Source organism: Mesorhizobium sp. M0195 (assembly GCF_040322115.1).
Lineage (GTDB): Bacteria > Pseudomonadota > Alphaproteobacteria > Rhizobiales > Rhizobiaceae > Mesorhizobium.
The window spans coordinates 108,728-202,891 of record NZ_JAMYSV010000009.1; the positions used below are offsets into that span (position 1 = coordinate 108,728).

A 94,164-nucleotide genomic window follows, 5' to 3' on the forward strand; every position below is an offset into this window, starting at 1 on the left:
CACTGTCGAAGTCGGGCTTGGCGAGCGTGCCTACGATATCTTGATCGGCCCCGGCCTGCTGTCACGCGCCGGCGCCGAGATCTCGCGCCGTCTGCCGGGGACGCGGGCGGCGGTCGTCACCGACGAAAACGTCGCTAGGGCGCATCTCGCAGCGCTTGCGGCCGGCCTGGCAAGCGGTGGCATCCAACATGCCGTCATCACGCTGCCGCCAGGCGAAAAGACCAAGAGCTTTGCGCATCTCGAAGAGGTGGTCGACGGCGTGCTGGCCGCCAAGCTGGAGCGCGGCGATGTCGTCATCGCGCTCGGCGGCGGCGTCATCGGCGACCTGGCCGGCTTCGCCGCCGGCATCGCGCGGCGCGGCATGAACTTTGTGCAGGTTCCGACCTCGCTGCTGGCGCAGGTCGATTCCTCCGTCGGCGGCAAGACCGGCATCAACAGCAAGCGCGGCAAGAACCTGGTCGGGGTGTTCCACCAGCCGAAGCTGGTGCTGGCCGACACCGAAGTGCTCGACACGCTGCCGATCCGCGAGTTTCGCGCCGGCTATGCCGAACTGGCCAAATATGGGCTGATCGACCGGCCCGAGTTTTTCGCCTGGCTGGAAGAAAACTGGCGTCAAGTGTTTGCCGGCGGGCCGGAGCGGGCTGCGGCCATCGCCGAGGCCTGTCGTGCCAAGGCCGACGTCGTTGCCCGCGACGAGTTCGAGACCGGCGACCGCGCGTTGCTCAATCTCGGCCACACCTTCGGTCATGCGCTGGAGGCGGCAACCGGCTATGACGGCGCAAGGCTCGTGCATGGCGAGGGCGTCGCCATCGGCATGGCGCTGGCGCACCGCTTTTCGTCAAGGCTCAATTTGGCGAGCCCCGACGACGCTGCGCGTGTCGAGGCGCATCTTCGCGCCGCCGGTCTGCCCTGGCGAATGGCCGACATTCCAGGCGAACTGCCCGACGCCGAGACGCTGTTCTCCTTCATCACCCAGGACAAGAAGGTGTCGCGCGGCGCGCTGACCTTCATCCTGACGCGCGGCGTCGGCCATGCCTTCATCGCCAGAGATGTGCCGGCCTCGGAAGTGCTGGCGTTCCTCCGGGAGAACCATCCGGGTCGGCAGGAAAGCCGGCCGGGATGAGCCAGGCTGGCTGGATCGCGGCTGCCGTGCTCGCCGGCCTCGGCGTGCTGGGCTTCGTCTTGCGCCGGCGCCTGCTTGCCGCCTTCGGCTACGAGCTGCAACGCATGGAGCCGCAGCGCTCTGCGCGCGAGGAACTGCGCGGCGCCGTCGACGATTTCCGCCGCGACGGCCAGGTGGTGCGCGAGGACCGCGCCCGCATCGGCGGCCTGTTCGACCTCGAGGAGCTCGAAGTGTCGGACGTCATGGTCCACCGCACCAATATGCGCTCCGTCAACGCCGACGACCCGCCCGAAGCGGTGGTGCGCGAGATCCTGCAGAGCCCGCACACCCGCATGCCGTTGTGGAAGGGTTCGCTCGACAACATTGTCGGCGTGCTGCACGCGAAGGATCTGCTGCGCGCGCTGAACGAGGTCGGCAACGATTTTTCCAGGATCGACGTGATGAAGATCGCGTCGAAACCGTGGTTCGTGCCCGACACCACGACGCTTCAGGAGCAGCTCAATGCCTTCCTGCGCCGCAAGGCGCATTTCGCCATCGTCGTCGACGAATATGGCGAGGTCGAAGGGCTGGTGACGCTGGAGGACATCATCGAGGAGATCGTCGGCGAGATCGCCGACGAGCACGACATCGACATCCAGGGCGTCAAGCAGGAGGCCGACGGCTCCGTCGTCGTCGACGGCACGGTGCCGATCCGCGACCTGAACCGGGCGCTCGACTGGCACCTGCCGGACGAGGAAGCCACCACCATTGCCGGCCTCGTTATCCACGAGGCGCAGTCGATCCCGGACGAAAAGCAGGCCTTTACGTTTCACGGCAAGCGCTTCGTCGTCATGAAGCGCGACAAGAACCGAATCGCGCGGCTGAGGATCAAGCCGGTAATGCTTGGCGAATGACAGCGCGCATCTTGCGGCACCTGTGGGCGGTCAGGAGTCTATGACAATCGATCGGCGAAGCCTGCTTCTGGTGTCGATGGCGGCGCTGTTGCCGGGGCAGGCGGCGGCATTGCGGCTGCGTTCGCCGTCGCCCGAAACCTTCGACTATGGGCCGGCCAAGCTCGACATCTATTCCCGCGACGGCGCAAGCGGCCTGCCGGTCGTCTTCTTCGTCCATGGCGGCGCCTGGCGGGTCGGCAGTCGCGGCAACGTCAATGCCAAGCCGCAATTCCTGCTCGACAATGGCTTCTGCTTCGTCTCGATCGACTACCGGATGCTGCCCGAGGCCGACGTCGCCACCCAGGCGGCGGATGTCGAACTGGCCTATCGCTACGTCCGCGCCAACATCGCCAGGCATGGCGGCGATCCGGACCGGATCGTCGCGATGGGCCATTCGGCCGGCTGCCATCTCGTCGCATTGACCGGCCTGCGCGGCGGCCTGCCCGGGGTCGCGGCGCTGGTCCTCGACGACACCAGGGCTTACGACCTGGAGGCATTGGCCAGGAGCGGCGGCATGGCAGGGGTCTATGCCCGCGCCTTTCCCGATCCGGCGCAGTGGCGCGCGCTGTCGCCTGTCACCTATGTGGAAGGCCGCAAGCACCCGCCGACCTTCATCGCCCATTCACGGGCGAAAGCCCGCGCGGCGGACGCGGAGGCCTTCGCCGGGCGTCTGCGCGCCACCGGAACCAGGGTCACGCTGTTCGACGGCAGCGCCTATTCGCACATGTCGATCAATCGCGACTTCGGCACCGAAGGCGATGCATTGACCACAGCGGTGATGGCCTTCTTGAGGTCGAGCGTCGGCTGATCTACCAGCGGGTCTTTTCGCCGGGCGCCGCCGGCTCGATCGCCAGGGCATGCACGCCGGACTTCAACTCCTCGGCCAGCAGATCGTTGACGGCGCGGTGACGCTCGACGCGGCTCATGCCGGCAAAGGCTGGCGCGACGATGCGGATGCGGAAATGCGTCTCGCCGGCGCCGTCGAAGGCAGCGTGATGGCCGGAATCCGCGTGATGATGACCGGCATGGAGATGGCTTTCGTTGATGACGTCCAGCCGTTCCGGCGAAAACGCCTTTTTCAGCTTATCTTCCATCGTTGCCTGTATGGACATCGTCGCTTCCCTTCACCACATCTATGTCATCGCACAAAATTCGCCATTCGCCGGTTTTATGCCGCGATTCAGCGGTTAGGGCGATCATCGCGAAAATGTCAATTCTTGTTTCGCATCCGCGAACGGCCCATAAATGGGTGAGATGAAGCCGTACCCAAAATATTTCGAGAAGATTCGCATCCGCCCGGAGAAGGACGCGGAGCTGAAGTCGCGTTCGCCGATCTGCCAATGGGATGGCTGCAAGGAGGCCGGTACCCACCGCGCGCCGGTCGGGCGGATGAAGGAAGGCGAGTATTTCCAGTTCTGCTTCGACCATGTGCGCGAGTACAACAAGGGCTTCAATTATTTCTCGGGCGTTCCGGATACCGAGATCGCGCGCTTCCAGAAGGAAGCCATGACCGGCCACCGGCCGACCTGGAAAATGGGCGTCAACGGCGCCTCGACACGCTCCTCGCCCGACTTCGCCCAGGCGCGTTCCGGCCGTGCCGGCTACTACAATCGCATGCGCGATCCCTTCGACCTGTTCAAAGGCCCGAAGGACCCGCGCGAAGCACGCGAGCGCAAGGCCAAGCCGCTTGAGGCCAAGGCACTGGAAACGCTTGGCCTTGATACAAAGGCAAGTGGCAAGGATATCAAGGCGCGCTATAAGGAACTTGTGAAACGCCACCATCCGGATGCGAATGGCGGCGACAGAGGTTCGGAAGACCGGTTCCGCGATGTGCTCCAGGCGTATCGCGTGCTCAAGCAGGCAGGTTTGTGCTGAGCGACCTTACGGTTCGTGTCGCTTTCCAACTTTCATAGGGTTGGAAAAGGCTCTAAGACCGCCCCCGAACAAAATCGATTGCCAGCGAAACGCGGCGTTTCGCTTGTGGAGACGTGATAGAGATGAACAAGGTCGATCGCGACATCGCCAACCTGCCCGACACCACGGTGTCGGTGAAGGAGACATTCGGCTTCGACTCCAAGATGGTGGTGCCGGCCTATTCGGTGACGAGCGAGCATGTGCCCGACATCGATCCGGACTACCTGTTCGACAAGAACACGACGATGGCGATCCTCGCCGGCTTTGCCTATAACCGCCGCGTCATGGTGTCGGGCTATCACGGCACCGGCAAGTCGACGCATATCGAGCAGGTCGCCGCCCGCCTCAACTGGCCTTGCGTGCGTGTCAACCTCGACAGCCATGTCAGCCGTATCGATCTCGTCGGCAAGGATGCCATCGTCGTCAAGGAAGGGCTGCAGATCACCGAATTCCGCGACGGCATCCTGCCCTGGGCCTATCAGCACAATGTCGCGCTGTGCTTCGACGAGTACGATGCCGGCCGCCCGGACGTGATGTTCGTCATCCAGCGCGTGCTGGAATCGTCGGGCCGGCTGACGCTGCTCGACCAGAGCCGGGTTATCCGCCCGCATCCGGCCTTCCGGCTGTTTTCGACCGCGAATACGGTCGGGCTCGGCGACACCACAGGCCTCTACCACGGCACCCAGCAGATCAACCAGGCGCAGATGGACCGCTGGTCGATCGTCACTACGCTGAACTATTTGCCGCACGACAATGAAGTGAACATCGTGCTGGCCAAGGCCAAGCATTATCGCGACGGCAAGGGCAAGGAGATCGTCAACAAGATGGTTCGTGTCGCCGACATGACGCGCTCGGCCTTCATCAACGGCGATTTGTCGACGGTTATGAGCCCGCGCACGGTTATCACCTGGGCCGAGAATGCCGAAATCTTCGGCAATATCGGCATGGCGTTCCGGCTGACCTTCCTCAATAAATGCGACGAGCTGGAACGCTCGCTGGTCGCCGAGTTCTACCAGCGCGCCTTCGGCGAAGATTTGCCGGAATCGGCGGCGAATGTGGTGCTGGGCTAAGCAGAGTCTCGATGGCGGGTCCGGGCGACAACACACGAAACAAATCCAAGACCGGCGCTGAGGCCGACAGCTTCAAGCGCGCGGTTACCGTCTGCATGCGCGCCATCGCCGGCGACAAGGATCTCGAGGTCGGTTTCGCCAAGGACCGGCCGGCGCTGGCCGGCAGTCGCGCCCGGCTGCCCGAACTGCCGAAGAAGGCATCGAAGGCGGATATCGCCATTACCCGCGGGCTCGGCGATTCCATGGCGCTGAAGCGCGCCTGCCATGATACGCGCATCCACACCAGGCTGGCGCCGGAAGGCAAACAGGCCCGCGCCATCTACGACGCGGTCGAGCAGGCCCGGGTCGAGGCGATCGGCAGCCGCGCCATGCAGGGCGTTGCCGACAATATCGGCTCGATGCTCGAGGACAAATACGCCAGGGCCAACCTCGCCGACGTCAAGGACAAGGCCGACGCGCCGATCGAGGAGGCGCTGGCGCTGATGGTGCGCGAAAAGCTGACCGGCCGCACTGTGCCGAAGAGCGGCGAACGGCTGGTCGATCTCTGGCGCCCCTGGGTCGAGGAAAAAGCCAGTGCCGATCTGGACGGGCTGTCGGCAAAGCTCGACGACCAGCAGGCGTTCGCCCGCGTCGTGCGCGAGATGCTCGCCTCCATGGAAATGGCGGAGGAGCTCGGCGACGACCAGGAGACGGAAGACTCCGAGGACAACGACGAAAACCAGCCGCAAGGCGAGGAGCAGAGCGAGGAGGGCGGCGAAGACGATTCGGGCTCCGAGCAGTCGCAGTCCGAGGATACCGAGGCATCGTCGGACGACGAGCAATCGGCCGAGACGGAAGCCTCCGACGCCACCGCCGAGGATCTCTCCGACGATGACGACGCCGATGCGGAGACGCCCGGCGAGGCGCGCCGCAACGACAATCCCTTCACCAATCTGCCGAAAGAGATCGACTACAAGGTCTTCACCACGGCCTTCGACGAGACCGTTGGTGCGGAGGAACTGTGCGAGGAGGAGGAGCTCGACCGACTGCGCGCCTTCCTCGACAAGCAGCTCGCCAACCTTTCCGGCGTCGTCGGGCGGCTGGCCAACCGGCTGCAGCGCCGCCTGATGGCGCAGCAGAACCGCTCCTGGGATTTCGACCTCGAAGAAGGCTATCTCGATCCGGCACGGCTGGTGCGCGTCGTCATCGACCCGATGCAGCCTCTGTCCTTCAAGCAGGAGCGCGATACCAAATTCCGCGACACGGTGGTGTCGCTGGTGCTCGACAATTCGGGTTCGATGCGCGGCCGGCCGATCACGGTCGCCGCGACCTGCGCCGACATCCTGGCGCGCACGCTGGAACGCTGCGGCGTCTCGGTCGAAATCCTCGGCTTCACCACCCGCGCCTGGAAGGGCGGGCAGGCGCGCGAGAAATGGCTGAAGGAAGGCAAACCGCCGAACCCCGGCCGGCTCAACGATCTGCGCCACATCATCTACAAATCCGCCGACCACCCGTGGCGGCGGGCGCGCCGCAATCTCGGGCTGATGATGCGCGAGGGCCTGCTCAAGGAAAACATCGACGGCGAGGCGCTGCTGTGGGCGCACAACCGGCTGATCGCGCGGCCGGAGCAGCGCAAGATCCTGATGATGATCTCGGACGGGGCGCCGGTCGACGATTCGACGCTGTCGGTCAATCCGGGCAATTATCTCGAGCGGCATCTGCGCGCCATCATCGAGCTCATCGAGACGCGCTCGCCTGTCGAGCTTTTGGCCATCGGCATCGGCCACGACGTCACCCGCTACTATCGCCGCGCCGTCACCATCGTCGATGCCGAAGAACTGGCCGGCGCCATGACCGAGCAGCTGGCCTCGCTGTTCGCCGAGGAAACCGTGCGGGACACGCGGCGCGGCGGCATGCGGCGCGCCGGATGATTTTTTCCCGCGGCGGCTTTTGGCAGAAGCTTTTGGCCGCCAGTGCGTTGTTAGGCATCAGTTTGGCGCCGGCTATCGCTGCCGGCCTGGCCTCGGTCGAGCCGGCCGAAATCTCGGCACGGCCGATCAGCGAATTCCATATCGGCCGGCCGGACAAACAGTTCGGGCCGCTCGAATTCGTCGGCGGGCTCGAAATGACCTCGTCGACGCGCGATTTCGGCGCGCTCTCGGCGCTTCGGTTCCTCAAGCCCGGCAGCGATTTCATCGGCGTTGCCGACACCGGCTTCTGGTTCTTCGGCACCCTCGTCCACGATGCCGAGAAGCGGCCTTCCGGCATCCAGAATTTTCGCATGCAGCAGATGGTCGATGCGGCCGGCCAGTCGATCGACGAGAAATGGGCGGTCGATGCCGAAGGCCTCGCGGTCAAGGACGGTATTGCCACGGTCGGTTTCGAGGGCGATCACCGTATCGCAGAGTTCAAGATCGATCCGGACGGCATGAAGGTGCCGTTCAGGCAATTGGACTTCCTGATCCCAGCCTGGGAACTTCGCCGCAATCGCGGCTTTGAGACCGTCACCCGCGCCAGTCCCAACGGGCAGCACGCGGGCGGACTGGTCGTGGTGTCGGAAAAGAGCCTCGACAAGGCCGGCAACATCTTTGCCGCGATCATCGAAGGGCCGCACAAGGGCGTCTTCACCGTCAAGCGCAATGGCGATTTCGACATCACCGACGGCGCCTTCCTGCCGGACGGCGACCTGTTGCTTCTGGAGCGCAGTTTTTCGATGGCCGGCGGCGTCAAGATGCGGCTGCGGCGCATCTATGGCGAAGGCGTCGAGAAGGGCGCCGTCGCCGACGGGCCGGTGCTGCTCGAAGCCGACATGGGCTACCAGATCGACAACATGGAAGCGCTCGACGTCTGGACCCGCGACGATGGCGCGCTGATCGTGTCGCTGATGTCCGATGACAACCACTCGATCCTGCAGCGCAATCTTTACCTGGAATTTGTGCTGCACGAGGATTGACGCGCGACCGGCCTGCTGGCTGACAGCATCGCTGGCGTTTCCGCGCCGTTTTGCAGCGCAGGCAATTTCCCTTGCAATTTCCCCTGGCGATTTTCTCTGGCAATGACCCGCGTCGCGGGTTTTCCAGCCGGCTCTCACCATTTGCAAAAATACTTTAGTCGTGACTTGACAGTTGGTGTCATCGGCGAAATACTCAAGTCCATGCTTAAGTATTCCGAGATCGACAGCATCCTGCGGGCTCTTGCCGAGCCGACGCGCCGGGCAATCCTGGAAAGGCTGAGCCGCGGGCCGGCCACCGTCAGCCAGTTGGCGGAGCCGTTCGGCATGACCTTCGCCGCCGTGCTCCAGCACCTCCAGGCGCTGGAAGCGTGCGGGCTGATCCGCAGCGAGAAGGTCGGACGCGTGCGCACCTGCCGGATCGAGCCCGGCGGGCTAGCCCCGCTCGCCGACTGGATCGCCGCGCGCCGTACGCCCGCCGAACGCCAGCTCGACCGTCTCGGCCAGATCCTGGCGGAGACTGACCAACCGAAAGCAACACTCCACGAGCAGGAAAAGGACGACAAGAAATGAACCAGATTGCCCCGGTTAACGACGAGCACTCCGTCATCCATTCGACCTTCACGATCGAGCGGACCTATCCGCAATCGCCCGAGAGCGTCTTCTTCGCCTTTGCCGACAAGGCGACGGTGCGGCGCTGGCGCGTCGAAGGCGACGGGTTCACCATCGCCGAATTCACCTTCGATTTCCGTGTCGGCGGTGGCGAGGTTTCGCGGTTCAGCTACCAGGGCGGCCCGGAGATCAGGCTCGATGCGCAGTTCCAGGACATCGTCCCTGACCGGCGCATCGTATTTTCATACCGGATGGCGGTCGGGGCGCAGCCGCTGTCGGCGTCGCTCACCACGGTCGAGCTTGCACCTTCCGGCGAGGGCACCCGCCTGACCTATACCGAACAGGGTGCGTTCTTCGATGGCGTCGATTCAGCGCAAGGGCGCGAGGAGGGCACACGCGGGCTGCTGCAGGCGCTCGCCGCCGAGCTTCAGAAGGCGAAGTAGAGGTTCGTCGGCGTGGCGGGCGGTGACCACAAGGCCCGCCCGGATTGCGAGGTGGCCTATTGCCCCTTGGTCGCGAGCCAGACGATGTGCCGGGCGCCGCGCTTGCCGTGAGCCCGCACCTTGACCTCCTCGACCGTGAAGCCGCCCTGCTTGAGCCTTCGGGTGAAACCTGCGTCAGGGCCCTGCGACCAGACCGCCAGCACACCGCCGGGCTTGAGAGCTGCTCTCGCGCTGATCAGGCCGGCTGCGCTGTAGAGCGCATCGTTGGCCTTGTAGACGATGCCCTCGGGGCCATTGTCGACATCGAGCAGGATCGCGTCCCAGGTCGATGCTTCCGAACGGATGAGCTGACCGACATCGGCCTCGCGAATGCTGACGCGCCGGTCATCAAGGCAGCCGTCGAAAACCTCGGCCATCGGGCCGCGCGCCCAAATCACGACTGCCGGCACCAGTTCGGCAACGGCGACCTGCGCACCGTCGCCGAGCTCGGCCAGCGCCGCGCGCAAGGTAAAGCCCATGCCGAGGCCGCCGATCAGGATGTTTGGGGTCCGGCGGCCGGCAATCCTTTGGCAGGACAGTTTCGCAAGCGCCTCTTCGGAACCGCTGAGCCGGCTGTTCATCAGCTCGTTCGGGCCAAGCATGATCGAGAATTCGCCGCCGCGCCGCTTCAGGCGGAGTTCCTGTCCGCCGTCAGGCGTTTTTGCCGAGTCCAGTTGAAGCCAGGGGATCATGCTCGATAGTCTTTGAGCATGATCTTGTCCGAAAACCGGTTCCCACTTTTCGGGATCATGCTGCCAGTGCCGGCTGGCTCCAGCGGGCGGCAAGCAGCCGGTAGGGGATCAGCGCCACCACCGCTATGACCAGCTTGACGCTGAGATCGCCGAGCGCCCAGGATACCCAGCGCATCGTCTCGACCGGCAACACACCCATCAGCGGCGCGGTTTCCAACGCAAAGCCGTCGTTCGGTCCGGCGAAGGCGAAAGCCGCCGCAAAGGCGACGGTGAAAAACACCACCGTGTCGAAGACAGAGCCGACCAGCGTGCCGACAATCGGCGCGCGCCACCAACTCTGCCGGCGCAACCGGTTGAACACGGTGACGTCGAGCAACTGCGCGGTGAGGAAGGCGGCGCCCGAGGCCGCGGCAATGCGCACCAGCCGGTCGGCGGCGGTCTCGAATTCGATCAGGCCGTGGCGAAACAGCAGCGGCGGGATGACGATCGAGCAGATCACCGCTGTCATGAAGCCGATAAAGACGATCCTGCGCGCCACCGCCGGCCCATAACGGCGATTGGCGAGATCGGTGACCAGGAATGAGAACGGATAGGTGAAGGCGCCCCAGGTCAGGATGTCGGCCAACGACAATCCGCCGATAGCACCCTGCATCGGGAACTGCACGAGGATGTTCGAGGCCACGACGACGAGCGCCATGGCCGCCACGAAGGGCAGGTACCGCGAGAGGAAGATCATTTTTTTATCCTGGGTAATGGAACCAGCGGAACGCGATCCGGAACCCGGGTCACGCCCTGGAAGGCGGCTGCCGCCGAAAAACTCAGGCGGCCGGCTGTTCGGCGAGCTTCTTGGCGATCTGCTTCTTCAACAGGCGGGCGCGCTGCGACAATTCCTTGGCATCGGCCTTGGCCAGGAAGGCATCGAGACCGCCGCGATGCTCGACCGAACGCAGCGCGTTGGCCGAAATGCGCAGGCGCACATTCTGGTTCAGCGCTTCCGAGATCAGCGTCACATTGACGAGATTGGGCAGGAAGCGACGCTTGGTCTTGTTGTTGGCGTGGCTCACATTGTTGCCGGACATGACTGCCTTGGCAGTGAGTTCGCAAGTGCGGGACATGATACTAACCTTCGGTTCTCGGTCCTGGCCAAACATTCGACCCGCGCCGGGTGGCGCGCGGTTTCGGTCAGGCGGCCTCATGGAAAAAGTTGGCGTTCCATAGTTGCATTTCGCCGAGGCGTCAAGCTTGGGGGTTGCTTCGGGGATGGGGAATCGCACTTTCGGAGTAGGTGTCGTCAGTGAAGCTGCTGATCGCCCTCTTCTGGAGGAGATATTGCTGTCCCGCAGTTCTCTCAAGACCTGGGTTCCTCGCCCACCGCATGATGGTTGCGCTCTCCCCACTTTCGTGGGGCGAGGAGCCCAAGCCGGAGTGAAGCCGCAACCCTTTCCCTCATCCGGGCCGAGGCAGATCCGCAAATTCGTCGATGGCCGCATTTTGTTCTTGCTTTGTGCCGGCAGCTATGCTACTAATTTAGGTATGGTGCTGATTCGCACCGACGACCCGCCCGCCGAGGCGGGTTTTTTTCTGGCCCTGGACCCTCCCCAGCGTTCCCTGCCGACGCCGCCTTTCACATTAAGGCCGGAATTCAGCCTATAAGCGGTCGCACAGGGACATGCCAGACCGGAGCCGCCCGTCCGGTCGACAACCAAGGACCCGCCATGCCTCGTTCTTTCCTCCATGCCCTGGTCGTGCTGATGGCCGTCGCGCTGTCGACGACGGTTTCGGCCGCTGAGCCGCAATCCTTCACGGGCGAGTATTCGGTATCGTTCCTCGGCCTTTCCGTGGCCAAAGCGAAATTCTCCAGCCATTACGAGGGCGACACCTATTCGATCGAGGGCAGCGTCTCCGCTGCCGGCCTCGCCACTTTGTTCGACGATACGCGAGGTACGATCTCGTCGAAGGGCAAGATTTCGGGCAAGCGGTTGCAGCCGCAAGCGTTCCACGCCGACTACACCTCCGGCAAGAAGGCATCGATGATCGACATCCGGTTTGCCAACGGCGTCGTCACCTCGACCAAGGTCGTGCCTGAGCCGAAGAAGCGCAATCCCAACAACTGGATACCGCTGGCCGGCAGCGATCTCGTATCGGTCCTCGACCCCATGGCCGCGACCGTCATCCATGCCGACAGCCTCGACCAGGTCTGCGGGCGCACGGTGAAGCTCTATGACGGCGAAATGCGGGCCGATCTCAAATTGACCTACGAGTCCAAAGGGTCGATTTCGGTGGCCGGCTACAAGGGCGATACGGTCACTTGCAGGCTGGGCTTCGAGCCGGTGGCCGGTTACCGCAAGAACCGCAAAGCGCTGAACTACCTGAAGAAACGCAGCCGCATCATGGTGACGTTTGCACCAGTCGGCCAAAGCGGCGTATATGCGCCGATCCGCGCCACGGTCAGCACGCAAATCGGTCCGTTGACGATCAGCGCGGAGCGGTTCGAAGCAAACGAATAGGCGTGATGGTGCGCCGCCAACGGGGCACGGGGCGACGGGTATGGCGCGCGCAACACTGATCGGCTTCTCCGCGGTCGCCATGTGGGCGCTGCTGGCGCTGCTTACGGATGCTTCGGGCGCCGTGCCGCCGTTCCTGCTTTCGGCAATCACCTTTACGATCGGCACTTGCGTCGGGCTGTTTGCCCGGCTGTTCATGCCGGCAGCCGACGGGGCCGCGAAGATACCGCGCCAGGTCGAAATACCACGCAAAGTCTGGGTGATCGGCATTGCCGGCCTGTTCGGCTACCACTTCTTCTACTTCACCGCGCTGCGCAATGCGCCGGCCGTCGAGGCCAGCCTGATCGCCTATCTGTGGCCGCTGCTGATCGTGCTGGGGTCGGCGCTGATGCCGGGCGAGCGGCTGGCCTGGAATCACGTCGCCGGCGCGCTGCTCGGCCTTGCCGGCACGGTCCTGATCGTCACCAAAGGTGGCGGGCTTGCCTTCGACGCGCGTTATGCCTTCGGCTACGCCATGGCCGGCGTCTGTGCGGTGCTGTGGTCGTCCTATTCGCTGTTGTCGCGGCGCTTCCCGTCGGTGCCGACCAGCATCGTTACCTGGTTCTGCGCCGCCACCGCGGTCCTTTCGCTGGTCTGCCACCTATTGCTTGAACAGACGGTGCTGCCCGCCGGCGCCGGCCAGTGGCTGGCCGTGCTCGGCCTCGGTCTGATGCCGGTGGGGGCGGCGTTCTATGCCTGGGACATCGGCGTCAAGCGCGGCAACATCCAGGTGCTGGGGGCGGCGAGCTATGCCGCGCCGCTGCTGTCCACCCTGGTGCTGATCGCCGCCGGCTTCGCCCAGCCGTCATGGCGCATCCTCGCCGCCTGCGTGCTGATCACCGGCGGCGCGGCACTCGCGGCGAAATCGCTGTTCCTGCGCAAGAGGGCTACGAGCGAGGCAAACGCTTGATGCCGTTTCCCGGCGGCATCGATGCCAATGCCAATGCGACGCTGGTGTTTTCGCTGGCGGCGGCGGTGATTTACGCGTTCAGCCTCGGCATGCCGCCGCGCCTTTCGCGGTCGGCGGCAAGGACGTTGGCGGTGGCGATGCTTGCGGTGCTGGTCGTGCAGCAGGGCGGTCCATGGCTGCTCGTCGCCGCACTCGGCGTCAGCGCCGTCGGCGACGCCCTCCTGTCGCGCGACGGCGAGAAGGCATTTCTTGGCGGCGCAACCAGTTTTCTTGCCGCGCACGTGCTTTACGTCGTGCTGTTCCTGCGTGCCGGCGGCGGCCTCGGGCTGCTTTTGGCCGAGCCGTGGCGAGCAGCGATCGTGCTGGCGATGGCCGTGTTGGTGTTGGCGATGGTTTTCGCGCTCCGGCGCCGCGTCGGCCCCGCCTTGCGTTTGCCGATTGGCGTGCATGCCGCGGCACTGCTTGCCATGGGCATTGCGGCGCTCACCCTGAACAGCGTCGGGGTCGTTGGCGGCATCGTCCTGCTCATCCTGTCCGACGGGCTGCATGCCGCGGAAAAGTTCCTGCTGCCCGCCATCTCGCCGCACCGCATTTGGGTGCGCCATGCGGCATGGGCGCTGTATTACGTCGGCCAGCTGGCGATCACGCTGGGTTTCCTGCTGGGCTAGGTGCCTATGGGGTTCCCGGCAGCCAGCCTGGTTCGGCGAGTTCGAAGGCGGAGAAATCGAAACCCGGCGCCACGGTGCAGCCGACCAGGGTCCATTCGCCGAGGCTGCGCGCCGACTGCCACCAGCCTGCCGGCACGACGATCTGCGGCCGCTCGCCCGCGGCAAGCGCCGTACCGAGGATCTCCTCGATGACGGGACCGCCTTCTCGGTGTATCGATAGCGCCAGCGGCGCGCCGTCATAGAAGTGCCAGACCTCCGCCGCGTCCCTGACCCGGTGCCAGGCCGACAATTGGTCCTTGTCGAGGAGGAAATAGATCGCCGTCGAATGGCCGCGCGTGCCTGCCGCGCCGTCGCGAAAGGTCTCGGCATACCAGCCGCCTTCCGGATGCGGCTTCAGGCCGAGCAGGGCGATGATTTCGGCGGAACTGGTCATGACCCTAGCTCCTGGCGCCGCTCAGAAATTGTCCTTGCGCTTGCGGATCTCGGCGAACACTTCGGCGTCGGAGGCCTTCTCCAGGCCGAGATGCCTGCGGATCGCCGGATCGTGCCAGCGCAGGAACGGATTGGTCGACAGTTCCTCGCCGATCGTCGTCGGCAGCGTCGGTTTGCCGTCGGCACGCAGCGCCTCGACCTTGGCGGCACGCTCTTTCAGCGCCGAATTGGTCGGGTCGACGGTGAGTGCGAAACGGGCATTGGCCAGCGTATACTCATGGCCGCAATAGACGACCGTCTCGGCCGGCAGCGCCGCGAGCTTCTTCAGGGATTCGTACATCACCGGCGGCTTGCATTCGAGCAGCCGCCCACAGCCGAGCGCAAACAGCGTGTCGGCGGCGAATGCCACTTTCGACGCCGGCAGATGATAGGTGACATGGCCGGCGGTATGGCCGGGCGTGGCGATGACCTCGATCCGCTCGTCGCCGAGATGGACGACCGAGCCTTGCTCGACAGTTTCGTCGATGCCGGGAATCTTCGCCTTTTCGGCTTCCGGCCCGACAATGCGCAGCTTGAAACGCTCCTTCAGCGCCAGATTGGCCTCGACATGGTCGAGATGGTGGTGAGTGGTCAGGATCATCGTCGGGGTCCAGCCGGTGCGCTTGATCGCCGCCAGGATGGGCGCCTCCTCGGGCGCATCGATGAGCGCCGTCTGGCCGCTTTTCGGGTCGTGCACCAGCACGCCGAAATTGTCGCTGCGGCACATGAATTGTTCGATCTCGACCGGCATCGCATCTCTCCCATTATTGCCGCAGACATAGGGCGCCTGCCAGCCGATGTCATCTGCCTTTGTTGAACTTGGACTGCTTCGAAGCTACCGTTCCGCGCATGCATTCAGACATTGTCGATCTCCGTTCGTTTTATTCGACCACGCTCGGCCGCCTGACCGAACGCTCGATCACTATGGCGCTGTCCTCGATATGGGCCGTCGTGCCCAACGAGCGGCTGGTCGGCCTCGGCTACACCTTGCCGTGGCTGGAGCGCTTCGGCAGCGATGCCGAGCGCGTCTTTGCCTTCATGCCGGCAACCCAGGGCGCGGTGGTCTGGCCGGCGACCGGGCCGACGGCGACCGCCCTGGTCTTCGACGAGGAACTGCCGCTGGTTGATTCCTGCATCGACCGCATGCTGCTCGTCCATTCGCTCGAACATGTCGAGAACCCACGCGAGACGCTGAACGAGATCTGGCGGGTGCTGTCGCCGGCCGGCCGTGTCGTCATCGTCGTGCCCAACCGGCGCGGTGTCTGGGCACGCTTCGAGCATACACCTTTCGGCAATGGCCGGCCGTTCTCGCGCGGCCAGCTGACCGAATTGCTGCGCGAAGCGAATTTCACGCCGGCGGCGTGGTCCGATGCGCTGTTCTTCCCGCCGTCGCCGCGACGTTTCATGATGCAGTTCCATAATGTGCTGGAACGCGCCGGCCGGCGCTTCTGGCCGATCTTTTCGGGCGTTATTGTCGTCGAGGCGCAGAAGCGGCTCTATCAAGGCGTGCCGGTTGCCCAGCGCGCGTCCCGCCGCGTCTTCGTGCCGGTTCTCTCGCCGCATGGCGCGCCGACGCTTGGCCGGCTGTCGCGGGCCGAACACCCGGCACCGCCAGGATGACGCGTTCGTGATCCGAGACGTGCTTGTTCACGCCTATCTGACGATATCAGGTTTGCTGTCCGATTGAAGGCCGTGCGGCCGATCCCTATGACCGGTTTGGCATTGCTCCGAATGCAAGGATTTAACCGATGGATGATCGTCCGGATGTCGAGGCCAGCGCCCAGAAGCTTGCCACGTCGATCGAAGCCAGCAGCCTGCGTGAGCAGCTGGCAACAATCAAATTGGCACTGACCAGCTCGCCAGTGCGAAAACAATTGCTTTGGGCAGCGATCGGCATCGTCGCCGTCATCGTGGCGAGCTCGATCGGGCAGGTTCTGCTCAATCGCTGGAACCAGCCTTTCTACGACGCGCTTGCGCGGCGCGACATGCCGGCTTTCCTGCATCAGCTTCTGGTCTTTGCCGGCATCGCCGGCGGGCTGCTTCTGTTTAACGTGGGCCAGACCTGGCTCGACCAGATGATCCGCCTGAAGCTGCGCGAGGCGCTGACGCTCGATCTGATCGGCGAGTGGATGCGGCCGGCGCGCGCCTTCCGGCTGGCCCATGCCGGCGCCATCGGCGTCAATCCCGACCAGCGCCTGCAGCAGGATGTCGCGCATCTCTCGGATCTTTCCACCGGCCTCGGCATCGGCCTGCTGCAGTCCTGCATCCTGCTTGCCTCATTCGTCGGCGTCTTGTGGTCGCTGTCTTCCGGCTTCGTCTTCCACATAGGCAGCCATTCGCTGGCCATACCCGGTTACATGGTCTGGGCGGCGATCCTTTATGCCGGCACCGCCTCCTGGTTGAGCTGGTTGGTCGGGCGGCCGCTGATCCGCTTCAACAACGATCGCTATACGCGTGAAGCGGAGCTGCGCTCCTCGGTGGTTCGCGTCAACGAGAATGTCGATGCCATCGCGCTGGCGCATGGCGAGGCCGATGCCAGACGCCGGCTCGAATTCGATCTCGGCATGGTGCTGGGCGCCATGCGGCGCATCTACAGCGCCCAGATCAATCTTTCCTGGGTTACCGACACCTACGGCTGGATCACAGTCGTTGCGCCGATCCTGGTCGCCTCACCGGTCTATTTCGCCGGCGATATCAGCTTTGGCGGCTTGATGATGGCAGTCGGCGCTTTCAACCAGGTTCATTCCTCGCTGCGCTGGTTCATCAACAATATCGGCGGCATCGCCGATTGGCGCGCCACGCTGATGCGGGTCGCCGACTTCCGCATCGCGCTTGGCGACACCGACGCGCTGCACCATACGGAAAGGCGCATTTCGTTCGGCGAAAACCCGGACGGCAGCCTGACCTTCGAGAAACTCGAGGTCGCCTCGCCGGAGGGATGCACCAAGCTTGCCGAGCCGCATGTCGAAATCCGCGCCGGCGACCGGGTCATGATCACCGGAGATCCGGGCGCCGGCAAGACGCTGTTCTTCCGGGCCATTGCCGGTCTGTGGCCATGGGGCAGCGGACGGATCGGCATGCCGGCCGGAGAAGCGCCGATCTTTGTTCCGCGTACCCCCTATTTCCCGCTCGGCAAGCTGCGCGAGGTGCTCAACCATTCAGACGGCGCGGCGGAGGCGAGCGATGCCGAGATCTCGGAGGTGCTGGCCGATGTCGGGCTGCAACGCCTGTCGTCCTCGCTCGATCGGTCGGCGCGCTGGGAGCGTGAGCTCAGCGACGACGAGCAGCGTCTGCTGGCCTTTGCCAGGCTCGCCTTGCGACGGCCGAAATGGGTGATTATCGACGAGGCGCTGGACGCGTTCGACGGCCCGACGCTGAGGCAAGTGCTGTCGATGCTGGAGAAGCGCATTCCCGACGCCGCGATCCTCAATATCGGCCGCGGCCAGCACAATGGCCGCTTCTTCCGGCGGGCGTTGACCATCGTCAAGGATGCCGGCCAACCGGCCCTCAAGCCGGCCCGTATCAGGGCAGGGGCCATCGAACCGCCCCCGGCCATCGCCTCGGCTGGCCGAAAGAAATAGAAACCAAGCTTTATTTCGCCGCGATCGCGGCGAAAAACTGTCGCGATCGTTTCAGATGGGAACGTTCCGATCGGCCATGCTTGACGCTTTCGCCCTGCTCGCCTGCCTTGCCTGCGCCCCGGCGGCACCCGTGGCCGCGCCGGCCAATGCACTTGCCGTCGATGTCGAGCTGGTGCTGGCCGTCGACATCTCGCAGTCGATGGATGAAAGGGAGTTTGCCCTGCAGCGCGCCGGCTATGTCGCGGCGCTGCGCCATCCCGACTTCATCAACGCCGTGCGTGCCGGCACCTCCGGCCGCATCGCCATCGCCTATTTCGAATGGGCCGGCACCATCCGCGACGATGCGGTCATTGCCTGGCAGGTCGTCGACAGCAAGGAGAGCGCCAACGCTTTCGCCGACAAGATCGCGGCCCGCCCGTTCAGAAGCTTTCGCGGCACCTCGATTTCCGGCGCAGTGGCTTTCGGCGTCGAGCTTTTCAACGGCACGGCCTTCACCGGCAAACGTCGCGTCATCGACGTCTCGGGCGACGGCCCAAACAACACCGGCTTGCCGGTCACGACGGCACGCGATGCGGCGCTGGCGAAGGGCATCGTCATCAACGGGCTGCCGATCCTGATCAGCCCGTCACCCACCTTCAGCCATCTCGACCGGTATTATGCCGAATGCGTCACCGGCGGGCCTGGCTCGTTCGTGCTACCGATCTATGCTGCTTCCGAATTCGCCACCGCCACTCGCCGCAAACTGATCCTCGAGGTCAGCGGCATCGAGTATCCCAAGGTGGATCCGAGGACGATCCGCATCGACACACCGATCGACTGCCTGCAAGGCGAGCGCGACCGGCGGTTTTTCTCGGACCCATATTTCCCGGAACTCGACCGATAAGGCTAGCCCAGGGGCAGGTTAGGCTGGTGGCAGGCCGAAGGCCGGGAACAGAGATGGCCCGAGCGGTCCTATGAAGATCGTCAAGGAAGCGATCCCGCCCTCGGCTGCGTCGAACACGTGCAGGGAATGGGCCCGCCATTCAGGGCCATCGTGGCTGCGGGAATAAACCCCGACCGCCGGCTGGGCATTGGCCCGGGTGGCCAGCGTGCGGAAGCCGCCAAACCTCGGCCAGACGGTCTCGAAGAAACCGCGGATCGCTTCGCGGCCTTGATACCATTCGCGCCAAGGCGGCATTGTATAGATGGCGTCCTCACGCAGCAGCTCGATCAAGCTGTCGAGATTGGCGGCCTGCCAGGCCTGCATGTAGCGTTCGAGCAGCAGGCCTTCTTCGGGGCTGGGTCGTGATCGGCTGGCCGGCCGTCCCTGAGGATAGCGCGCCGCCAGCGTTGCACGGGCCCGCTGCAACGCACTGTTGATCGAAGCCGTCGATCCACCCAGCAAACGCGCCGTCTCAACAGCCGACCATCCCAGGACGTCGGCAAGCAGCAGCGCGGCGCGCTGCCTGGGCGGCAGATCCTGGATCGCGGCGACGAAGGCGAGCTGGACGGCCTCGCGGCTCTCGTAACGGGCTTCCGGACCTGGCTCGCTGCCGGCAATGTCTGGAAGCTCGGCGTCGGGGTAGGGCTCCAGCCAGGCGATGTCGGCTACGGGCCCGCCTACGGCCGCCCCGTGCGAGGGCGGCCGTCCGAGTTCCCGGAGAATGCGACGCGCCCTCGACCTCGCATTGATGGCGTTGAGGCAAGCGTTGGTCGCGATCATGTAGAGCCAACCGCGAACCGAACCCCGCCCGTCGAACTCCGACCTGGCGCGCCAGGCGCGAAGCAACGTGTCCTGGACGAGGTCGTCGGCCTCGTGCAGCGAACCCATCATGCGATAGCAATGCAGCTTGAGCTCGCGGCGATGGACGGCCGTGACCTTCTCGAAGGCCAGCCGATCGAGGATCGGCTGGCCTGCTGGTTCCAGAGGTGGTTGAGCGTCTGTCATGCGGGCTGTGCGGTTACGAGTGAGCGTTGCATTACGCGCGCCTCAAGCGGCCGGTGCAAGCCCGCTCCCGCTCACCATGAAGGAACTGCCTTGCGGCTGGCCGGTGGCGAGCGCGACCACCGCCCGTCCGACGTCGGCCGGGGTTTGCATGTCGGTCATGGCGGCGATGAAGTCCGCCGGCTGGATGCCCATATAGGCAGCGACGCTGTCGACGCCGGCCTTGCCCACGCCGGTTTCCGGCATGATTCGCATCGGCGCGAGCGCCATGAAGCGAAGGCCGAGGCCGAGCCGGTCGGCTTCCTTCTGGCTATGACCGGCCAGGAACATCTGCATGCGTTTTGCGCCGGCATAGCCGCCGGTATTGGGTGGCCCGCCGGTCAAGGCCGCGCCACTGGAGATCAGAACGATACGGGTTCCCGGCTTGAGCGGACGCCGCAGAGCGGCCCGGCAAAACAGGAACGATGCCTTGACGTCCGTGTCCCAATTTGCGGAGAACGCCTTCCAGTTCTGTTCGTGCAGCGGCGCGGAAGGGGCCAGCGCGCCTGCGCAGATTACCAGCACGTCCGGTTCCAGCGCGGCGAAGACCTTATCGGGGGCGGAGTCCACCGTCGCATCGACCACGAGCGTCTTCACGCCCGAGACCTCCCAGGCAAATTGCGCCAGGGCCTGTTTTCCGCGGGCCACGGCCAGCACCGTCGCTCTCTCCTTGAGGGCGGCCTCCGCGATGGAGCGGCCGACCCCGCGGCTGCCTCCGACGACTACAACATTCTGACCTTGCAACGATCCCATGGATCACCTCTCTGCTCCCGGCCGCCGGACCATCCAGGCGCGCTCATCGATAAGGACAGCGCAGGTGGGTGGAAATCATCGGTGCCAGGCGGAAATATTTTTCAGGTGACAGCAGGGCTCGCGCACGGCCCTGTTCGGAGCAGCAACGGCAGAGGCGCGTCGGTTTTGTATTCAGTTTCATTACCTCGGGGGTAATCGACCAGCGTGCAAGGTCTCGGCAAACTGCTCCCATCAAGCCGGTTGTCCGGCTTCGACCACCAGGGAGACAGCCATGACCGCCTGCGCCGTCGCGCATATGCACCAGGTCACGCCAGGGCCGCAGATCGTCGAGTACCTGCACAAGATCGATGCCACGCTGGAGCCGTTTGGCGGGCGCTTCATCGTGCATGGCAGCGAGGTGGAAGTCGTTGAAAACACCTGGCCGGGCCACCTCGTCATGATCGAATTTCCAGACATGCAGCAGGCGCGCGCATGGTACCGCTCGCCCGCCTATCAGGAGATCTTGCCGCTGCGCACCGAGAATTCTCAGTCCGACGTGGTCCTGGTCGATGGCGTCCAGCACCCGCATAAGGCCACCGACGTTCTCGAATAAGGGGACGATCTGGGACGATTGGCTCTTATCGTTTCAGCAGAAACACCGCCTGCTGGCCGAAAAAATTCCAGAACCACCACGGCATCGAGAAGCCGATCCGCTGGCCATTGGCGTCGAGCGCGGTCGCCTTTTCCACCGTCGCGCCAAGCTCGTCGCACAGATTGACGAAATCGCGAATGGTGCAGAAATGGATGTTGGGGGTGTCATACCAGGAATAGGGCAGGTCCTTGGTCACCGGCATGCGGCCGTTGAACAGTAGCGAAAAGCGCACCCGCCAGTGGCCGAAATTCGGGAATGAGACGATGGCGCGGTTGCCGATCCTGAGCAGTTCGTCGAGCACTAATTTCGGATTGCGGGTCGCCTGCAAGGTCTGCGACAAAACGACGAAGTCGAAGCCCTTATCGGGATAGAATTGGAGATCCTTGTCGGCATCGCCCTGGATGACCGACAGGCCGCGCGCCACGCATTCGTTGACGCCGCGCTGCGACAGTTCCAGCCCGCGACCGTCGACCTTCTTGGTCGCCTGCAGCAATTCGAGCAGCAGGCCGTCGCCGGAACCGACGTCCAGCACCCGCGACTGCGGCGGGATGAGATCGGCGACGACCTCGAGGTCGACGCGCTGGGCGCGGTTGACGCTCATGGGCTCGCCTTCTGCCTGGCGCATGATCCTGATCCGAAAAGTCTGCAACTTTTCGGAGTCATGCGCCGATGCCTGGCGCATGATCCTGATCCGAACAGCCTGCAGCTTTTCGGGGTCATGCGCCGAGCCCTCTGGCCCGCGCCGCCGAGGCGATGAAGCCTTTGATGGCGGCGAACAGTTCCGGCTCGTCGAGCAGGAAGGCGTCGTGGCCACGGTCGGTTTCGATCTCGACGAACGATACCGAGGCGCCGGCCGCGTTCAGCGCGTGCACGACCGAGCGGCTCTCCTCGGTTGGGAACAGCCAGTCGCTGGTGAACGAAACCAGGCAGAAGCGCGTCTTGGTGCCGGCGAACGCATCGGCCAGCCGGCCGCCATGGTCGGCGGCGAGATCGAAATAGTCCATCGCCCGCGTCATGTAGAGATAGGAGTTGGCATCGAAGCGATCGACGAAGGTCATGCCCTGATGGCGCAGATAGCTCTCGATCTGGAAGTCGGCATCGAAGCCGAAGGTCAGCGCTTCGCGGTCCTGCAGGTTGCGGCCGAACTTGCGGTGCAGCGCTGCTTCCGACAGATAGGTGATGTGAGCGGCCATGCGCGCCACCGCCAGCCCCTTTTCCGGCCGCTTGCCGTGCTCGAAATATTTGCCGCCATGCCAGTCCGGGTCGGCCATCACTGCCTGCCTGCCGACCTCGTGGAAAGCGATGTTCTGCGAAGAATGGCGGGCGCCGGTGGCGATCGGCAGCGCCGAGAAGACGCGCTCGGGATAGCTCGAGGCCCATTGCAGCACCTGCATGCCGCCCATCGAGCCGCCCAGCACGCTGAACAGCTGTTCGATGCCGAAATGCTCGACCAGCATCAGCTGCGCGCGCACCATGTCGCGGATGGTGATGATCGGCAGGTCGAGCCCGTAGGGCTTGGCGGTGGCGGGATTGGTCGAGGCGGGGCCGGTGGAGCCGAGACAGCCGCCGATGACGTTGGACGAGATGACGAAGAAACGATCGGTGTCGATGATCTTGCCGGGGCCGATCAGCACTTCCCACCAGCCCGGCTTGCCGGTCACCGGATTGGTGTTGGCGACATGCTGGTCGCCGGTCAGCGCATGGCAGACGAGGATCGCGTTGGAGCGCTCGTCGTTGAGCGTGCCATAGGTCTGGTAGGCGATCTGGAACGGCGACAGCAGCGTGCCGGCGTCGAGCTTGAGCGGCTTGTCGGCGCCGAAACGCAACACCGGGCTCGACGGCTGGTCGGCCTCGTTGTTGGTTTTTCGCGCGCGCAAAGCGACCATCACATCTCCTTGCCCGGCCTTCAGTTGTCCACCGCCGGTCTGGGCAACAACCAGCCAGGGCAACAAAAAACCGGCCATGCCTTCGCAAAGCCGGTTACAAGATGCAAGCGGCCCTTTAGCAAGTTGTTTAACGTGGCTGCAAGCCGACCGGCCAAATCACCACGGAACTTTCGCTGCTCTTCTAGGACCGACGCATGGCTTCGTCAACGGCAAGTTCTTGATCCCGATTTACCGCCCCTCGACATTCCGGGCCACGGCTTGTATTTCCGCTGCGGCCTCCGGATGGAGGCACTCTCGACGGATTTCATGGAATGAGCCAGATACCGGATCAGACACGTCCAAGGCCCCGCGCCGGCATCATGGATATCGAAGCCTATGTGCCCGGCAAGAGCACGGCGCCTGAAGGTGTCGCCAAGGTCCATAAATTGTCGTCAAATGAGAACCCGCTCGGCCCTTCGCCAAAGGCGATAGAGGCCGCGCGCGCGGTCGCCGACAAGCTCGCGGTCTATCCCGACGGCAGCGCCAGGCGCCTGAGGGAAGCGATCGCCGAGGTGCACGGGCTCAACCCGGCGAACATCGTCTGTTCCAATGGCTCCGACGAGATTCTGGGCCTGCTGGCGCAGACCTACCTCGCACCCGGCGACGAAGCGATCATCACCGAACACGGCTTCATGGTCTACAAGATCTACATACAATCGGCCGGTGCCGTCCCGGTGACGGTCAAGGAGACCGATGAACGCGCCGATGTCGATGCAATCCTTGCCGCGGTGACGCCGCGTACCAGGATCATCTTCCTTGCCAATCCCAACAATCCAACCGGCACCTACGTGCCGTTCCAGGAGGTGCGCCGCCTGCATGCCGGCCTGCCGCGAAACGTGCTTCTGGTGCTGGATGCCGCTTACGCCGAATATGTCCGGCGCAACGACTATGAAGCCGGCGTCGAGTTGGTGGGCAGCGCGGAAAACGTGGTCATGACCCGCACTTTCTCTAAATTGGGCCTGGGCGGGGCGCGGATCGGCTGGATGTATGCGCCAACGCATATCATCGACGCGATCAACCGCGTGCGCGGGCCTTTCAACGTCAATGCGACTGCTATCGAGGCCGGTATCGCGGCGATCCGCGACCGTGCCCACATCGAACGCAGCGTCGCGCACAACGAGACCTGGCTGGCCTGGCTGAGCGAGCAATTAAGCGGGCTCGGGCTGCGGGTGACGCCGAGCGTCGGCAATTTCATCCTCATCCACTTTCCCGAGGACAAAAAGCATTCGGCAGCGGCCGCCGACGACTACCTCAGTGCGCGCGGCTACATATTGCGGCGCGTTTCCGGCTACGGCTTTCCGAACGCGCTGCGCATGAGCATCGGCACCGAAGAGGCCAACCGCGGCGTTGTCGCCGCACTCGCGACATTCCTGAAAAGCTAGAACACCATGACCTCACCGATGTTCGAAAAGATCGCGCTGGTCGGCATCGGCCTGATCGGCTCGTCGCTGGCCCGCGTCATCCGCCGTGAGGGCCTCGCCGGCCAAGTCGCGATTTCGACGCGCAGCGAAGCGACGCTGGCGCGGGCGAGCCTACTCGCCCTCGGCGACACCTACACGACGGATGCGAAAGAGGCGGTTCGCGATGCCGATCTGGTCGTCGTTTCGGTGCCGGTCGGCTCTTCGGGTACCGTCGCCGCAGAGATCGCACCGGCGTTGAAAAAAGGCGCCATCCTCACCGATGTCGGCTCGACCAAAGCATCGGTGATCGCGCAGATGCAGCCGCATGTGCCTGATGGCGTGCACTTCATTCCCGGCCATCCTTTGGCCGGCACCGAAAAGTCGGGACCGGATGCCGGTTTTGCCGAACTGTTCGAGAACCGCTGGTGCATCTTCACGCCGCTGCCCGGCACCGATCCCGCGGCACTGGAAAGGCTCTCGGAATTCTGGCGCCGCTGCGGCTCCAACATCGACACGATGGACCCGCAGCATCACGACATGACGCTGGCCATCGTTTCGCATCTGCCGCACATCATCGCCTATAACATCGTCGGTACCGCCGACGATCTGGAGTCGGTGACCAAGTCCGAGGTCATCAAATACTCGGCTTCCGGCTTTCGCGACTTCACTCGTCTCGCGGCGTCCGACCCGACCATGTGGCGTGACGTCTGCCTGCACAACAAGGATGCCATCCTCGAAATGCTGGCGCGATTCTCGGAAGATCTGTCTTCGCTGCAGCGGGCGATCCGCTGGGGCGACGGCGAAAAGCTGTTCGACCTGTTCACCCGCACCCGCGCCGTCCGCCGCTCGATCATCGAGGCCGGCCAGGACATCGACGTACCGGATTTCGGTCGCCAGGCAGTCGAACACCCGCCGAAGGGATAAGCCGCGGCAGGCCGATCGCAGGCCAGACAGGCTTGGAGCGGTTTATCGTTTCACGGAAACGCCGAACCGCTCTGTCTCTTTTTTTTTGCGCAATTCCGGACGGAAGACCGTTCACACTTTTCCTGGAATTACTCTAGTCGAGCGGCTTGATCTTGCCGAGCGGGATGAAGCCGAGCGAGGCCTTGCCCTTGACGATCTTCAGCGGCATCGACGGCTGGTTGCCGAGCAGCGCCAGTCCGGCAAAGCCGGTTTGGATCTCTTTCTTCTGCTCGGGGATGGCGGTGGCAAGGATCGCCGCCACGGCCTTTGGATCATTGAGCTTGATCGTCAGATCGGCATTTATGAGACCGTCGTCATCGACCGACAGCGGTCCGGAAACGGTGATGCGCGCAGTTCCGGACGACAGATCGAGCTCGTGGATTTCGGCCGCGAGGCCGCGCAGGCTCTTCGGGTTTGCCATGATCAGCATCACGCCGTTCTTCAGCGTCACATCGCCGCTGCCATCGAGCGGCGGCAAGACGCGCCCGTCGATGGCCGCCGCGTCGATTTCGAGATCGGTGAAATTGCCGGCATAGTCGATGTCCGGGCCGTTTGGGCGCAATTGCCCGCTGGCAGTTCCGGCGCTGAACAGCGAGACGGGATCGGCATCGTCTGCCGGATCGGTCTGGCCGGACAGGCCTTCTGCCTGCAGCGAGAGGCGTCTCGGCAGCGGCCAGGACAGCTTCATGTCGGCCCGCAGATCATCCCAGTCGATCCAGAGCGGGGTCATGCCGGGAACGGAGGTCCTGAGTGGCCCCCTGAACTCGGCGGCAGGCGACAGAAGCCGCGTGATCTGGGTGGCAGCGTTGATCTTGCCTGTCGATGCCGCGACGTTGCGGCTGTCGTCCTCGTAAGCCAGACTGTCGCAGGAAAGGGTGAAGCTGAAGGGGTAGCCGCTGACCGCGAGATTGGCACAGTCGGCCTTGATGCCCTTGTCATCGAGATCGGCGACCGCCTTATCGGTGGCGCTCTCGACCAGATCCGCCAGGTAGAACCAGCCCGCGCTGTAGATGCCGAACAGCACGAGAATGAAAGCGGCAAGCCACAACAGGCGGCGACGCTGGCTGGGCGGCGGGCGCTCGTCACTTGACGTCATGCTGCGGCTTTCGTTAACGCGGGTGGCACGGGCGGGCTGTCGCTTGCGGCAACAACAGGTAGACGGACTGAAACACCACCGGTGGAGTGGCTCGTCACAATCAGGCTTGGCGATATGGGCGATTTTTGGGTTTTTGGCTACGGCTCACTGATCTGGCGGCCTGGATTCGCGCATGTCGAGACGCGGCGTGCCCACCTGCATGGCTACCGCCGTTCGCTCTGTGTCTATTCTTTCGTGCATCGCGGCACGCGCGAACGGCCGGGCCTGGTGCTCGGACTCGACCGCGGCGGCTCCTGCATCGGGCTGGCGTTCCGGGTCCCAGGCGAGCTGCGCAACGAGGCCATCACCTATCTGCGCGAACGCGAGCTGGTCACCAACGTCTATCTCGAACGTGTGCTCAGCGTTCGCCTCGACAAGAGTGAAACGGATGGGAGCGGGACGGTCGAAGCCATCGCCTATGTCGTGGACCGCAGCCATGAGCAATATGCCGGTGCGCTCGACCCGGCCGAGGCGGCGGCCGTCGTTCGCGGCGCCGTCGGCCAGTCGGGGAGGAATGAGGATTACGTGCTCAGCACGCTGGAGCACCTCGAAGCACTGGGTATAAGCGATCATTGGCTGGAAGACGTGACGAGACGGATCACGACATAGCGCCTTTTATCGCGTTACCATGATGTTTTCGGTGTCGTGACGCGGGCTACATCCTGAAAATCTGTTTACCAAGATCGGCGCGATCCAGGCTGTTTGCCACCGCAAGCTTGAACTCGGTCAGCGCGTGGAGACCGCCGACAGGAACGTGGAAGCCCGGCTGGCCAAAGATGTCGATGATCTCGCGTAGGACAGGCCGGTCGGCTTCGGCAGGCGGCGAAAAGAAGTAGCGATAGATATTTGCCCTGATTTCGACGCCGCTCAGCAGCACATCGAAATTGTGCAGTTCGAAGCGCTCAGCACTCATTCCGCCATTGATCACCATCTGCCCGCCGAGCGCCAGGGTGCGGATCAATTCGCCGCTGACAGGTCCGCCGACATTGTCGACAATCCCGTTCAATCCGGCGCCGCCGGTGATATCCATCACCGCTTCCCGGAGACTTGCCTTCAAGTCCGAAAGGTCAAGAATGGCAGAGGCGCCAAGCGTCTTCAGGTCGAAGCTTTGGTGCGAGCGCCGCACAAGTGCGATGACGTTGATGCCGCGTCGTTGGGCGAACTGCATCACCATTGTCGAAATCGACGAATAGCCGGCCGTGACCAGCCACTGGCCGGGCTGCACACGGGAATCCGTCAGCAGATCCCACGCGGTAATGGGGTTCACCATCTGCCCGGCGCGTTCGACCGGATAGTCCGCAGGCAACGGGATCAGCCATTCGGCGGGAATGGCCGCGTACTCGGCCCAGCTGCCATAATAGCTGAACGCGACAAGCGTGCCCGGTTCCAGCAAGACATTCGCGCCAACGGCTTCGACGATGCCGGCACCTGGTTTCCCGCGATCTGCCGGGGAAAATGCGGCTTCTTCGGTTCGGGATAGAGGTCCTGGATAAACAGGAAGTCGCCCGGATTGATCGAAGCCGAGACCATCCTGACCAGCACCTCGCCGTCGCCGATGCGCGGCATCGGCAGGTCGTCCATGTAGAGCACGTCGCGCGGCGAACCGATGGCGTCAAATACGATTGCTTTCATGCCGTTCTCCATAACAAATGATCCCAGGCCAACAGTCTGGGCCCGGCCGACCGCGTCGGCGCGGCGGAAACCTACGGTCGGCTGGCAAAAGTCAGAATTGGCAGATTTGAAAATCTATGTGCCAAATTTGCCAGATCGTTTCTTCAGAGGCTGCTGGTTTGGATATCCGGGACCAGCGCCTTGAGCCGGACACGGCGCGGCGGGTCGCGGCTTTGTGAAGCGCCGGCGGGGTGGCAAAGAGGCTATGCGTTTGACGTTGCCACGGCGCGACATAGGTTAGCCCGGTCGGCGGCTCCCATCCGCCCCAGCATGAATCACCATGGAGATCAGTCTTGCAGAAACGTCGTCTCGGTCGCACCGACCTATCCATCGCGCCATTGGTTCTGGGCGGCAACGTGTTTGGCTGGACCGCCGATGAGAAAACCTCGTTCGACCTGCTCGATGCCTTCATTGAGGCCGGTTTCAACGCCATTGACACGGCGGATTCCTATTCGCGCTGGATTGCCGGCCACCAGGGCGGCGAATCCGAAACCATCATCGGCAGATGGATGAAGAGCCGCGGCAACCGCGACAAGGTCGTCGTCATCACCAAGGTCGGCTCGGATATGGGGCAGGGCAAGAGGGACCTTTCCGCCGCCTATATCGAAAAGGCCATCGACGCCTCCCTGAGGCGGCTGCAGGTCGATACCGTCGATCTCTATCTGTCGCATTGGCCCGACCCGGCGACGCCGTATGAGGAAACGCTCGGCGCTTATCAGAAACTGCTCGACAAGGGCAAAATCCGCTATGCCGGTGCCTCCAACCTCGACGCCGCCCAACTGCGCGCCGCACTCGACGTGGCAAGCCTGCGCGGCCTGCCGCGCTACGAGGTGCTGCAGCCGGAGTACAACCTCTACGACCGCTCGTCCTTCGATGGTCCGCTGCGCGATCTGTGCGTGGCCGAGGACATCGGCGTCATCACCTATTTCAGCCTCGCCAAGGGATTTTTGAGCGGCAAGTACCGCAGCGAGTCCGACCTCGGCAAAAGCCCGCGCGGTGGCGGTGTGAAAGGCCATCTCAACACGCGCGGCATGCGCATCCTCTCAGCGCTCGATGCCGTGTCGGCCAGACATTCGGCCAAGCCGGCAGAAGTGGCGCTGGCCTGGGTGAGGGCGCGGCCCGGCGTCACCGCTCCGATCGCCAGCGCGACGACGCTCGACCAGCTCGACAGCCTGGTGCGGGCCGCGTCGTTGCAGCTCAGCCCGGACGATATCGCCGAGCTCGACAAGGGCAGCGCATAGCCGCGCACGATCGTTCAAGACCGGCGCCGCTGCCTTGCCCTACCGTCCCTGCATCGTCGCAGGATGCAGGGACGTCGCATGGCCGGACAGGGTCTTCTCGATCAGCAGCTATGGCAGCAATTGCTGGCGCTTGTGCTGGCATCGGCCATCGTTATGGGCAGCCCCGGGCCGGCGACGATAAGTGTCACCGCGATCGGCGCCGCGTTCGGCCTGCGCGATTCGCTCCGTTATGCCTCGGGAATCGTTGTCGGCACGGTCCTCGTGCTTTTGGTGGTGGCGACGGGCATCATGGCCGTTCTCACCGCGCTGCCGAAGCTCGCAGCGCTGTTGGCGGTCGCCTCGGCAGCCTACATCCTCTATCTGGCGTTCAAGATAGCGACGGCGCCGCCACTGGCGGCACGCGTCGGTAGGGCAGCGCTTCCCACTTTCCTTGGCGGGTTCCTTCTGGCCGTTGCCAATCCGAAAGCTTATGTGGCGATTGCCGCCGTGTTTGCTGGCGCGTCTTCCGGCGCCGGCGGTCTTGCTATTTCAGCCAAGCTGGCGGTCCTCGCCTTGATGATCGTTGCCATTCATCTCTTGTGGCTTCTCGCCGGCGCGGCTTTTGCACGTTTGCTGCGCAAACCGCTGGCGTCGCGGATCATCAATCTGGTGTTTGCCGTGACGCTGATTGCAACAGCCGGCCTGGCTGTCTTGCCGTGAGCCCTTCTGGTGTTCGCGGCGGGGTGTCTCAGCCTTTCAATTCACGTTTCGCGTCCAGCTCACCAAGCCTTTTCACCGCCGTCGGCGGCATCGGCGGCGGGTTCGGCGTCTGCGACGCCTCGACGAGGAGCTGGTCGCAGGCGGCTTCCGTCTCGGCGATCAGCCGGTGCATAAATTCTTCCTTGCCGAGGCCCGGCGGGATCGGCGGCAGGAAGCGCGCCTTGATCGTACCGGGATAGCGCAGGAATTTGCGGCGCGGCCAATAGAGGCCGGCGACGTGAGCGACGGGCACCACTGGAATGCCAAGTTGCGCATAAAGTTCGACGATGCCGTATTTGTAGACCGGTTCGTCGCCCGGCGCACGGCGCGTGCCCTCGGGATAGATGATGAGCTGGCGCGGATTGCGCGCCAATTCCTGTTTGGTCGCGGCGATAACCATCTTCAATGCCTTCGAGCGGCTGCCGCGGTCGACCGGAATCATCCGCATCTTCAAGATGTACCAACCGAAGAACGGGATCCAGGTCAGCTCCCGCTTCAATATGTAAACGGGATCGTCGAGATACGGCAGGAAAGCGATCGTGTCCCAGAAGGACTGGTGCTTCGGCGCCAGGATGAAGGAGCCTTCAGGCAGGTTTTCCAGGCCGGTGATCTCACTTCTGGTGCCGGCGATCTTGTCGTAGAGCCACATGCTGGTGCGCGACCAGAATTTCGGCACAAACCAGGCGCGATGGCGCGGCGACAGGAAATAATACGGAGTCCAGAGGATCATCTGGACGATCAAGTTGAGGTAGAAGGCGAGATTGAACGCCAGCGAGCGGAAATAGAGCATACAGCAAGTGCCCGGTGAGGAGGTGTGCGTTGGTTACACCAAGCGCCGGCAAAAAGGAAACGGTGCAGTGGCCGGCAATGAGCCGGTGTCCGCTCCTTTGCTCTGAATTTACCACGTCGACTGTGCCAGCCGCTCCTTCAAGCGCGGGGCGGCGAAGTCGAGGAATGCACGCAGCTTCACCGGCAGAAGCCCCTGGCCGGCATGGACGAGGCTCACCGGCCATGGGTCCGGCTCAAACTCCTGCAACACCGGGCGCAGCGTACCCGACCGGACGGCGGGGGCGATCTGGTAGGAAAGCAGCCTCGTCACGCCGACGCCGGCAATCGCCGCATCGATTGCTGCCTCAGCCGTGTTGACCCGTAACCTGGAGCGGACCGGCACGCTGAATTCAGCCTTGCCGGTGGCGAAGCTCCAACTGGCGGCGGTGAGCCCTTCGAAGGTGATTGCACTGTGTCCTGCAAGTTCTTGCGGCGTTTTCGGTGTGCCGTGCTCGGCGAGATAGGCCGGGTTCGCGCAAACGACGCGACGGATTGAACCCAGGCGGGTGGCGATCAGGCTCGAATCGGCAAGCTCGCCGATGCGGATGGCGAGGTCGATGTGCTCTTCGATCAGCTGGGTTATCCGGTCGGCGAGTGTCAGCCGCACACTTACCTCGGGATAGACGGAGAGGAAGCCGGTGACGACCGGCAGCACATGCAGGCGGCCGAAGACGATCGGCGCAGTGACGATCAGTTCGCCGGTCGGGGCGCTGTATTCGCCGGCGGCCATTCGCTCGGCCTCGCCGATCTCATCGAGAATGCGACGACAGGCGGCGAGATAGGCGTGGCCTGCATCGGTCAGCGACAGCTGCCGCGCCGAGCGGTTCAACAGCCGTGTCTTCAGGTGCTTTTCCAGGTCCGAAACCTTGCGGCTGACCGTCGTCAGCGGAATGCCGAAGCGACGCCCGGCAGCCGAGAGGCTGCCTGTCTCCGCCGCGGCAACGAAAAGCGACATGGACTGGAGGCGATCCATAGCTCTACCGAAAATTTGCCCTTCCGAAAAACGGAAGGATAGGTTGCAGATATGGCATCTGCATCTCGAAGACGGAAGGCCCTATTCTCGTAAGCGAACAATGCAGCGCACTCGGCGCCTAAGGAGATATTCATGAACGCTCACACCAGCGATGTCGCATTCACCCCGACGGTGAAGGCGATCCAGGCCCGCAAGGGCTCGCGCCATGCCTATGCCCGTATCGAGGAGCGTGGCGGCTGGCAGGCGGCAATCACGCCCGATCTCGCCGCCTTCATCGAGGCGCAGACCAGCGTCTTTCTGTCGACCGCCAATGCGGACGGGCAGCCTTACATCCAGCATCGCGGCGGGCCTGCCGGTTTCCTCAAGGTGCTCGACGAACGGACGATCGGCTTTGCCGATTTTTCCGGCAACAGGCAGTTCATCACCCAGGGCAACCTCAGCGACAACCCACAGGCTTTCCTGTTTCTGATCGATTATGCGCACCGGCAGCGCATCAAGATCTGGGGCAAAGCGCAAGTCGTCGAGGGCGATGCCGAGCTGACGGCAAAGCTGATGCCGCAAGACTATAAGGCGCGACCCGAGCAGGTTATCCTGTTTGCGGTTTCGGCTTGGGATTCAAATTGCTCGCAGCACATCCCGCAGCGTTTCGAAGCGGCCGACGTGGCGGCGGCGCTGGGCGAACGCGACAAGCGCATCGAACGGCTCGAACAGGAGATCGCACGCTTGCGATCGGATGCAGCAGCCAGGGAATAAGAGCCAGGGAATAAAAAGTGCCGGTGCCGTTCAGCTTCCGCCTGCGGCGTCGGCCAGCGCGACGCTCTCGGTTTGCTTCACCGGCATGATGCCGCGGGCCAGCGCCAGCAGGTATTTGTTATATTCGGTGAACAGTACACGCAGCGCTTCCGGCTTGGTCAGCCAGCCGCCATTCTCGAGGTTGGTGTTGACCACCGGATAGGGCTCGAGCCTTGCGCCGTGCAGCAGCCGGCCCATTTCCAGCAGGCTGCGCGGCATGTGATAATTGTTGGTGACGAGAATGACGGTGCCGTAGGCATGGTCCTCGACCCATTTGGCGCTTTCCTCGGCATTGCCGATCGTGTCGAGCGCAGCGCGGTCGATGTCGACGCAGCATGAAAACAGCCTCTTGTCGCCACCGGTCGCGGCTTGAAGCTGGCGGCGGCTGGCGGAAGGATGGACGCCGCTGATCAGCAGCCGCTCGCCCTTGCCTGACGCAAGCAGGCCCATAGCAGCGTCGAGTCGCGACTGGCCGCCGGTCAGCACGATGATAGCGTCGGCCCTTGCCGGATTGGCGGGCGTCGTCAGACGGCTGACGGTATTGGCGAACCAGCCGAAGCCGGCGACAAACAACGCCACAAGGGCGAGCAGAAGGAGAGCCGAGAGGCGCAAGGAGCGGGCTGCCAGCAGCCGCCCATGTTTGGCGGATTGATCCGGCTTGGCAAATTCATCAGGCCCGGCGAATTCATGCGGACGCGCAACCAGCACTGGCATGCACCCAGCGGTATCGGTCGAGTCCCGAACGTCCATCATGAAATGGTTAATCCCGAAATACGGCCTTTGGTAGGAAAAAAATGCAATTTTCGTGACGAGGCGTTTTCATCCGTGATCGATCTTTCCTTTAGCCGGCGTCCGGCTGGCGAATATCGATGTCGCTGAGATAGGTAACCACGGTGAAATGGGAGGTTGCCGCCGTCAGCGCGCCGATCACCAGCACCATGACAGCGACCCCGAGATAACCCGCCGAGCCGATGGCGAAATTGCCGAACAGGGCGGTCGCCTGGTCGGCCTGCGGTGTCGCCATATTGCGTGACGACCACCAGGAGAAGACGATGAAGACGAGGATCGCCGCGGCGCCGCCTGCCGCGGCGCCCTTCATGCCGGTGACCAGAAAATGCCGGCGGAATTCGCGCGCGATGAAGCGCGCCTCGGCGCCGACGAAATGCAGCACCTCGATGATGTGGCCGTTGCCGGCCATGGCGCCGCGCGTCGCGAATACAACGGTCAGCACCGTCGCAGACAGCATCAGCGCCAGCACTGCGATACCGATCGTTACCGTGGTGCGGGCCATAGCAACCAGCCGGTCGACCCAGGTGCGATGATCGTCGAGCGAGGCGCTCGGCAGCTTCGGCGTGATTGCCGCACGCAGTGCGGCGAAATCGGGCGGACTGTTCTCGTCAATGGTGATGATGATCAGGCGCGGCACCGGCAGCTCATCGATGTTCAGGCCCGAGCCCAGCCAAGGCTCGAGCAGTCGGGCCGTTGCTTCGCGATCGACGATCCTGGCGCTTTTCACGCCAGGGAACTCGCCGGCGATCTGCGAGGCAAGCGCAAGTGCGGCCTCCATGTCGAGGCCATCGACCGGCTTGATCTGGATGGTCGCTTCGCGCGAGATCTGGTTCTCCCAGACGGAGGCGGTGTCACGCACCAGCGTGACTGCGCCAAACGTCAGGCAGGACAGAAACGTCATGATGGCAATGACCAGCACCAGCGCCCGGCCGGCGATGTTCTGCGCCGGCACGATCGGCGCCATTTTGCGCTGGACGCGGGGCTTTGCCGCCGCGGCGTCCTGACCCTCGAAATGTTCGACGGAGAGCTCAGTCATAGATGTCCAGCCTTCCGCCGGCCAGGATCATTCGCCGTGCGTCGACCTGTTCCATCAGGCCGAGGTCGTGTGTGGCGATCACCACGGCGGTGCCCAGCCGGTTGAGCTCGATGAACAACCGCAGCAAGCGTCGCGCCAGCGGCGGGTCGACATTGCCGGTCGGCTCGTCGGCGAGCAGGATCTCGGGCTGCTCGATCAACGCCCGGGCAATGGCGGCGCGCTGCTTCTCGCCGCCAGACAGCACCGGTGGCAGCACATGCATGCGCTCGCCGAGGCCGACCCATTTCAGCAGCTCGGTGACGTCGGTGCGATAGGTCGCCTCCTCGCGGCCGCGCACGCGCAGCGGCAATGCCACGTTCTCGTAGGTGGTCATATGGTCGAGCAGGCGAAAATCCTGGAACACCACGCCGATGCGACGTCTCAGATGCGGCAATTCGGTGCGCGAGATGCGCGAGCGGTCCTTGCCGAAAATGGTGATCAGGCCGCGCGTCGGCTTCAGCGACATGAACAAAAGCCGCAGCAACGTCGTCTTGCCGGCGCCTGAAGGTCCGCTCAGGAACTGAAAGGAGCGCTCCGGAATGTGCAAGGAGATGTCGCGGAGAATCTCCGGACCCATGCCATAGCGGAGGCCGACATTTTCGAAGCGGATCACTTTCGACGACCTGAAATTCTCGGCGGCAAGATGCCAGCCCTTTCTGTGGAAAGACCATCGGCCGGCATGGTTAACCGACGGTTAATTTGGGGGCTTTTCGAGCGAGTCACAGGGGTTCCGGTGGGGAAGCGTTAACCATTTCCGTTTACCCAAAAGAAACGAACAGCGAACAGGTTCGGTAGTGTTGGGCCATGATGGCTGAGGATCGAACCGCGCGCCCGGTTTCCGGCGAAATCATGACCGATCCGGCCGCCGAGCCGGAACGCATCATGCGCGACGTGACCGCCGAGGTCATCGATGCCGACTATGAGGTGCTGCCCCGCCATTTTACACGTCAAGACTTTGCGCCGCCGCCTGCGCGCATGATTTCCATGCCTTCGATCGAAGGCATGGACATGTTGCGCAAGCCCGAAACCGCCGTCGAACGGCCGTTGTGGGTGCATGGTGGGCCGATCTTCTGGATTGTCGGCGTCGGTGCCGTCTTTGCCGCCTTCTGGATTTCGGGCGGCCATGCGCTGGTTCGTTAGAGCGGCGCCAGAAAATCAACAGGTCACCAGATAAACGATTCGCGACGGTGGGACATCCGACCGTTCGCGGGTGCCCTGCGAAAGATTTGGCCTTGCCAGACGGCACGACATGCCTAGAAACGGGTTGAAGACCGTTTCGGTCGGCTTCGCCTACAAAGGCGATCATTCTGGAAGGGCAGCCAATGCCAGTTGTGCGCGGCAAGGACATCGAAGTCCTGTTTTCGGCGTCCGCCATCGCGCGGCGGAACCTGGAACTTGCCAAGGAGATCGCCGGGCACGACTACCACGACCTTCTGGTAATCTCGGTGCTGAAGGGATCGTTCATCTTCGCCGCCGATCTTATCCGTGCCATGCACGATGTCGGCCTGTCGCCGGAGGTCGAGTTCATCTTCATCTCCAGCTATGGCGCCGGCACGACCAGCGGTGAGGTGAGGGTGCTGCGCGACATCGACAACGAGGTCGCCGGTCGCGATGTGCTTTTGATCGACGACATTCTGGAATCCGGCAAGACGCTGAGTTTCACCCGCGACCTCATGCTGTCGCGCGGCGCAAGGAACTGTGCCATCGCCGTGCTGCTCGACAAGCGCATGCGCCGCCAGACCACGCTCAACGCCGACTATGTCGGCTTTGACTGCCCCGATTATTTCGTCGTCGGTTATGGCATGGACGTCGCCCACGCGTTTCGCGAATTGCCGTTCGTCGGCATCGTCAAGGGCGACGCCTGAGGCCTTTTGAAAATTCTACTCCGGCGGTCATCTGACGCGGTTTTCTGCGCTTCCGGTGCTCACGGACTCGAACGTCCGCTCCGGGTCTCGAAAACCACGTCATATGACTCGGCGGAGCGAATTCTGAAAAGGCCTCATGGCCTTCCTGGCTTTCAGGAAACATCAACTTTTCCTCGCCAAATATCTTGCCCATGGCAAAGCTCCTGATCGTCGAGGACGATGAATCCGTCCGCACTCTCGCCGCTCGCGCGCTCGAGCGCGCCGGGCATAATGTCACTGTCGCCGCGGACGGCGCACATGGCCTTTCTCTGATCCGGGCGGCGCAAGGGAGCTATGACCTTGTGCTGTCCGACATCCGCATGCCGGAGATGGACGGCATCGAGATGGCCAAGGCGGCAGCAGCGCTGTTCCCGGCGATGAAGATCATGCTGATGACCGGCTATGCCGACCAGCGCGAGCGCGCCGAGGAATTGGACGGCATTATTCTCGACGTCGTGCAAAAGCCGTTCACGCTGGCTGAAATCCGCGCCCGCGTCGAACAGGCGCTCGCCTGCTTCGCCTAAGCCCAAGGCCGACCGCCTTCAGGCAGGGTCGCAGGTCGCCGTATTGGCTGGCGCGCCGCTCCGGCGCCGGCCGGCATTGAGCGCAAAAAGCCCGGCGCCGATGATGAGGGCTGCGCCGGCCGCCGTCGCTGGTCGCGGCACCTCGGCAAAGAACAGAAAACCCCATAGCGGCGACCAGATGATACCGGTGTATTCGAAGGTGGCGACGCTGTTGGCGGGCGCCAGCCGGTAGGCCTGCGACAACAGGATCATGCCGGCCGAGGCAACGAAGCCGCATGTCCCCATCTTGAGGAGATCCGGCGTCGCCGGCCAGACCCATGGCCGGACGAGGAATTCGAGGCTCGGATGCACGGCGTGGTCAATGCCTGCCAGCCAAAACAATGCCGCCACCAAGGCGGCGCCGACCAGATAGGCGCCGTTCTGATAGAACGCCATGACAGTCGAGGATTCGGTGTCGCCGATCTTGCGTGCCATCAGCTGCGAGAAACCGTAGAGCAGAGCCGAACCTAGCGACAGCAGCGCTGCCCAGTCGAACAAGCCGGCGCCCGGGCGCACCATCACCAGCACGCCGAGCATGCCGACCAGGACGGTGGCGAGCGCCTGCCAGGACACGCGTTCGCCGAGATAGGGGCCGGCCAGCGCCATGATGAACAGCGGCGCCATGAAATAGAGCGCCACCGCGTCAGCCAGCGGCAGGGCGGCGATTGCCAGATAGTAGGCCGTGTAGGAGGTGAACTGGATGAAGGCGCGCATCGTCAGCATGCCGAACCGCTTCGACAGGATTGCCTGCAATCCGACATCGGCGTGGACGAGGAAAACCAGGATCGGCAAGGCGACGATCGAGCGGATCGCCATCACCTCGGTGACCGGATAGTGGCTCGACACCGCCTTGACCAGCGGGTCCTGCAGCGAAAAGACCAGTACGCCGAGACAGAGGCTGAGGATGCCGAGCACAAGCCGATTCTGCATAGGCGCTCCTGTCCCCGCGTGCGCGGCCGAACGCAGGCCTGCATCCGGGTAAAAAGAACCCGCCGCCATTTCGGGCAGCGGGTACGAGTGAGGACTTTTGATTGGTCCGCGGCCGATTTCGCGGCCGCATATCCAATGGGTAAGGCGAACTATCGTCCGCCGTTCGACATGTTGCAAACGAATTGGAATGATGCCAGCAATCAGATTTTCTTATGGCGGGCACATGCGACCCAATCTCGACAGCGACCTGTTGCGAACCTTCGTGGCGGTCGCCGACAGTGGCAATTTCACCAAGGCGGCGGAGCGGGCCGGCCGCACCCAGTCGGCGGTCTCGATGCAGATGAAGAAGCTTGAAGGGATGATCGGCGACAGCCTGTTCGAGCGCGGCTCGCGCGGTGTGGCGCTGACACGGCGCGGCGGCGAGCTCATCGCCAACGCCAGGCGCATCGTTTCACTGCTCGACGAGACGGCGGCATCGATGGTCGCGGCGCCGCTTGGCGGGCCGGTGCGCATCGGTATCCCGGAGGAATATGGCCACGCGATCCTGTCGCGCGCGCTCGGCGCCTTTGCCAAGCGCCATCCTCAGGTCGACATCACCGTCCGCTACGCGCATTCCGGTGCGCAGATCGCGGCGCTCGCCGCTGGCGAGCTCGATCTGGCGGTGGTGTTCGAATGGCAGGATCTGTCGGGGGGTGAGGTGCTGATGCATGACCCGACCGTATGGGTGACGTCAGAGCTGCATCACATGCATGAGGAGCGGCCGGTGCCGATCGCGCTCTACAACCGTGCCGGTTGGTGCAAGGATTTCGCGATAAAGTCGCTGGAACAGCGCGATCTCGCCTATCGTGTCGCCTACACCAGCGATACCAATGGCGGCCTGCGGCTCGCCGTCACCTCCGGGCTGGCGATTGCGCCGATCTCGCGCAGCAACATCCCGGCCGGCTGCCGCGAGCTTACGACCGCCGACGGGTTCGGCGACATCGATTCCTCGAACGTGGTGCTGCGGCGCAACCCGAACGCTTCCGGCGAGGCTATCGACGGCATGGAAGAGGCTATCCGCGAGGCGTTCACCAACCGTTAAGAATGCCGCTCAGTCCGGCGGTAGCGGCCAGCACGGACCGCGCGCGGCGATCTTCCGAATACAGGCAGCCTTACTTCAGCTCCAGCAGCCGCTCCAGATAGCTGCGCTCGATATCGGGGCTGAGTGCATTGCCGAGCCGCTTGCGGATCGCTTCGAGGATTTGGCGGGCACGCTGCACGTCGATCTCGTCAGGCACTCTCACCGAACTCCCGTCATCGGGACCCTCGCTGGTGCGGGGCCGCCCGAGCGGGTCACGGTCGGCATTCTGCTGTCGTCCGCCCTGGCCGTTGCCGCCCTGGTCGCCTTGCATTGCCTGCAATTGCTTCATCATGTCCTTGGCGCCCCTGCGCAAGGCTTCCAATGCGCGGCCCTGGTGACCGACGGCCTGGTCGCCTTCGCCCTCGCCGAGCGCCTGTTCGGCATTGCCCATGGATTTGCCGGCCTCGCCAAACCCCTCATTGGAGTCGAGGCCCATGCCTTCGAGGCTCTTCCTCAATTGATCGAGCTCGCTCTGCAGCTTGCCCTGGCCTTCCTGCAACTGCTTCATCGCATCGGCGAATTCCTGCGGCGTCATCTGCCCCGGCCGGCCGAGCGGATCGCGGTCGTCGCCCAGGCCGGGCTTGCCCTGTTCGTCCATCGGGCCCGGCTCACCGTTCTCGCCGAGCTGCTCGTCGCGGTTCTGCCCGCGCTGTTGCTGGCCACGCTGCATCTGGTCCATGCGGAAGGTGTCGTTCATCATCTCCTGCTGGCGCCGCATGATCTCGCCCAGCTTATCCATCTGCTGACGCATCTCGCTGTCCTGCTGACCGCCTTGTTGCTGGCGGCCTGCCTGCAGATTGTTCATCATGTCCTGCAGCTCAGACAGCAATTGCTGCGCCTGGTCGCGATTGCCGGATTTCGCCAGGTTCTCGATCTGGTCCATCATGCGGTCGATGTCGCTCTGGCGCAGTTCCCGGCCGTTCTGCTGCATCTGTGGCGCATTCGGATTCTGCTGCGCCCGCGCAGCGAATTCCTGCAGGAACTGGTTCATCGCCTCGCGCAGTTCCTTCATCGCCTTCTCGATCTCCTGGTCGCTGGCGCCGTTCTTGATCGCATCCTGCAGCGCCTGCTGCGCCTGGCGCAGCCGCTTCTCGGCCGCCGACAGATTGCCTTCCTCGATGCCGAGCGCGATCTCCCAGAGGTAAGCGACCTCGTCGCGCAACTGGTCGTCGCTGTCAGCCATCTTCAGCCGGGTGCGGGCGCTCATGATGGCGAGGTAGTGCGTCATGTTGTCGAACGTGTCTTCGGGCCTGAGCGTGATCGCATCCATCAGGTCGAGCACCCGGTCCTTGGCATAGGCGTCGAGCGCCAGCATGCGGCGCTGCTCGACAACAGCCCGCGCCAACGGGTTGGAGAATGGCCGCTCCGGCATCACCAGCGTCTTGGTTTCGCTGGTCGCCGTGTGTCCGGCACCGTCGGTGGCGACAAGCGACAGCTTGACGTTACCACCGGCCCAGACATGGTCGGTCAGGTCCTTCGTCGTCTTAGCGGCATTCGCCTTCCCGCCGCGGCGCGGCAACGTCAGCGGCATTTCCGGCGGGCCATAGAGCGGATGCGCGTTGGGTGCCTGCGGATCGGCCAATGCGAAAACGGCCTTGGCGGAGGCCGCGCCATAGTCGTCGTCAATCTGGTAGTTGAGTTCGAAGGCGCCGTTGACGGCGCGCTTCGGCTCGCCGACAAAGCGGATCTGCGGCGGCTTGTCGGGAATTATGGCGAAGGCCCAGCGGCCGAGCTCGCCGTCGCCGGACTGCAGCGTCAGCGTGCCGTCGGCCGTCAACTTGCCGCTGAACTGGCGCACGGTGGAAGGCGTTGCCGGAGCTGCCTCAGTCTTGGCGGCTTGCGGCCCGGTCGGATCGATGGCGCGGGTGTTGCCGCCGGTGTCGGCGTAACTCAGCGTTTCCTCGCCCGAACCGCCGGTGACGCGCAGCGACACATCGCTGCCCTCCGGAACGGTGAAGGTCGGCGCCGTTTGAGTGGCGTTGTTGGCAAGGACTGGGGCGTTCAGGAATATCGGCGGCCTGCCGGTATAGGCCGGCGGCGTCACCCAGGCATCAATGCGCGGCGGCACGACGTCGCGGGCGGCACGGGCAACAAAGCCGTCGCCCAGCCTGCCGCCCGACGGCCCGAAGGAGAAGGCAAAGGCAGTGACCAACAAAAGCGCGGCAACGGCGCGCAACGCCCACGGGTCGCGTTCCGGCACGCGTGTGCGCGGCACGTCGCCGCCAAGCTCGCCCAGCCGGTCAGCCATGCGCCGCTGATGCTCGCGCCACAGGGCTTGCGAAAAAATGCTTTCCTTGCCGCTCGGGCGATCGGTCTGGACCTGCACCGGGCTGTGCAGCAGCCGGTTGGCCGCCTCGATGCGGCGGTCGACCTCGGCACTGGATGGCGTGCGGAAGAAACGCAGCGGGTAGAGTGCGGCAAGCGCTGCGACGCCGAATGCCGTGATAAGACCGATCCGCGCCAGATCGGGCAAAAATGGGAACAGGCCGAGCCACGAAATGCTGAGGAACAGGCTGGCGACGATGATCAGCGGCAGCAGCAATGGCCAGCCGCGTTCGACGATTATCGAGACCTGCGTCCCCAGCCGGCTCAAGGCAAGGCGCCTGGCCAGACTGCGATCGCTGGTGAAAATGGGTCGTTGCGTCATCGGCCCTTCCTGGCCGGGCGGGATAGCCCAGGCCTCACGAGTCTATCGCATGGGCCCGAAAAGTCGATTTCCGGGAAGCACGATGCGAAGACCTAAAATCTTAGCGCGTACTTCGTGCGTCCAAGCGGATGCACATCGCCCTAAGGATACCAACAAACACGGCGAAGGCGAGGCGGTTCCCCAAAACGTGAACAATAATGCCCCGGATATTGTCAGAATTTCGCCGGATTGGCGTTTGCGCCGCAGACCAGTACGGCAACGTGCTCGCCTCTAGCCGGTGCGTAGCGGCCGGACAGGAGCGCCGCGAAGGCGGCCGCACCGCCCGGCTCGGAGATGATTCGCACGCGGTCCCACAGCGCCGCCTGGGCGGCGACAATGTCGTCGTCGCCGACCAGGATCGAGCGCTCGACGAATGCCTCGGCGATAGGAAACATCATTTCGCCGACACGCTTTGGCGCGAGCGAATCGGCGGCGACGCCCTCAGCCGGCGCGTCGACGGGTCGGCCCGCCGCGAACGCGCGATGAAGCGTCGGCGCACCCTCCGGCTCAACAGCGATGATCCTGATGCGGCCGGAAAACCAGGCGGCGATGCCGCCGATCAGGCCGCCGCCGCCGACAGCGACCAGCAGGGTGTCGAGCTTCGGCAGGTCGGCCTCGATTTCGAGGCCGAGCGTGCCCTGCCCGACCAGCGTCTCCTCCTGATTGAAGGCGTGGATCTGCAGGGCGCCGGATTTTTCGGCGAAGCTCTCGCTGGCGGCCAGCGCCTCGGCATAACGGGCGCCGCCGACGATCAGCTCGGCGCCGTAGCCACGGATGCGGTCCAGCTTGGCCTGCGGGCTCACTTCGGGAACAAAGATGGTCGCCTTGTGGCCGAGTCGCATGGCGGCATAGGCGACGGCGGCGCCGTGATTGCCGCCCGATGCGGCGACGACGCCGGCCGCAGGAACCGGCCGTTCGAGGAGATTGGTGAACGCACCACGCGCCTTGAACGAGCCGGAATGCTGCAAGCACTCAAGCTTCAGGTCGACCGGCAGAGCCGGGCGGCCGAAATCGGCCATGTCGACGCGCAGCACCGGCGTGTGGCGCACGAAGGGTCGGATGCGTGGTTCCATCGCCGCAATGCGCTCGCGTGTGATCGTGTGGCCGTGCAGCATGCTTTCACTCCCAGGGCTGACATTCAGAGTTGACATTACTTAGTAACTTGGCAAAGTGGCTAAATGCAAGAGGTCGACCTCTTCAAAGCGATTGCCAACGAGCGCAGGCTGCAGATCCTCGACTGGCTCAAGGACCCGCGCGCGCATTTTCCGCCGCAGGCGGACGGCGATCTGGTCGACGACGGAGTCTGCGCGCTGCTGATCGCGGAAAAGCTGGGGATCACCCAGGCGACGCTCAGCGAACATATGCGCGTGCTGACCCAGGCAGGGCTTTTGCGCAGCAAGCGCATCAAGCAGTGGACATTCTATCGCCGGAACGAGAACAGGATCGCCGAAACCAGGGCGCTCATTCAGCACCGCCTGTAGCTGCAGAGTTCTACTCCAACCAGTCCGGCACCGAGTCCAGTCCGATCAGCTCGTCATAGGTCTGGCGCGGGCGCACAACGTGGAAGCGGTCGCGGTCGACCAGCACTTCCGGTACCAGCAGCCTGGTATTGTAGGTGCCAGCCTGGACGGCGCCATAGGCGCCGGCGGTGGCGACAGCGATCAGGTCGCCGGATTTCAGCCGGGGCAGGTCACGGTCGAGCCCGAGATAGTCGCCGGTCTCGCAAACCGGGCCGACGACGTCGACCTTCATGCGCGGTGCTGCGGCCGGCTGCTGCACCACCGGCTTGATGTCGTGGAAAGCGTCGTAAAGCGTCGGCCGGATCAGGTCGTTCATCGCGGCGTCGACGACGAGGAAGTTCTTGGCGTCGCCCTCCTTCACGAAGATCACCGCCGAGACCAGGATGCCGGCATTCCCGACGATCAACCGGCCTGGCTCGAACATCACTTTCAGCCCGAGCTCGGCGACATGCTTTCTGACGATCCGGGCATAGGCATCGGGCAAAGGCGGCGGGTTGTTGTCGACGCGGTAGGGAATGCCAAGGCCGCCGCCGAGATCGATGTGCTCGATGGCATGACCGTCGGAGCGCAGGGCGCCGACCAGCTCCACCAGCAGCGCAAAGGCCTCGTCGAAGGGCTGCAATTCGGTGATCTGGCTGCCGATATGGGTGTCTATGCCGGTGACCTTGATGCCCGGCAGCTCAGCCGCGCGGGCATAAACCTTTCGTGCCTGCTGCCAGGGAATGCCGAACTTGTTCTCGGCCTTCCCAGTCGAAATTTTGTTGTGCGTCCTGGCATCGACATCCGGATTGATGCGCAGCGAGATCGGCGCGATCTTGCCCAGCGCGGTCGCGCGGGCCGACAGCAGCTCCAGCTCCGGTTCGGATTCGACGTTGAAACAGAGAATGCCGGCCGAGAGCGCAAAATCCATTTCGCGCGCGGTCTTGCCGACGCCCGAAAACAGGATCTTGCTTGCCGGAATGCCGGCCGCCAAAGCGCGGCGCAATTCGCCCTCCGAGACCACGTCGGCGCCGGCGCCGAGTCTTGCCAACACCTTCAGCACGGCCTGGTTCGAATTCGCCTTCATGGCATAGCAGACGAGGGCGTCGAGCCCGGCAAAGGCCTCTGTGAAGACGCGAAAATGCCTGGTCAACGTCGCCGTCGAATAACAATAGAATGGCGTGCCGACGCTGGCGGCGATGTCTGATATCGCCACGTCCTCGGCATGCAGCGCGCCGTCGCGGTAGTCGAAATGGTTCACGAGATTGGTCCGAAAAATCAGAGCAGCGGGTCGAGGATGAATTTCTTGTCCTCAACAGGTTTTTCCGGCTCCGGCGGCAAAGGTTGCTTGGCCTTCTCGGCGTCCTTGCGGGCCTGCACGGCGGCCGCGTAGGGCGTATCGAGCGCAGCCTTCCTGCCGCAGGCCGCAACGGTGGCCATTGCTGCCAACAGCGTCAGCGTCACCAAAATCCTGCTTCCGGTCATCGTGCCATCCGTCCGAAACTGTTGCCCGCAGCCGCTTCTAGCCGAGTTTTGCGGCCATTGCACCCCGCGTCTTACGCCTTGGCGAGCCGCTTTTTCCAGTAGCGGATCTGCTTGCGCACCTCGGACGGCGCGGTGCCGCCGAAGCTCGTGCGGCTCTTTACAGAATTCTGCACGGCAAGAACCGAAAACACGTCGGCGCTGATACCGGGGTGAATGGACTGCAGATCCTCCAGCGAAAGCCTGTCGAGCCCGATCTTCCTGTCGTCGGCCAGCGCCACCGCCCGGCCAGTGATATGGTGCGCCTCGCGGAACGGCAGGCCGAGCGTGCGCACCAGCCAGTCGGCGAGGTCGGTCGCAGTCGAATAGCCGGCGCCGGCAGCCTTTTTCATCGCCGCGGTGTTCACCGTCATGTCGCGCACCATGCCGGTCATTGCCGCCAGCATCAGGTCGAGCGTCTCGGCCGCGTCGAAGACGGATTCCTTGTCTTCCTGCATGTCCTTGCCATAGGTCAGCGGCATGCCCTTCATTACTGTCAGCAAGCCGACGAGGTGCCCGGTGACGCGGCCGGTCTTGCCGCGCACCAGTTCGGCAGCGTCGGGATTCTTCTTCTGCGGCATGATCGACGAACCCGTCGAGAAACTATCCGACAGCCTGACGAAGCCGAATTGCGGCGTCGACCAGATGATGATCTCTTCAGCCAGTCGCGACAGATGCGTCGCGCAGATCGCTGCTACGCCCAGGAACTCGAGCGCGAAATCGCGATCCGAAACGCTGTCGAGCGAATTGCGCATCGGCTCGCGGAAGCCAAGCGCCTTCGCTGTCTCGTGCCTGTCAATCGGAAAGCTGGTGCCGGCAAGGGCGGCAGCGCCGAGCGGGCTTTCATCCATATGCTCAATCGCATCGCGGACGCGAGACAGGTCGCGCGCAAACATCTCGACATAGGCCATGCAGTGATGGCCGAAGGTCACCGGCTGCGCCGCCTGCATGTGGGTGAAGCCCGGCATCACCGTTGCCGCATGCTCCTCGGCGCGATCCAGGAACGCCGTGATCAGGCCCTTCAGCGCCTCGGCGACGCGAAAGCACTCGTCCTTGACCCACAGCCTGAGGTCGACCGCCACCTGGTCATTGCGCGAGCGGGCGGTATGCAGGCGGCCAGCTGCGGGCCCGATCAAATCGGCCAGACGGGCCTCGATATTCATGTGGATGTCTTCCAGCCTGGTGGAGAACTCGAATGTGCCGGTCTCGATCTCTGCCAGGATCGTGTTCAGCCCGTGAGTGATTTTTTCTTGATCGGCCGCCGAAATAATGCCCGTTTGCGCCAGCATCTGGCAATGGGCGATCGAGCCGCGAATATCCTGCGCATAGAGTTTGCGGTCGAACGAGATCGACGCGTTGATCGCTTCCATGATTGCGGCCGGACCCGAGGCAAAACGTCCGCCCCACATCTGGTTGCTGGCCTTCTTGTCGTTCATCGCTATAACCCGTGCTCCGGAGCAGTTTTTAAAAAATGGCAGACGGCAATAGATTCTTCCCGGCTTTGCGTCTCATCCTCGCCGCTTTGGTTGCGGGCGTGCTGGCCGGCGCGGTCGCGGTATATGTCAGGGAAAGCAGTTCTGGCAACAAGGCGCCCGCGCAAGTGGCCGCCGGCGGCGGCAAGGACGACGCCGCCTGCGTCGCCAAGACCGACCGTGCCAAGAAGATCGCCGCCGCTGCTACCGGCCAGGTTGCCGCGCTTTTGCCGGCGGATCCGCCGCAATCGCTGAAAAGCCTTGCCTTCAACGGCCCCGACGGCAAGCCGACGACGATCGCCGATCATGCCGGCAAGACGGTGCTGCTCAATCTGTGGGCGACATGGTGTGCACCTTGCCGCGCCGAAATGCCGGCGCTCGATGCGCTGCAGAAGGAGATGGGCAGCGATGCGTTTCAGGTTGTTGCCGTCAACGTCGATGCCGGCGACGATGCCAAACCGAAGAAATTCCTGGAGGACACCGGCGTCAAGTCGCTCGGCTACTATCGCGATGCCACGATGTCGCTGTTCAACGACGTCAAGACGCGCGGCCTGGCGCTAGGTCTGCCCGTCACCATGCTGATCGATGGGCAAGGCTGCCTCATCGCCCATATGAACGGCCCGGCCGAATGGTCGGGGCCGGATGCCAAGCGTCTGGTCGAGGCGGCGCTTCAGCCGGGATAGGCTCAGACCGTGCGCAGGCGCGGCTTGAGCACGGCAATGCTTGCGCCGCGTCGGCTGGCTGTGCGGATTGCCGGAGCAGCCACGCCCGTCAGTTCGCCGAACGTCTCGATCGGAGCCGGTTTGCCGAGGTAATAGCCTTGCCCGATCTCGCAAGCCTCGGCATCCAAGAACTGCAATTCACCCGGCGTCTCGATGCCCTCCGCAAGGACCGGTAGGCCGAGACCGCGTCCAAGCCCCAGCACGGCGCGGACGATCGCCGCGAACTGGGCGTTCTTGTCGACCGATTTGATGAACGACCCGTCGATCTTGATCTTGTCGAAGGGAAAGGCGCTAAGGTTGGACAGCGAAGAGTAGCCGGTGCCAAAATCGTCCATCGCTACATGCACGCCAAGCGCCTTGACCTGCCTCAAGGCCGCCAGCGCGCGGGGCATATCCTTCACCAGGGCTGTTTCGGTGATCTCCAGTTCCAGCCTGCCGGGTGCCAGGCCGGACCTCGCCAGTGCATCATGCACCTTGCGGCTGAAGTTCGGATTGTGAAGCTGCACGGCGGAGACGTTGACGGCGACCATCAGCGGATTTGTCCAGCGAGCAGCATCGTTACAAGCCGTCGTCAGCACCCAGTCGCCGATCTGGGCGATCGCGCCACTGTCCTCGGCCACGGGGATGAAAACAGCCGGAGAAATATCACCCCGCTCAGGGTGCTGCCACCGGACCAGGGCTTCGAAGCCGATCATCCTGCCGCCGCGGATTTCCTTCTGAGGCTGGTAGACGAGGTGGAACTCCTTGCGGGCGATGGCCTGGCGCAATTCATGCTCCATCACGCGCTTGTCGCGGGCCGCGGTGCCCATGGCTATCTCGAAAAACCGGTAAGTGTCCCTGCCTTCGGTTTTGGCGCGATGGAGTGCCGTGTCGGCATGGCTGATCAGGCCGGCCTGGTCTTCGGCATCCAGCGGAAAGAAGGCGATGCCGATGCTGGCCGAGACGAGGCCGGAGCCGACCGAAACCCTGTTTTCCTCGCGGATCGCCGCCAGCAAGTCCTCGGCTATCCGGCCTGCGGCCAAGGGGTCGGGGAGGTTCGGAGCTATGATGGCAAATTCGTCACCGCCGAGACGCGCGAGCATCTGTCCGTTGCGCGGGATGCCGGAGATGCAGTGCGCGAGCTTCTGCAGCATCGCGTCACCGGCGCTGTGGCCGTAGAGGTCGTTGACTTGCTTGAACCGGTCGAGGTCAAGCAGCAGGAGCGCCAGATATCCATCCTTGCCGCCACGATCCATCGAGGCGACTTCTGCTTCCAGCCGGGAAGAAAAGCTCCGCCGATTGGCAAGCCCGGTAAGCGGATCGAAATGCGCGAGGCGGAGAATCTCTTCTTCTGCCTTCTTGCGCTCACGGATGTCGCGAACGGCAAGCACCGTATGAGGCCTGCCGCAGTAGGTGATCTTCCTGGCGATCAGCTCGACAGGAATTCTCGCGCCGTCGCTGCCCCTTAATTTCGCTTCCTGCGCCTGTTCGCCGAAGCCGGACATAGCGGCTGCGCTCTGTCCGTCGAAAAGCTCGCCGAGTTGCATCGTGTTCAGGGTGGCTGTCGCTGTTCCGGTCAGCTTCGCCATACTGTCATTGGCGCTGACGATGCGGGTGCCATCGCAAACGATCAGACCTTCCACCGCCGCATTGGCGAGATCGTGCATGCGCTCGGCCTCGAGCTTCTGGTGGCGAAAGCGCAGATCGATCCACAGCGCGGCACCTGACAGCACAAGGATTACAAGGCTGGCGACCGCTGCGGCAAAGGCCTGGGAAATGGGCTCGATGGAATGTTCGGATATTTCAATCGAGGAATCCGGAATGATCGACACCGCGGCCATCGCGATGAAATGCAAGCTGCAAATGGCCAGCGTCAAAAGCGCGGCGCCGCCGAGAGTCGCGACTGCTGACGGGCGGCGCAAAACGACCAGGAGTGCCAGTGCCGCAAGGGTCACGCCGGCCAGAAGCGACATCGCGACAAGGAGCAGGTTCCATACGACCCGGCCTTCGACCTCGAAAGCCGCCATGCCGATGTAGTGCATCGTCGCGATGGCGCCGCCCAGAATGGCACCACCGACGAGGAAATGGTCGATGCCGCGGCGCAAGGTGGCGACCCACATCCCAAGCGCGGTCAGGATGACGGCGGCGGCAAGCGAAAAGGCGGATAATCCCGGATTGTATGCGTTCGGTATTCCCGGCGTAAACGCGGTCATGGCGATGAAATGCGTCGCCCATATGCCGAACCCGGTCGAGGCCGCGGCGATCATCAGCCAGACAAGCCGGTTTCGCTCGGTCGATCGGCCGACATGCTTAAGGAGATTAACTGCTGAGAAACAAGAAATTCCACAGACGAGTGCGGCGAGCGCAACCAGTCTCAGGTCGTGCTGATTTACGATACAATTATAGACCGTCAGGATCCTGGTTCACTCGGTCAAAACTAACAGGGGAGGTGTGACGGATTAGCTCTTGGAGATTTTAACGAATAGTTAACCCGTAGGCCATGAGGCGGGTCTTTTCGGGGGAAAACCGATGCCGCTGCGCCGAAAAGGCGGTGATGTCGTTTCTGACGCCCGGTTTCGGTAGCGAGTGCACTTTAGGAAGGAATGGTGTTCATTGATCGGCAACAAAACCGTTGTCCGATTGTCATCAGCGCCACATATTGGCTTTGCGGAGGTGCCCCTTTCGCCAATGACAAACGGGAGATGAAACATGAAGTTCTTCGGCTTTGCGGCCGGTATCGCCGCCACCGTGACCCTGCTTTCCACCACCTCCGCCTTCGCCGTCACGCAGATCAGCTGGTGGCACGCCATGACCGGCGCCAACGCCGAGGTCGTCGCCAAGATCTCCAAGGATTTCAACGCCAGCCAGAGCGAATATGAGCTCGTTCCGGTGTTCAAGGGCACCTATCCGGAGACGCTGAATGCCGGCATCGCTGCCTTTCGTGCCGGGCAAGCGCCCGATATCCTCCAGGTGTTCGACGTCGGCACCGGCGTGATGATGGCGGCCGAGGGTGCGATAAAGCCGGTGGCCGATGTGATGACCGGCGCCGGGATGACTTTCGACAAGAGCCAGTATCTGCCCGGCATCGTCGGCTATTATTCCAAGCCGGACGGCACCATGCTGTCCTTCCCCTACAACTCCTCCTCGCCGATCCTCTACTACAACAAGGACATCTTCCAGAAGGCAGGCCTCGACGTGAACAATCCGCCCAAGACCTGGAACGAGGTTTGGGAAGCCGCCAAGAAGATCAAAACGAGCGGCGCCGCCTCTTGCGGCTATACCTCGACCTGGCTGACCTGGATCCATCTGGAGAATTTCGCGGCGTGGAATGACGTGCCTTGGGCGACCCAGCAGAATGGCCTGGCCGGCGGCGACGTCGAACTCAAGATCAATGCGCCGATTTTCGTCAACCACTTCCAGGCGCTCGCCGACCTGGCCAAGGACGGCACGTTCAAATATGGCGGACGCACCTCCGAAGCCAAGCAGATATTCCTCGCCGGCGAATGCGGCATCTTCACCGAATCGTCGGGCGGCCTCGGCGATATCGTCAAGTCCGGCATGAATTATGGCATCGGCCAGCTTCCCTACGACAGTGACGCCAAGGGTGCCCCGCAGAACACAACGCCGGGCGGTGCCAGCCTATGGGTGTTCGGCAACAAGTCGGACGAGGAATACAAGGGCGTTGCCGCCTTCTTTGCCTATCTGTCCAAGACTGATGTGCAGGAATACCTGCACCAGAAGTCGGGATACCTGCCTGTGACGCTCGCCGCGTACGAGGCGACCAAGAAATCAGGCTTCTATGAAAAGAACCCCGGCCGCGAGACACCCATCCTGCAGATGATCGGCAAGCCGCCGACCGACAATTCGAAGGGCGTGCGCCTGCCGAATCTGCCGCAGGTGCGCGATATCCAGAACGAGGAGCTGGAGAAGATGCTGGCCGGCCAGCAAACCGCCCAGCAGGCCCTCGACAATGCGGTCGCGCGCGGCGACGCCGCAATCAAGGAAGCCCTGGACAACTAACGAGATCGTCTCGGTCAGTCGGTTGGAATATCGCCCACGCGCGCGCGTGTGGGCGATGCCTGGATAGCGAGGGAAATCAGCCTGTCTCCACGCGTCGTCTTTCCCAACAATATCCTGCCCTACCTGCTGGTGGCGCCACAGCTCGCCATAACCCTGGTTTTCTTCTACTGGCCGGCCGGTCAGGCGCTTTACCAGTCGATGCTCAGGCAAGACCCGTTCGGGCTGAAGAGCAGGTTCGTCTGGTTTGCCAATTTCCGGAAGGTGCTGGCCGATCCGGCCTATCTCAACTCGATCAAGGTCACGGTGGTGTTCTCGCTTGCGACCGCGATCGTTGCCATGGTTGCGGCCCTGCTGCTCGCGGTTATGGCCGAGAAGGCCATGCGCGGCAAAGGCCTCTACCGCACACTGTTGATATGGCCTTATGCCGTGGCGCCGGCGATTGCCGGCATGCTGTGGCTGTTTCTGTTCAACCCTTCGATAGGCTCGTTGGCCTATTTGCTGAGAAGCCTCGGCATCGCATGGGACCCACTGCTCAACGGCACCCACGCCATGATCCTGCTGGTGTCGGCGGCTGCCTGGAAGCAGATCAGCTACAATTTCCTGTTCTTCGTCGCCGGCCTGCAGGCGGTGCCGAAAACGCTGATCGAAGCGGCGGCCATGGACGGCGCCGGCGAAACCAAGCGCTTCTGGACCATCGTCTTCCCGCTGCTTGCGCCGACAACCTTTTTCCTGCTGGTCGTCAACACCGTCTATGCCCTGTTCGACACGTTCGGCATCGTTCATGCCGTCACCGGCGGCGGGCCGGGCAAGACGACCGAGACGCTGGTCTACAAGGTCTATAATGACGGCTTTGTCAATCTGATCCTGGGCGACTCGGCGGCGCAGTCGGTCATTTTGATGGCTATCGTCATCGCGCTCACAGCGATCCAGTTCCGCTATGTGGAACGCAAAGTCCACTACGGCTGAGGGCAGCGATGATCGGCCAGTCCCCGCTCCGCACCTTCATCGCCCATGCCGTGCTCATCCTCGGCATATTGATCGTGGCTTTTCCGATCTACTACACCTTCGTTGCCTCGACGCACACGCTGCAAACGATCCTCAGGCCGCCGCTGCCGCTCTTGCCGGGCAGCCAGCTATGGAACAACTACAGTGAGGCGCTGTTCGGCGGCATCGGCCGTATCGGCGGGGTCAGCGTCGGCAGGCTGCTCCTCAACACCACGATCATGGCGCTCGGCGTTGCGGTCGGAAAGATCTTCATCTCGATCCTGTCGGCCTACGCGATCGTGTTCTTTCGCTTTCCGCTGCGCATGACCTTCTTCTGGCTGATCTTCATCACCTTGATGCTTCCAGTCGAGGTGCGCATCCTGCCGACCTACAAGGTGATGGTCGATCTCGGCATGATCGACACCTATGCCGGCCTGATCGTCCCGCTGATCGCCTCAGCCACCGCAACGCTGCTGTTTCGCCAGTTCTTCATGACCATACCGGGCGAATTGGTCGAGGCGGCGCGTGTCGACGGTGCCGGGCCATGGCGCTTCTTCTTCGATATCCTCCTGCCGCTGTCGCGGACAAACATCGCCGCGCTGTTCGTGATCCTCTTCATCTACGGCTGGACGCAGTATCTTTGGCCGCTGCTCGTCACCAACAGCAACGACATGAACACCATCGTCATCGCGCTGAGAAAGATGGTTTCGTTCGCCGACGCCGACACCCAATGGCACCTCGTGATGGTCACGGCAATGCTGGCCATCGTGCCACCGATCCTCGTCGTGGTGATGATGCAACGCTGGTTCGTGCGCGGCCTGGTCGAATCCGAAAAGTGAGACTCTGATGGCGACCGTCGATCTGAAGGACGTGAAGAAGGTCTATCCCAGCGGCGTCGAAGCCGTGAAGGGCGTCTCCATCGCCATTCCCGACAAGGAGCTTTGCGTGCTGGTCGGCCCGTCAGGTTGCGGTAAGTCCACGCTGCTGAGGATGATCGCCGGGTTGGAGACCATTTCGGCCGGTACAGTCGCCATCGACGGCAAGGTGGTCAACGCCATCGGCCCGACCGAGCGCGACATCGCCATGGTGTTCCAGAATTACGCGCTCTACCCACATATGAAGGTCTATGACAACATGGCCTATGGCCTGCGCAACCGCGGCACGCCGAAGGACGAGATCGATAGCAGGGTACGCTCGACGGCCAAGGTGCTGGAGCTTTCGGCGCTGCTCGACCGGCGCCCGCGCGAGCTTTCAGGCGGTCAGCGCCAGCGCGTCGCCATGGGTCGCGCCATCGTGCGCAACCCGAAGGTCTTCCTGTTCGACGAACCACTGTCCAACCTCGATGCGAAATTGCGCGGGCAGATGCGCATCGAGATCAAGAATCTGCAGCGCTCGCTTGGCGTCACCTCGGTTTATGTCACGCACGACCAGCTTGAGGCGATGACGCTGGCCGACATCCTCGTCGTCATGAACGCCGGACTGGTCGAGCAGACCGGCGCTCCGCTTGATGTGTACGAGAAACCGGCTTCGACCTTCGTCGCTTCGTTCATAGGCGCACCGCCGATGAATCTGCTGGCGCTCACAGGGGCCTCCCCAAGCTCGGTATTGGCCGACGGTACGGTGATTGGCTTGGCGCCTCGACAGGGCAAGGTGGTGACACTAGGCTTTCGTCCGGAGGACGCCGATATCACCTTCGCGGCAGAGGCGCCGGCCGGCGCGCTCGCGCTGCCTGCGACAGTGGAAGCGGTCGAACCGGTCGGTGCCGAAAGCTTTCTCCATTGCGTGGCAGCCGGCAGCCGCATCGTGGTGCGCGTCTCAGGCCGCGCCAACGCCAAGCCAGGTGACCGATTGCGCGTCGTGGCCAGGTCCGAAACGCTGCATTGGTTCGATCAGGCGGGCAAACGGGTCGATTGAAATCGGCCTTGCGCAAAACCGTTCAGGCAAACACATGCGCCTTGCCCGACACGGTCAGCCGCACGATCTCGCCGACCGCCGGCGCGTCCATGCCCGGCTTGCGCAGGATCAATGGCGTGTTGCCGATGGCGGCCGCGTCGGGCGGATCGGGACTGTTCAAGAGACGCACGGCGATGGTGCACATCGAGCCGGCGAACTCGGATTCCGTGACCTCGCCGAACAGCATGTCCGGCGTGCCCGACATGCCTTCACGCGAGGTTCGTTTCAGCAGCACCTGCTCGGGCCGCAGCATGATGCGGGCAATGTCGCGCCGCTCGGTGCTGTCGACGGCGATGCGGCCGAGCGGCGAGGTAGCGAAGCCATCGGCGATCCTGGCCGGCAAGACGATGGCGTCGCCGAGGAACTCGGCGATCATCCTGTCCTTCGGCCTGAAATAGAGCTCGCGCGGCGTGCCGATCTGCGAGAATTTGCCGTCGCGCATCACCGCGACCTGGCTGGCGAATGACAGCGCCTCGGCCTGATCATGGGTGACCAGGATGGTGGTGATGCCGGCGGTTTCAAGGAGCTCGGCCACGGCCTTGCGCATCGAGGCGCGCAGGCCGGTGTCGAGCGCCGAGAACGGCTCGTCGAGCAGCATCAGCCGCGGCTTCATGGCCATGGCGCGGGCGAGCGCGACGCGCTGCTGCTGGCCGCCGGAGAGTTCGTGCGGACGGCGCTTCAGGATACCTTTGTCCAGCCCGACGACATAGGCGAGCTCGGCGATGCGCTCGCTGCGCTTTTCCTCGTGACGCCCCATGCCGAAGCCGATATTGGCGGCGATGCTCAGATGCGGGAACAGAGCGCCGTCCTGCGCCACCAGCCCGATGCCGCGGCGATGCGCCGGCACGGCCGTGTCGCCATCGGCCAGCATCTCGCCATCGAGCACGATGCGGCCCTGGTCCGGCGCCTCGAAGCCGGCGATCAGCCGCAGCAACGTGGTCTTGCCGCAACCGGATGGCCCGACAATTGCCGTACGGCTGCCGCTGGCCACGCTGAGGTCGACGCCGGCAAGTGCTGCGACGGGGCCGTAGTGCTTGTGGATGCCGCTCAGCTCGAGAAAGCTCATCGCCCGGCCATCCGCTTCGACTGGACGTAGAGCAGCCAGGTCAAAGGCAGCGACATCGCCACCATGATCAGGGCATAAGGCGCCGCCGACGCATAGTCGATCTCGCCGCTATAGGACCAGAACGCCATGGCCAGCGTGCGGGTGCCGTTGGGCGCCAGCATTTGGGTTGCGGTCAATTCGTTCATGATACCAAGGGCAACCAACGCCATGCCGGCTGCGGCGCCCGGCGCCGACAGGCGGATGGTCGTCGACCACAGCGCCTTGAGCGGCGACCGGCCGAGGCTGGAGGCGGCGCGTTCGAGCTCGACTGGCGCCTGTGCTATCGACGCCCTGAGGCTAATCAGGGCGCGCGGCAGGAACATCAGCGCATAGGCGACCAGGATGGTGAACAGGGTCTGGTAGAGCGGCATGGCGACACGCACGGCGATGGTGACCAGCGCCAGGGCGATGACAACGCCGGGCAACGCGCCGACGATATAGTTGCAGCCCTCCAGGACGCGTTGCAACCGCCCCGGTGCGCGGATCGAAATCCACGCCATCGGCATTGCCGCGACGGTGGCGAGCAGCGCCCCGGCAATCGCCAGGAACAGCGTTTGGCCAAGCGCCAGGCCGATCTCGTCGAGCCGCCAGACATCGGCGCCGCCGGCCATGAGCCAGCGGCCGATGGTGGCGAACGGCACGCCGAGCGCCAGTAGCGTGGTAATGGCAGGCAGCAGCAGGCAAGGAATGGTGGCGCGCCCAAGGCTCGTGCGCTGCTGCTGGCGCGCGGCACCCGAACCGACGCGGGCATAGCGCTCTTCGCCGCGCACCAGCACCTCCAGCCCGAGCAGCACAAGGCAGCAGGTCACCAGCACGCCGGCCAGCATGTTGGCGGCGGGACCGTTGAAGGTCGACTGAAACTGGTCGACGATCGCGGTGGTGAAGGTGTCGAAGCGGATGAAGACATAGAGCCCGTATTCGGCCAGGAGGTGCAGGCCGACCAGCAGCGAGCCGCCGCAAATGGCGAGTCGGAGCTGCGGCAGCACGACACGCCGAAACACGCGCCATGGGCCAAGCCCGAGGGCCGCTGCTGCATCTTCGAGAGCGGGATCGAGCCGGCGCAAAGCTGCCGCTATCGGCAGATAGAGGAACGGGAAATAAGCGATGACCGATACAAGCACGCCGGCCCACAGGCCGTGCAGTCTGGGCGCCATGGTGATCCAGGCGTAACTGTGGACGAAGGCGGGAATGGCGAGCGGCGCCACCGACAACCAGGCCCATAGGCGGGCCCCCGGCAGATCGCTGCGCTCGGTGAGCCAGGCCAGCGCCACCGACAGCACGATCGAAATCGGCACGGTCAGCACCACCAGCAGACTGGTGTTGACCAGAAGTTCGCCGACGCGCGGCCTGAACACCAGCGCCGCCACGGTTTCCCAGCCAGTCTGCACCGCCACCCAGACGATGAAGGCAAGTGGCAGCAGCGCGAAAAGCGAGACAAAGACGGCGGCCAGCGCAATCCATGAGACCGACCAACGACGTGCCCGCACGGCCGTGGTATCGGCTGGCAAGCCTGAAGGTGCGAGATCGATCGCCGACTGCATCAGATCAGACGTTGTGCCGTTTCCGCCCGAAGGCGGAAACAATCGTCGGCGAATGCGGCGAGCAGCTTGTGGTCATGGACAAATGCCATCTTGAAAACAGAGCGCTCCCGCGGAAAGCGAATTCCCACAGGAGCGCAGTCGGTTGCCCTTTTAGGACGAACGCCGGCTAAAGCAAGCCGGCCGCCGTCATCAGGTCGGTCACCTTCTTCGAGTTCAGCGTCGTCGGGTCGACTTTCGGCGCCTGCAGATCGGCCAGCGGCACCAGCTTCGGATTGGACTCAGCGCCCTTGCCGACTGCGTATTCGAACGAATCGCCTGTCTTCAGCACGTCCTGGCCGCCCTTGCCGGTGACCCATTTCAGGAAAGCCTGCGCTTCCTTAGGGTGCTTGCTCGGGGCCAGCACGCCACCGCCGGAAACCGAGACGAAAGCACCGGGATCCTGGTGCTTGAAATAGTGCAGCTCGACGTTCTTGCTGTTCTCGCCGGTCTTGGCCTGATCGCCGTAATAGTAATAGTGATAGATCACGCCGCCTTCGACCTCGCCGGCATTGACCGCCTTCATCACCGTGCTGTTGCCCTTATAGGCGGCAAAATTCTCCTTCATGCCCTTTAGCCATTCGGCCGTCGCTGCCTCACCCTTGAGCTGCAAAAGCGCGCTGACGATCGCCTGGAAATCGGCGCCGGAGGGCGATGCGGCCCAACGGCCCTTCCAGCTCGCATCGGCGAGATCGAGAAGCGATTTGGGCAGCTGGTCGGCGGCCAGCTTGGTCTTGTTGAAGGCAAAGACCGTGCTGCGCGCGGCGACGCCGACCCATTTGCCGCTCGCCGGCTGGTACTCCTGCGGAACCTGGGCCAGCGTCTCGGTGTCGACCGGTGCGAACAGGCCGGCCGCCTCGACTAATGCCATGGCCGGCGAATTCTCCGTCAGGAATACATCGGCGGGCGAAGCGGTGCCTTCCGCAACGATCTGATTGGAGAAATCGCTGTCGCCGCCATTGCGGACGGTAACCTTGATGCCGGTTTCCTTGGTGAATCCCTCCGCCCAGGCCTTGGTCAGGTTTTCGTGCTGGGCGTTGTAGACGACGATGCCCTCGTCCTCTGCTATTGCCGGGCCGGCGATCAGGCTGATTGCAAGTGCTGTCGCACCGGCAAGGGCGGAAAGAGCATATTTCATGGCGTCGTCCTCGATTTCGATGGTCGTTGGCTTGGCACGCTGCACCTACCAATACATGACTAGCGCAGTCAACATTGCTGGCCCACTCAATTGCTCAAAAGGCCAAACTTTCGTGATGCTCAGCTAATTTGCCTTGGACATTATTTCGCCGGCCCCGTAACAAATCAGCGCCGAGACGCGAATATCGGGGAGTGAACTCTTGTGAGCGGCAAGGACGAAGCCGAGCTTTCACGGCTGCTGCGGGCCGCGATCGCCGGAGACGAAAGGGCCTATGCCGACTTTCTGCACCGGATCGCCGCGCTCGTTCGTGGCTTTGCCCGGCGCAAGATCGTGCAGGGTGGGGTGGATCCCGAGGATGTCGTGCAGGAAACCTTGCTGGCCATTCATGTGAAACGACACACCTGGCGCGATAATGCGCCGGTGCTGCCTTGGGTCTATGCAATAGCCCGCTTCAAGCTGATCGACGCGTTCCGGCGGCGCGGCCGGCGGATCGAGGTCGAGATCGACGAAATCGCCGAGACCTTCGCCGAGCCGGAAGCGGAGACGGTAAGCGAGCGCGACGTCAACCGGGCGCTCGACAGCCTGTCGCCGGCACAGCGTTCCGTCGTCTCGGCCGTATCGGTCGAAGGCCGGTCAATCGGCGAGACCGCGGCCAAATTCGGCATCAGCGAGACGGCTGTGCGGGTGTCACTGCACCGCGGGCTTGCCGCCATTGCCAAACGGTTCGGGGCGGGGCGGGAATAAAAATGAGGACTGAAGATCTCATCAAGGCGCTCGACGCCGATGCCCGCAGCAAGGCGCTGCCGCTAGGCGCCGCCTGGTGGCTTGCCGCCGGTGCGGCCATGGTGATCGCGGCCGCGGTTTTCTGGCTGACGATCGGCCCGCGCCCCGACATTGCGATCGCCATGCACACGATGCGGTTCCTGTCCAAATTCGTCTTCACGATCGCTCTTTCGGCCAGCGCCTTTGCCCTGGTGCATGCGCTGTCGATGCCCGGTGCATCGACGGGCCGGGCGGCAAGCTGGATGATCGCCGCCCCGCTGCTGGTGATTGTGGCCGTGATTCTCGAACTCTTCGCCGTGCCTGCGTCCGACTGGGGCACACGCCTGGTCGGGACGAACCTGGTCATCTGCCTGACCTTCATTCCGTTGATCGGGATCGGCCCGCTTGCCGTCTTTCTTGCCGTCCTGCGCCATGGCGCGCCCACAAGGCCGGTGCTTGCCGGTGCGGCCGCGGGCCTGCTTGCCGGCGGGTTGGCGGCGACCTTCTATGCGGCGCATTGCTTCGACGATTCGCCGCTTTTCGTCGGCACCTGGTATACGATCGCGGTCGCCATCCTTGCCGTGCTCGGGGCGCTCGGCGGACGACTTTTTGTGCGCTGGTAGCGATAAGAATCAGCGTGTCGGAACGGGATGCTCGCCGCGATAGTCGTAAAAGCCGCGCCCGGTCTTGCGGCCGAGCCAGCCAGCCTCGACATATTTGACCAGCAGCGGGCAGGGGCGGTATTTCGAATCCGACAGCCCGTCATGCAGCACCTGCATGATCGACAGGCAGGTGTCGAGCCCGATGAAATCGGCAAGCTGCAGCGGCCCCATCGGATGGTTGGCGCCGAGCTTCATGGCGGTATCGATGGCGTCGACCGAGCCGACACCTTCATAGAGCGTGTAGATCGCCTCGTTGATCATCGGCAGCAGGATGCGGTTGACGATAAAGGCCGGGAAATCCTCCGAGACGGTGATCGTCTTGTCGAGCTGCTTCACATAGGTTTTTGCCGCCTCGAAGGTCTGGTCCTCGGTGGCGATGCCGCGCACCAGTTCGACCAGCTTCATCACCGGAACCGGATTCATGAAATGTATGCCGATGAAGCGTTCCGGCCGGTCGGTCTGCGAAGCCAGCCGTGTGATCGAGATCGATGATGTGTTCGTCGCCAGGATGGCCTCGGGGTTGAGCTGCGGGCAGAGCTGGGCATAAATCTTGCGCTTGACCGTCTCGTCCTCGGTCGCCGCTTCGATCACCAGATCGGCGCCCGCAAGGTCGGCCATGGCCGGCGCCGCCGAAATGCGCGCCATCGCTTCATTGCGCAGCGTTTCCTCGAGCTTGCCGGAGCCGACCTGACGGGCCATGTTGCCGCTGATCGTAGCGATGCCCTTTTCGATGCGGTCGGGCGAAATATCGTAAACCAGCACCTTATAGCCCGCCAGCGCCGACACATGGGCGATGCCGCCGCCCATCTGGCCCGCGCCGATGATGCCGATCGTCTCGATCTTGCTCATTACCCGATCCCGTCGAGGCCTTTGCGGCCCGTTTTTTGTGCAGTGCAAACTAAAAGGGCGGGGCGACTTCGTCTACCCCACCCCTCAGAATTTAATACGCTTTGGCAGAAGGCGTCAAAGCGCCTTTTGCAGTTCCGGCAGAATGACGAAAAGATCGCCGACGAGACCGTAGTCGGCGACCTGGAAGATCGGCGCCTCCTCGTCCTTGTTGATGGCAACGATCACCTTCGAATCCTTCATGCCAGCAAGGTGCTGGATGGCACCGGAGATGCCGACGGCAATATAAAGGTCGGGCGCTACCACCTTGCCGGTCTGGCCCACCTGCCAGTCGTTCGGCGCATAGCCGGCATCGACGGCGGCGCGAGATGCGCCAACCGCCGCACCGAGCTTGTCGGCGACCGGCAGGATGACCTCCTGGAACTTCTCGGAGGAGCCCAGCGCACGGCCACCCGAGATGATGATCTTGGCCGAGGTCAGCTCTGGACGGTCGGTCTCGGAGAGCTTGTTCTCGACAAAACTCGACAGGCCGGGATTGGCCGCCGCCTGAACCGTCTCGACCGGCGCGGAACCACCCTCGGGTGCTGCCTGGAAGGAAGCGGTGCGCACCGTGATAACCTTCTTAGCGTCACTCGACTGCACCGTCTGGATGGCGTTGCCGGCATAGATCGGCCGCTTGAAGGTGTCGGGCGACACGACTTCGATGATTTCCGATATCTGGGCGACATCGAGCAGCGCCGCCACGCGGGGCGCGACGTTCTTGCCCGACGAGGTCGCCGGCGCGATGATCGTCTCGTATGGCTCAGCAAGCGAAACGACTAGTGCCGCCAGCGGTTCGGCGAGACGCTCGGTCAGTTCGTCAGCGTCGGCGAGCAGCACCTTGGTAACGCCCTTGAGCTTGGCGGCTGCGTCCGCTGCCGGCTTGGCATCTTTGCCGGCAACTAGCACATGCACGTCCGAACCGATCTGCAGCGCCGCCGAAAGCGCCTTGGCGGTCTGGTCGGAAAGCGCAGCGTTGTCGTGTTCGGCAATCAGAAGAATTGTCATTTTCTATCCCTTCCTGGCCTACAGCACGCCGGCTTCGTTCTTCAGCTTGTCGACCAGTTCGGCGACGCTCTTGACCTTGACGCCCGCCTTGCGGCCGCCCGGCTCCTCGGTTTTGATCACCTTCAGCCGCGGCTTGACGTCGGCGCCGTAGTCGGCAGGGCTCTTCTCGTCGAGCGGCTTCTTCTTGGCCTTCATGATATTGGGCAGCGACGCGTAGCGTGGCTGGTTCAGGCGCAAATCGGCGGTGACGATTGCCGGCATCTTCAGTTCCAGCGTCTGCAGGCCGCCATCGACTTCGCGCGTCACCGTGGCCTTTTCACCGTCGAGCACGATCTTGGAGGCGAAGGTGCCCTGCGCCCAGCCGAGAAGTGCGGCCAGCATCTGGCCGGTTTGGTTGGAATCGTCGTCGATCGCCTGCTTGCCGAGAATGACAAGGCCGGGCTGTTCTGCCTCGACGACGCCCTTCAGCACCTTGGCGACGCCCAGCGGCTCAGTCTGCTCGTCGGTCTTGACCAGGATGGCGCGGTCGGCGCCCATGGCGAGCGCCGTGCGCAAGGTCTCCTGTGCCTGCTGCGGCCCGATCGACACGACGATGATCTCTTCGGCCTTACCAGCTTCCTTCAGCCGGATCGCCTCTTCCACCGCGATCTCGTCGAACGGGTTCATCGCCATCTTGACGTTGGCGAGTTCCACCGCCGAACCGTCCGCTTTCACCCGGACCTTGACGTTCGCATCCACAACCCGCTTCACGGGCACAAGGATCTTCATTTGCCTGTCACCTCTTTCACGATAGTCTCTCACGCGCGTCGGACGCGCTATAGCAGCGTGCACCTCTTCAGAGTTGTCGAAAGCCGACATTCCGGACGGAATTCTGGTCTTCGCCACGCCAGTAGGGTGGCGCTTGCGTAGTTGCGGCGACGCCGCGCGTCAATATCCGGGCGCACTCGGATCCTCGGCGAAGCACTCAAATCAGTTCAGTCCGGACCGGAAACGCTTCCCCGGCCCCAGCGCGGCGCCTGCTGCGCAGGTTGTGGTTCGCTTGGCGCCGGCTCTACGGCAACGGGCACATGGCCGGCGACCACCACAGTCTCTTCATCCGCAGCGGCGAGCAGCGGCACGCCGCGGCTGCGCAAGACAAGCACCAGCACGGCTCCGGCGATGATGCCGCCGATATGGCAGGCCCAGGAAACCTGATCCTCGCCTCCTTGGGCAAACATGAAGATCTGGAACAGGATCCACAGGATGAGCGGGATGAAAGCCGGGATACGCAACGGGATGCGGGCGAAGGCCAGCACCCACACCTTCACGCGCGGATAAAGGATCAGATAGGCAGCGACGACACCGGCGATGGCGCCCGACGCGCCGATCAGCGGCACTTGCGAATCCCAGGCCACCAGACCCTGGAAGAAAGCGCCGGCAATGGCGCAAAGCAGGTAGAAGATGAGGTAGCGGATGTGGCCGAGTGCATCCTCGACATTGTCGCCGAATACCCACAAGAAAAGCATGTTGCCGCCGAGGTGGAAGATATCCGCGTGCAGGAAGGAATAAGTCAGGTAGCTCAGGCTCTCGGGAATGACGACGAATTGCGGATCGAGCTCGACGCTGTCATGCACGACCGACGGGATGAAGCCGAGGCCCAGCACCGCGGCGTTGGAGAAGTCCTCACCGCCAAGCGTGGTGACAAGGTAGATCAACACATTGAGCGCGATCAGGCCGATGGTCACATATTGCAGCTTGATGTGCCGCAGCCTGTTGGTGTCGTAAAGCGGGATGAACATCGGGTCCCCAACTCGGCGGATTTCAGCGGTTCTTGCCAGGAACCCATAGCACGTCGGCGTTTCCGTTGTCATTGACCGCGCGCGCGGCAACGAACAGGAAGTCCGAGACGCGGTTGATGTACCTTATTGCCTCGCGGTTGACGGGCTCGTTTGGGTCTTGCGACAGCGCCACCATGATGCGCTCGGCGCGGCGCGCGACCGTGCGGGCGAGGTGAAGGGCGGCGGCGGCCGGCGTGCCGCCATTGAGCACGAAGGATTTGAGCGGCTGCAGATTTTTGTTGAGGAGGTCGATGTCCTGTTCGACGCGGTCGGTCTGCGAGGCTACGATGCGCAGCGGCTCGTAGTCCAGCGGCTTGCCATTATCGGGGACTGCCAGATCGGCGCCGAGATCGAAAAGATCGTTCTGGATGCGGCCGAGCATCGCATCGATCGCCGGATTTACTGCCGCTGTATGGATGCGGGCCATGCCGATGCAGGCATTGGCCTCGTCGACCGTGCCGTAGGCGTCGATCCGAAGGTCGGATTTCAGCCGCCGCTCGCCGGAGCCGAGACCGGTGGTGCCGTCGTCGCCAGTGCGGGTGTAGATCTTGTTGAGCTTGACCACGGGGTACCTCCCGACTGGTGCTGCGTCACTTACGGGTGAAATACACCGCCAGCATGATCAGCACCAAGGCCACGAACTGCAGGAGCACGCGCGTCTGCATCAGCTTGTTGGAGGTCATGCTGGAGCCGCCGCGCATCATGTTGATGAGGCCGCGCATCAGCACGATCACCACTGCGACCATGACAAGAACGGCGAGGATGTTGAAGACGGTTGCCATGGTGTGTTCCAGTTGGATTGCGTTCAGGCGCGTTTGGCGAGCAGACGGTAGAGTGCAGATGCCGGCAGGATGCGTTTAAGGATCGCGCCGATCCTGGCCGGCACTGTTACCACATAATGCGGGCGCGGGCGCCGCGACAGAAGCGCATGGTGCAAGGCGGCATAAACCACCTCCGGCCCGGGCTTCAGCCGCGATGTGCTGCCGCCGGCCCGCAGCCGTTTGAGTTGCGCCGCATAGGCGAGGCGATGAACGGAATTCTCGTGATCGATATTCGCCAGGAACCACGCGAGGCTGTTGCTGGCGATCTTCGATTTTACCGGCCCCGGCTCGATCAGCGAAACATGGATGCCGCTACCCCGGAGTTCTTGATAGAGGGACAGCATCAGCCCTTCGATAGCGTGCTTCGATGCCGAGTAGGCGCCGCGAAAAGGCACCGGCGCGAGGCCGAGGATCGATGAGCAATGAACGAGACGACCATGGCCCTGGCGGCGCATCACCGGTACGACGCGGCGAGTGAGATCATGCCAGCCAAAGACATTGGCCTCGAACTGCTGCCGCAAAGCCTCGACCGGCAGGTCCTCGACGGCGCCGGGCTGTCCGTAGGCGCCGTTGTTGAAGAGCGCATCGAGCCGGCCGCCGGTCCGTTCCAGCACCGACGTCACCAGCGCCTCGATCGATCCGGGCTCGGTATAGTCCAGATAGAAGGCCTCAATGCCGTCGGCCTCGAGCGCGGCGATATCCTCGGGCTTTCGGGCCGTTGCGAACACCCGCCAGCCTTCCTTCTTAAGAGCATGGGCGCAATAGGCGCCTATACCGGAAGAGGCACCTGTGACAATGATGGTGCGCAACTCTTTTCCGGGAGGAATGGTGGTTTGACCTAGGGTTGTCATTTACTGCAAACCCTTCCCATATTCGCGGCGTCCGGACAATCGAAGGGAACGCGGTTCTTGTTGCGGAAGATCGTAGCCCTTAAACGCGTCCTCTATGACGCGCTCGGCCATTTCAACACCGACGACGGCTGGGCAATGGCCAGCCATCTGGCGATCACCGCGCTGATGGCGCTTTTTCCTTTCCTGATCTTCGCTACGACGCTGGCGAGTTTTTTCGGCGCGCAGGCTTTCGCCGACACCGCCGTGCACCTTGTGTTCGACACATGGCCCGAGCAGATCGCCAAACCAATCGCGCGCGAAGTGCTCAACGTGCTTACCGTTAGGCGCAGCGACCTGTTGACGTACGGTATCGTGCTTGCCGGATACTTCGCCTCGAACGGCATCGAGGCGCTGCGGACTTCGCTCAACCGTGCCTATCGTGTCTCGGAAACGCGGGGCATCATCTACCGGCGGGTGCAGAGTATCATCTTCGTGCTGATCGCGACGGCGGGGTTTTTGGCGATCAGCGTGCTGCTGGTCTTCGCGCCATTGCTGGCCCGGCTGGCCGAGTCGCATTTCGAATGGATAAAACCCTATATGGGCACGATCACGCTGTGGCGTTACGTCATCGCCTCGGTCGTCATCATCGGCGGCCTGTTCGCCGTGCATTTCTGGTTGCCGGCCGGCAAGCGCCGCTTCGTCTCCATCGTGCCGGGCATCATCTTCACGCTGATCGGCTGGCTTATCGGATCGACCATCTTCGCCGCCTATCTCGATCATTTCTCGTCCTATGTGACGACCTATGCCGGCCTCGCCTCGATTATGATCGCCGTCGTATTCCTCTATATCGTCTCGGCGATTTTCATCCTCGGTGGCGAGCTCAACGCTGCGATCAGCCGCTATTTAGAGGCGCGTGCGAGAGTCGGCTGAGTTAAGCATGATCTTTTCCGAAAACCGGTTCCCACTTTTTGGGATCATGCTTTTGGCGGCTGAGCGGTCGCCAGCCCGACGCCGAGCGTCGCGATCGCCATGCCGGCGATCTGGAGCGGGCTCAATTGCTCACCGAACAACGCCCAGGCGATAACCGCGGTGACGGCCGGCACGAGGTAAAACAGCGAGGCGACCTTCGATATCTCGCCGTCGCGGATCATCACCATCAACAGGAAGATGGCGCCGATCGATAGCACCAGCACGAGCCAGGCCATGGCGAAAATCAGTTCGCCGTTGACGATGACCGTTCGGGTCTCGAAGGCGAGCGAGGCCAAGACCATCACCGATGCGCCGCCGACATATTGCCAGAACGTGGCAGCCACCAGATCACCGCCGGAGGCGAAGCGCTTCTGCCAGATCGTGCCGGCGCTCATGCCGAGCACGGAGACCAGCGAGGCGCCCAATGTTTCGGCCGTCACCCCGCCGCCGAGCGCGCCGAGCTTCGGCCAGAGCACGATCACCACGCCGATCAACCCGAGGCCGAGACCGGCCCAGTGGCGCGGCAGGATGGCCTCGCCCAGAAGCCGACCGGCGAGCACTGCCGTGATCAGCGGCTGCAGGCCGACGATCAAGGCTGAAAGCCCAGCGGGCATGCCCCGGTGGATGGCCCAGAACACGCCGCCGAGATAGACCCCATGCATCAGGATGCCGGCGCCGGTCGCGTGCAGCGCCTCGTCGCGGGTGGCGCGGCTCGAACCAAGTGCGGCCATCAAAGCGACAAGCAGGATTGCGGCCAGGACAAAGCGCGCGGCCAGGAAAGTAAAGGGCTCCGCCCACGGCATGGCATAGCGCGCGCCGATGAAGCCGGTCGCCCACAGGACGACGAAAGAGGCGGGGATGAACCGCTTGAGGCTGTGCATTTTCAGGAGGCCGCGGTGAATTCGGGTGAGGGATCGACTGCGGCGACTGCTTAATGCCGTTCGGGCCGGCAAGCAAAACCAAACGGTTGATCCATAGAGTCATTTGAATTGAAGGAGCGCCATTGATGGCCGTCAGCTCGCCGGTCTAGCTAGAGACCGACCAGCCGCCTAACATCGTCGGGCGAGGCGCCCGCCGCACGCTGGGCGGCAAGGCTGGTATCGCCAAGACTCTTCGAGAGTTTTCGTCCGTCCGGGCCGAGGATCAGGCGATGGTGAAAATAGGCCGGCTGCGGCAGGCCAAGCAGCTGCTGAAGCAGCCGCTGCACGCTGGTCGCGGAATAAAGATCCTGGCCGCGCACGACATGGCTGACGCCCTGCAGCGCGTCATCCACGGTGACGGCGAGGTGATAGCTGGTCGGGATTTCGCGGCGCGCCACGACCACATCGCCCCACTCCTGCGGATGGGCTTCGACACGACGCGCGGCGGAGAGCGTCTCGTCCGTGTATTCGGCCCATGACAGGTCCTTGCCGGCGCGCTCTATTGCCGCATCGATGTTCAACCGCCAGGCAAATGGCACATTTTCAGCGATGCGCCGTTTGCGTTCGCTCGGCGGCAGCGCCTTGTCGGCGGCGGGATAGAGCGGCACGCCGTCCGGGTCGCGCGGCCAGTCGCGGCCGCGCTTTTCGCTGTCGGCGATGAAGGCGCGGATCTCACTTCTGCTCATGAAGGCCGGATAGACAAGCTCCGCTTCGATCAGCCGCTCGAGCATCGCCCGATATTCGGCAAAATGCTCGGACTGGCGGCGCACCGGCTCCTCCCAGCCAAGCCCCAGCCATTTCAGATCGCGAAAAATGCCTGCCTCGAATTCCGGCGTGCAGCGCGTCGTGTCGATGTCCTCGATGCGCAGCAGCAAGCGTCCGCCCACCGCCTTTGCCAATTTCTGATTGAGCAGCGCCGAATAGGCATGGCCGAGATGCAGTTCGCCGTTCGGGCTCGGCGCGAAGCGGAATGTCAGCAGTGTCATTGTCCGGCGGGCAATCGGGTTGTGCGGCGCTTTCGCCAATTGCTACTTTGCGCCGGCAGCGTCGTGCGTCCAGAGGGACACGTGACGAACGTGCGGCACTTTTGATTTTGGAATAAGCAGACATGCAACGCATCGCCAGCCTCGACGACATTGCGCAAGGGCTGGATAGGCTATGCTTGCTCGACCCACGCCTGGAAAAAGTGCGCGGCATGGCCGGCGAGGTGCCGCTCAGGCTGTCGGAGCCGGGGTTCAGGAGCCTTGCTTCCATCGTCGTTTCGCAACAAGTGTCCCGCGCGAGCGCCGATGCCATCTTCGGCCGCCTGACGGAACTGCTCGATCCGCTGACGCCGCAGGCGATCCTTGCCGCCGATGAGGCGATCTTTCGCAACGCGGGACTATCGCGGCCCAAGCAGCGCGGACTGATTGCCGTCGCCCAGGCGGTGGCCGACGGGCTCGACCTCGATCACCTCTGCCGGCTCGATGCAAGCGAGGCTATCGCGGCCATGACCAGGGTGCCGGGCATCGGCCCGTGGACGGCTGAAGTCTACCTTTTGTTTGCCGCCGGACACCCGGACATCTTTCCGGCGCGCGACGTTGCATTGCAGAGCGCGGTCGGCCATGCGCTCGGCATCGACCCGCGTCCGCCGGAGAAAATGCTGATCCGGCTTGCCGAATCATGGAGCCCGTGGCGCGGTGTCGCATCGCGGCTTTTCTGGGCTTATTATCGCGAATTGAAGGGCAGGGATGCCGCGCCTCCGGCCTGAATCCGCAAAAAAGCATTGAAATCATGCGTTTTTGAGACCCGGCATGATCGACAATCCGCTTCACATCCCTGTCATGTCGGGCTTACAGTATCCGCGTCGACCGGTTCTAGGGTGAAGGAGGTCAACGACGTGACGGTTGCCGTATCTCCGGATGGGCTTCCAGCGCTGGTGCTGAATGCGGATTACCGTCCGCTCAGCTATTATCCCCTGTCGCTCTGGTCCTGGCAGGATGCCATCAAGGCGGTGTTCCTCGAGAGGGTGAACATCGTCGCCGAATACGAACACGCCGTCTCTTCGCCGACCTTTTCGATGAAGCTGCCGAGCGTCGTCAGCCTGAAGGCTTACGTGAAGCCGTCGAGGCATCCGGCGTTTACCCGTTTCAACGTCTTCCTGCGCGACCGTTTCCAGTGCCAATATTGCGGCACACCGGACGATCTGACGTTCGACCATGTCATTCCGCGCCATCGCGGCGGCGCCACGACCTGGGAGAATGTCGTCGCTGCCTGTTCCCCCTGCAATCTGAGGAAGGGCGGCATGATGCCGGCCCACGCCAAGATGTGGCCGCTGCAGAAGCCCTACCAGCCGACGGTGCATGATTTGCATAATAACGGCCGGCTGTTCCCGCCCAACCATCTGCACCAAAGCTGGATGGATTATCTGTACTGGGATGTCGAACTCGAACCATAGAGTTCGGCAAAGATCCGCCATGCCGGTCGGCTGACGCAGCTTTCTGCGCTTCCGGCCTTCGCCGGCCGAAGCATTCATGAGCGGTCGTGGCGTGGTAGTGCACTCCGGCCTGACGAATTTCTGAACGAATTCTGCGTTGTGCCACTCAGTCGCGGGCAAAGGCGCCGCGGAACGCGACGGCGGCGAGGACAAAGCTGGCGATGGCATTCCAGCCCGCCAGCGACAGGCCGAGGATGCGAACCGCCGCCTTGTCGCAGGAAGGCGGGACGAATTTGTCGAGCGCGTCGAGCACGCCCTTGCCGCCGGTGTCCACCGGCCCGGCGGCTGCGCTGCAATCGGTCGGGCCCGGCCACCACCCCCATTCGACGCCGGAGTGATAAACGCCGAGATAGACGCCGTAGAGCATCAGCAGGCCGCCAATGGCTAGCAGGCCACGGCTTACCCAGGCTGGCGCCCGAAGCGCCGACGCAAGCACCGCCAGCAGCATCAAGGGCACGCCGACGTAGTAAGGCGTGCGCTGCTCGAGGCAGAGCTTGCAGGGGATGTAGCCGCCGAGATACTGGAAGGCCAGCGCCGAGCCGACCGTGGCGGTCATGGCGACGGCGAGAAACAGGGCGGTGCGCAGCCGCTGGCGTCCGGTATCGGCATTCACGGTCGCTGTCATCGGGCTCAGTCCGTTCGGTTCAGACGGCGTATTTGACGACGATATAGAGCAAAATCAGGGCAGCGGCGCCGGCGCCCGCAATCTGGCCAAGGCGCTTTTCGATGAAGTGGCGGATCGGCTCGCCATAGCGGCGCAACAGCCACGCGAGAAACAGGAAGCGAGCACCGCGCGCCACGATTGCCAGCACGATGAACAGCAGCAAAGGAACACCGATGACGCCCGACAGGATCGTCACAACCTTGATCGGCGGCAGATGGGCGAGGCCGGAGGTGACCAGCATCAGGATGATGAAGCCGACACCCGATGAGACGCGCATCGCCTCGAACTCGTCATATTTGCCATAAAATTCGAGGATCGGCCGCGCCACCGCATCATAGGCATAATGGCCGATGAACCAGCCGGCGATGCCGCCCAGCACCGAGGCGACGGTGGCGACCAGCGCGTAACGATAGGCGCGATCCGGCCGCGACAGCGCCATCGGCAGATAGAGGACGTCGGCCGGCACCAGGAACACCGAGCTCTCGACGAAGGCGATGAAGGCCAGCCACCATTCGGCGGATTTGCTCGCCGCCAGCGACAAGGTCCAGTCGTAAAGTCCGCGAAGCATCGGCACTCCTAATGCACGCCCAAACCAGAAGTGGTCTTGGGATCACGACATGTACAAACAAGACTTGGAAGCGCCCCGCATCAACCTCGTCGGACAAGGTGCGCTTCAATGACATGCGCCGCCTGTCTAGAAAGATTTTCCGCGCTGCACAATGGCAGCTGCTTCACGAAATCGAAAGGCTGAGGCTTGAGCGAGCCCAGATGTCGGGATTTGGCCAGTTGACGAACAGGCCTCCAACCGTATAGTCCGCGCCCATCCAGGCCGCCCGGCCTGAGCCCCTATGGCGGAATTGGTAGACGCGCTCGACTCAAAATCGAGTTCCGCAAGGAGTGCTGGTTCGATCCCGGCTAGGGGCACCACTTTTTAAATTCCGACGCGGCTTCTTATTAAACCTAATGGCGTGGGTGGGATCGTCCGCGACGCCCTCGACGGCCACCGAATGGTTGCGTCTTGCCTGTTGCCGCAAGCTGCCCAAGCTTCCGCTGAACGGTGCGCGGACCAGCCCCAAGCGCAATCTGGCGTTCCTCACCGCACGCGATCAGGCGTGCCGCGGTCCCGCAAAAAGACGTTGCCGCAAAGTCGATCGCTGCCCGACAGACATGTTTCCTCCCGCGAACTACCCACCAGACCCGGCCCACAGATGCAACCTCGGGAGGTGAGATATGCGGTAACATTATGGCACGATGCGAAACAGCTTCGTCTTGGATCGTGCTGCGGGCCGGAGCCGCCGCCGTGCCTAGCGCAGGGCCGCCACGACGTCGGCGAAGTCGGCCCGCTTGCCATTGCCGGCGCGACGCAATTGCACCTCGACCGGCTTGCCGTCGGATTGGTCGCAGTAGACGATGGGTCCGGGCCGCACCCATTTGTCGCCCCACTCGGTCAGCGCGATAATGACCGTTTTGAATTCCAGCCCCTTCCGGGTCAGGACATAGTCGGCCTGCTCGCCGGCGGCACCCGGGCGACGGTCCATCAGGCCGGCCTCGACGAAATCCTCGAGGCGCTTGGCCAGGATGTTGGTGGCGATCCCCAGGCTCTTCTGGAATTGCGAAAAGCGCGTGCAGCCGCCGAATATCGCGTCGCGCAGGATCAACAGGCTCCAGCGCTCGCCGACCAGTTCCAGGGCGCGTGAGGCCGAGCAGTTTTGTTTTTCATAGAGACGACCAAGCATGGAGTGAACATACCCTATTGACTTGCATCATGCAAGTATGCATTGTGCTTGCATGATGCAAGCGACAGAGGTCGAGAGAGCGTCGCTCCACTTCATCGCCCGAGATTTCGGGTGTCCATCAACCAATCAGATCCAGACAGGAGATATGTCATGAAAAAGGAAGAAGATTACACGACGTCATTTGTCGTCGAGCAAAGCCCGGAAGAGGTTTTTGCCGCGGTTATCAATCCGCGCGCCTGGTGGTCGGAAGACATCGATGGCGATACCAACAAGCTAGGTGCGATATTCTACTATCATTTCAAGGATATCCACCGCGGCACATTCAAGGTCACGGAGCTCGTGCCTGGCAAGAAGGTCGTCTGGCACGTCGTCCAGAACTACTTCAACTTCGTCAAGGATGCGACCGAGTGGACCGGCACGGACGTGGTCTTCGAGATCGCGCCGACTGATAAGGGGACCGAACTGCGTTTCACCCATGTCGGGCTGAAGCCGAGTGAAGAATGCTACGATGTCTGCCATGACTCGTGGCGCTTCTATGTCGCGAGTCTTCGCGACCTGATTTCGACGGGCAAGGGGCAACCCAACAAGGGCGAAGAGAACGCCAACCCAACGGTTGTGCCGCAAAACGAGGACCTCGGCGCCGTCGAGCGCAAGGCGGCAGGCGATGGCGCCGAGATGATCGTCATGACGACGGCAGCGGCGAAGCCCGGCATCGAAAGCAAGGTGCGGAATGCCCTGCGCGACGTAGCGGGGGCGGCCCGCAAGCAAAGCGGGTGCATCGACTATAGCGTCTTTTGCTCGGAGGCAGAGCCCAACGTTACCATCTGCGTCGAGCGCTGGGCATCGAAGCAGGAGCGCGACGCTTTTCTACGCTCGGCGGACGCGAAGAATTTCGTTTCGGCCATCACCGGCGCCTTCCTGGAGCGGCCTTCGCCGATCTCCTACACGACATTGGAAGTCGGGTCCTAGTTGCAAGGGTTCGCCCGGCGATAGCGCCGGCTGCCCTGGAGCAATGCACGGGGGAGACGGCGTCCAAGCGTGGAACAGAAAACCATAGCCTACTTGCATGATGCAAGAACGAATGGCTTGCATTCATGCAAGAGGAGGAGAGATCGCCGTGCCGAAATCGATGGAAGTCACAAACAAAGCCGTTCTCGTGACCGGAGCCAACCGCGGCCTCGGCAAGGCGCTGGTCGAGGAAATATTGAGACGGGGTGCCAAGCGCGTCTATGCCGGCGCGCGCAAACCGCTCGCCCACGCGGATCGGCGCGTCACGCCGCTGATCCTGGACGTGACCGATGCGGTGCAGATTGGGGCGGCTGTCGAGCGGATCGGGTCTCTCGATATCCTCATCAACAACGCCGGCATCGGGCTCTACGACGATCTTGGCGATCGCGCCGCGCTTGAGCGACACCTCGCCGTCAACCTGCTCGGCGTGCATGGCGTAACCCACGCATTCCTGCCGCTGCTCACGCATTCGCGCGGCGCCGTGGTCAACATCCTGTCGGAAGCGGCTCTCGTTCCCTTCCCGATTATTCCGTCTTACTCACTGTCGAAGGCCGCCGCGTTTTCCATGACGCAATCGCTACGTGCTCTCGCCGGCGCTCGTGGCGTGAGCGTTCATGCAGTCCTGTCCGGTCCCATAGACACCGACATGAGCAGAGACGCCGATATACCGAAGAGCTCCGCGGAGAGCGTCGCGAAAGGTATCCTGGACGGCATGGCGCGAGGGGAGGAGGAAATTTTCCCTGATCCAAAATCGGCATCCATGGCCGAGAGCTGGCGCGGCAGCGCGTTCAAAGCGCTCGAACGCCAAATGGCGGCTTTCGTCCAAGCCATGCCCACCAAGCCATAGGCGACCGCCGCCATCGATAGGCTGCCAGCATTTGCAATTCAGCGTCCCACAGTGGAGCGGAACGTCATGCTGTTGAACGCAACTTCCCCGGTTTTCACCAGCGGATCACGATGACTTTGTCGGTCCCGTTGGCGAGTTCGACAGCTTCGGTGCCATCCGGTTTGCGGCTTTGGATTCTGGCGCTCTCGACAGCTTCAACGCCAACAACGTTGACTGCAAAGGCTTCATCGATTTCGGCGGCACAGACCAAGGTGTCCGGCGGCAGGTCCTTTACTTGGTCCAACAACTCGCGAAGCTTCATGGTCGAATCTCCTTGGCGATAGCAGGAATGAGCAGCACGCTTTCGCCGCACATTCGGAACCATGTCCCTTGAGAAAGGTTCCCGATGAGGTGGAGATGCCGCAGAATGGGACGAGCGCGGCGATCCGCCCGTCACAATGATGTGAACGCGCCGTGCGAAGCATCTGTCTCAAATCCCTGTCCCTAATGCTGCCGGCGCAATTCCTTGTTGATCATGCCGCCCATCGCTAGACCGATCGCCATCACCGCAAAAGTCGCCGCGATAGATCGCTTCGGCAGCACCGTCTCCCAACCTGGCGTCAACCGCTTCGGCACGAAGCCATAATCTGTTGCCGCGGCAATGGCCGCTGCCGCCAACGCATCGCGAAATATCAGAAGCGACGGACGCGGCGGCCTCGAGGCGAGCCATAGTTCGAAAAGGAATGCCCAGAAGATGGAGGAAGCGTGATGCGTGCCATAGCCGACGAGCGTGTGCGCCACATCACCGCGCCGCACGGACGCGGCCTGTTCGCCGTAGAGCCAGTGGCTGGTCGCATTCGTGGGCTGCAGGGCGCCTTTGCCTTCCCGCCTTGCAAGCAGGGCCAGCGCAGCTGTCGTGGCGAAGCTGACGATCGTACCCGAAACGGCTGCGGACAATCCTGTCTGGATCAGGCTTTTCACTTGGTCCTCCGTCGTTTCGCGGTCGGCTCCTTGGAACGCCTTTTGTCAACCCGCGGCAGGGTCGAGTCGTGATTGCCAAACGGCGAAACGAGTCCGAAGGTTCCGGGAACGGGCTTTTGGTTGGACGTTATCCCAGGAGCGTCCTCCGGGATAACGCCTTTGAGGTCCGGCTGCCTTTCCTGGTAGGCTCGGATCGTAGCCCGGCCGCTATTACATCGGCCCCGGCACCATCTTGGTCGGCTGCTCAGGCATCGGAAACGGATAGTTGTCGCATTTCACGTCCGGGTTCGTCGGGCTGAACATTCCGAGCGGGTTGTCCTTGAACAGCCAGGCGTGAAGGTCGTAGTGGTGGAACTCCTTCGGGATGAGCGGGTAATGCCCCTCCATCGGCCCCTGGAATGTCTGGCCGAAGAGCTTCGGCGGCTCCTTTGTGTCCGGCGTCAAGGGCACGAGCCATTCCGCGCCGACCAGGCGCAATTCGCCGCCGACCGGCTCATAGATCAGCACATTGGGGCGCGTCGGATCCGCGGTCGGGCCGACAGTCGTGACGTTGACGAAATGGATGCCCATCGCGCCCTTCGGGTAGTCCATCGCCCCCTCTACCTTTTCGCCGCTGTAGAAAACGCATCCTACCGTCGATAGATAAAGCTCGCGAATGGCAACCTTGTAGTCTTCATACCTGGACAGCGATTTACGCAGGGCATCGATCTCGGCTTTGTCGGGTTCGGCCGCCCGGGGAGCGGCGGCGTTCAGACACGCGCCAATGAGACCTGCCAAGGTGAGGATACCGACACGCCTGAGGTGAGTTGTTTTCATCATGCATTCCTCCCAGATTTTTTTCTTCTGGCCGTGCAGGACCGAGGCGGCAGTGATGCTGGACGCGCGGCCGTAATTGATCGCCTCATCCCGGTTGGGACTGCGTCGATGCTAATCCTTTCCGCTGATCGGGAGAATTAACCCTGACGACCTAGGCCCGAGAGAGCCGACGGCGCAGAGACGGACGGTCGGGTCCACTTTGGACGCCATGCACTAGCGCCGGCGCAGCAGGCTCCTCATCCGGTTGCGCAGCAGGCGCGCCATGTTGCGGGTTTCGCGGTAGAGGTGAAGCTGCGACGCCGCCTGACGGGCGGGGCGGTCGGCATCCGGCGTCAGCCCGATCACCAGCGTGCCCATCGGCCTGCGCTCCGTCCACAGCCGGCTCATCACCGGATGGTCGGGCACGGCGCAGGAATCGGTCATCATGATGTTGGGGTCGTCGAGATGCTGCCTGGTCACCTCGATCATCAGCAGCGTGCCTGGCGAATAGGCAGCGAGCGTCTCGTCATAGGCGGTCTTCCAGGTGTAGCCGACGCCGGCCTCGACGAAGACGACCAGGCAGGCGATGGTGCGGCCGTCGAGCGTCAGCGAATGGATACGGCAAAGATCCTGCTCGGCCAGCCGGTGCACCGCCTCGCGGGCGAAGGCGGCGCGGTAGCGGTCGATGGCCATGGCAGTGCGCTCGCGGCCTTTCCAGCCAGCGGCCTCCAATGTCAGGAAATTCTCGATGGCATGGCGGATCTCGTCCGGCCCGCGCGCCACCACATGCTCCAGCCGGCCGAGGTCGGCGAGGCGGCGCTTCAGGCGGCGGAACTCGCGATAATGGTGGGCGCGCAGTGAAGCTTTCAGATATTCCTCGCCGTCGAGCGCGCTTTCGAGCACCGGGCGGTCGGCCTTGCCGGTGGTGACCAGCGTCAGGCCGCGCGTTTCGGCGACGCTGGCGAGCAGGCTGGCCACCGGGCCGTCCAGCCTTATGTCGGGCAGCACGAAGACCTTCGGCAGCTTGAGATGCGGCCGCGACAGCATCGAGAAGAAATCCTCGATGACGCCGATCGGATCGTCGCGGTCGACCAGCGGCGTGCCGATCGGGCCGAACGGGCTCGACCAGGTGCGCATGACGGGAATCCCGAGCGGCACCGCCGGTCGCTCGACCGAGAACGGCACCAGCAGGCGCAGCCGGTTGCGGTACTGGTCGCCGTCGCGGATGACGGCCAGCCGCACCTCACGGTCCTCCAGCCTGGGCATGGCCGGCGCCAGGAAGCGCGGGTTGAAGAAGACGTTGGGCTCGATTGTGCGGGTGCAGAGATAGTCGAGCTCCTCGACCAGGTCGAAGCCGGCGGAGGCTGGATAGATGGCAAGCTTGCGCTCGGGCCGGTTGTTGGCGAGGATCTCGATATGGGCGGGATCGGCCTCGCGGGCAAGCCCGGCAAGACCGGACACCATGGCGCCGGCCGGGCCGCCGCTGGTTTCCTCGAGCAGGGGGACGGCAGCCATCAGGCGGCTCCTTTGGCGGATACGAAAATGACCATGACGATGCCGAGCTTGCGCCAGACCGTGAAGGACAGCGCGCCGGCCTCGAAGATCATGGCGAAGACGGTGGCCATCGCCGCGCCCCACAGACCGAAGAGCGGGATCAGCACGACGCTCAGCGCGATGTTGAAGGCCAGCGTCAGGGCGTAGACGACGGCACAGATGTTCTGGTTGCCGCTCATGGTGAGCAGGCTTTCGCAAGGGCCGACGGCGGCTCGCGCGACGACGCCGAACACCAGCAGGAACAGCAGCGGATAGCCGGCGGAAAATTCCGGGCCGAACAAGGTCAGCATAGGCTCGCCCAGCGCCAGCACCAGCAGCGCCATCGCCAGCGACGGCCAGAAGGTCCACGACACCGTCTCGCGGGCAAAGGCGGCGAGCTTTTGCGGCTCGCCATGGGTGAACTGGGCATAGCGCTGGGCGACGCCGGCCTTGACGGCGAAATAGACGAAATGCACCAGCGCCAGCGTCTTGACCGTGGCGAAATAGACGGCGACGTCGTTGGGATCGAGATAGGCGCCGACCATCAGCACGTCGGCATTGGTGAGCAGGAAGAAAAAGCTCTCGACCAGGAAGATCGGAAGCGAGACGATGAACCAATGGCCGAAATGCAATTTCATCGGCCCGGCCGGGATCCTTCTGTCCATGCGTGACGTCACGCCGATGAGCTGACCGAGCGTGGTGGCGTAGGTGGCCGCGATCGCGGCGAAGATCGCCGTTCTGGCGTCGGGCGCGTAGCCCACCAGCAGCATCAGCGCCATGAAGGCCAGGATCAGCACCGGCCGCACCAGAAAGGTCGGCGACAGCGCAAACAGCGCCCAGGAATTGGCCCGCGCCAGCCCTTGCAGAAGGTCGGACATGGCGATCATCGGCAGGCAGATGATGCCGAGGATGAACGGCACTACGTAATAGTCTTCGATAAAGGGCGACAGCAGCCAGACGGCGAGCGCGCCGAGGCCGGCGATCGCGGTGGAGGCAACCAGCACGAACAACCGGCTGGCCCGCACGATGCCGCGCAATTCGGCCAGCATGCCGCGCGCGCGATATTCGGGGATGAAGCGGATCACCGAGGTGTGGAAGCCGAGGCAGGCGAGATTGCCGACGATGACCATCGTCACCCAGACGAGGACGAAAATGCCGTACTCGAACGAGCCCATCCAGCGCGCCATCAGCACCTGGCTGACGAAGGCGATGACGGCGCTGACGATGCGGACCGAAAAGGCGATCAGCGACATGCGGCCGGCCTCCCCGCGCTCGCCGGCGGCGAACAGCACGGCATCGATCAGGCCGAGCAGCGGCCTTATGCGCAGCGCAAGGCGCTGCGGCAGGAACCGCCCGGCTGTCGTCGCCGCGGAAAAGCGCACCCAATACTCTCCGTTTTCCCGCCAATTTACAGGGGCTTGGTGTAGCGGAGACACATTAAGAAACGGTTGGGTGGGAAGTTCCCTTCGCCCCGTCTCTATACGGGGAGAAGCTGCCGGCAGGCGGATGAGGCGCGGCGCTGGCTGCTTCATATTCATCATTCGCGCAACCCTTCAACCTGCTCGGGAGTGTCTCAGTTTGAAATCCGCGGAAACGCCTATCCCGTTTGCCCCATATGCGAAACGCCTATATGCTGAGCGGAACGCACGGCAGCAACAATGGTCTACACTGTCATCTGGTATGGAAGGCAGGGCATCGTCGACAAGTTGATCTTCGACGACGAGAAGACCGCGAAAGATCATGCAACCTCCATGTTTCAAACCCGAAAGGGTGACGATGGAATCGTGTCCGTTGAAGTTCGTAAGGACAACGGCGCTGTCGTCTTTAGCCATGCCGAGAACTAGGAATGCCAACCGGACCTAAAGGCCAGAAGCGTCCTGCCGACGTGATCGGCAATGCCGCCCGCGTCATGCGTATTGCTACAGGCGAGGAATCCGATGACGTGGTTGACGACGGTAAAGACCTGCCGCGAAAGCGCTGGGCGCGAAAGGCGGCACGAAGCGGGCCGAGAATATGACGCCAGAGCGTCGCCCTAAGATCGCCAAAAAGGCTGAGCGCCCCCCTCTGGCCTGCCGGCCATCTCCCCCTCAGGTGGGGAGATTGGCTAATTGCCAACGCCTCCGCTGCCCCTCATCCGCCCCTCGGGCACCTTCTCCCCGTGAACGGGGCGAAGAAAGGCAGTGCCTTACGCAAACGCCCCGTGGCAATGCTTGTACTTTTTCCCTGACCCACAGGGGCAGGTTTCGTTGCGGCCGATCTTGCCCCAGGTGGCCGGGTTCTTCGGGTCGCGGTTTTCGGGGGCGACGATGGCGTTGGTCTCCTGGCGGACCAGGACGGCCGTCTCGCCGCCTTCGAAATCGTCCTCGCCGGTCGAGCCGTCGATATGGCTGCCGAACATGTCGGGCGCCTCTGGCGGTGGCGCTTCCGCCGCCTGGCGGACCAGCTCGACGCGCATCAGCTGCGCCGTGACGGCCTGGCGCAAATTGCCCAGCATCGCCTGGAACAGCTCGAACGCCTCGCTCTTGTACTCCTGCAGCGGATCCCGCTGCGCATAGCCGCGGAAGCCGACGACCGAGCGCAGATGGTCGAGATTGACGATGTGCTCGCGCCACAGATGGTCGAGCGTCTGCAGCACCACGGAGCGCTCGACATAGGTCATCACGTCGGGGCCGAAGCGCTCGGCGCGCTCCTTGGCGGCGGCGTCGGCGGCCTGGCTGATGCGCTCGCGGATGTCGTCCTCAGCAATGCCTTCTTCCTTGACCCAGTCCTCGACCGGCAGGTCGAGGTTGAGGAATTCGGCGATCTCGGCCTTGAGCCCGGCGACGTTCCACTGCTCGGCATAGGCGTTTTCGGGAATGTTCTTGGCGACGATCTCCTCGATGACGCCTTCGCGCATCTCGGTGATGGTCTCGGACAGCCCTTCGCCGTCCATCAACTCGAGGCGCTGCTCGAACACCACCTTGCGCTGGTCGTTGGAGACGTCGTCATATTTCAACAGGTTCTTGCGGATGTCGAAGTTGCGCGCCTCGACCTTCTTTTGCGCCTTTTCCAGCGCCTTGTTGATCCAGGGATGGATGATCGCCTCGTCTTCCTTGAGGCCGAGCTTCTGCAGCATGCCGTCCATGCGCTCGGAACCGAAGATGCGCATCAGATCGTCCTGCAGCGACAGGAAGAACTTCGACCGCCCGGGATCGCCCTGACGGCCTGAGCGGCCGCGCAACTGGTTGTCGATGCGGCGCGATTCATGGCGTTCGGTGGCCAGCACATAGAGGCCGCCGGCGGCAAGCGCCTTTTCCTTCAGCCGGGCGATGTCGTCGCGGATTTCCTTTTCCCTAGCCTCGCGCTCGGGGCCGGCCGGCATGTCGCCAAGCTCCTCGGCGATGCGCATGTCGGCATTGCCGCCGAGCTGGATGTCGGTGCCGCGGCCGGCCATGTTGGTCGCGATGGTGATGGCGCCGGGTTTGCCGGCCTGGGCGACGATCGCCGCCTCGCGCTCGTGATGGCGGGCGTTCAGCACCTCGAAATCCTTGAAACCTTCCTTGCGCAGGCGCTCGGCCAGTTGCTCGGATTTCTCGATCGAGGTGGTGCCGACCAGGGTCGGCTGGCCCTTGGCGCGGGCTTCCTTGATCTCCTTGACGATCGCCTTGTATTTCTCCTCGACCGTCCGGTAGACCTCGTCGTCTTCGTCAATGCGGATGACCGGCAGGTTGGTCGGGATCTCGGTGACGTCGAGATTGTAGATGTTGGCGAATTCCTCGGCCTCGGTCAGCGCCGTGCCAGTCATGCCGGCGAGCTTCTTGTAGAGGCGGAAATAGTTCTGGAAGGTGACCGAGGCGAGCGTCTGGTTCTCCGGCTGGATCGCCACATGCTCTTTGGCCTCGAGCGCCTGGTGGAGGCCCTCCGAATAGCGGCGGCCGGGCATCATGCGGCCGGTGAACTCGTCGATGATGACGATCTCGCCGTTGCGGACAATATAGTCCTTGTCCTTCTGGAACAGCCGGTGCGCCTTCAGCGCGTTGTTGACGTGGTGGACGATGGCCACGTTCTCGACGTCATAGAGCGACTCGCCCTTGAGCAGGCCTGCATCGCGCAGCATGTTCTCCAGCTTCTCGGTGCCTTCCTCGGTGAAGATCGAGGTCTTCTGTTTCTCGTCGATCTCGTAGTCCTGCGGCTGCAGCCGGACGATGAAGGTATCGATGGTGTTGTACATCTCCGAACGGTCCTCGAGCGGACCGGAAATGATCAGCGGCGTGCGGGCTTCGTCGACCAGGATCGAATCGACCTCGTCGACAATGGCGTAGCTATGGCCGCGCTGCACCATCTGGGCGCGCTCGTATTTCATGTTGTCGCGCAGATAGTCGAAGCCGAGCTCGTTGTTTGTGGCGTAGGTGACGTCGGCGGCGTAGGCGACGCGACGCTCCTCGTCGGACAGGCCATGGACGATGACGCCGACCTTGAGGCCGAGGAATTTGTAGACGCGGCCCATCCATTCGGAGTCGCGCGTGGCCAGATAATCGTTGACGGTAACGACATGGACGCCATTGCCGGCGAGCGCGTTGAGATAGACCGGCAGCGTCGCCACCAGCGTCTTGCCTTCACCGGTCCGCATCTCGGCAATACCGCCATTGTGCAGCACCATGCCGCCGATCAGCTGCACGTCGAACGGGCGCATGCCGAGCACGCGGCGGGCGGCCTCGCGCACGGTAGCGAAGGCCGGCACCAGAAGGTCGTCGAGGCTGGCGCCGTTGGCGATGTCCTGGCGGAATTTGTCGGTGCGGGCCTGAAGCTCGGCGTCGGAGAGCGCCCGCATCTCGTTTTCCATGGCATTGATCGCCTCGACGCGGGGCCGGGTCGATTTGACCCGACGATCGTTGGAGGAGCCGAAAACCTTACGGGCGAGACCGCCGAGACTGACCATCCAATGGCCCTTTCGATAGCATTCCAAGTCGTTGCGACGGGCGCCGGCTGGCCCCATCAAATCCACGTGAACGCGGACAAACGCAAAAAGCGCCCGGAAAACGGTTCTGGACGCAAAGTCGTTGGACAGATAAGAGGGGGCTCATTCGATGTCAACGCCGCGCTCGCCCTGTCGACCGCGCCAAATTCCGCCACAATCCTGCTGGTCTGGAAGCCATTCCGCTCTAGCTACCCCGCTTTGGAGATAATCGTAATGTCCTTGTTGTTCCGCCGTGCGTCGCTCGCCAGCCTTGGTCTGGCATTCGGCCTGTCGGCCCTCTCGCTGTCGCCGCTGATGGCACAGGAAGCCGCCCCTGCCCAGCCGGCAGCACCCGCCCCGGCGGCCAAGCCGGTCGATCCGAACGCCGTGGTCGCCACCATCAACGGCCAGACGCTGACCGAGGCAGACCTTGGGCTTGCCGAGGGCGAACTGTCGCAGCAGTTCGCGCAGCTTCCGCCCGAGCAGCGCCGCGCCGCGGCACTGTCGGCGGCGATTGAAATCCGCGTCATGGCGGCTCAGGCGGTGACCACCGGCCTCGACAAGGATCCCGACTTCCAGCGCCGCATGGCCTTCCTGCAGCAGCGCGCGCTGCATGGCGAAATGGTCGAGAAGGGCGTCATCGACAAGGTTACCGATGCCGAGGTCCGCGCCCGCTACGACCAGGAAATCGCCAACACGCCGCCCACCAACGAGGTGCACGCCCGTCACATCCTCGTGAAGACGAAGGAAGAGGCCGACGCCATCATCAAGCAGCTCGACGGCGGCGCCGACTTCCAGAAACTCGCCAACGAGCACACCAGCGATCCGAGCGGCAAGACCAGCGGCGGCGATCTCGGCTGGTTCGGACCTGGCCAGATGGTGCCGGAGTTCGACAAGGCGGCGTTTGCGCTGGCGGTCGGCAAATACACCGAGCAGCCGGTGCAGTCGCAGTTCGGCTGGCATGTCATCAAGGTTGAGGACAAGCGCACCAAGCAGCCGCCGGCGTTCGACCAGGTCAAGGACCAGGCGCGCCAGGCGGTCATCCGCGACAAGTATTTCGCGCTGGTCAAGTCGCTGCGTGCCAACGCCAAGGTCGACATCCCCGATGCGAACCTGAAGAAGACGGTCGACGCGTTGGAAAGCGCCAAATAAGCCAGATTGGGCTACGACAGGGCGCGCTGCCGCCCTGTCGCTTCTATTTGGTAGGGCGCGCGAGGATGCGTCGACGCCGCCGCCGGACCGCCGTGGCGTCGCCGGCATCCTCAGCGACGATGCCCTTCAAGATATAGCCGACCGCCCTGCGTAAGATCGCCTCGTCCTCGTCCAGGCGGTCTGTCAGAAGGTGCGCCCAGGCAAACGACGCGACCAGGTCGGCGACGACAGTGGCATCGACATCGGCTGCCACCTCTCCCCTTGCCTTGGCGCGTTCGACCATCTGGCCGGTGTGGATGCGACGCCCTCTCGCGTATTCGGCAAGGGCGGCGGCGGCTTTTTCGTCCGACTGCGCCTCGGCCATCAGCGATCTGAACACGCTGCCCGACGATGTGTCGCGCCAGTGCGCGAACAAGCTCTTCAGGAAGCCGACGAGATCCTCCGCAAGGCTCCCGGTATCGGGATTGTCGACGCGCTTTTGCCGCTGGTAAACGTCGAGCAGCAAGGCGGCCTTGCTTGGCCACCAGCGATAGATCGTCGGTTTTCCGGCGCGTGCGCGGCGCGCCACCGCCTCGATCGAGAAGCCGGAATAGCCGGCTTCGACCAGCACCGCCTCGGCGGCATCGAGAATGGCATCGGCGCTTTCGGGGCTGCGCCGTGCGCCGGCTGACCTGCGTCCGGGATCGGTGATTTCGCCCATTTCTTTGTCCTTACCCCCGATTTCAGCAGCCATCATATACAACTCTTGACGAAACGGAACGATCCGTTTTATACGAAACGAAACGTTCCGTAACGATAAGAGAACAGCAATGACTTCGGCCGTCGCCACACGTTTTTCGCGCCTGCGCTTCGCCCTGCTGGTGCTGCTCGGCGTCTATCCGCTGATCACTGCCATTCTGTACGTGGTTTTTCCGCTGACGCAGGAATGGCAGATCTGGCAGCGTACACTGGTCATCGCGCCGCTGATGGTCTCGATCATGATTTGGGGACTGATTCCGGGCGTGCAGCGGATGTTTCGTGGCTTCCTCAACCCGACCGTCCGGTGACGGTCATTCCAGCGCTTGCGACGTTTCCGACGCAACGCGCCATTCGCCGTCGGCCAGCACGAGTTCCAGCATCACCCGCGCCTTGCCGGTCAGGCGCTGCGCCGATTTGTCTTTCGGCACATAGTCGTAGCTCATGGCGAAAACCACGTCGGCACGATCCTTGCCGTGCGGCGTCACCTCGAGGCTGCCGGGCTCGAGACCGAACGACCACGACGCCCATTGCGCGAACCAGTCGGTCTTGACCTTGACGATGGCCTCGCTGTCGTAACGCGTGCCGTAGATGGTGGCCGACGAACCGTAAAGCCGCTTGACGGTTTCGCGCATTCTCCTGGCATCAGGCGCCAGATAGTTTTCGCGTAGAAACTGCTCGATGGCGCTCTTGTCGCCGACGGAGCGTTCGAGCGCAGCCACCTGCGACGCGGGAGCCGGGCTGACGGCCGGTTTCGGTTGCTGGGCAGTGCGTCCGCCCGGAACGAATTCGAAACGCTCGAGCAGCGACCCCTGCTCCCAGGGACGCTGCGCCTCGCGCGTTGCGGAAACGACGTCGCGGCGCACCGCGATCATCATGTCGTTGATGCTCTGTCCGGGCTCCGCCATGTGCCGCAAAAGCGCCGCGGCAAAGGGCGAGTTGCGCCCCGTCCCGTCCATTGCGACGGCGCCGGGCGCCGTCGAGAAGGCGATGAAGGAGCCGCGTGTCGACTCGAACTGGGCAAGGCCGGCGAGAGCCGTCGCCGAGCGCGTCGTGGCGCTGCGGCTGAGACTTCGGGCAAACGGGTTGTTGCGGCAGGCATCGAGGAAGACCAGGCTGACCTTGGTCTGCTGCTCCATGATGTCGAGAACCTCGTCGATCGGCACCGCCTCGAGCTGCAGCTTGACCGGCATGTCCAGCCGGGCGTCGACCGGCACGATGAAGTTGCGCCCGTCGACCTGCAGGCCGTGGCCGGCATAGTAGAACAGCCCGGCACCGGCACCTTGCAGCGCATCTGAGAATTCGCCGATCTTGCGTTCGAGCTCGCGCTTGCCGAGATCGTTGCCTTCGATCACCTCGAAACCGATGGCGCGCAGCTTGTCGGCGATGTCGAGCGCATCGTTGACGGGATTGGCCAGCGTGCCGGCTTCGGCGTAGCTGCCGTTGCCGACCACAAGCGCCACGCGCCGCGCCGTCTGCGCATCGGCGCGCAGCAGCAGAAAGCCCAGAAACGCCAGTGCCAAGACCACAAGCCTGCCCATGGGGCAGGATCATAGCGCTATCGGTCGCAGCGACACCAACAAATTTGCAACAGCCTGCTTGCGGCATGAGGCGGTGTCAGGCTTCCGGTACCCATAACGGCTGTGAAAACGCCTTGCGCCGGCGCGTGCTATCGGGCAAACCGGCGTTCCTTTCGCGATTTTCCCGCCCGGGGTCTTCCATGTCCACACAGGTTTCGCCGCTCGCGCCGAAGAAATATGCCAAGATGCCGGCCATCGAGGGCGTGCGCATCGCCACCGCCGAGGCCGGCATAAAATACAAGAACCGCACCGACTTGCTGGCCATGGTGTTCGACGCCGGCACCACCGTCGCCGGCGTGTTCACCAGGTCGAAATGCCCGTCGGCGCCAGTTGATTTCTGCCGGCAGAACCTCGTGGCTGGCAAAGCACGCGTGCTGGTCGTCAATTCCGGCAACGCCAATGCCTTTACCGGCCAGAAGGGCCGCGCCTCGACCGCACTCACGGGCGAGGTGGCGGCGAAGGCGGCCGGCTGCACAGCGGGCGAGGTATTCCTGGCCTCGACCGGCGTCATCGGCGAACCGCTCGACGCCGGCAAGTTCAGCCATCTGCTGGCCGGTCTGGTCAAGGACGGCAAGCCGGAATTGTGGACCGAAGCCGCCAAGGCGATCATGACCACCGACACCTATCCCAAACTGGCGACCGCGACGGTCAAGCTCGGCGATGCCGACGTCACCATCAACGGTATCGCCAAGGGCGCCGGGATGATCGCGCCCGACATGGCGACGATGCTTTCCTTCATCGCCACCGATGCGCCGATCGCAGCACCCGTGCTGCAGGACCTCCTGTCGCGCGGTACGGCCAAGACCTTCAACGCGGTTACCGTCGATAGTGACACCTCGACCAGCGACACGCTGCTGATGTTCGCCACGGGTGCTGCCGCCAGGCGCGGCGCGCCGGCAATTTCCGACCCCAAGGATGCGCGCCTCGGCGCCTTTCGCCGTGCCCTCGGCAAGGTGCTGAAATCGCTGGCACTGCAGGTGGTGCGCGACGGCGAGGGCGCCCGCAAGCAGGTCGAGGTCACCGTCACCGGGGCCAAATCGGCCCGCTCGGCCAAGCGCATCGCGCTGTCGATCGCCAATTCGCCGCTGGTCAAGACGGCAGTCGCCGGCGAGGACGCCAATTGGGGCCGCGTCGTCATGGCCGTCGGCAAGGCCGGCGAACCGGCCGACCGCGACCTTCTGTCGATCTGGTTCGGCGACAACCGCCTGGCCTATCAGGGCGAGCGCGACGCCGCCTATTCCGAGGAGGCGACTTCGGCGTATATGAAGCGCGACGAGATCCGCATCCGCGCCGATATCGGCATCGGCCGCGGCAAGGCGACGGTGTGGACCTGCGATCTCACCAAGGAATATGTCGCCATAAACGGCGATTATCGGAGCTGATGGCGTTGGCTTCCAGACATCCGGCAAGCGTGTTGGCGATCGTGCGCCGCTATGAGGCGGCCGGCTTTCGCGCCTGGCCGGCGGCCGCCGTCCATTATGACGGCACCTGGGTGGTGCGGCTGACGGCCGGCCATCCGGCCAAGCGGCTGAATTCGGTCAATCCGCTCGATCCGGGCGACATCCAGCACATTGCCGAGCGCATCGGTCGCGCCAGCCGTCGGTTCGACGCCTATGGCAGGCCGCTGACCTTTCGCATCTCGCCGCTGTCGGGGCCGGATCTCTCAAAGTACCTCGACGGCGAGGGCTGGAGCATATTCGCGGAGTCGCTGGTCATGCGGCTGCCGCTGGCGGACGCTATGCTCGACGACGCCATGGACCAGATTCCGTTGAGGGACATCAGCCGTTTCATCGGCGCGGCGCTCAAGGTGAGCGGTTCGGATGTGTCGCTGCGGCCCGGCCTGTCGGAGATCATCGGCGCCATCCAGCCGGAGGCCGGGCTGTTTGCGCTGGAGGCCGGCAGCGAGCCGCTGGCAACGTTGATCTGCGTGCATGACGGCGACCTTGCCGGCCTGTTCGAGATCGCCACCGACAGGTCGGTGCGCAACCAGGGCCATGGCCGCCATCTCATCCGGTCGGCGCTGAAATGGGCGCGGCTGCGCGGGGCGCGGGAAGCCTGGCTGCAGGTCGAGGCGGACAACGCGCCGGCGCTGGCGCTCTACCGTTCGCTCGGATTCGACGAAGTCTATCGCTATCGCTATCGCCGGCCACCCGGCGCATGAGCGGCTTGGATACGGTCGGCAAACGCCTGCTCCTGGTCGCGGCCTGCGCGCTGGTCGATGCCGACGGGCGCGTGCTTTTGGCGCAGCGGCCCGAAGGCAAGCAACTCGCCGGCCTGTGGGAGTTTCCGGGCGGCAAGGTCGAGCCCGGTGAGACGCCGGAACAATGCCTGATCCGCGAATTGTACGAGGAGATCGGCATCGAAACCGACATCCCTTGCCTGGCGCCACTCACCTTCGCCAGCCATTCCTACGATGATTTTCACCTGCTGATGCCGCTGTTCGTCTGCCGTCGATTCCGCGGCATTGCCCAGCCGAAGGAAGGCCAGGTGCTGAAATGGGTGCGGCCGCGCCAGATGCGCGATTTTCCAATGCCGCCGGCCGATGCCCCGCTGATCCAGTTCCTCATCGATCTGCTGTAACGGCCGACCTGCCGTAAATCGGGCAGCGCCGCAACGCGCCGGCAGCAGCGTTAATGAAAGATTTATCTGACCGTGAAAAATTGACGCTAGGCGGTTTCGCCGATTCCACCGCTGGGGAGCGATTTGCATGAGCCTTGAAAAGGACTGGGACTCGCCTTGGCCCGACCGCCTTCCTGGCGCCGCCAATGCCGGCATGGGAATATTGCGCATCGCCCTCTTGTTCGGCTCGGCCGCGGTGGCTCTGGCCTTGATCGCGACGCCCTACCTCGACAGCCGGACCCGCTCGCAGTTTGCCCGCGATGGGCTTGATACGATGAGCACCGGCTCGATCGGCCAGCGCGATAGCTATACGCTCCGCAAGAGCGTGCTGCAGCCGCTGCCCAGTTCGGTCTGCGTTATACGGGCCGATGGCAGAAGCAGCGGCGACTGCTGACTCCTCAACAACTATCTAGGATTCGGCTGTTTCCTAAAATGCGGCTGGTTCACCGCGCGTTAAGCCTGTCGCGTTAACCTTTCTTAACGGGTCGGCGCTAGGTTCGGGCAAGAGGGATGGGCGCCCATGAAAATCTTGCTGCAACGATTTTTAGAAGACGAGAGGGGTGCGACGGTTATCGAATATGGTTTGATCGTTGCCGTGCTGTCGCTTGCCATTGTCGCTGGTGTCGGCCGGGCTGCCGATGCGATTCAGTGGCTGTTCAGCGACAACAGCAGCAGGCTTGCCAACGCTTTTGCGCAGTGACCCGCTTAGCTTTGATGGATACGCTTAGCTTTTGCGCAAGGATACGCTCAGGGGCCGCCGGGGTTTTCCAGGATTGTCTTCAGCGATATTTTTGCCGAGCCCGGCTTCAGCGGCTTTTGCTGAGAGGCATCGGGCGCCCAGCCTGACATCCAGACCACCGAGAAACTGGCCCTGACGCGGCCATCGGCATCCGAAAACCGCTCCGCATAGATTTCGGCGGCGCGCGCGAACAGCGCTCGCGTGCCCGGCCGCCTGCTGCGGTCGACAAGCGCGCTGGTCTCGCCCATGGCGCGCAGGTCGGCGACCAGGCCAAATAGCGAATCGTAGCGCACCGTGATCGTCTCGACGTCGGCAACCGGCAGCGCCAGGCCGGCGCGCTGCAGCAGCGCGCCGGCGTCGCGGACGTCGGTGAACGGGATCACACGCGGGCTGGCGCCGCCATAGAGCTCGGTCTCGGCAGCAAGCAGGCTTTCGCGCAGCTCGGAAAGTGTGCCTGTGCCGGCGAAGGCCCCGAGGAAAAGCCCGTCCGGCTTCAGCGCCCGGCGGATCTGCACCAGCATGCCGGGAATGTCGTTCATCGCCTGCAGCGACAGCACCGAGACTGCGAGGTCGAGGCTTTCCGGTTCGAATGGCACGGTTTCCAACGGCGCCAACAGTCCTGGCTGGCCACCCAGGAAAGCGGCGTCGGCCTCGACGCGAACGTTTTCCGTCACCTTGCCGCTTTCGGCGAGCACTTCTGCTGCTGCCGGCGTCTGGCAAAACAATGAGGCCGCCTTGCCGAACCTGCGTTCGACGGCGCCGAGCCGGTCGGCCAGATCCTCGGCCGCCCGCCGCATGAGGAAATCCGCGCCGGCGATGGGACGGGCCAGTGCCCGGCGCTTGCGCGCCAGCCAGAGCGAGGTGTCGATTACAGGCTGCAATGGGCAGGTCCTTGTGCTTCGCTCTCTGATATAGTGATGCGGAGGACCAACCACGTGGCCGATCCCATGCCAGAGATCAAGCGTATTGCGATCAGGAGCATTGCCCGCAAGGCATTGGGCTGGCCGGCGCGCCTCTTGTTCCCGCCGGTCTGCGCCGGCTGCCGCCGCCATGTCTCGCAGCCCGGCGTGTTGTGCGGCGCCTGCTGGCCGAAACTCAGGCTGCTGGAACGGCCGTGGTGCCCGGTGATGGGCACGCCGTTCACCCACAGTATGGGTGAGGGTTTCCTGTCGGCGGAGGCGATAGCCGACCCGCCGCCGTTCGACCGCGCGCGGGCGGCGGTCGCCTATTCCGGCGTTGCCCGCCAGATGGTGCAAGGGCTGAAATACCAGGACCGCACCGATCTGGCGCCGTGGATGGCGCGCTGGATGCTTCGCGCCGGTGCCGAGCTCATCGCCGAGGCCGACGTGGTCGTGCCGGTGCCGCTGCACTGGCGGCGTTTCTTCCGACGGCAGTTCAACCAGTCCGCGGAACTGGCGCGGGCGGTGGCGCAGCTCGGGGAGCGGCCGTTCGCGCCATCAGCCATCAAGCGCGTCAAACTCACGCGCCAGCAAGTCGGGCTGGAGCGGCGGGAACGCGAGGAAAATGTTCGCGCCGCATTCAAAGTGCCGGATGAGGCGGAGATCGAAATCGCCGGCCGCCGGGTGCTGTTGATCGATGATGTCTACACCACCGGCGCCACCGTCCGCGCGGTCGCTAGGGCATTGACGAAGGGCGGTGCCGGCGCGGTCGACGTACTGACCTTCGCGCGCGTGCTGCCGGGGGACTTTCGGGCCGACGAATCGGCGCCTATATAGCCTATATGACAGCAGAACGAGGCAGGATTGCTGACCGATGGTCGATGTGACGATCTACACGCGGATGATGTGCGGCTATTGCACCGCGGCCAAGCGGCTGCTCGACAGGAAGGGCGTCGCCTATACCGAGCACGACGCCTCCTTCTCGCCGGAATTGCGCCAGGAAATGATTTCCCGGGCCCATGGCCGTTCCACCTTTCCGCAGATATTCATCGGCGACACGCATGTCGGCGGCTCTGACGATCTCCACGAATTGGAGGCGGAAGGACGGCTGGACGGATTGCTCGCCAACGGCTCGACCAGGTAAGGACATGACCATGGGTGCTTTCAAGACGGGGGGTGCTTTCAAGGCTGCGGCGATCCAGATGCGTTCGGGAACCAGCCCGGAGCGCAATGCGGTCGATCTGGAACGGCTGGTCCGCGAGGCGGCAGGTCTTGGCGCGTCCTATGTCCAGACGCCGGAAATGACCGGCGCGCTGATCCGCGACAGCCAAGCGCGGGCCGCTTCCTTCACCTCCGAAGACAAGGACATCGTCGTCTCGACGTCGCGGAGGCTGGCCAAGGAGCTCGGCATCTTCCTGCATATCGGCTCGACCGCCATTCTGCGCGCCGACGGCAAGCTTGCCAACCGCGCCCTTCTGTTCGGGCCGGACGGCGCCACGATTGCCACCTACGACAAGATCCACATGTTCGATGTCGATCTCGACAATGGCGAGAGCTGGCGCGAATCCGCCGCCTATGAGCCTGGCACCGAGGCCGTCGTCGCCGAAATCAATGGCGTGAAGCTCGGCTTTGCCGTCTGCTACGATCTGCGCTTTCCGCAGCTGTTCCGTGTCGAGGCGCTGGCCGGCGCCAATCTGCTTTCGGTGCCCGCCGCCTTCACCCGCCAGACCGGCGAAGCGCATTGGCATGTGCTGCTCAGGGCGCGCGCCATCGAGAACGGCGCCTATGTGGTTGCCGCCGCGCAAGGCGGCGTGCACGAGGACGGCCGCGAAACCTATGGCCATTCGCTGATCGTCGATCCCTGGGGCCGCATCGTCGCCGAGGCGGCGCATGACGAGCCGGCGGTGATCGTCGCCGAGATCGACCCGGCGCAGTCAGTCGCTGCGCGCAAGAAGATACCGAATCTCAAAAACGCACGCGATTTTGCCGTAAACGCCGGTTCGGCGGAGGCAATGCCGCTCAGGGGTGCCGCCTCTTGATCCGCTTTTCCCTGATCTGCGAACACGAGCACGAATTCGAGGCCTGGTTCCGCAGCAACGACGATTTCGACACACAGAAGAGGCGCGGCTTCGTCGATTGCCCGGCCTGCGGCTCGCACAAGGTCGAGAAGGCGCTGATGGCGCCGGCCGTCTCGACCGGGCGCAGCCAGGAGAAGATTGCGCTCGCCATGGGCGAGGCGCAAAAGCAGGCGCTGGCGCAGCTCAAGGCGCTTGCCGAGAAGGTGCGCGAGAACGCCGATTATGTTGGCGACAAATTTGCCGAGGAAGCGCGCAAGATCCATTTTGGCGAGAGCGATCCGCGCGGCATCTATGGCGAGGCGACGCTGGAGGAGGCCAAGAGCCTCGCCGAGGATGGCGTCGAATTCTTGCCTATTCCAAGTTTCCCCGACGACCGCAACTGAGGAAAGTCTTGCCCCATCCGGAGAAGACTGAAAAGCGGCGTGGTTCAGAAATAGTGATCCGTGTTTTCAGCTGGTTGACTATAAAGTCGATCGACAAGAGAACGATCGATGGGTTGCCAGTTTTCTATAATGGTGAGAGCGGTGGGAAAGATGCAGATAAGGTTGCCGCCGCGCTGCGATTGATTCAAGAATTTGACCCTGTTCGATACAGCCGTCTGGTCCGCGATCTCAAACGGATCTGGATTACAATCAATCCAGGTGCCGCTGCGCAATTTGTGAAATCGACTTCGACTTGCGAGCTTGATCGGCGATTTGTTCTAGGCGAGCACACGCTGTCCGACCAGATCGCCAGCGCGATAGTGCATGAGGCGACGCATGCGCGTCTCCATCAGCGAGGCATTGGCTATGAGGAGGAATTGCGCCACCGGGTGGAGTGGGTTTGCATGAGACGTGAACTGGCTTTTGCGGCGAAACTGCCGGACGGGGCGAGTATTCGTCAATGGGTCGAAGCTCGACAAACGGAACCCTCGGATTTTTCCAATGTAGCGATGAATGGTCGGCAAATTGATAGCGCGCGTGATGCCTTACTCCATCTCAATGCTCCAGGTTGGCTGGCAGACTTGATCGACTTTTTCGCACGGCGGCGATTTCAGAGGCGTATCAGGCGACAAGAAGCTGAAGCGGATTTCGACAAGCGAAAATGATGCTCCGTTGTCGCTTGTGGGGGATTCGCTTCCGCCCAGAGCGGCGATGCTGCCGCCCCCCGCACAAGAGTCCGCAATTTCAGGCCGAGCAGCAAGGATGGGGCTCGCGGGCAATCGTTTCGCTGCTTCTTTCATGCCCACTGCCTGACGGGCTTGCTTCACTTGACGGAGTTGCTTCCGCATAGGCTGCAAACTGGCGTTCAAGCGCCTTGACTGTACTGCTGCGCCAGCCCTGCGCCAGGGATTCCGACATGGGATCGGGGAAGATTTCCTCTTCGCCGTTCTCCACTCCGTCCAGGATCGCCCGCGCGACAGACTCCGGAGAGGCTTTCGCGATGTCCAGGCCCCGTGTCATGTCCGTGTCCACCGGGCCGGGAAGGACCCTGTGGACGCTGACACCCCGTCCGGCCAAAAGGGTGCGCAACGACTGCGACAGCGAGAACGAGGCCGCCTTGGAGATCGAGTAAGCCGGACTGAACGGCACGGCGGCAATCGAGGCCAGCGACAGAATGTTGACGATGGCTCCCCGCGACCGGGCCAGCAACGGCAGCAGAGCCTGGGTAACGTCGTACGAGCCGAAGAGGTTTACGGCGAGCTGTTGTTCGAGCACACGACGGTCGCTGAGGTCATCGAAGGGCGATACGCCGGCGTTGTTGATGAGGATATCGAGAGCATCGATCTTCTCGACGGCCTCCCGGATCTGCGCAGCGTTGGTCACATCCATGGTCAGGGACGTCACACTCCGGTCCGGGTGGGCCATGGCTTGGCGGGTTGCAGCATAGACGCGCTTTACGCCTCTGCTCAGGGCTTCCTCGACCAGTGCCCGACCGATGCCCCGATTGGCTCCAGTCACCAGGATGGTTGAACCTTCGATCTTCATTGCGTCTCTCCTAGTGCTTATCGTTGCGTTCGAGCTAGTGCACAGTCTAGCCGCGACTCAAGGTTGGCGCGCCGCAACTCAGGTTGGCTACAGTCGCCGTTGTCGATACGACTGGTTGGTGAGATGGACTTAGCGCCGGATGTCGAAGCCATGGGAGTGACAAGTGTGACGGGATTCCGATGGACTCGCTGATCACGGCCGCGGCGCATGCGCTTGCGGCGGGCGATCCGCTCGGCGCCTTGAAGCGGGTTGCGCTGCGCGACGATGCGCCGGCACTGGCGTTGCGCGGTATCGCGATGGCGCAGCTTGGCGACCTGGTTCGGGCGAAGGTTCTTCTCAAGAGGGCGGCGCGCGCATTCAGCCCGAGGGAGGCCGTGGCCCGCGCGCGGTGTATCGTCGCCGAGGCCGAGATCGCGCTCGTCTCGCGCGACCTTACCTGGCCGGCCAAGGCACTCGACGCCGCACGGGCGACGCTTGAAAAGCATGGCGACCGCGTCAACGCCGCGCATGCGCGCAACCTCGACGTTCGGCGCCTGCTGCTGATCGGCCATCTCGACGAAGCCGAGCGCAGGCTGGACGGCTTCGATCCCTCGCCGCTGCCGCCGGCATCGCGGGCCGCCCACGAGCTGGCTGTCGCCGGCATCGCCATCCGCCGCTTGCGGACCGGTCCTGGGCCGGGCGCCCCACGCCTGGGGGCCGGGCGCGCGCCCGGCGGCGGGGACCCCCCCCCGCAAGGGGGGGTGGGTGGGGCGGGCCGGGTGGGGGTAACCCCCGGGGGCCGGCGGATAT

Annotated in this window: 104 protein-coding genes, 1 tRNA gene, 1 pseudogene and 1 riboswitch (1 of these 107 running past the window's edge); of the genes and pseudogenes, 56 read left to right on the forward strand and 50 right to left on the reverse strand. The window is 63.5% G+C overall.

What is annotated here, in order from left to right; all coding sequences use genetic code 11:
• The 3 genes in view from aroB to NKJ12_RS18995 are tightly spaced (at most 40 nt apart) and all read left to right on the forward strand, a layout consistent with a single transcriptional unit that may run on beyond the window.
• Positions 1-1,123: the 3' portion of a 3-dehydroquinate synthase gene (aroB, locus tag NKJ12_RS18985; RefSeq protein ID WP_352704360.1), read on the forward strand. Its footprint begins 20 nt before the window's first position; only the last 1,123 of its 1,143 coding nucleotides appear in the window; the start codon falls outside the window, past its left edge; its stop codon occupies positions 1,121-1,123.
• Entirely contained in the window at positions 1,120-2,016 is an 897-nt protein-coding gene (locus NKJ12_RS18990) for an HlyC/CorC family transporter (protein ID WP_352704362.1), read from the forward strand. Before aroB ends, NKJ12_RS18990 begins: the two co-directional genes overlap by 4 nt.
• 40 nt (positions 2,017-2,056) lie before the next feature.
• Positions 2,057-2,863: an alpha/beta hydrolase gene (locus NKJ12_RS18995; RefSeq protein WP_352505068.1), complete on the forward strand. Its 807-nt coding sequence runs from the start codon at positions 2,057-2,059 to the stop codon at positions 2,861-2,863.
• A gap of 1 nt (position 2,864) precedes the next feature.
• Here NKJ12_RS18995 and NKJ12_RS19000 read toward each other — a convergent pair whose 3' ends face one another.
• A complete protein-coding gene (locus NKJ12_RS19000; RefSeq protein WP_352687354.1) occupies positions 2,865-3,167 on the reverse strand; it encodes a BolA family protein in 303 nt (100 codons plus the stop codon).
• A gap of 133 nt (positions 3,168-3,300) precedes the next feature.
• Between NKJ12_RS19000 and NKJ12_RS19005 the strand changes: the two genes are divergently transcribed.
• From NKJ12_RS19005 to NKJ12_RS19030, 6 genes are all read left to right on the forward strand, one after another.
• Positions 3,301-3,930 (forward strand): J domain-containing protein, encoded by a 630-nt coding sequence (locus NKJ12_RS19005; protein WP_254816626.1) that lies wholly within the window; start codon positions 3,301-3,303, stop codon positions 3,928-3,930.
• Positions 3,931-4,052: 122 nt separating this feature from the next.
• Positions 4,053-5,039, forward strand: coding sequence for a cobaltochelatase subunit CobS (gene cobS, locus NKJ12_RS19010; RefSeq protein WP_352505069.1), 987 nt, complete (start codon positions 4,053-4,055; stop codon positions 5,037-5,039).
• Positions 5,040-5,050: 11 nt separating this feature from the next.
• The gene (gene cobT, locus NKJ12_RS19015; RefSeq protein ID WP_352505070.1) at positions 5,051-6,949 is read left to right on the forward strand and encodes a cobaltochelatase subunit CobT; all 1,899 of its coding nucleotides are present in this window, start codon (positions 5,051-5,053) and stop codon (positions 6,947-6,949) included.
• Positions 6,946-7,971: an esterase-like activity of phytase family protein gene (locus tag NKJ12_RS19020; RefSeq protein ID WP_352687356.1), complete on the forward strand. Its 1,026-nt coding sequence runs from the start codon at positions 6,946-6,948 to the stop codon at positions 7,969-7,971. The genes cobT and NKJ12_RS19020 overlap by 4 nt, the downstream gene beginning before the upstream one ends.
• Positions 7,972-8,172: 201 nt before the next feature.
• On the forward strand, positions 8,173-8,541 hold the full coding sequence (locus NKJ12_RS19025) for an ArsR/SmtB family transcription factor (protein WP_352687410.1): 369 nt from the start codon (positions 8,173-8,175) through the stop codon (positions 8,539-8,541).
• Complete coding sequence (locus NKJ12_RS19030; RefSeq protein ID WP_352687358.1) at positions 8,538-9,023, forward strand: SRPBCC family protein; 486 nt, start codon at positions 8,538-8,540, stop codon at positions 9,021-9,023. The genes NKJ12_RS19025 and NKJ12_RS19030 overlap by 4 nt, the downstream gene beginning before the upstream one ends.
• Before the next feature lie 56 nt (positions 9,024-9,079).
• Here the strand turns inward: NKJ12_RS19030 and NKJ12_RS19035 are convergent, their stop codons facing one another.
• From NKJ12_RS19035 to rpmB, 3 genes are all read right to left on the reverse strand, one after another.
• Positions 9,080-9,754, reverse strand: coding sequence for a polyamine aminopropyltransferase (locus NKJ12_RS19035; RefSeq protein WP_352687360.1), 675 nt, complete (start codon positions 9,752-9,754; stop codon positions 9,080-9,082).
• Between the two features lie 55 nt (positions 9,755-9,809).
• Positions 9,810-10,490 carry a queuosine precursor transporter gene (locus NKJ12_RS19040; protein ID WP_254816630.1) on the reverse strand — a complete coding sequence of 227 codons (681 nt, stop codon included), beginning with the start codon at positions 10,488-10,490 and terminating at the stop codon, positions 9,810-9,812.
• Positions 10,491-10,572: 82 nt separating this feature from the next.
• Entirely contained in the window at positions 10,573-10,869 is a 297-nt protein-coding gene (gene rpmB / locus NKJ12_RS19045) for a 50S ribosomal protein L28 (RefSeq protein WP_006328411.1), read from the reverse strand.
• A 310-nt stretch (positions 10,870-11,179) separates the two neighbouring features.
• Between rpmB and NKJ12_RS19050 the strand changes: the two genes are divergently transcribed.
• The 4 genes from NKJ12_RS19050 to NKJ12_RS19065 all read left to right on the forward strand — a co-directional run bounded on the left by NKJ12_RS19050 (position 11,180) and on the right by NKJ12_RS19065 (position 13,875).
• A complete protein-coding gene (locus NKJ12_RS19050) occupies positions 11,180-11,407 on the forward strand; it encodes a hypothetical protein (protein WP_352687362.1) in 228 nt (75 codons plus the stop codon).
• Between the two features lie 62 nt (positions 11,408-11,469).
• Positions 11,470-12,261, forward strand: coding sequence for a DUF3108 domain-containing protein (locus tag NKJ12_RS19055; protein WP_352649297.1), 792 nt, complete (start codon positions 11,470-11,472; stop codon positions 12,259-12,261).
• A gap of 40 nt (positions 12,262-12,301) precedes the next feature.
• Positions 12,302-13,207, forward strand: a complete 906-nt coding sequence (yddG, locus tag NKJ12_RS19060) for an aromatic amino acid exporter YddG (RefSeq protein ID WP_352687364.1) — start codon at positions 12,302-12,304, stop codon at positions 13,205-13,207.
• Complete coding sequence (locus NKJ12_RS19065) at positions 13,207-13,875, forward strand: lysoplasmalogenase family protein (RefSeq protein WP_352687366.1); 669 nt, start codon at positions 13,207-13,209, stop codon at positions 13,873-13,875. The genes yddG and NKJ12_RS19065 overlap by 1 nt, the downstream gene beginning before the upstream one ends.
• A 4-nt stretch (positions 13,876-13,879) precedes the next feature.
• Here NKJ12_RS19065 and NKJ12_RS19070 read toward each other — a convergent pair whose 3' ends face one another.
• Positions 13,880-14,308, reverse strand: coding sequence for a cupin domain-containing protein (locus NKJ12_RS19070; protein WP_352471443.1), 429 nt, complete (start codon positions 14,306-14,308; stop codon positions 13,880-13,882).
• Positions 14,309-14,329: 21 nt separating this feature from the next.
• On the reverse strand, positions 14,330-15,097 hold the full coding sequence (gloB, locus tag NKJ12_RS19075; RefSeq protein WP_352471442.1) for a hydroxyacylglutathione hydrolase: 768 nt from the start codon (positions 15,095-15,097) through the stop codon (positions 14,330-14,332).
• 98 nt (positions 15,098-15,195) lie between these two features.
• Here gloB and NKJ12_RS19080 point away from each other — a divergent pair, with 98 nt between their 5' ends.
• From NKJ12_RS19080 to NKJ12_RS19090, 3 genes are all read left to right on the forward strand, one after another.
• A complete protein-coding gene (locus tag NKJ12_RS19080; protein ID WP_352704365.1) occupies positions 15,196-15,966 on the forward strand; it encodes a class I SAM-dependent methyltransferase in 771 nt (256 codons plus the stop codon).
• Between the two features lie 128 nt (positions 15,967-16,094).
• Complete coding sequence (locus tag NKJ12_RS19085; protein WP_352704367.1) at positions 16,095-17,927, forward strand: ABC transporter ATP-binding protein/permease; 1,833 nt, start codon at positions 16,095-16,097, stop codon at positions 17,925-17,927.
• 76 nt (positions 17,928-18,003) lie between these two features.
• Positions 18,004-18,810: a DUF1194 domain-containing protein gene (locus tag NKJ12_RS19090; RefSeq protein ID WP_352687375.1), complete on the forward strand. Its 807-nt coding sequence runs from the start codon at positions 18,004-18,006 to the stop codon at positions 18,808-18,810.
• A gap of 18 nt (positions 18,811-18,828) precedes the next feature.
• On the opposite strand, the gene NKJ12_RS19095 is transcribed toward NKJ12_RS19090, so the two are convergent.
• Positions 18,829-19,854 (reverse strand): RNA polymerase subunit sigma-70, encoded by a 1,026-nt coding sequence (locus NKJ12_RS19095; protein WP_352687377.1) that lies wholly within the window; start codon positions 19,852-19,854, stop codon positions 18,829-18,831.
• A 42-nt stretch (positions 19,855-19,896) separates the two neighbouring features.
• Positions 19,897-20,643 (reverse strand): SDR family NAD(P)-dependent oxidoreductase, encoded by a 747-nt coding sequence (locus tag NKJ12_RS19100; protein WP_352687379.1) that lies wholly within the window; start codon positions 20,641-20,643, stop codon positions 19,897-19,899.
• Between the two features lie 271 nt (positions 20,644-20,914).
• Between NKJ12_RS19100 and NKJ12_RS19105 the strand changes: the two genes are divergently transcribed.
• Positions 20,915-21,235, forward strand: coding sequence for a DUF1330 domain-containing protein (locus NKJ12_RS19105; RefSeq protein WP_352704369.1), 321 nt, complete (start codon positions 20,915-20,917; stop codon positions 21,233-21,235).
• 25 nt (positions 21,236-21,260) lie between these two features.
• On the opposite strand, the gene metW is transcribed toward NKJ12_RS19105, so the two are convergent.
• Both metW and metX read right to left on the reverse strand, forming a co-directional pair.
• Entirely contained in the window at positions 21,261-21,875 is a 615-nt protein-coding gene (gene metW, locus NKJ12_RS19110) for a methionine biosynthesis protein MetW (RefSeq protein ID WP_254817066.1), read from the reverse strand.
• Between the two features lie 115 nt (positions 21,876-21,990).
• Positions 21,991-23,160 (reverse strand): homoserine O-acetyltransferase MetX, encoded by a 1,170-nt coding sequence (gene metX / locus NKJ12_RS19115; protein WP_254816640.1) that lies wholly within the window; start codon positions 23,158-23,160, stop codon positions 21,991-21,993.
• 95 nt (positions 23,161-23,255) lie between these two features.
• Positions 23,256-23,333: riboswitch (SAM riboswitch) on the reverse strand.
• 138 nt (positions 23,334-23,471) lie between these two features.
• On the opposite strand from metX, the gene hisC reads away from it, so the two are divergent.
• Together hisC and NKJ12_RS19125 are read left to right on the forward strand one after the other, a co-directional pair.
• Positions 23,472-24,581, forward strand: coding sequence for a histidinol-phosphate transaminase (hisC, locus tag NKJ12_RS19120; RefSeq protein WP_352704371.1), 1,110 nt, complete (start codon positions 23,472-23,474; stop codon positions 24,579-24,581).
• A gap of 6 nt (positions 24,582-24,587) precedes the next feature.
• A complete protein-coding gene (locus NKJ12_RS19125) occupies positions 24,588-25,523 on the forward strand; it encodes a prephenate/arogenate dehydrogenase family protein (RefSeq protein ID WP_352505086.1) in 936 nt (311 codons plus the stop codon).
• Between the two features lie 133 nt (positions 25,524-25,656).
• Here NKJ12_RS19125 and NKJ12_RS19130 read toward each other — a convergent pair whose 3' ends face one another.
• Positions 25,657-26,658, reverse strand: a complete 1,002-nt coding sequence (locus tag NKJ12_RS19130; protein WP_352704373.1) for a DUF2125 domain-containing protein — start codon at positions 26,656-26,658, stop codon at positions 25,657-25,659.
• 114 nt (positions 26,659-26,772) lie between these two features.
• Here NKJ12_RS19130 and NKJ12_RS19135 point away from each other — a divergent pair, with 114 nt between their 5' ends.
• Positions 26,773-27,306, forward strand: coding sequence for a gamma-glutamylcyclotransferase (locus NKJ12_RS19135; protein WP_352704375.1), 534 nt, complete (start codon positions 26,773-26,775; stop codon positions 27,304-27,306).
• Positions 27,307-27,352: 46 nt separating this feature from the next.
• On the opposite strand, the gene NKJ12_RS19140 is transcribed toward NKJ12_RS19135, so the two are convergent.
• Complete coding sequence (locus NKJ12_RS19140) at positions 27,353-28,090, reverse strand: zinc-binding dehydrogenase (RefSeq protein ID WP_352704377.1); 738 nt, start codon at positions 28,088-28,090, stop codon at positions 27,353-27,355.
• A complete protein-coding gene (locus NKJ12_RS19145; RefSeq protein ID WP_352704379.1) occupies positions 28,009-28,329 on the reverse strand; it encodes a hypothetical protein in 321 nt (106 codons plus the stop codon). The genes NKJ12_RS19140 and NKJ12_RS19145 overlap by 82 nt, the downstream gene beginning before the upstream one ends.
• Before the next feature lie 332 nt (positions 28,330-28,661).
• On the opposite strand from NKJ12_RS19145, the gene NKJ12_RS19150 reads away from it, so the two are divergent.
• A complete protein-coding gene (locus NKJ12_RS19150) occupies positions 28,662-29,609 on the forward strand; it encodes an aldo/keto reductase (protein WP_352704381.1) in 948 nt (315 codons plus the stop codon).
• A 78-nt stretch (positions 29,610-29,687) separates the two neighbouring features.
• Positions 29,688-30,308 carry a LysE family translocator gene (locus tag NKJ12_RS19155; protein WP_352704383.1) on the forward strand — a complete coding sequence of 207 codons (621 nt, stop codon included), beginning with the start codon at positions 29,688-29,690 and terminating at the stop codon, positions 30,306-30,308.
• Between the two features lie 28 nt (positions 30,309-30,336).
• Here NKJ12_RS19155 and NKJ12_RS19160 read toward each other — a convergent pair whose 3' ends face one another.
• Positions 30,337-31,137: a lysophospholipid acyltransferase family protein gene (locus tag NKJ12_RS19160; RefSeq protein WP_352704385.1), complete on the reverse strand. Its 801-nt coding sequence runs from the start codon at positions 31,135-31,137 to the stop codon at positions 30,337-30,339.
• A gap of 108 nt (positions 31,138-31,245) precedes the next feature.
• Positions 31,246-32,148 carry a LysR family transcriptional regulator gene (locus tag NKJ12_RS19165; RefSeq protein ID WP_352704387.1) on the reverse strand — a complete coding sequence of 301 codons (903 nt, stop codon included), beginning with the start codon at positions 32,146-32,148 and terminating at the stop codon, positions 31,246-31,248.
• A 132-nt stretch (positions 32,149-32,280) separates the two neighbouring features.
• Here NKJ12_RS19165 and NKJ12_RS19170 point away from each other — a divergent pair, with 132 nt between their 5' ends.
• Positions 32,281-32,901: a pyridoxamine 5'-phosphate oxidase family protein gene (locus NKJ12_RS19170; RefSeq protein ID WP_352704389.1), complete on the forward strand. Its 621-nt coding sequence runs from the start codon at positions 32,281-32,283 to the stop codon at positions 32,899-32,901.
• Between the two features lie 30 nt (positions 32,902-32,931).
• On the opposite strand, the gene NKJ12_RS19175 is transcribed toward NKJ12_RS19170, so the two are convergent.
• From NKJ12_RS19175 to ftsE, 3 genes are all read right to left on the reverse strand, one after another.
• A complete protein-coding gene (locus NKJ12_RS19175) occupies positions 32,932-33,693 on the reverse strand; it encodes a YdcF family protein (RefSeq protein ID WP_352704391.1) in 762 nt (253 codons plus the stop codon).
• An 88-nt stretch (positions 33,694-33,781) separates the two neighbouring features.
• The gene (locus NKJ12_RS19180) at positions 33,782-34,765 is read right to left on the reverse strand and encodes a cell division protein FtsX (protein ID WP_352505094.1); all 984 of its coding nucleotides are present in this window, start codon (positions 34,763-34,765) and stop codon (positions 33,782-33,784) included.
• Complete coding sequence (gene ftsE / locus NKJ12_RS19185; protein ID WP_023677923.1) at positions 34,758-35,417, reverse strand: cell division ATP-binding protein FtsE; 660 nt, start codon at positions 35,415-35,417, stop codon at positions 34,758-34,760. The genes NKJ12_RS19180 and ftsE overlap by 8 nt, the downstream gene beginning before the upstream one ends.
• A gap of 236 nt (positions 35,418-35,653) precedes the next feature.
• Between ftsE and NKJ12_RS19190 the strand changes: the two genes are divergently transcribed.
• From NKJ12_RS19190 to NKJ12_RS19200, 3 genes are all read left to right on the forward strand, one after another.
• Positions 35,654-35,944, forward strand: coding sequence for a hypothetical protein (locus NKJ12_RS19190; protein WP_352683073.1), 291 nt, complete (start codon positions 35,654-35,656; stop codon positions 35,942-35,944).
• A gap of 182 nt (positions 35,945-36,126) precedes the next feature.
• The gene (gene hpt, locus NKJ12_RS19195; RefSeq protein ID WP_352687402.1) at positions 36,127-36,669 is read left to right on the forward strand and encodes a hypoxanthine phosphoribosyltransferase; all 543 of its coding nucleotides are present in this window, start codon (positions 36,127-36,129) and stop codon (positions 36,667-36,669) included.
• A 191-nt stretch (positions 36,670-36,860) separates the two neighbouring features.
• The gene (locus NKJ12_RS19200; protein WP_352691048.1) at positions 36,861-37,232 is read left to right on the forward strand and encodes a response regulator; all 372 of its coding nucleotides are present in this window, start codon (positions 36,861-36,863) and stop codon (positions 37,230-37,232) included.
• An 18-nt stretch (positions 37,233-37,250) separates the two neighbouring features.
• Here the strand turns inward: NKJ12_RS19200 and NKJ12_RS19205 are convergent, their stop codons facing one another.
• Positions 37,251-38,201 (reverse strand): DMT family transporter, encoded by a 951-nt coding sequence (locus tag NKJ12_RS19205; protein WP_352704393.1) that lies wholly within the window; start codon positions 38,199-38,201, stop codon positions 37,251-37,253.
• A 223-nt stretch (positions 38,202-38,424) separates the two neighbouring features.
• Between NKJ12_RS19205 and NKJ12_RS19210 the strand changes: the two genes are divergently transcribed.
• A complete protein-coding gene (locus NKJ12_RS19210) occupies positions 38,425-39,282 on the forward strand; it encodes a LysR family transcriptional regulator (RefSeq protein WP_352649318.1) in 858 nt (285 codons plus the stop codon).
• 70 nt (positions 39,283-39,352) lie between these two features.
• Here the strand turns inward: NKJ12_RS19210 and NKJ12_RS19215 are convergent, their stop codons facing one another.
• Positions 39,353-41,968, reverse strand: coding sequence for a TIGR02302 family protein (locus NKJ12_RS19215; protein WP_352704395.1), 2,616 nt, complete (start codon positions 41,966-41,968; stop codon positions 39,353-39,355).
• Between the two features lie 212 nt (positions 41,969-42,180).
• Positions 42,181-43,122, reverse strand: a complete 942-nt coding sequence (locus NKJ12_RS19220; protein ID WP_352691044.1) for a threonine/serine dehydratase — start codon at positions 43,120-43,122, stop codon at positions 42,181-42,183.
• A gap of 63 nt (positions 43,123-43,185) precedes the next feature.
• Between NKJ12_RS19220 and NKJ12_RS19225 the strand changes: the two genes are divergently transcribed.
• The gene (locus tag NKJ12_RS19225; protein ID WP_352691043.1) at positions 43,186-43,488 is read left to right on the forward strand and encodes an ArsR/SmtB family transcription factor; all 303 of its coding nucleotides are present in this window, start codon (positions 43,186-43,188) and stop codon (positions 43,486-43,488) included.
• Positions 43,489-43,498: 10 nt separating this feature from the next.
• On the opposite strand, the gene lysA is transcribed toward NKJ12_RS19225, so the two are convergent.
• The 3 genes from lysA to argH form a co-directional block, all read right to left on the reverse strand.
• The gene (lysA, locus tag NKJ12_RS19230) at positions 43,499-44,767 is read right to left on the reverse strand and encodes a diaminopimelate decarboxylase (protein WP_352691042.1); all 1,269 of its coding nucleotides are present in this window, start codon (positions 44,765-44,767) and stop codon (positions 43,499-43,501) included.
• Between the two features lie 17 nt (positions 44,768-44,784).
• Positions 44,785-44,991, reverse strand: a complete 207-nt coding sequence (locus tag NKJ12_RS19235) for a hypothetical protein (protein ID WP_023677931.1) — start codon at positions 44,989-44,991, stop codon at positions 44,785-44,787.
• A gap of 71 nt (positions 44,992-45,062) precedes the next feature.
• Positions 45,063-46,463: an argininosuccinate lyase gene (gene argH / locus NKJ12_RS19240; protein ID WP_352691041.1), complete on the reverse strand. Its 1,401-nt coding sequence runs from the start codon at positions 46,461-46,463 to the stop codon at positions 45,063-45,065.
• Positions 46,464-46,498: 35 nt separating this feature from the next.
• On the opposite strand from argH, the gene tlpA reads away from it, so the two are divergent.
• The gene (tlpA, locus tag NKJ12_RS19245) at positions 46,499-47,182 is read left to right on the forward strand and encodes a thiol:disulfide interchange protein TlpA (RefSeq protein WP_352691040.1); all 684 of its coding nucleotides are present in this window, start codon (positions 46,499-46,501) and stop codon (positions 47,180-47,182) included.
• Between the two features lie 2 nt (positions 47,183-47,184).
• Here tlpA and NKJ12_RS19250 read toward each other — a convergent pair whose 3' ends face one another.
• Positions 47,185-49,617 carry a bifunctional diguanylate cyclase/phosphodiesterase gene (locus NKJ12_RS19250; protein WP_352704437.1) on the reverse strand — a complete coding sequence of 811 codons (2,433 nt, stop codon included), beginning with the start codon at positions 49,615-49,617 and terminating at the stop codon, positions 47,185-47,187.
• A gap of 292 nt (positions 49,618-49,909) precedes the next feature.
• On the opposite strand from NKJ12_RS19250, the gene ugpB reads away from it, so the two are divergent.
• From ugpB to ugpC, 4 genes are all read left to right on the forward strand, one after another.
• Positions 49,910-51,220 (forward strand): sn-glycerol-3-phosphate ABC transporter substrate-binding protein UgpB, encoded by a 1,311-nt coding sequence (ugpB, locus tag NKJ12_RS19255; protein ID WP_352691037.1) that lies wholly within the window; start codon positions 49,910-49,912, stop codon positions 51,218-51,220.
• 81 nt (positions 51,221-51,301) lie between these two features.
• Positions 51,302-52,186, forward strand: a complete 885-nt coding sequence (gene ugpA / locus NKJ12_RS19260) for a sn-glycerol-3-phosphate ABC transporter permease UgpA (RefSeq protein WP_352691050.1) — start codon at positions 51,302-51,304, stop codon at positions 52,184-52,186.
• Between the two features lie 8 nt (positions 52,187-52,194).
• Complete coding sequence (ugpE, locus tag NKJ12_RS19265; RefSeq protein ID WP_352476283.1) at positions 52,195-53,043, forward strand: sn-glycerol-3-phosphate ABC transporter permease UgpE; 849 nt, start codon at positions 52,195-52,197, stop codon at positions 53,041-53,043.
• 7 nt (positions 53,044-53,050) lie between these two features.
• Positions 53,051-54,118: a sn-glycerol-3-phosphate ABC transporter ATP-binding protein UgpC gene (gene ugpC, locus NKJ12_RS19270; RefSeq protein WP_352691036.1), complete on the forward strand. Its 1,068-nt coding sequence runs from the start codon at positions 53,051-53,053 to the stop codon at positions 54,116-54,118.
• A 22-nt stretch (positions 54,119-54,140) separates the two neighbouring features.
• On the opposite strand, the gene NKJ12_RS19275 is transcribed toward ugpC, so the two are convergent.
• From NKJ12_RS19275 to NKJ12_RS19285, 3 genes are all read right to left on the reverse strand, one after another.
• Positions 54,141-55,223 carry an ABC transporter ATP-binding protein gene (locus tag NKJ12_RS19275; protein WP_352505106.1) on the reverse strand — a complete coding sequence of 361 codons (1,083 nt, stop codon included), beginning with the start codon at positions 55,221-55,223 and terminating at the stop codon, positions 54,141-54,143.
• On the reverse strand, positions 55,220-56,803 hold the full coding sequence (locus NKJ12_RS19280) for an ABC transporter permease (RefSeq protein WP_352704397.1): 1,584 nt from the start codon (positions 56,801-56,803) through the stop codon (positions 55,220-55,222). The genes NKJ12_RS19275 and NKJ12_RS19280 overlap by 4 nt, the downstream gene beginning before the upstream one ends.
• Positions 56,804-56,969: 166 nt before the next feature.
• Complete coding sequence (locus tag NKJ12_RS19285; protein WP_352704399.1) at positions 56,970-57,977, reverse strand: iron ABC transporter substrate-binding protein; 1,008 nt, start codon at positions 57,975-57,977, stop codon at positions 56,970-56,972.
• A gap of 201 nt (positions 57,978-58,178) precedes the next feature.
• On the opposite strand from NKJ12_RS19285, the gene NKJ12_RS19290 reads away from it, so the two are divergent.
• Both NKJ12_RS19290 and NKJ12_RS19295 read left to right on the forward strand, forming a co-directional pair.
• A complete protein-coding gene (locus NKJ12_RS19290) occupies positions 58,179-58,721 on the forward strand; it encodes a sigma-70 family RNA polymerase sigma factor (RefSeq protein ID WP_352704401.1) in 543 nt (180 codons plus the stop codon).
• Between the two features lie 2 nt (positions 58,722-58,723).
• Positions 58,724-59,362, forward strand: coding sequence for an NrsF family protein (locus NKJ12_RS19295; protein ID WP_352704403.1), 639 nt, complete (start codon positions 58,724-58,726; stop codon positions 59,360-59,362).
• Positions 59,363-59,371: 9 nt separating this feature from the next.
• Here NKJ12_RS19295 and NKJ12_RS19300 read toward each other — a convergent pair whose 3' ends face one another.
• From NKJ12_RS19300 to NKJ12_RS19330, 7 genes are all read right to left on the reverse strand, one after another.
• A complete protein-coding gene (locus NKJ12_RS19300) occupies positions 59,372-60,250 on the reverse strand; it encodes a 3-hydroxybutyryl-CoA dehydrogenase (RefSeq protein ID WP_352476291.1) in 879 nt (292 codons plus the stop codon).
• A gap of 114 nt (positions 60,251-60,364) precedes the next feature.
• Complete coding sequence (locus NKJ12_RS19305) at positions 60,365-61,294, reverse strand: electron transfer flavoprotein subunit alpha/FixB family protein (RefSeq protein ID WP_352505111.1); 930 nt, start codon at positions 61,292-61,294, stop codon at positions 60,365-60,367.
• 18 nt (positions 61,295-61,312) lie between these two features.
• On the reverse strand, positions 61,313-62,062 hold the full coding sequence (locus tag NKJ12_RS19310; protein ID WP_352476294.1) for an electron transfer flavoprotein subunit beta/FixA family protein: 750 nt from the start codon (positions 62,060-62,062) through the stop codon (positions 61,313-61,315).
• 206 nt (positions 62,063-62,268) lie between these two features.
• Positions 62,269-63,072 (reverse strand): rhomboid family intramembrane serine protease, encoded by an 804-nt coding sequence (locus tag NKJ12_RS19315; protein WP_352691033.1) that lies wholly within the window; start codon positions 63,070-63,072, stop codon positions 62,269-62,271.
• 22 nt (positions 63,073-63,094) lie between these two features.
• Positions 63,095-63,676 carry a cob(I)yrinic acid a,c-diamide adenosyltransferase gene (locus NKJ12_RS19320; protein ID WP_254816675.1) on the reverse strand — a complete coding sequence of 194 codons (582 nt, stop codon included), beginning with the start codon at positions 63,674-63,676 and terminating at the stop codon, positions 63,095-63,097.
• Positions 63,677-63,701: 25 nt separating this feature from the next.
• Positions 63,702-63,893, reverse strand: coding sequence for a twin transmembrane helix small protein (locus NKJ12_RS19325; RefSeq protein WP_352505113.1), 192 nt, complete (start codon positions 63,891-63,893; stop codon positions 63,702-63,704).
• 23 nt (positions 63,894-63,916) lie between these two features.
• Positions 63,917-64,783 carry an SDR family oxidoreductase gene (locus tag NKJ12_RS19330; protein WP_352691031.1) on the reverse strand — a complete coding sequence of 289 codons (867 nt, stop codon included), beginning with the start codon at positions 64,781-64,783 and terminating at the stop codon, positions 63,917-63,919.
• Between the two features lie 57 nt (positions 64,784-64,840).
• On the opposite strand from NKJ12_RS19330, the gene NKJ12_RS19335 reads away from it, so the two are divergent.
• Positions 64,841-65,692 (forward strand): YihY/virulence factor BrkB family protein, encoded by an 852-nt coding sequence (locus NKJ12_RS19335; RefSeq protein ID WP_254816677.1) that lies wholly within the window; start codon positions 64,841-64,843, stop codon positions 65,690-65,692.
• A 44-nt stretch (positions 65,693-65,736) separates the two neighbouring features.
• Here the strand turns inward: NKJ12_RS19335 and NKJ12_RS19340 are convergent, their stop codons facing one another.
• Positions 65,737-66,612 (reverse strand): DMT family transporter, encoded by an 876-nt coding sequence (locus NKJ12_RS19340; RefSeq protein WP_352691029.1) that lies wholly within the window; start codon positions 66,610-66,612, stop codon positions 65,737-65,739.
• Positions 66,613-66,761: 149 nt separating this feature from the next.
• Positions 66,762-67,637 carry a tRNA glutamyl-Q(34) synthetase GluQRS gene (gluQRS, locus tag NKJ12_RS19345; protein ID WP_352691027.1) on the reverse strand — a complete coding sequence of 292 codons (876 nt, stop codon included), beginning with the start codon at positions 67,635-67,637 and terminating at the stop codon, positions 66,762-66,764.
• A 122-nt stretch (positions 67,638-67,759) separates the two neighbouring features.
• On the opposite strand from gluQRS, the gene NKJ12_RS19350 reads away from it, so the two are divergent.
• Together NKJ12_RS19350 and NKJ12_RS19355 are read left to right on the forward strand one after the other, a co-directional pair.
• The gene (locus NKJ12_RS19350; protein ID WP_254816680.1) at positions 67,760-68,401 is read left to right on the forward strand and encodes a DNA-3-methyladenine glycosylase family protein; all 642 of its coding nucleotides are present in this window, start codon (positions 67,760-67,762) and stop codon (positions 68,399-68,401) included.
• Between the two features lie 129 nt (positions 68,402-68,530).
• On the forward strand, positions 68,531-69,088 hold the full coding sequence (locus tag NKJ12_RS19355) for an HNH endonuclease (RefSeq protein ID WP_254816681.1): 558 nt from the start codon (positions 68,531-68,533) through the stop codon (positions 69,086-69,088).
• 145 nt (positions 69,089-69,233) lie between these two features.
• Here NKJ12_RS19355 and NKJ12_RS19360 read toward each other — a convergent pair whose 3' ends face one another.
• On the reverse strand, positions 69,234-69,752 hold the full coding sequence (locus NKJ12_RS19360) for a disulfide bond formation protein B (protein WP_352691025.1): 519 nt from the start codon (positions 69,750-69,752) through the stop codon (positions 69,234-69,236).
• 19 nt (positions 69,753-69,771) lie between these two features.
• Positions 69,772-70,359: a YqaA family protein gene (locus tag NKJ12_RS19365; protein WP_023721063.1), complete on the reverse strand. Its 588-nt coding sequence runs from the start codon at positions 70,357-70,359 to the stop codon at positions 69,772-69,774.
• Between the two features lie 274 nt (positions 70,360-70,633).
• On the opposite strand from NKJ12_RS19365, the gene NKJ12_RS19370 reads away from it, so the two are divergent.
• Positions 70,634-70,718: transfer RNA gene (locus NKJ12_RS19370), tRNA-Leu, on the forward strand.
• A 377-nt stretch (positions 70,719-71,095) separates the two neighbouring features.
• Here the strand turns inward: NKJ12_RS19370 and NKJ12_RS19375 are convergent.
• Complete coding sequence (locus NKJ12_RS19375) at positions 71,096-71,527, reverse strand: winged helix-turn-helix transcriptional regulator (protein WP_352456668.1); 432 nt, start codon at positions 71,525-71,527, stop codon at positions 71,096-71,098.
• Positions 71,528-71,677: 150 nt separating this feature from the next.
• Between NKJ12_RS19375 and NKJ12_RS19380 the strand changes: the two genes are divergently transcribed.
• The gene (locus NKJ12_RS19380; protein ID WP_352691023.1) at positions 71,678-72,496 is read left to right on the forward strand and encodes an antibiotic biosynthesis monooxygenase; all 819 of its coding nucleotides are present in this window, start codon (positions 71,678-71,680) and stop codon (positions 72,494-72,496) included.
• Positions 72,497-72,644: 148 nt separating this feature from the next.
• Positions 72,645-73,382: an SDR family NAD(P)-dependent oxidoreductase gene (locus tag NKJ12_RS19385; RefSeq protein ID WP_352456666.1), complete on the forward strand. Its 738-nt coding sequence runs from the start codon at positions 72,645-72,647 to the stop codon at positions 73,380-73,382.
• Positions 73,383-73,476: 94 nt separating this feature from the next.
• Here the strand turns inward: NKJ12_RS19385 and NKJ12_RS19390 are convergent, their stop codons facing one another.
• From NKJ12_RS19390 to NKJ12_RS19410, 5 genes are all read right to left on the reverse strand, one after another.
• Positions 73,477-73,683, reverse strand: a complete 207-nt coding sequence (locus NKJ12_RS19390) for a hypothetical protein (RefSeq protein ID WP_023677964.1) — start codon at positions 73,681-73,683, stop codon at positions 73,477-73,479.
• A 182-nt stretch (positions 73,684-73,865) separates the two neighbouring features.
• The gene (locus NKJ12_RS19395; RefSeq protein ID WP_352691021.1) at positions 73,866-74,342 is read right to left on the reverse strand and encodes a hypothetical protein; all 477 of its coding nucleotides are present in this window, start codon (positions 74,340-74,342) and stop codon (positions 73,866-73,868) included.
• A gap of 210 nt (positions 74,343-74,552) precedes the next feature.
• Positions 74,553-75,161 (reverse strand): hypothetical protein, encoded by a 609-nt coding sequence (locus tag NKJ12_RS19400; protein ID WP_352646629.1) that lies wholly within the window; start codon positions 75,159-75,161, stop codon positions 74,553-74,555.
• Positions 75,162-75,371: 210 nt separating this feature from the next.
• A complete protein-coding gene (locus tag NKJ12_RS19405; protein ID WP_352704405.1) occupies positions 75,372-76,652 on the reverse strand; it encodes a GNAT family N-acetyltransferase in 1,281 nt (426 codons plus the stop codon).
• A complete protein-coding gene (locus NKJ12_RS19410; protein WP_352704407.1) occupies positions 76,652-78,052 on the reverse strand; it encodes a lipopolysaccharide biosynthesis protein in 1,401 nt (466 codons plus the stop codon). Before NKJ12_RS19410 ends, NKJ12_RS19405 begins: the two co-directional genes overlap by 1 nt.
• 276 nt (positions 78,053-78,328) lie before the next feature.
• Between NKJ12_RS19410 and NKJ12_RS19415 the strand changes: the two genes are divergently transcribed.
• A complete protein-coding gene (locus NKJ12_RS19415; protein WP_254816687.1) occupies positions 78,329-78,514 on the forward strand; it encodes a hypothetical protein in 186 nt (61 codons plus the stop codon).
• A 2-nt stretch (positions 78,515-78,516) separates the two neighbouring features.
• Entirely contained in the window at positions 78,517-78,687 is a 171-nt protein-coding gene (locus NKJ12_RS19420; RefSeq protein WP_352704409.1) for a hypothetical protein, read from the forward strand.
• Between the two features lie 168 nt (positions 78,688-78,855).
• Here the strand turns inward: NKJ12_RS19420 and secA are convergent, their stop codons facing one another.
• The gene (secA, locus tag NKJ12_RS19425) at positions 78,856-81,588 is read right to left on the reverse strand and encodes a preprotein translocase subunit SecA (RefSeq protein WP_352704411.1); all 2,733 of its coding nucleotides are present in this window, start codon (positions 81,586-81,588) and stop codon (positions 78,856-78,858) included.
• Positions 81,589-81,840: 252 nt separating this feature from the next.
• Here secA and NKJ12_RS19430 point away from each other — a divergent pair, with 252 nt between their 5' ends.
• Complete coding sequence (locus NKJ12_RS19430; protein ID WP_352476303.1) at positions 81,841-82,758, forward strand: peptidylprolyl isomerase; 918 nt, start codon at positions 81,841-81,843, stop codon at positions 82,756-82,758.
• A 43-nt stretch (positions 82,759-82,801) separates the two neighbouring features.
• On the opposite strand, the gene NKJ12_RS19435 is transcribed toward NKJ12_RS19430, so the two are convergent.
• Positions 82,802-83,458 (reverse strand): TetR/AcrR family transcriptional regulator, encoded by a 657-nt coding sequence (locus NKJ12_RS19435; RefSeq protein WP_352704413.1) that lies wholly within the window; start codon positions 83,456-83,458, stop codon positions 82,802-82,804.
• 109 nt (positions 83,459-83,567) lie between these two features.
• Between NKJ12_RS19435 and NKJ12_RS19440 the strand changes: the two genes are divergently transcribed.
• Entirely contained in the window at positions 83,568-83,804 is a 237-nt protein-coding gene (locus tag NKJ12_RS19440; protein WP_352704415.1) for a putative antibiotic biosynthesis monooxygenase, read from the forward strand.
• A gap of 3 nt (positions 83,805-83,807) precedes the next feature.
• Here NKJ12_RS19440 and NKJ12_RS19445 read toward each other — a convergent pair whose 3' ends face one another.
• Positions 83,808-85,034 carry a caspase family protein gene (locus NKJ12_RS19445; RefSeq protein WP_352704417.1) on the reverse strand — a complete coding sequence of 409 codons (1,227 nt, stop codon included), beginning with the start codon at positions 85,032-85,034 and terminating at the stop codon, positions 83,808-83,810.
• Positions 85,035-85,213: 179 nt separating this feature from the next.
• On the opposite strand from NKJ12_RS19445, the gene argJ reads away from it, so the two are divergent.
• The 5 genes from argJ to NKJ12_RS19470 all read left to right on the forward strand — a co-directional run bounded on the left by argJ (position 85,214) and on the right by NKJ12_RS19470 (position 88,392).
• Positions 85,214-86,455 carry a bifunctional glutamate N-acetyltransferase/amino-acid acetyltransferase ArgJ gene (argJ, locus tag NKJ12_RS19450; RefSeq protein ID WP_352505139.1) on the forward strand — a complete coding sequence of 414 codons (1,242 nt, stop codon included), beginning with the start codon at positions 85,214-85,216 and terminating at the stop codon, positions 86,453-86,455.
• Positions 86,455-87,234 (forward strand): GNAT family N-acetyltransferase, encoded by a 780-nt coding sequence (locus NKJ12_RS19455; RefSeq protein WP_352704419.1) that lies wholly within the window; start codon positions 86,455-86,457, stop codon positions 87,232-87,234. Before argJ ends, NKJ12_RS19455 begins: the two co-directional genes overlap by 1 nt.
• A complete protein-coding gene (locus NKJ12_RS19460) occupies positions 87,231-87,653 on the forward strand; it encodes a (deoxy)nucleoside triphosphate pyrophosphohydrolase (RefSeq protein WP_352491816.1) in 423 nt (140 codons plus the stop codon). The genes NKJ12_RS19455 and NKJ12_RS19460 overlap by 4 nt, the downstream gene beginning before the upstream one ends.
• Positions 87,654-87,780: 127 nt before the next feature.
• Positions 87,781-88,086, forward strand: a complete 306-nt coding sequence (locus tag NKJ12_RS19465) for a hypothetical protein (RefSeq protein WP_023677980.1) — start codon at positions 87,781-87,783, stop codon at positions 88,084-88,086.
• A gap of 126 nt (positions 88,087-88,212) precedes the next feature.
• Complete coding sequence (locus NKJ12_RS19470; protein WP_352476309.1) at positions 88,213-88,392, forward strand: Flp family type IVb pilin; 180 nt, start codon at positions 88,213-88,215, stop codon at positions 88,390-88,392.
• A 47-nt stretch (positions 88,393-88,439) separates the two neighbouring features.
• Here the strand turns inward: NKJ12_RS19470 and NKJ12_RS19475 are convergent, their stop codons facing one another.
• The gene (locus NKJ12_RS19475) at positions 88,440-89,312 is read right to left on the reverse strand and encodes a methyltransferase domain-containing protein (RefSeq protein ID WP_352704421.1); all 873 of its coding nucleotides are present in this window, start codon (positions 89,310-89,312) and stop codon (positions 88,440-88,442) included.
• A gap of 54 nt (positions 89,313-89,366) precedes the next feature.
• On the opposite strand from NKJ12_RS19475, the gene NKJ12_RS19480 reads away from it, so the two are divergent.
• Genes NKJ12_RS19480 through NKJ12_RS19500 form a run of 5 tightly spaced genes read left to right on the forward strand, consistent with a single transcriptional unit; the run spans position 89,367 to position 92,495 of the window.
• Positions 89,367-90,167 (forward strand): ComF family protein, encoded by an 801-nt coding sequence (locus NKJ12_RS19480; protein ID WP_352704423.1) that lies wholly within the window; start codon positions 89,367-89,369, stop codon positions 90,165-90,167.
• Positions 90,168-90,204: 37 nt separating this feature from the next.
• On the forward strand, positions 90,205-90,474 hold the full coding sequence (grxC, locus tag NKJ12_RS19485; protein WP_254816699.1) for a glutaredoxin 3: 270 nt from the start codon (positions 90,205-90,207) through the stop codon (positions 90,472-90,474).
• Between the two features lie 10 nt (positions 90,475-90,484).
• Positions 90,485-91,369 (forward strand): carbon-nitrogen hydrolase family protein, encoded by an 885-nt coding sequence (locus NKJ12_RS19490; protein ID WP_352704425.1) that lies wholly within the window; start codon positions 90,485-90,487, stop codon positions 91,367-91,369.
• Positions 91,366-91,791, forward strand: coding sequence for a DUF1178 family protein (locus NKJ12_RS19495; protein ID WP_352704427.1), 426 nt, complete (start codon positions 91,366-91,368; stop codon positions 91,789-91,791). The genes NKJ12_RS19490 and NKJ12_RS19495 overlap by 4 nt, the downstream gene beginning before the upstream one ends.
• Before the next feature lie 8 nt (positions 91,792-91,799).
• A complete protein-coding gene (locus NKJ12_RS19500) occupies positions 91,800-92,495 on the forward strand; it encodes a hypothetical protein (protein ID WP_352704429.1) in 696 nt (231 codons plus the stop codon).
• Between the two features lie 79 nt (positions 92,496-92,574).
• On the opposite strand, the gene NKJ12_RS19505 is transcribed toward NKJ12_RS19500, so the two are convergent.
• The gene (locus NKJ12_RS19505; RefSeq protein ID WP_352704431.1) at positions 92,575-93,375 is read right to left on the reverse strand and encodes an SDR family NAD(P)-dependent oxidoreductase; all 801 of its coding nucleotides are present in this window, start codon (positions 93,373-93,375) and stop codon (positions 92,575-92,577) included.
• Between the two features lie 179 nt (positions 93,376-93,554).
• Between NKJ12_RS19505 and NKJ12_RS19510 the strand changes: the two are divergent.
• Positions 93,555-94,164 (forward strand): annotated as a pseudogene (locus NKJ12_RS19510) (helix-turn-helix domain-containing protein); the annotation flags it as partial.

What these genes read in the sequence shown, in the direction of transcription:
- NKJ12_RS19125 (WP_352505086.1), top strand. Translation starts at nt 24,588, where the DNA reads ATGACCTCACCGATGTTCGAAAAGATCGCGCTGGTCGGCATCGGCCTG.
- NKJ12_RS19080 (WP_352704365.1), top strand. Translation starts at nt 15,196, where the DNA reads ATGCATTCAGACATTGTCGATCTCCGTTCGTTTTATTCGACCACGCTC.
- NKJ12_RS19375 (WP_352456668.1), bottom strand. Translation starts at nt 71,527, where the DNA reads ATGCTTGGTCGTCTCTATGAAAAACAAAACTGCTCGGCCTCACGCGCC.
- yddG (WP_352687364.1), top strand. Translation starts at nt 12,302, where the DNA reads ATGGCGCGCGCAACACTGATCGGCTTCTCCGCGGTCGCCATGTGGGCG.
- NKJ12_RS19505 (WP_352704431.1), bottom strand. Translation starts at nt 93,375, where the DNA reads ATGAAGATCGAAGGTTCAACCATCCTGGTGACTGGAGCCAATCGGGGC.
- metW (WP_254817066.1), bottom strand. Translation starts at nt 21,875, where the DNA reads ATGAGCGTCAACCGCGCCCAGCGCGTCGACCTCGAGGTCGTCGCCGAT.
- hisC (WP_352704371.1), top strand. Translation starts at nt 23,472, where the DNA reads ATGAGCCAGATACCGGATCAGACACGTCCAAGGCCCCGCGCCGGCATC.
- NKJ12_RS19380 (WP_352691023.1), top strand. Translation starts at nt 71,678, where the DNA reads ATGAAAAAGGAAGAAGATTACACGACGTCATTTGTCGTCGAGCAAAGC.
- NKJ12_RS19130 (WP_352704373.1), bottom strand. Translation starts at nt 26,658, where the DNA reads ATGACGTCAAGTGACGAGCGCCCGCCGCCCAGCCAGCGTCGCCGCCTG.
- cobT (WP_352505070.1), top strand. Translation starts at nt 5,051, where the DNA reads ATGGCGGGTCCGGGCGACAACACACGAAACAAATCCAAGACCGGCGCT.
- NKJ12_RS19225 (WP_352691043.1), top strand. Translation starts at nt 43,186, where the DNA reads ATGCAAGAGGTCGACCTCTTCAAAGCGATTGCCAACGAGCGCAGGCTG.
- NKJ12_RS19430 (WP_352476303.1), top strand. Translation starts at nt 81,841, where the DNA reads ATGTCCTTGTTGTTCCGCCGTGCGTCGCTCGCCAGCCTTGGTCTGGCA.
- NKJ12_RS19350 (WP_254816680.1), top strand. Translation starts at nt 67,760, where the DNA reads ATGCAACGCATCGCCAGCCTCGACGACATTGCGCAAGGGCTGGATAGG.
- NKJ12_RS19490 (WP_352704425.1), top strand. Translation starts at nt 90,485, where the DNA reads ATGGGTGCTTTCAAGACGGGGGGTGCTTTCAAGGCTGCGGCGATCCAG.
- NKJ12_RS19190 (WP_352683073.1), top strand. Translation starts at nt 35,654, where the DNA reads ATGACCGATCCGGCCGCCGAGCCGGAACGCATCATGCGCGACGTGACC.
- NKJ12_RS19340 (WP_352691029.1), bottom strand. Translation starts at nt 66,612, where the DNA reads ATGCACAGCCTCAAGCGGTTCATCCCCGCCTCTTTCGTCGTCCTGTGG.
- NKJ12_RS19085 (WP_352704367.1), top strand. Translation starts at nt 16,095, where the DNA reads ATGGATGATCGTCCGGATGTCGAGGCCAGCGCCCAGAAGCTTGCCACG.
- NKJ12_RS19165 (WP_352704387.1), bottom strand. Translation starts at nt 32,148, where the DNA reads ATGGATCGCCTCCAGTCCATGTCGCTTTTCGTTGCCGCGGCGGAGACA.
- NKJ12_RS19305 (WP_352505111.1), bottom strand. Translation starts at nt 61,294, where the DNA reads ATGACAATTCTTCTGATTGCCGAACACGACAACGCTGCGCTTTCCGAC.
- grxC (WP_254816699.1), top strand. Translation starts at nt 90,205, where the DNA reads ATGGTCGATGTGACGATCTACACGCGGATGATGTGCGGCTATTGCACC.
- NKJ12_RS19210 (WP_352649318.1), top strand. Translation starts at nt 38,425, where the DNA reads ATGCGACCCAATCTCGACAGCGACCTGTTGCGAACCTTCGTGGCGGTC.
- NKJ12_RS19030 (WP_352687358.1), top strand. Translation starts at nt 8,538, where the DNA reads ATGAACCAGATTGCCCCGGTTAACGACGAGCACTCCGTCATCCATTCG.
- NKJ12_RS19440 (WP_352704415.1), top strand. Translation starts at nt 83,568, where the DNA reads ATGACTTCGGCCGTCGCCACACGTTTTTCGCGCCTGCGCTTCGCCCTG.
- NKJ12_RS19005 (WP_254816626.1), top strand. Translation starts at nt 3,301, where the DNA reads ATGGGTGAGATGAAGCCGTACCCAAAATATTTCGAGAAGATTCGCATC.
- NKJ12_RS19280 (WP_352704397.1), bottom strand. Translation starts at nt 56,803, where the DNA reads ATGCAGTCGGCGATCGATCTCGCACCTTCAGGCTTGCCAGCCGATACC.
- NKJ12_RS19040 (WP_254816630.1), bottom strand. Translation starts at nt 10,490, where the DNA reads ATGATCTTCCTCTCGCGGTACCTGCCCTTCGTGGCGGCCATGGCGCTC.
- NKJ12_RS19235 (WP_023677931.1), bottom strand. Translation starts at nt 44,991, where the DNA reads ATGACCGGAAGCAGGATTTTGGTGACGCTGACGCTGTTGGCAGCAATG.
- NKJ12_RS19435 (WP_352704413.1), bottom strand. Translation starts at nt 83,458, where the DNA reads ATGGGCGAAATCACCGATCCCGGACGCAGGTCAGCCGGCGCACGGCGC.
- NKJ12_RS19175 (WP_352704391.1), bottom strand. Translation starts at nt 33,693, where the DNA reads ATGATGGACGTTCGGGACTCGACCGATACCGCTGGGTGCATGCCAGTG.
- ugpE (WP_352476283.1), top strand. Translation starts at nt 52,195, where the DNA reads ATGATCGGCCAGTCCCCGCTCCGCACCTTCATCGCCCATGCCGTGCTC.
- NKJ12_RS19180 (WP_352505094.1), bottom strand. Translation starts at nt 34,765, where the DNA reads ATGACTGAGCTCTCCGTCGAACATTTCGAGGGTCAGGACGCCGCGGCG.
- argH (WP_352691041.1), bottom strand. Translation starts at nt 46,463, where the DNA reads ATGAACGACAAGAAGGCCAGCAACCAGATGTGGGGCGGACGTTTTGCC.
- NKJ12_RS19100 (WP_352687379.1), bottom strand. Translation starts at nt 20,643, where the DNA reads ATGGGATCGTTGCAAGGTCAGAATGTTGTAGTCGTCGGAGGCAGCCGC.
- NKJ12_RS19055 (WP_352649297.1), top strand. Translation starts at nt 11,470, where the DNA reads ATGCCTCGTTCTTTCCTCCATGCCCTGGTCGTGCTGATGGCCGTCGCG.
- NKJ12_RS19315 (WP_352691033.1), bottom strand. Translation starts at nt 63,072, where the DNA reads ATGTTCATCCCGCTTTACGACACCAACAGGCTGCGGCACATCAAGCTG.
- NKJ12_RS19365 (WP_023721063.1), bottom strand. Translation starts at nt 70,359, where the DNA reads ATGCTTCGCGGACTTTACGACTGGACCTTGTCGCTGGCGGCGAGCAAA.
- NKJ12_RS19300 (WP_352476291.1), bottom strand. Translation starts at nt 60,250, where the DNA reads ATGAGCAAGATCGAGACGATCGGCATCATCGGCGCGGGCCAGATGGGC.
- NKJ12_RS19070 (WP_352471443.1), bottom strand. Translation starts at nt 14,308, where the DNA reads ATGACCAGTTCCGCCGAAATCATCGCCCTGCTCGGCCTGAAGCCGCAT.
- NKJ12_RS19135 (WP_352704375.1), top strand. Translation starts at nt 26,773, where the DNA reads ATGGGCGATTTTTGGGTTTTTGGCTACGGCTCACTGATCTGGCGGCCT.
- NKJ12_RS19470 (WP_352476309.1), top strand. Translation starts at nt 88,213, where the DNA reads ATGAAAATCTTGCTGCAACGATTTTTAGAAGACGAGAGGGGTGCGACG.
- NKJ12_RS19145 (WP_352704379.1), bottom strand. Translation starts at nt 28,329, where the DNA reads ATGAAAGCAATCGTATTTGACGCCATCGGTTCGCCGCGCGACGTGCTC.
- NKJ12_RS19310 (WP_352476294.1), bottom strand. Translation starts at nt 62,062, where the DNA reads ATGAAGATCCTTGTGCCCGTGAAGCGGGTTGTGGATGCGAACGTCAAG.
- NKJ12_RS19170 (WP_352704389.1), top strand. Translation starts at nt 32,281, where the DNA reads ATGAACGCTCACACCAGCGATGTCGCATTCACCCCGACGGTGAAGGCG.
- NKJ12_RS19465 (WP_023677980.1), top strand. Translation starts at nt 87,781, where the DNA reads ATGAGCCTTGAAAAGGACTGGGACTCGCCTTGGCCCGACCGCCTTCCT.
- rpmB (WP_006328411.1), bottom strand. Translation starts at nt 10,869, where the DNA reads ATGTCCCGCACTTGCGAACTCACTGCCAAGGCAGTCATGTCCGGCAAC.
- NKJ12_RS19105 (WP_352704369.1), top strand. Translation starts at nt 20,915, where the DNA reads ATGACCGCCTGCGCCGTCGCGCATATGCACCAGGTCACGCCAGGGCCG.
- NKJ12_RS19200 (WP_352691048.1), top strand. Translation starts at nt 36,861, where the DNA reads ATGGCAAAGCTCCTGATCGTCGAGGACGATGAATCCGTCCGCACTCTC.
- NKJ12_RS19090 (WP_352687375.1), top strand. Translation starts at nt 18,004, where the DNA reads ATGCTTGACGCTTTCGCCCTGCTCGCCTGCCTTGCCTGCGCCCCGGCG.
- tlpA (WP_352691040.1), top strand. Translation starts at nt 46,499, where the DNA reads ATGGCAGACGGCAATAGATTCTTCCCGGCTTTGCGTCTCATCCTCGCC.
- gloB (WP_352471442.1), bottom strand. Translation starts at nt 15,097, where the DNA reads ATGCCGGTCGAGATCGAACAATTCATGTGCCGCAGCGACAATTTCGGC.
- NKJ12_RS19065 (WP_352687366.1), top strand. Translation starts at nt 13,207, where the DNA reads ATGCCGTTTCCCGGCGGCATCGATGCCAATGCCAATGCGACGCTGGTG.
- gluQRS (WP_352691027.1), bottom strand. Translation starts at nt 67,637, where the DNA reads ATGACACTGCTGACATTCCGCTTCGCGCCGAGCCCGAACGGCGAACTG.
- NKJ12_RS19000 (WP_352687354.1), bottom strand. Translation starts at nt 3,167, where the DNA reads ATGTCCATACAGGCAACGATGGAAGATAAGCTGAAAAAGGCGTTTTCG.
- NKJ12_RS19400 (WP_352646629.1), bottom strand. Translation starts at nt 75,161, where the DNA reads ATGATGAAAACAACTCACCTCAGGCGTGTCGGTATCCTCACCTTGGCA.
- secA (WP_352704411.1), bottom strand. Translation starts at nt 81,588, where the DNA reads ATGGTCAGTCTCGGCGGTCTCGCCCGTAAGGTTTTCGGCTCCTCCAAC.
- NKJ12_RS19445 (WP_352704417.1), bottom strand. Translation starts at nt 85,034, where the DNA reads ATGGGCAGGCTTGTGGTCTTGGCACTGGCGTTTCTGGGCTTTCTGCTG.
- NKJ12_RS19035 (WP_352687360.1), bottom strand. Translation starts at nt 9,754, where the DNA reads ATGATCCCCTGGCTTCAACTGGACTCGGCAAAAACGCCTGACGGCGGA.
- NKJ12_RS19390 (WP_023677964.1), bottom strand. Translation starts at nt 73,683, where the DNA reads ATGAAGCTTCGCGAGTTGTTGGACCAAGTAAAGGACCTGCCGCCGGAC.
- ugpB (WP_352691037.1), top strand. Translation starts at nt 49,910, where the DNA reads ATGAAGTTCTTCGGCTTTGCGGCCGGTATCGCCGCCACCGTGACCCTG.
- NKJ12_RS19330 (WP_352691031.1), bottom strand. Translation starts at nt 64,783, where the DNA reads ATGACAACCCTAGGTCAAACCACCATTCCTCCCGGAAAAGAGTTGCGC.
- NKJ12_RS18990 (WP_352704362.1), top strand. Translation starts at nt 1,120, where the DNA reads ATGAGCCAGGCTGGCTGGATCGCGGCTGCCGTGCTCGCCGGCCTCGGC.
- NKJ12_RS19275 (WP_352505106.1), bottom strand. Translation starts at nt 55,223, where the DNA reads ATGAGCTTTCTCGAGCTGAGCGGCATCCACAAGCACTACGGCCCCGTC.
- NKJ12_RS19155 (WP_352704383.1), top strand. Translation starts at nt 29,688, where the DNA reads ATGGCCGGACAGGGTCTTCTCGATCAGCAGCTATGGCAGCAATTGCTG.
- NKJ12_RS19215 (WP_352704395.1), bottom strand. Translation starts at nt 41,968, where the DNA reads ATGACGCAACGACCCATTTTCACCAGCGATCGCAGTCTGGCCAGGCGC.
- cobS (WP_352505069.1), top strand. Translation starts at nt 4,053, where the DNA reads ATGAACAAGGTCGATCGCGACATCGCCAACCTGCCCGACACCACGGTG.
- NKJ12_RS19205 (WP_352704393.1), bottom strand. Translation starts at nt 38,201, where the DNA reads ATGCAGAATCGGCTTGTGCTCGGCATCCTCAGCCTCTGTCTCGGCGTA.
- hpt (WP_352687402.1), top strand. Translation starts at nt 36,127, where the DNA reads ATGCCAGTTGTGCGCGGCAAGGACATCGAAGTCCTGTTTTCGGCGTCC.
- NKJ12_RS19325 (WP_352505113.1), bottom strand. Translation starts at nt 63,893, where the DNA reads ATGGCAACCGTCTTCAACATCCTCGCCGTTCTTGTCATGGTCGCAGTG.
- argJ (WP_352505139.1), top strand. Translation starts at nt 85,214, where the DNA reads ATGTCCACACAGGTTTCGCCGCTCGCGCCGAAGAAATATGCCAAGATG.
- NKJ12_RS19020 (WP_352687356.1), top strand. Translation starts at nt 6,946, where the DNA reads ATGATTTTTTCCCGCGGCGGCTTTTGGCAGAAGCTTTTGGCCGCCAGT.
- NKJ12_RS19095 (WP_352687377.1), bottom strand. Translation starts at nt 19,854, where the DNA reads ATGACAGACGCTCAACCACCTCTGGAACCAGCAGGCCAGCCGATCCTC.
- NKJ12_RS19220 (WP_352691044.1), bottom strand. Translation starts at nt 43,122, where the DNA reads ATGCTGCACGGCCACACGATCACACGCGAGCGCATTGCGGCGATGGAA.
- metX (WP_254816640.1), bottom strand. Translation starts at nt 23,160, where the DNA reads ATGGTCGCTTTGCGCGCGCGAAAAACCAACAACGAGGCCGACCAGCCG.
- NKJ12_RS19420 (WP_352704409.1), top strand. Translation starts at nt 78,517, where the DNA reads ATGCCAACCGGACCTAAAGGCCAGAAGCGTCCTGCCGACGTGATCGGC.
- NKJ12_RS19405 (WP_352704405.1), bottom strand. Translation starts at nt 76,652, where the DNA reads ATGGCTGCCGTCCCCCTGCTCGAGGAAACCAGCGGCGGCCCGGCCGGC.
- ugpC (WP_352691036.1), top strand. Translation starts at nt 53,051, where the DNA reads ATGGCGACCGTCGATCTGAAGGACGTGAAGAAGGTCTATCCCAGCGGC.
- NKJ12_RS19025 (WP_352687410.1), top strand. Translation starts at nt 8,173, where the DNA reads ATGCTTAAGTATTCCGAGATCGACAGCATCCTGCGGGCTCTTGCCGAG.
- NKJ12_RS18995 (WP_352505068.1), top strand. Translation starts at nt 2,057, where the DNA reads ATGACAATCGATCGGCGAAGCCTGCTTCTGGTGTCGATGGCGGCGCTG.
- NKJ12_RS19455 (WP_352704419.1), top strand. Translation starts at nt 86,455, where the DNA reads ATGGCGTTGGCTTCCAGACATCCGGCAAGCGTGTTGGCGATCGTGCGC.
- NKJ12_RS19415 (WP_254816687.1), top strand. Translation starts at nt 78,329, where the DNA reads ATGGTCTACACTGTCATCTGGTATGGAAGGCAGGGCATCGTCGACAAG.
- NKJ12_RS19460 (WP_352491816.1), top strand. Translation starts at nt 87,231, where the DNA reads ATGAGCGGCTTGGATACGGTCGGCAAACGCCTGCTCCTGGTCGCGGCC.
- NKJ12_RS19295 (WP_352704403.1), top strand. Translation starts at nt 58,724, where the DNA reads ATGAGGACTGAAGATCTCATCAAGGCGCTCGACGCCGATGCCCGCAGC.
- NKJ12_RS19285 (WP_352704399.1), bottom strand. Translation starts at nt 57,977, where the DNA reads ATGAAATATGCTCTTTCCGCCCTTGCCGGTGCGACAGCACTTGCAATC.
- NKJ12_RS19160 (WP_352704385.1), bottom strand. Translation starts at nt 31,137, where the DNA reads ATGCTCTATTTCCGCTCGCTGGCGTTCAATCTCGCCTTCTACCTCAAC.
- NKJ12_RS19360 (WP_352691025.1), bottom strand. Translation starts at nt 69,752, where the DNA reads ATGACAGCGACCGTGAATGCCGATACCGGACGCCAGCGGCTGCGCACC.